The organism is Aestuariivivens sp. NBU2969, from assembly GCF_019931125.1.
Classification (GTDB): Bacteria; Bacteroidota; Bacteroidia; order Flavobacteriales; family Flavobacteriaceae; genus Aestuariivivens; species Aestuariivivens marinum.
Genome location: NZ_JAIOUU010000012.1, coordinates 1 through 107,594, shown reverse-complemented (window position 1 = coordinate 107,594; position 107,594 = coordinate 1). Strand labels below are relative to the sequence as shown.

Below are 107,594 nucleotides of genomic sequence, written 5' to 3'. Positions count from 1 at the left end.
GATAATTCCAGCAAACAATTAATTATGCCCCTATAAACAAAGGGACACAGAAACTTTATTGCCCGTTTTCAAAAACTTTTGGACGGCAGTGTTTTCTTGTATATGAATTCAAGAATGTTTTTATGCATTATATAGCTTATTTTCAAGACTTAAGGTTAATTATGGGAAAAGCAACATAAAACTAAAATTTTGTCATAGTAAACCCGATATAGCAACTTAATGGCTGAAAAAGGAGCATAAAGGTATATCTGAAAAAGATATGGTATGAAAAATATAATGCTACGGATAATTCCTTATAGTTTTAAGTTTTGGTACAGGTGATTTTCTTATAGAAAATCAAAACTTAAAATTAGTTTTAATAAAAAAACCATCAAGCTTTCAAACTTGATGGTTTTTTAAAATATTTAATAAGCCAAATGTTTATCCTACTGTAGCACGTTTGAAACCAGTAATTTCAACTTCGCCGTAAGAAGCCACATATTTGGCAACGGTTTGTTTTTCATCTTTAATAAAGTTCTGATCCAATAAACACTTTTCTTGGTCTAAAGTTGTGTTATCTGAAATGAAACGTTCCATTTTACCTGGTAAAATTCTGTCCCAAATTTGTTCTGGCTTGCCTTCAGCTTTTAATTCAGCTTTTGCATCTGCTTCAGCTTGAGCTAAAACTTCGTCGGTTAATTGAGCCATAGAAATGTATTTAGGTACATTTTTAAGGGTTTTGCCTAAACGGGCTAACTCTTCATTATCTTTTTCAATTACTGCAATTCTAGCTTCAGTTTCAGAAGCGATGTAAGCAGGATCGAAATCTTTATAAGATAATGTGGTTGCTCCCATAGAAGCGACTTGCATAGCTACATCTTTTACTAAAGTCTCAGCATTAGCTACTTTTGCAGACAAACCAACCAATGCTGCAATTTTATTAATGTGAACATAAGCCCCAACATAAGGCGCTTCTAATTTCTCAAAAGCAGTAATGTCTAATTTCTCGCCAATAACACCTGTTTGCTCAGTTAATTTTTCGGCAACGGTAATGCCGCCAAAATTAGCAGCTAAAAACTCTTCTTTAGTATTATAGTTTAAAGCCACTTCAGCTAATTGATTAGCTAAGGCTACAAAGTTTTCATTCTTACCAACAAAGTCGGTTTCGCAACCTAATACAATAGCAACTCCAGCAGTTTGGTCTGCATTTATTTTAGCGATAGCAGCACCTTCAGAAGATTCTCTGTCTGCTCTTTTTTCAGCTACTTTTTGTCCTTTTTTTCTAAGGATTTCAATGGCTTTATCAAAATCACCTTCAGCTTCAACAAGGGCTTTTTTACAGTCCATCATGCCGGCTCCGGTAGCTTGTCTTAATTTATTTACTTCAGCGGCTGTAACTTTTACTGTAGTACTCATAATTAATTATAATTTAAAAAGTCGTTTAGTTTTTTCCATTTCAGAAAATAAATAAACGACTTGTTTTGTTGTGTTAATGTTGTTTATTCTTCTTCTTCTGATACTGCCACAGCTTTTTTAGTGGCTTTTTTAGCTTTTGGAGCTTCATCTCCTTCTGCAGATGCTTGCTTTTCAGCTTTACGTTCAGCTAGACCACCAGCTATTGCAGTAGTTACATAAGATAAAATTTTATCGATCGATTTAGAAGCGTCATCATTTGCAGGGATAACATAATCAACTTGACGTGGGTCTGAGTTGGTGTCTACCATTGCAAAAATTGGAATGTTTAATTTTTGTGCTTCTTTAATCGCGATGTGCTCACGCTTAATATCTACAACAAATAAAGCGCCTGGTAAACGAGTCATGTCACTAATGGATCCTAAGTTTTTCTCTAACTTAGCTCTTAAACGGTCTACTTGTAAACGCTCTTTTTTAGATAAGGTGTTAAAGGTGCCATCTTTCTTCATTCTATCGATGGAAGCCATTTTTTTAACGGCTTTTCTAATAGTAACAAAGTTAGTTAACATACCACCTGGCCATCTTTCTGTAATGTAAGGCATGTTAATGGCTGTTGCTTTTTCTGCAACGATGTCCTTGGCTTGTTTTTTGGTGGCAACAAATAAAATTTTACGTCCGGAAGCTGCAATTTTTGCTAATGCATTTCCAGCTTCTTCAATTTTAGCTGCTGTTTTGTAAAGGTTTATAATATGGATGCCGTTACGCTCCATATATACGTAAGGAGCCATATTAGGATCCCACTTACGTGTAAGGTGCCCAAAGTGTACACCTGCTTCTAGTAGTTCTTTTACTTCTACTGCCATGTTTGTAATAGTTTACGTTCTGTTGAATTAGCAATGGTTAAGTGGTCATTATTATTCGCCTTAACCATTTAGATGCTAAACTAAATCCTGACATTTCTGTCATGGACAACAATAACTGGGTTAATTTTAATTTCAATAAAGGTTTCAACAAGGTTGAGACATCTGATAAACAGATCCTCAATCGAGTTGAGGATAATATTAACGTTTAGAGAACTGGAATTTCTTACGCGCTTTCTTCTGACCGAATTTTTTACGCTCAACCATTCTTGGGTCTCTTGTTAATAATCCTTCTGGCTTAAGGATGGTTCTGTTTTCAGCATCTACTTCGCACATTGCACGAGAAATCGCTAAACGTACCGCTTCTGCTTGTCCAGTAATACCACCACCATATACATTGACTGTAATATCAAAGTTGCCATCATTGTTAGTCATAACCAAAGGTTGCTTTACTTTGTACTGCAGGGTGGCAGTAGTGAAGTAAGCGGCTATGTCTTTTTTGTTAATCGTTATGCTCCCTTTTCCTTGGGCAACATAAGCACGAGCAACAGCCGTCTTTCTACGGCCGATTTTGTGAATTACTTCCATTAATTAAATTCGTTTAAGTTAATTGCTTTTGGTTTTTGTGCAGCATGTGCGTGTTCTGAACCAACAACAACTGTAAGGTTACGGAATAAATCTGCCCCTAATTTGTTTTTAGGCAACATTCCTTTTACTGATTTTTCTACTACTCTTGCAGGATCTTTTCCAAACAATTCGGTAGCAGTTAAACTTCTCTGACCACCTGGGTACCCTGTGTGACGAATATAAGTTTTATCGTTCCACTTATTTCCAGTTAAGTTGATTTTTTCTGCATTAATAACAATAACGTTGTCGCCGCAATCAACATGTGGTGTGAAGTTAGGCTTGTGCTTACCTCTTAAAAGTTTTGCAACTTTTGAAGCTAAGCGGCCAAGCGTTTGCCCTTCGGCATCAACCAAAACCCACTGCTTGTTTACAGTAGATTTGTTAGCCGAAATTGTTTTGTAGCTTAATGTGTCCACACTTTTAATTTTTCTGATTAAACATTCCTCTCTCAAAAAGAGTTTGCAAATTTACGATTATATATTTGATTACCAAATAGTGAGGCATGAATATTTTTAGCTAAAACGTGTTTGCTATTCTTTGGGTTAAATTTGTGGTGTATTATTTATAAAATCTGGATAAAAGTAGTATAAGCAAACCAATAGCTTAATAGGAATATAACCGAATTTGAATTTATCATTATCGCCTAGTTCTTATATATAGTGTTAACCACTTTATTGTTTATTTGATTGTCCTTTATTTTAATATTAGAACAGACATCTAAGCTTATTAATTCATTCATGTTAAGGTTAGACTCTGAATAGATTTTGTTATTATAAAAACTGAGGTTTCCTGTGCTTTTTGCAGAAAGAATTGTATTTTCCTTCAAAAAAAATTGATTGTTAATTATTTTAATATTCTTATGTATTGGATGTTCACTTAAAATTTCAGAATTTTCAGGATGAATATTAATTACAGGATCCCCACATTCAATAAATTTGTTATTGCTAATGGTTACATCTTTAACACTACCCGATTCAAACCAGCTATTTGCATCATTTGCAATCAAAATACCACTCATATGAGTTTTAAATAACATATTCTTTTCAATAATTACCCTTCCTCTTGTAGTAATGAGAATGCCGCGTGTTGGTATATGAACTATCTTGTTATTTCGAATGGTTACATCAGCTGCCCATGATGTGTTTTCAATTACATCATCCATTTTAATATTATTAGGAATATCTTGACCAAGTGTTAATTCGATTTCCTTATCATTTAGTTTTTCTGTGTTAATGACCTTGTTTTTGGAATAAGATAAAAGTGTTTTGGCTCCTATGAACTCAATGCTGTCTCCTGTAAAAAAAGCATCAAAACCATAGGTTTGCGGATGCATGAAACGGACTTTAATTTTTCTGTTTGAAATTTTCTCAACTATCCGAAGGTGAGTTCCATGAACATTAATGGCATCATCATTTGCAGCGGACAAATAAGAATTATTTATTGTAATATTTCCTTTGCATCCCGAGAAGTGAAGAATATCTGCCCAAGCAGAGCAGGTTCTACCAGAATATTCTCTTGGTTTAACTAGAAGAGAGTCTAGTGTAATATTTTCACAGTACTGACTTACAATACCCATTCCGTGCATAAAGTAGATGTTAACATTTTTAAAGGAAATGTTTTTACTCTTTTGTATAAATATGGCTGCATAGTCCCTAAATGTATTTCGGTTCTGATATGTAAATCCTTTTATAAATCCTGGGTTCACATTATAATTTATACGTACCATATTTTGTTCTAATTCTAAAAAACGCATAGTTTCTATTGGCAGGTTAATTCTCTTGACCTTATTTTCTTTGTAATTAAAAACTTGCCACAAAGACTGTGCTTCATGTTTCCAGCCCTCACCAATCCATATAAGAGTGCTGTCGACTATTTTATATTGTGAATCTTTATGTATCTGAATATCGGCATAATTTTTATTTACACTTAGAACCTTCATTTCAGAAACAGTTGGACGTTTATAGTCAAAACTAAGATTTTCGATAGTTATGTTATTACAATTGTTTAAACTCGTTTCAATTGTTTTTCCTCTAAAAATAAATTCTGCTCCATTGCCTTTAATCTTAATATTTTCAGAATTCAAAAAATAAAAGGCAATAGCTTTTGGGGAATTAGGAGAATCATTGGTATTGGAAATATGAAATTTAGCTTTAAAAGCTTCTTGTGGATAAAAATCATATTTACCAGGAACAAATTCAATTATAATGGGAAAATCGGTGCTTCCCTGCCCAATTAAAAACAATGATTCTTTAAATGTTCCCGGTGATAATATTTTAATTTTATTCCCTTTATTCAAGCGTAATTGATTTATTCTCCGAAATGTTTTCCAGGGCGCTTCTTTTTTTGTTCCAATGTTTGCATCATTTCCATTAACAGGATCGATATAGTAGGTTATGTTTTCTTTTGAAACAAAACGTTCGTTTGCCTCTGGGTAAGTTTTATCTAGATATAAAGTAGTTTTATCTGTATTACATGAAGTTAATAATTGGCAAATTAATAAAAGGAATACAGCTAGATTCATTGTTTCACAATGTGGCTTAAAGTTTTAGCTAAAATCACGAAGCATGAAATTTTTTGTAGGTTTTAAGGTTAAAAAATCAATATAATAAAATACCCGATTTTTAACTTTGTTCTTTGCTGTAAACTGTTTTAATGCTATTCCACATTCAGTTTTTGTAATTCAGTGTTTAATTTAGCGAGTGAATGAGGTTCAATTATTTGAGTGTTTATAATCAATTCAGTATTGTCTGTTTTTAATATATAATCACCAGCAAATTTTTTTATACGCTTTATGTCAGTCAATCGTACTTCCTTTCCAAAAGGGCCATTCACTTTTAAAAGTCCACTTTTTATTGTCAAATATTTATTTTTACGTTGGTAAAAATATGCTATTAAATATGTGGCAGAAATTACAGCCCAACCATAGTCTGTCCAATGAGGTTTTTCTTTGGAGAACATGCCAATAAAAAACCAAGCCAACCAAATCAATCCGAAAATCAGATTGAAGTTCATATGCTTATTTCGATATCTTACTTTCATGGTTCAATATCTTGTCTTAAAAAGAAGGTTAAATGATAATAATTAAATTTACGATTATATATTTAATTGCCAAATAGAGAAGTGTGATTATTTTTTTGATTAAAATGCCAAACTTAATCGTCTAACCCAAAAGAATTACTTGATACTCTGCCTTGAGTATAATTCCCCACATTTATACAGTACAGTACAGTTCTTTCAACGAATTCTTTATTTATTTCCCCTTTGTTCAGGGCGGGTCAATGTGCTTCCAACCAATTATCCCCAGTATCAATATCAACATCTAAGGGAACTGTAAGTTTATATGCGTTTTCCATTTCGGTTTTGATTAGTTTAGACACAATCTCCAATTCGGGCTTATACACATCGAACACCAGTTCGTCATGTACTTGCAAAAGCATTTTGGTTTTAAATTGGCCTTCCAATAGCTTCCTATAAATATTAATCATGGCTATTTTAATAATATCGGCAGCACTCCCTTGTATAGGAGCATTAACGGCATTGCGTTCGGCAGCCCCTCTTACCACGGCATTTTGTGAGTTAATGTCCTTTAAATAGCGTCTGCGACCCAAAACTGTTTGTACGTAGCCATGGTCTCTCGCAAAATCCACTTGATTGCTAATAAAACGTTTTAGTTTGGGGTATGTAGTGTAGTAGGTATCAATAAGTTCTTTGGCTTCACTTCTAGAAAGATTGGTTTGATTACTTAAACCAAAGGCGGAAACTCCATAAATAATACCAAAGTTTACTGTTTTGGCATTGCTACGTTGTTCACGGGTTACAGTTTCAATAGGCACATTGAATACTTTAGAGGCTGTTGAGGCATGAATATCCTCACCGTGCTTAAAAGCTTCAATCATAGTGTCTTCTTCACTTAGAGCAGCAATAATGCGTAACTCTATTTGGCTATAATCGGCAGCTAAGAGAGTATAATCTTTGTTCCTAGGAATAAAAGCCTTACGCACTTGCCTACCCCGTTCGGTACGAATAGGAATATTTTGAAGGTTAGGATTGTTGCTGCTCAATCTTCCGGTAGCTGCTACGGTTTGCATATAGTCGGTGTGGATCCTGCCGGTTGAAGTTTCTACTTGATTGGGCAAAGCATCAACATAAGTACTTTTTAATTTCGAGAGACCTCTATAATCCAATATGTTTTGAATAATGGCATGGTCTTTTGCTAAATAACTCAATACATCTTCGGCAGTTGAATATTGTCCCGTTTTGGTTTTTTTAGGCTTGTCTACCAACTTTAGTTTGTCAAATAAAATCTCACCCAATTGTTTAGGAGAAGCAATGTTGAACACTTCACCGGCTTCAGCATAAATTTGAGATTCTAAGGTATTTATGTCATTATCCAATTGTTCCGAAAGGCTATTTAAAAAGGCTTTGTTCAAATTTATACCTTCCAATTCCATAGCTGCTAATACACGTAACAAAGGAATTTCAATATTATCGAATAAAGCTTTGGTATTGGCTTCACCCAATTCATTTTCAAAATGGGTTTTAAGCTGTAGGGTAATGTCGGCATCCTCAACAGCGTATTCAGTTTGTTTTTCCAAAGGAACCTGTCGCATGGATAACTGATTTTTCCCCTTTTTGCCGATTAAGGTTTCAATAGAAATGGGCGTGTAGTTTAAATAGGTTTCGGCTAGTACGTCCATATTATGTCGCATGTCTGGATTAATCAAGTAATGTGCCAACATGGTGTCGAACAGTTTGCCTTTTACATCAATGTTATATTTGGCCAAGACTTTAATATCATATTTTAAATTCTGACCAATTTTTTCAATGGATTTGCTTTCGAAAAAAGGACGAATAACCTCTATTAAACCTTGGGCATCGCTCTTATTATCTGGAAATGGAATGTAGTAGCCTTTGCCTGCTTCCCAAGAAAATGCAATACCAACCAATTCTGCAGTAATGGGGTCTATACCAGTGGTTTCAGTATCGAAACATACGCTGTGTTGTAACATGATTTTCTCTAGAAATAGTTCCAGCGCTTTTTTTGATGTGATACTTTGATAAAAATGCGATGTTGTTTCAGCTGTTTTTCTGGTATATGCTGAAGGTGTTTCGGTAGCTGCTCCATCAGTGCCATCGGTATCAAACAGGGAAAACTGACCAGCACCTGCCAATGTTGATTTTTTAGATGCTGATGTTTGGTGGCTGAGGTCACTCGAAGCTACATTGTTTTCACTCGGAGCCTGTTCACTCGGCGAAGTCGAAGTCTCATTTTCAGTAGCAAAAGTCTTTAAGAAATTCTCCGTCAATCTCCGAAATTCCAAATCTTGGAAAATCTGCTTTACGGCATCAATATTAGGGTGTTCCATTTCAAAATCCTTGGCATCAAATGTAACAGGGACATTCAGCATAATGCGTGCCAGTTTTTTGGAGAGCAGCCCTAGATCAGCATTGGCTTCAATCTTTTCCTTCATTTTACCCTTTAGCTCATGAGTGTTGGCCAACAGGTTTTCCATACTGCCATAAGCCTGAATAAATTTTTTAGCAGTTTTTTCTCCCACACCGGGTAGTCCGGGAATGTTATCGGACGAGTCACCCATCATTCCTAAAAAGTCTATTACCTGTTCAGGGCGTTCTACCTCAAATTTTTGTTGTACCTCCGGGATGCCCCAAACCTCATAACCGCCCCCAAAGGATTTAGGACGGTACATGAAAATATGTTCACTAACTAATTGGGCAAAATCTTTATCGGGGGTTACCATATAGGTTTCATAACCTTCTTTTTCAGCTTGTTTTGAAAGAGTACCTATAACATCATCAGCTTCATAGCCTTCTTTTACCATAATAGGAATATGCATGGCTTTTAAGATATCCTGAATGTAAGGAACGGCTATTTTTATGGCTTCAGGAGTTTCATCACGATTGGCCTTGTAGTCTTCAAACAGTTCAATACGATCGGTACTGCCACCCTTATCAAAACACACGGCTAAATGGTCGGGGCGTTCGCGTTTTATTACGTCCAAAAGCGAGTTCATAAAACCCATAATGGCAGAGGTGTCTATTCCTTTGGAATTGATTCTTGGATTTTTTATAAAGGCGTAATAGCCACGAAAAATTAAAGCGTAGGCATCAACTAAAAAAAGGCGTTTTTTATCAGACATTCTATTGAATAGTTATAAATATGAATATGGTGTCACCTCGAACGGAGTCGAGAGGTTGTCAATTTTGTTATATCCCAAAAAGGGATCTCTACAACTCTTGAACAGACAAGGTAACCAAAACTACAAAAACTATTTTTGATTTGTGGTTAATAATTCGGAATTTGGCATATTTAATAAAAACCAAAAAATGATTCTAGAAGTTTGTGCCAATTCTTATCAATCTGCTATTAATGCCCAACGGGCAGGAGCGCATCGTATCGAGTTATGTTCAGAGCTAGCAGTTGGGGGTATTACACCATCTTACGGGCTAATTAAACAAGTGGTAAGCGTTTTGTCAATTCCCGTATTTATATTGGTACGGCCTAGGAGTGGTAATTTTACTTATACCGATGCCGAAATCGACATTATAAAACAAGATATAGAAATGTGTAAGGGTTTGGGTTGTATGGGTGTCGTTTCGGGAGTTTTAAATGCCGATAATACTATCGACGTGGAGCGAACCAAAGCGCTTATTGAATGTGCTAAGCCATTGGATTTTACCTTTCACCGAGCGTTCGATTGGGTACCAAATCCAAAGGAAGCCCTACTGCAATTAATGAAAATTGGGGTTAATCGGGTCCTAACTTCAGGGCAACAGGCTACAGCAGAACAGGGTATTGATTTGCTTTCCGAATTAAAAACAAGAGCAAAAGACACCTTGGAGATACTTCCTGGGGGAGGTATAAAACCTAATAATGCAGTCTTGTTTAAGCAAAAAGGTTTTTCAGAAATCCATGTGTCTGCTACAAGTATTAAAATAGTTAACGAGCGACCAACAGTACCTATGAATAGTGATAAATTTTTTGATGAAACCATAATATCCTATTCTAGTATAAAAACTATTGAGGATATTTTAGGGATTATTGGTAAAGTTTAGATTTAGGACTATTAAACAATTACAGTTAACAGCTAATTAAAATTGCCTACCAAAATTAATTGTTGCATAACATTTATAGGGAATTCACTTTGACTGAGTTTATGCTTCTTGATAATAGAGTTTTACTTTATGTTTCCAATCCATATTCAAATCTTAATGTATCGTTAAATATAAGGATGCAACTAAACTTGTGTTTTTAAATGCTGTATCTTTGATTAAAAAAGGATTTATGCTACGTTGGGCTATTTTCATAATCATTTTTGGTATAATAGATATCTATGCTTATCAGGCGTTTAAAACGGTAAATAAAAGTCAATGGCTTAACATAGTTTATTGGGCCGTTTCAATAATTGTAATAGGTAATTTTGTACTTTACTACTATGGCTTTAATCGACGTGATGGCTTTACACATGCACATGGTTATGCCTTTGGGTTTTTTATAGCCATCTTAATTCCTAAAATGTTCTTGCTTATACTAATGTTAAGTGAGGATATTTTTAGGATGCCATTGGCCATTTATCGTTTTTTTACTGAAGGTGAAACCGCAAAAGGAAATTATTTACCGTCACGTCGGCAGTTTATTAGTCAAATAGCATTAGGCATTGCGGCCATACCATTTACCTCTGTTCTCTATGGAATTTATAGAGGTAAGTATAATTATAAGGTATTGAAACATACGTTGTATTTTGAAGATTTGCCTCAGGCTTTCGATGGCTATAAGATAACTCAAATAAGTGATATCCATTCAGGGAGCTTCGATAATATGGATAAGGTAAAATATGGCGTAGATTTAATTAATGAACAGGGAAGTGATGTAATTCTATTTACTGGTGATATTGTTAATAATAAAACTGATGAGTTATTGCCTTATGTGAAGGTATTTAATAAGTTAAAAGCCAAAGATGGGCTATATTCTGTTTTGGGAAACCATGATTATGGGGATTATATACAATGGGAGTCTACTGATGCTAAAACTAAAAATTTGGAAGATTTAAAACGCCTTCAAAAGGAGATTGGGTTTGATTTGTTGTTGAATGAAAGCCGCTTTTTGGAAAAAGATGGCGAACGCATAGCATTGATTGGTGTTGAAAATTGGGGTGCTGGTGGTTTTAAAAAGGCGGGCGATTTAAATAAAGCCTCCCAAGATATCGATAAAAAAGACTTTAAAATATTAATGAGCCATGACCCATCTCATTGGGGACAAGAAGTAATTAAAGACGATTACCATTACCACCTTACTTTAAGCGGCCATACACATGGCATGCAGTTTGGAATTGAAATACCAGGCTGGTTTAAATGGAGTCCTGTAAAATGGCGTTATAAGCACTGGGCAGGGATTTACGAAGATACGGGGCAATACATTAATGTGAACCGAGGTTTTGGTTATTTAGCTTTTCCTGGTCGCGTTGGTATTTGGCCAGAAATTACCGTTATTGAACTTAAAAAAGGAATTGCCAATACATAATGGTGTTGCGAACTGTTGTATATGTAGGTAATTTTCTTAAATTTAGACCTATAATATTAGGTTTTATAGGCTTATACTGCCCAAAAAGTCGTTGTATTAAAAAAATGCGTAGGTTTGTATAAGTACATTTGACTATTAAACGCATACTTATGTCAAAATTTGGCGAACTAATTGATGTTGAAGTTCCAGTGTTATTGGACTTTTACACCGAATGGAACGAACAGTCCACTACAATGCATGCCGTGCTAAGGGATGTAGCCGCTGCTCTAGGCGATAAGGCCAAAGTGATTAAAATTGATGTTGAAAAAAATGAAGAACTTGCCGAAGCCCTTCGAGTTAAAGGACTACCTACTCTAATAATCTACAAAGATGGAGAAATGAAATGGCGTCAAAGTGGAGAGCAGGATGCCAATTCACTTATAGCCATCATTCAGCAGTATATCTAGCATTTATAATTTAGAGTTGAAACCGCCCTTAAAACTATTGAGGAAACAATAAGATAAAAGGGTTATTCAGTGTTTTGATAAAATAAGTGTTTTCGACTTTACCATAAAGGAAAATAAAAATGGATATTGAATACATTTTCCAAAAAAACAAAGAATGGGTTCAAGATAAATTAAGTATTGACCCCGACTATTTTAGCAACTTATCGAAAGGGCAAAATCCTGATATTCTGTATATAGGTTGTTCAGATAGCAGGGTCACGGCCGAAGAATTAATGGGTGTTGCCCCAGGTGAGGTTTTTGTTCATAGAAATATAGCCAATATGGTGCCTAATACAGATTTAAGTGCCATGTCGGTAATAGATTATGCTGTGTTGCATTTAAGGGTGAAACATGTTGTGGTGTGTGGACATTATTATTGTGGTGGTGTTAAGGCGGCCATGCAATCTCAGGACTTGGGCATACTTAATCCTTGGCTAAGGAACATTAGGGACGTTTACCGAACCCATAGGAAAGAACTGAACGATATTAAAGACGAAGACCAACGCTACAAAAGGCTTGTTGAATTAAATGTGCAAGAACAATGTATCAATGTGATTAAAACAGCCGAAGTGCAGCGGGCTTATCGTGATAGGGGAATTACTGTCCATGGTTGGGTATTTGATATCCACTCGGGAAAGTTAATTGACTTGAAGATTGATTTTTCTGAAATCATGGAAAACGTAATGGAAATTTATCGTTTAGATTGATAACATACATAGCTTTTTTGATATAGGATATAGTGTTAGTCAAGAGCCTTAAATTCATAGCCACTTTCACTAAAATGTTCTAAGACCTTAGGTAGGGCATATTGCATATTTTTAGCTGCTTTTACACTGTCATGAAATACAATAATACTCCCATCAGTCGCTTTAGAGATAATATTGTTTAAACAATCTTCTTTGGTAACAGTTTTGTCCCAATCGAAGGATAAAACATCCCACATCACTATTTTAAATTTTAAATTGAGCAAGGCTTTACCTTGTTTAGGCTTCATTTTACCGTAAGGCGGACGGAAGAGATTGTAGATTGATGAATTTGTAATTTGTAATTTGTAATTTGTAATTTGTGATTTCAAAACGGCTTGGCACAATTCAACATTTTCTAAATAAGTTTTTGTTTTGGTGTTCCAACCTTTTAAATGGTTGTGTGTATGATTGCCAATACTATGCCCTTCGTTTAGAATATTCTGAAAAATATTAGGGTGTTTTTCAATATTGCTCCCAATACAAAAAAAGGTGGCCTTGGCATTAAAAGTTTTTAAGGTATTGAGTGTCCATTGTGTGATTTCGGGTGTGGGTCCATCATCAAAAGTAAGGTACAGAGTTTTTTTGTTAGTAGGTATGCTCCATATATAATTAGGAAACATTTTTTTTACTACAAGTGGTATTTTAACTGGTGCTAACCCCATGATGATTGAATAGTTTATAGTTACAGGTTAATATTTATTAGGCTTACTATAAAGTAGCTTTTTACCTAATAACCATAAACGAATAACATAATAATCTATTTAGTCGTATCGATAATAGGCAAACTATCCGATGCTGAAAAATCAGTATCCATTTGTGGTTCATCAACTTCAGGTTCATCGTTTCCTAAAAAGTATTTAAACAGACTTAAGTGGTTGTTGAATATGTCTCCCTCGGTTTCGGCAAATTCAGGATCATGTTTTACCAACACATCTACAAGTCCTTTATAACGCTGTATATCGGTGTAAATATCTTCAAACAAGCGCTCTTGGTTTTCAACTTTTAGGCTACTGTAATAGGTTAAGTTTTCTTGATATTTTTTTGAAACATCCTTAAATAATTGCCGAGCCTTGTCTTGAGCGCCCACTTCGTAGTAAGCACTAATGTAAGGTTCTAATAGCGTGTAATAACCATAATATTCCACAGGCATATTTTTCATGGCTATATCAGCAATTTCTTCGGCTTTGTCCAATTGCTCCTCGTTGATGAGTTGTTCCATTAAACGGGCTAAATTACTGCGATAGGTAATAGAGTTTTTACGGGTTTCAGGATCGTGATAGATCTCTGGACTGCCACTATTTCCCCAATCCCAATCCCTTACTTTTTCATACATAAGTTCCGTATCTACACGGCCCATGTCAAACGGATTGGCCTTATCAATAGGTGTTCGTATAGGAACTAATTTGTAACACATACCATCTAACTGTAGATAGTTTTTCATCCAAATGTAGTCATCATCACCAAACGCGCCACCCGTAAAATAAATAGGACGTTTCCAGTCGTTATTAGCAACAATATCTAACATTAAAAGACGGTTTTTGTATAGGGCGCCACCACTTAATTTAAGATACATTGTGTCGACCATTTTATCAGCATCTTTAGGTTTTACTATACCACTTTTTAAAGCATTGGCTTTGTTTACCGATAGTTCAAGGAATGATGTTGGGATATAATTGGCGTTTAAATCCTGACTTCTCATTTGGGACAGATCTACCCCTTCTTGCTGTAATAAGTACTTGTATTTAGTTCTTGGGTTGTCACTGGCCACAAAATTCAAGACCTCTTTTACATCTAATGTATCATTTATAACATCTTCAATAATAACATACTCATTGGTGCCGTGTCTGTAATTTTTATGGGTTAACTGTGATGGTACGGGATCGCTTTCATAAGCCTTGCGTTTCATTTGATCTATGTACCAATCCGTTTGGAATAAGCTGGTGTTTACCACACGCACATCGGTTCGGTAACCTTCAATTTCTTGGGCGTACCATAGGGCAAAGGTGTCGTTATCACCAATGGTAAATAATATGGCGTTTTCAGCACAGGAATCCAAATATTTTTTGGCCATGGAATTCGCTGTGTATTTTCCAGATCTGTCATGGTCGTCCCAATTATTAGCAACTAAAATGCCTGGTACTAAAGTTAGACAGGCTATTGTTACTATTTGTGCAGTTAGTTTTTCTGGAAGGTGTTTTTTTAACGTATCGTATAGAGCAAATACCCCAAACCCAATCCAAAGTGCAAAAACATAAAACGAACCCACTACCGAGTAATCACGTTCCCTAGGCTCAAACGGACGTACATTGGTATAAAACTGTATGGCCAGTCCTGTAAACAGGAAAAACACCAGCATGACCCAAAACAGTTTTTTGTCTTTGTTAAAGAGAAAGAAAAAACCAATAAGACCCAAAATAAGCGGCAGGAAGTAATAAGTGTTTCTGGCTTTATTGTGCTTTACGTCACTTGGTAAATTATCCTGGGATACCCCTAAGTGCCATTCGTCAATTGGTTTTATGCCACTTATCCAATTGCCATGATTATCATAACGCCCTTGAATATCATCTTGTCGTCCCGCAAAATTCCACATAAAGTAACGCCAATACATGTAGCCCAATTGGTATTCCAGCATATAGGCGATGTTACTGCCTAAGGACGGTTTTTCAATATCTAATAAGCTTTTTTCCTTTTTAAGAAAGTTGTTGTAGTCTTCAAAATCCACACTACCTTGAACTACTTGGTTTTTAAAATCATTAATTTGGGATTTGTATTCTATTAACTGATTAAGTGCAAAATTCTTGGCTTCTTCCTCACTGGCTCCCGCATTCATGGCCATGTTGTAAAATCGGTTCTGAACACTAAGGGTATTCACCTTAAAATCCAAAAATCCAGAAAACATCATATAATTTTCGGCATGTTCGGGGCTCCACATGCGAGGTAAAATCGCCGCATGTTTGGAGTTGTAATTTTGCTTGGCATTTTTATAGTCGTTTACAATAACATACTCACCTTTTTCTTCATCCTTCTCATATTTAGGCTTCTCATCGGCATACGGATTTTTTTCATCTAAATAAGCATATTGGTCGGAAAATAAAGGGCCATAAAACAAGTGAGTTTCTGGGTATTGTTCTAAATTGTAATAGGCCAATAACTCACGGGCACTCGACGGATTATTTTCATTAATCACGACATTGGCGTTCGCTCGTATGGGCAGCATTAACCATGTAGAAAATCCAATAATAACAAAGGTTAGACATAATATGCCCGTATTTAAATGGATGTACTGTTTTTTTCTGGTGTATTTTAAGGCATAATGTATGGCAGCCACTAAAACAATACCAGCAATGATGGATCCTGAATTAAATGGAAGCCCAATAGAGTTTACGAAAAACAATTCTGAAGCACTAAAAAACTTAAGGATGTTAGGCGCCAATAGTTTAAAAATAAATAACAGAACAGCTATCGCCACGGCATTAGCTATAATAAAATTTTTGACCGTAATAATTTTGTAATTTTTAAAGTAATATATAAGTCCAATAGCAGGTATGGTTAATAGTCCCATAAAGTGAACACCAAAAGAAAGCCCAATAATAAAGGCAATTAAAATAAGCCATTTGTTGCCCCTTGGTTTATCCATATCCTGTTCCCAACGCAAGGCCAACCAAAATAAAACCGACATGATTAATGTTGCCATGGCGTACACTTCAGTTTCTACGGCATTAAACCAAAACGAATCAGTAAAGGTAAAAGCCAAACAGCCTACCAACCCACTCCCTAAAATGGCCATACTTTGCTGTGGATTCAAATTATTATCAGCCGACACTATTTTTTTAAGTAGAAGGGTAATTGTCCAAAACATAAATAATATGGTGAATGCACTGGCAACAGCACTCATCATGTTCATCATCCATCCAATAAGTTCATTGTTACCAAAGGTAAAGATGGAAAAAAATGCTCCCAACATTTGAAACAAAGGAGCTCCTGGGGGGTGTCCTACTTGAAGTTTAGATGATGTTAGGATGTACTCGCCGGCATCCCAAAAACTAACCGTAGGTTCTACGGTAAGACTATAGGTAATAAGTGCTATTAAAAAAGAAAGCCAACCTAAAATGGTGTTCCATTTTTTAAAGTTGAATGATGTCATAAATATCTATGTTTTTTGGCAAGGCGAATTTAACAATAAATATGCTATTACAAGTATATTTAAGTAAACGTTAAGTTTTTGCGATTATTTTTACTAAAAAATCTTGTGCAAATAAAACTTTGTGCTAAATTTGCACCCTCAAATAGGTATTGGCCTATGGTGTAACTGGCAACACGTCTGGTTTTGGTCCAGAAGAGTCTAGGTTCGAGCCCTAGTAGGCCAACGTAAATTGAAGCCCTAATCTTGAAAAAAGGTTAGGGTTTTTTTGTGGGTTTTTAAAGATTGTATGGCGAGAAGTTTATTCAATGTGAGGCCAAGGTGTCCTGTCGATGTGCTAGGCTTTTTGATGAATATGACGGCGTAAATTAAATGTACCTATTCGTATTTTGTGTCGGGATATTTTATTTCGTTTGTAATCTGTATAATAATTAATTAAAATATTATATATTTGCAGCGTTGAAAGAAAAAATTAAATATGAGGGGACGGGAAGTCCCCTCTTTTTATACTGAAAAATGTTTAATACTGCGGTTGAAGATTTATTGAATAACGCCTTGACTGAAAGGAGCGATTTGTTCCTTATTGATTTTACGATTTCAAGCGATAATAAGATTAAAATTATTATTGATGGCGATCAAGGTGTAACTGTTGAGGATTGTATGTTTGTAAGTCGTGCGATTGAACATAATTTGGACCGAGAGGAACAGGATTTTTCATTAGATGTTATGTCTGCTGGAGCAACATCTCCCTTAGTAAAAAAAAGACAGTATAAAAAACACATAAACCGAACACTTAAGTTAAAGACCGTTGGAGAAACGATTGAAGGTACTTTGACTGGTGCAACCGATAAAAATATTATATTAGAGTGGAAAGTTAGGGAACCTAAACCTGTTGGGAAAGGTAATGTAACTGTAAAAAAGCAAGCAAGTATTGCTTATGAAGATATTGTAGAAGCAAAAGTTATGATTAAATTTTAATTTAGTAAAGCGTTATGGAAAATGTTGCGTTAATTGAGTCTTTTTCAGAATTTAAAGACGATAAATTAATAGATCGTGTAACCTTAATGGCCATCTTGGAAGATGTTTTTAGAAGTGCCTTAAAGAAGAAATATGGTGATGATGATAATTTCGATATTATTGTAAACCCAGATAAAGGAGATTTAGAAATTTGGAGAAACAGGGTGGTAGTTGCTGATGGTGAAGTAGAAGATCCTAACCAAGAAATATCATTGTCAGAAGCCCGTAAGATAGAGCCCGATTTTGAAGTAGGTGAAGATGTGTCTGAAGAAGTAAAATTAATTGATTTGGGAAGGCGTGCTATTTTAGCTTTACGTCAAAACCTAATCTCTAAAATTCACGAGCACGACAATACCATAATTTATAAGCAATTTAAGGATTTAGTAGGCGAGATTTACACGGCTGAAGTACATCATATACGTCATAGAGCTGTGATTTTATTGGACGATGAAGGCAACGAAATTGTATTGCCAAAGGATAAACAAATTCCGTCTGATTTCTTTAGAAAAGGCGATAATGTTCGTGGCATTATAGAAAGTGTGGAGCTTAAGGGAGCAAAACCAGCTATTATCATGTCCAGAACGTCTCCAATATTCTTAGAGAAGTTATTTGAACAGGAAATTCCTGAAGTTTTCGACGGGCTTATTACTATTAAAAATGTAGTAAGGATTCCAGGTGAAAAAGCAAAAGTAGCGGTAGATTCTTACGATGATAGAATTGACCCTGTGGGAGCCTGTGTTGGGATGAAAGGGTCTAGAATTCATGGTATAGTACGTGAATTGGGTAACGAAAATATCGATGTTATTAATTATACCAATAACCTTCAGTTATTCATTACAAGAGCATTAAGTCCGGCACGTGTAACTTCTATTAAGATTGATGAGGAGACCAAACGAGCTGAGGTGATTTTAAAACCAGAGGAAGTTAGCAAGGCTATTGGTCGTGGCGGACACAACATTAGGTTGGCCGGTCAGTTAACAGGTTATGAGATTGATGTGTTTAGAGAAGGGGCAGAAGAAGATGTTGAATTAAGTGAATTTTCTGATGAAATTGATACTTGGATCATCGAGGAGTTTAGTAAAGCAGGATTGGACACGGCAAAAAGTGTTTTAGAACAAGATGTCGATGATTTAGTAAAAAGAACAGATCTAGAAGAAGAGACCATTAAGGAAGTTATTAGAATTTTAAAAGAAGAGTTTGAAGATTAAAAGGCTGTTCAATCTATGATTGAAACAGTATAAATAGATATATTTGAGTATTTTAAAGGCAATTTATGGCTGAAACAATTAGATTAAATAAAGTATTACGCGAGCTTAATATTTCTTTGGACCGCGCTGTAGAATTTTTGGATTCTAAAGGTGTGGAAATAGAAAAGCGTCCCACAACAAAAATTTCTGAAGCGGTTTATCAAATTCTTTCCAATGAATTTGAAACCGACGCCAACAAAAAAATGGCGTCCCAAGAAGTTAGTGAGGCTAAACAAAAAGAAAAAGATTTGCTGCGAGAGCAACGTGAGCGTGAACTGGAAGAAAAACAAAAAGAATTAGCCAAAAAAGAAGAGGTTGTAAGAGCGACCAAAACACTTTCTGGCCCTAAGCAGGTTGGTAAAATAGATTTGAATCCTAAGAAGGAAGAAGTAAAAAAAGCTGCCCCAAAAGAAGAGGTTATTGAGCCAATTAAGGAAGAAGTAAAAAAAGCTGCTCCAAAAGAAGAGGTGCCAGTAAAAGTTGCTGCAAAGGAAACTAAAAAAGAGGTCCCTCCAAAGCCTAAAGTTAAGACGCCTCCAGTTGATGAAGCTCCAGTTGCAGAAGAAAAGGTTGAAACGAAATACCAAAAACTTACAGGGCCGAAAATTGCAGGTGATAAAATAGACTTATCTCAATTTAATAAGCCAAAGAAAAAGAAGGAAGATAAAAAGGAGAGTAAGGAAGATTCAAAAAATAAAAAGAAACGTCGCCGTATAAGTAAAGCAGCTGGCCCAAATGAAAATAGGGGTACTGGCCCAAGAGAAGATCGATCTAGCGGAGGAAGGTTTAAAGGGAAACAAGGACAAGGCCGTAGAAATGTTGTAAAAGAAGAACCTAGTGAAGAGGATGTAAAAAAACAAGTACGTGAAACACTTGAAAAACTTCAAGGAAAATCAACTAAAGGAAAAGGGGCTAAATATAGAAGGGATAAGCGAGATCAACACAGGGAACAATCGCAACTTGACCAAGAACAACAAGCAGCAGAAAGTAAAACTCTAAAGGTTACCGAGTTTGTAACGGCTAGTGAGGTTGCAACTATGATGGATGTTCCTGTTACTCAAATTATCTCAGCATGTATGTCACTAGGTATGATGGTAACCATGAACCAACGTTTGGATGCGGAAACTTTGTCTATTGTTGCGGAAGAATTTGGGTATAAAGTAGAGTTTGTTACTGCTGATATAGAGGAAGCAATCGAAGAGATAGAAGATAAGCCCGAAGATTTAAAACCCAGAGCGCCAATTGTTACCGTTATGGGGCACGTAGATCATGGTAAGACATCGCTTTTAGATTACATACGCGAGGAAAATGTAATTGCAGGGGAGTCTGGAGGGATAACCCAACATATTGGAGCTTATGGTGTTCAATTGGAAGATGGTCAAAAAATAGCTTTCTTGGATACACCGGGTCACGAAGCCTTCACGGCTATGCGGGCTCGTGGAGCACAAGTAACCGATTTAGCTATTATTGTAGTAGCTGCAGATGATGATATTATGCCACAAACTAAGGAGGCGATATCACATGCTCAAGCGGCAGGTGTGCCTATTGTTTTTGCAATTAACAAAATTGATAAGCCCGATGCCAACCCAGACAAGATTAAAGAAGGTTTGGCTAACATGAATTTATTGGTAGAAGATTGGGGTGGCAAAATCCAATCGCACGATATTTCGGCTAAAGTAGGAACTGGTGTTAAAGAACTTTTAGAGAAAGTATTGCTGGAAGCCGAATTATTAGAATTGAAAGCCAACCCTAATAAACCAGCTTTAGGGACTGTAGTTGAAGCCTATTTAGATAAAGGACGTGGTTATGTTTCTACCATATTAGTACAGGCAGGATCATTACGTGTTGGAGATTATGTGTTGGCTGGTCAACATAGTGGTAAGGTAAAAGCCATGTATGATGAAAGAGGCAAAGATGTAAAAGAAGCGGGCCCATCAACACCAGTATCTATTTTAGGATTGGATGGTGCACCACAAGCAGGAGATAAATTTAATGTATTTGAAGATGAGCGCGAAGCGAAGCAAATAGCCGCTAAGCGTGCCCAATTGCAACGCGAGCAATCCGTGAGGACACAACGTCATATAACGTTGGACGAAATTGGACGTCGTATCGCTTTAGGTGATTTCCAGGAGTTGAACATTATTCTTAAAGGAGATGTGGACGGTTCTGTAGAAGCATTAACTGATTCTTTCCAAAAATTATCAACTGAAGAAATCCAAGTTAACATTTTACACAAAGGTGTTGGGGCTATCACAGAAAGCGATGTGTTGTTAGCGTCTGCATCTGATGCTATTATTGTAGGATTTAATGTGCGCCCGGTAGGTAATGCCAGAACTATTGCGGACAAAGAAGAAATAGATATTAGAACGTACTCAATTATTTATGATGCCATCAACGACCTTAAGGACGCTATGGAAGGAATGCTTTCTCCAGAACTCAAGGAAGAAATTACGGGTACTGCAGAAATCAGGGAAACCTTTAAGATATCAAAAATTGGTACTATTGCAGGATGTATGGTCACCAATGGTAAAATATACAGGAACTCAGGTATTCGATTGATTCGTGATGGGGTAGTTGTGTTTACTGGAGAATTGACCTCTTTAAAACGTTTTAAAGATGATGTTAAGGAAGTAAGCAAAGGTTATGATTGCGGTATGCAAGTTAAAAACTACAACGATATTAAAGAAGGCGATATTATAGAGGCTTTTCAACAAGTTGAGGTTAAAAAGAAATTGAAATAATTTGATTAAGTGTGATCAATAAAAAAGGGGCTAATTAGCCCCTTTTTTATTAAGGTATTCATGTATTATTTCTTTGGCTTAAAAATAAAAGCACTGGGAAATTTTTGCTTGATCTGTTTAAGTGCACGGTCTGCTTCTAAACGCGTTCTAAAAGCACCAACCCAAATTTTATAGTTAGGTTCTTCATAGGCATCTATTGCTTTCCAGTCTGAAAAAGCATCGTTAAATTCTTTTTGAACTTGATAAGCTTCTACTCTTGCTCCCGAATAAATCTGAATTTTATAATAATCATTACTATTCTTATTCATTTCTTTTTTTAATTCTAGCAAAGCATTTATGGAGCTGTCTTGATTTAAGATTACCCGACCTTGTTGAGCGTTCATAAAACTAATTGAAGTACAACAGGTTATAACAATAAACAATAAGGTTTTATAAGTTAGTGATTTCATGATTTATGATAATTTATACAAATGTATACGATATTAACAAAAATGCGGACTTTTTATTATTTAGAATTTTTCTAAATTAGCTATTAACAGATACCTAACATTTCTATAATCGACTTTAAATATTACTTTTGCGACAGATTTTTTTAAATGTGTTTTTTTTTATTCAATCAATGAAAAAATCATACCAAAGTTTAGAAGTTAATTTAACCAAAAATATGATACAGGTAAATTACCGTAAATTAAACAATAGCTTAGTTCGTTTTGGCTTAATCGTTTTATTCGCATTTACAACAACGCTTTCTGCACAAGAAGGTGATTCTGCAAAAGGTAAAGCTCTATTTAATGCAAACTGTGCCGCTTGTCATAATTTAGATAAGAAAATGACTGGTCCAGCATTACGTTTTGTTGAACAACGTTTGGCTGATGATGAAGGTTTGGATAGGGAATGGCTTTATGCTTGGATTCGTAACAGCCCTGCTATTATCAAATCTGGGGACGCCTATGCGAACAAAATTTATAATGAGTATGGTGGAGCTGCTATGACTGCATTTCCTCAGTTGTCGGATGAGGACTTGAATAATATTTTAGCCTATACGGCTGAAGAAAAGGCGGCACCACCTATATCTGCGTCTGGAGGGGAAATTTCAGGACAATCTACAGGTACTTCAGGAGGTGTTTCAAACGAAATTATTTTAGGAGCTTTAGCTATACTATTTGTTTTGTTGGCTTTAGGATTGTATTTGGTAAACAAAACGTTACGTCGTTTTGCTGAAGCCCAAAAGATTGAACTACCAGAGGAGTCTAAAAGAACACCGCTTTGGAAAGCTTTTGTGCAAAATCAATTTTTAATGTTGGTAGTAGCTATCTTCTTTTTATTGGCTAGTGCCTACTATGTGTATGGATATTTAATGCAGGTTGGTGTAGATCAAGGTTATCAACCCGTACAACCAATTCACTTTTCACATAAAATTCATGCTGGTGATAATGGGATTGATTGTAAATATTGTCACTCCTCGGCACGCGTTAGTAAAACTTCGGGGATACCATCGCTAAATGTATGTATGAACTGTCACAAATCTATTTACGAATATAAAGGAGAAATTTCTCCAGAGTATAGTAAGGAATTCTATGATGGAGAAATTCAAAAATTATATACAGCTGCTGGATGGAGTGATGCCGATCAAAAGTATACTGGAGAATCACAACCTGTAAAATGGGTGCGTATCCACAACTTACCAGACTTTGTGTATTTCAATCACTCACAGCACGTTTCTGTTGCAGGTTTGGAGTGTCAAACCTGTCATGGGCCTGTAGAAGAAATGGAAATTATGTATCAACATTCCTCGCTTACCATGGGATGGTGTGTTAACTGTCATAGAGAAACTAACATTAAAGTAGAAGATAACGCTTACTACGAGAAGATTCATGAGCAATTAAAGAAAAAGTACGGTTTAGATAAACTTACAGTGGCTCAACAAGGTGGTTTAGAATGTGGAAAATGCCACTATTAATAAATTTAATTAAGAAGTAATTCAATTATATAATATGTCATCAAACAAGAAATACTGGAAAAGTGTTGAAGAGCTAAACGAGAATAGCTCTATTGTTGAGACTCTAAAACAAAACGAGTTTGTAGAAGAAATTCCCACGGATGAATTTTTAGGCGATAAGGCTGCTTTGGAGTCTACTTCTACTACACGACGCGATTTCTTAAAATATGTAGGGTTTAGTACAGCTGCGGCTTCGTTGGCAGCTTGTGAGGGTCCTGTTAAAAAATCTATTCCTTATGTGGTTCAACCTAACGAGATTATTCCAGGTGTAGCGAATTACTATGCGACTACAATTGCAGATGGATTTGATTTTGCTAACATATTGGTTAAAACACGTGAAGGACGTCCTATTAAAATAGAAAATAACACTTTAGCCACAACCAATGGTAGTGCCAATGCTAGGGTTAATGCTTCTGTTTTAGGATTATACGATAGCCTAAGAGTTCAGGGGCCTAAAAAAAGCGGCGAATCAATAACTTGGGATGAGTTTGATGCAGAAACCGTTAAGACCCTAGATAATCTAAAGGCCGCCAATAAAAAGATTGTGTTGTTAACACAAACTTTTGCCAGCCCTTCTACTCGTAATTTAATTGCAGATTTTAAAGAGGAATATGGTAATGTACAACATGTTGTATATGATGCCGTATCAGAATCAGCTGCTTTAGATGCTTTTCAAGCTAAATACAAACAAAGAGCTTTAGCTAATTACGATTTCTCTAAGGCGATGACTATAGTGTCTGTTGGAGCTGATTTCTTAGGTGATTGGCAGGGTGGTGGATTTGATTCTGGTTATTCTAAAAACAGAGTACCAGATCATGGTAAGATGTCACGCCATATTCAATTTGAATCGAATATGTCACTTACAGGAGCTAACGCCGATAAGCGTATTCCATTAACACCAACACAGCAAAAACTAGCTTTAGCAAAATTACATAGCTTGGTAACTGGTAAAAATGTTTCAGTTACATTGCCGGAAGCTATTGAGTCTGCTGTAGCAAGTGCAGCTTCACAACTTAAAAAGGCCGGAAGCAAAGGAGTTGTGGTTACGGGTATTCAAGATGTAAATGCCCAAATAGCTGTTTTCGAAATTAATGAGGCATTAGCTAGCGAAGCTTTTGATACAAAATCGGCTATAAAAACTAGAGCAGGAAACGATAAGGAAGTTGCTCAATTAGTTGCCGATATGAAAGCAGGAAAAGTAGGGGCTGTTATTATGAGTGGAGTTAATCCAGTTTATACGCTACCAAATGCTTCAGATTTTGTTGAAGGTTTGAAACAAACAGACCTTTCTATTACATTTTCAATGAAAGAGGACGAAACGTCTTCTCTTACACAATACATTGCAGCAGCGCCACATTACTTAGAGTCTTGGGGCGATGTTGAAATTAAAAACGGACATTACGGTTTAATGCAGCCTACTATTCGTCCGTTATTCGAAACAAGACAATTTCAAGAAGCCTTGTTGAAATGGACTTCAAATGATATTTCTTATAACGATTATATAAAAGTCATTTGGGAAGAAGATATTCTTAACGGTAATTCATTTAACCAAGCCCTACATGATGGTTTATTTGTATCTGAAGTTAAAGAACTAGAAGATATTGATGAGCTTGAAGGGGTGGTTGAAAACAATGCCGTTGAAACACCTTCAACAAACCCAGCTCAAGCTTTGGTAGCTACAACAAAAGCTGCTACTGGTCTTGAATTGACTTTATATACTAAAACAGGTATGGGTGATGGACAACAAGCCAATAACCCATGGTTACAAGAATTCCCAGATCCAATTACAAGAACTGCTTGGGATAACTATTTAACAGTTTCTAATGCGGATGCGAAGGAGCTTGGTTTAACCAACACTTATGTAGCCAATGGAGCCTTAAACAGTAATTATGCTAAAGTTAGCATATCTGGAAATGAGCCAATAATAGTTCCTGTAATTATTCAACCTGGTCAAGCAAAAGGCTCTGTAGGATTAGCATTTGGTTATGGGAAGACCAAAGGCTTAAAGACTGAAATGCAAGTAGGGGTTAATGCTTACGCTTTGTACCAAGATTTTAACAATGTGCAGGATGTTGCTATTGAAGCTGTTGGAGGCGAACATGAATTTGCTTGTGTGCAGTTGCACAATACCTTGATGGGTCGTGGCGATATTGTTAAGGAGACTACCTTAGAAGTTTTCAATACAAAAGATAAAAAATATTGGAATGCTGTTCCTGTAGTGTCTTTAAATCACGAAGAAACGCCTGTAACATCACCAGAGGTTGATTTATGGGATGAATTTGATCGTTCTATTGGACATCATTTCAATTTATCTATCGATTTAAATGCCTGTACTGGTTGTGGTGCATGTGTTATAGCATGTCATTCTGAAAACAATGTGCCTGTAGTTGGTAAAACTGAAGTGCGTCGTAGCCGTGATATGCACTGGTTAAGAATAGATAGATATTACTCTTCAGAAGACTCTTTTGAGGGAGATAATGAGAAGAAAGATAATATTTCTGGTTTAGGAAGTTCTTTAAGTGAGTTTGGGGAAATGGAAAGTGCTTCAGAGAACCCTCAAGTAGCCTTCCAGCCTGTAATGTGTCAGCACTGTAACCACGCACCTTGTGAAACGGTTTGCCCGGTTGCGGCAACCTCACATGGTCGTCAGGGACAAAACCATATGGCATACAACCGTTGTGTAGGTACAAGATACTGTGCCAATAACTGTCCTTATAAAGTACGTCGTTTCAACTGGTTCCTATACAGTAATAATGATGAGTTCGATTACCACATGAACGATGATTTAGGGCGTATGGTATTGAATCCAGATGTAGTAGTGCGTTCTCGTGGTGTCATGGAAAAATGCTCAATGTGTATCCAAAAAACACAAAAGACTATTTTAGATGCCAAGCGTGATGGACGTGAAATTATGGATGGTGAATTCCAGACTGCATGTTCTGCAGCATGCAGCAATGGTGCTATGGTGTTTGGTGATATTAACGACAAGCATAGTAAAGTTGCAAAATTAAGAGAAGATAACCGTATGTACCACTTGTTGGAACACGTAGGCACAAAGCCAAATGTGATGTATCAAACTAAAGTGAGAAATACAACAGAAGCATAAATTAAGTATAAGTTAGAAGTATAACAACTTTTAATCTTTAAGCAATAAACATTTAAACAATAAAATATGGCGTCTCATTACGAAGCACCTATTAGAAGACCTTTAGTTACAGGCGAAAAATCATACCATGACGTCACTGTGGATGTAGCAAAACCTGTAGAAGGAAAAGCAAATAAACATTGGTGGATAGTTTTTGGAATTTCACTAGCCGCTTTTCTTTGGGGTATTGGATGTATCATTTATACGATATCTACAGGTATTGGAACTTGGGGTTTAAATAAAACCGTAGGATGGGCCTGGGATATTACTAACTTTGTTTGGTGGGTAGGTATTGGTCACGCAGGGACATTGATTTCTGCAGTGCTATTGTTGTTCCGCCAAAAGTGGAGAATGGCTATTAACCGTTCTGCCGAGGCCATGACGATTTTCTCGGTAATTCAAGCGGGACTGTTTCCAATTATTCATATGGGACGACCTTGGTTAGGTTACTGGGTATTACCAATACCAAACCAGTTTGGTTCGCTTTGGGTAAACTTTAACTCACCTCTTCTTTGGGATGTATTTGCGATTTCAACCTATTTATCGGTTTCCTTAGTGTTCTGGTGGACAGGTTTATTACCAGATTTTGCCATGATTCGTGATAGGGCAATAAAACCATTTCAAAAGAAAATATATTCATTATTGAGCTTCGGTTGGTCAGGTCGTGCTAAAGACTGGCAACGTTTTGAAGAAGTTTCATTAGTCTTGGCAGGTTTGGCAACCCCTTTAGTGCTTTCTGTACACACCATTGTATCGTTTGACTTTGCTACTTCGGTAATCCCTGGATGGCATACCACTATATTCCCGCCATATTTCGTTGCAGGTGCGGTATTCTCGGGATTTGCTATGGTAAACACCCTGCTTATCATCATGCGTAAAGTGTGTAACCTAGAGGATTATATAACGGTGCAACACATTGAATTAATGAATATCGTAATCATGATTACAGGTTCAATTGTAGGGGTGGCTTATATAACTGAATTGTTTATTGCATGGTATTCAGGTGTAGAGTATGAGCAATATGCCTTCTTGAATAGAGCAACAGGGCCTTACTGGTGGGCTTACTGGGCCATGATGACTTGTAACGTATTCTCGCCACAGTTTATGTGGTTCAAAAAGTTAAGAACAAGTATCATGTTCTCTTTCATAATCTCAATTGTAGTAAATATAGGTATGTGGTTTGAGCGTTTTGTAATTATTGTAACGTCGTTGCACAGAGATTATTTACCATCATCATGGACGATGTTCTCGCCTACCTTTGTAGATATAGGTATATTTATTGGAACTATAGGGTTTTTCTTTGTGCTCTTCCTATTATATTCTAGAACGTTTCCTGTAATAGCACAAGCTGAGGTAAAAACCATTTTAAAATCTTCTGGAGAGAAATATAAAAAGTTGAGAGAAGCAGGTAAAAGCCTAGTAGGAGCGGGCTCTGATGAAAGAACTTCTGGAAGTAATAACCAAACAAAAAATTAAGGTAGCATATGGAAGCTTCAAAAGTAATTCACGCTATTTATAACGATGACGATATCTTGATGTCTGCAGTTAAGAAAGTTAAAGCAGAGAGACATCATATAGAAGAAATATATACACCATTTCCTGTACACGGTTTGGATAAAGCTATGGGATTGGCACCAACACGAATTGCCATAACTTCCTTTATGTATGGTTTGGTTGGGCTTACAGTGGCAATTGTAATGATGAATTTTATCATGATTGAAGACTGGCCTCAAAACATAGGTGGTAAACCAAGTTTTAGTTATTTGGAAAATATGCCTGCTTTTGTGCCAATCATGTTCGAGTTAACTGTATTTTTTGCAGCTCACTTAATGGTAATTACCTTTTACTTACGTAGTAGAATGTGGCCATTTAAGAAAGCTGAAAATCCAGATCCAAGAACTACAGACGATCATTTTTTAATGGAGATAGCAGTACATGGAAATGAAGAAGCTCTTGCAAGCTTGTTAAAGGAAACAGGAGCTGTAGAAGTAAATTTAATTGATAAAGCGCATTAATAAACCAGATGAGAAGCTTAATTAAAATATTAGTAGTGGCAGTCGTATTCGTGGCTGTGTCATGTAAAAAAGATAACGCACCAAACTATCAGTTTATGCCCAATATGTATGAATCTGTAGGATATGAAACTTATGGTGAAGCGGCTTTCCGAAACGGTGTTGAAGCACAATTACCAGCGGAAGGCTCTGTAGCCAGAGGTCACATTCCTTTTGATTTGGAAAATTCTACAGAAGGCTATGAATTGGCAAAAGCTACATTGACTAGTCCGTTAGATTCAACACAGGTTGATTTGGCTGGAGGTAAAGCACTATATGATATCTACTGTGGTATTTGTCATGGTAACAAAGGTGACGGACAAGGAAATTTGGTAAAGCGTGAAAAAATATTAGGTATTCCTAGTTACGATGATGCTGGGCGAGCAATAACCGAAGGGAGTATTTACCATACTATTTATTATGGTAAAAATGCGATGGGAAGTTATGCCAATCAGTTAAATGAGGAAGAGCGTTGGCAAGTTGTGGCCTTTGTTTTAAAATTGAAAGCCGATTTAGAAAAGTAAGACGATAAGATTATATAGATATGTACACATTTTCAAATAAATTAAAGACATTTTCAATCATTCTAATGGTTTTAGGTCTGTTGGGTGTTGGATATGGTTTTATGACATCTCATAAATCGTTTGAAGAAGTTGAGCATTTAATAGCTGCAGAAGAAGCACATCATGGTGGAAGTCACGGTGAAGCTGATGCACATGCAACTGCTCCATCACAAGACACACATGGCACTGATGAAGCCCATGAAGAGGTTGATTCACATAAAGAACATGTGGAGCATGTGATGCACCAAATTCATAATAGACCTTGGTCTGCACTTTACGTAGCCGCATTTTTCTTTATGATGATTGCTCTTGGTGTTTTGGCTTTTTATGCTATTCAAATTGCATCACAGGCAGGTTGGTCTCCAGTGTTGTTTAGGGTTATGGAAGGGATTACGTCTTACTTATTACCGGGAGCTTTAATTGTATTGGCTATAGCTATTTTAGCAGGTGATCACTTATTTGTTTGGATGAATCCAGACATGGTAAATCCAGAAAGTGAGCATTTTGATAAATTGGTTGCAGGTAAATCAGGCTGGTTAAATAAAACAGGATTTATTATTAGAGCATTATTGTTTATTGGTGGATGGAGTTTTTACAGATATATCTCTCGTAAATATTCTATAGCACAAGATACCGCTGAAAACAATAGTAACTTTAAAAAAGCATTTCGTTGGTCTGCTGGATTTTTAGTATTCTTCATTTATACGGAGTCTATGATGTCTTGGGACTGGATTATGAGTGTTGACCCGCATTGGTTTTCTACCTTATTTGGATGGTATGTATTTGCTAGTATGTTTGTTAGTGGTATAACCGTTATAGCTTTAATGTCTATTTACTTAAAATCGAGAGGTTATTTAGAATTTGTAAACGAAAACCATTTGCACGATGTCGCTAAGTTTATGTTTGCCATGAGTATATTCTGGACGTATCTGTGGTTCTCACAATTCATGTTGATTTGGTATTCGAACATCCCAGAAGAGGTAACCTATTTTGTGTCTCGTTTTAACGATTACAAATTACCATTCTTAGGCATGGTGGTCTTAAACTTTGTATTCCCTATATTAATGTTAATGAATGCAGATTACAAGCGTATTCCTTGGTTTGTGGTTATGACAGGTATCGTGATATTGTTTGGTCATTATGTTGATATTTTTAATATGATTATGCCAGCAACCGTTGGAGACAGATGGTTTATTGGAATTCCAGAAATTAGTTCCATTTTACTTTTCGCTGGTTTGTTCATATTTATTGTGTTTACGGCGTTAACCAAGGCACCATTATTGGTACAGAGATACCCTTTTAAAAAGGAAAGCGAAGAGTTTCATTATTAATATAAAGATTTAAATAAAGAAGAACGATAACAATGACTACTTTATTAACCATAATAGTTTTAGTATTTATTTTAATTGCCATTTGGCAAATGGTAAAGATTTTCGATTTGGCACAGGCCAAAACTGAAAATGCCATTCCTGGAGTAGCCACAGATAAGGACAATTCCATAAATGGGTATTTAATGATGGGGTTCTTAGCATTTATTTATGTGATAACCATTGTATGTTGTGTGAAATGGGGTGATTTACCTTTATTGTCTAATTCGGCTTCAGAGCATGGTCCTACTATCGACAATCTAATGATAGTGTCTTTAGTGATCATTTTTATTGTTCAAACCATAACTCAGTATTTGTTACACTATTTTGCTTTTAAATACAAAGGTGAAAAAGGTAAAAAGGCCTTGTTTTTTGCAGACAATAATAAATTAGAAGCGATTTGGACTATTATCCCAGTAATTGTTTTGGCAGGCTTGATTATCTATGGATTGAATACATGGATAAACATTATGGGCGTTGATGAAAGTGATGATCCATTAGTGGTGGAGTTATATGCACAACAGTTTAACTGGAAAGCCAGATACGGCGGTTCAGATAATACCTTAGGAAAAGCAAATGTACGTTTAATAGACATCGATCGTGCTAATATCTTGGGGCTGGACGAATCTGATCCGGATGCACAAGATGATATCATCACTACCGAGTTACACTTACCTGTAGGGCGTCCAGTATTATTTAAAATGCGCTCCCAAGATGTGTTGCACTCGGCTTACATGCCCCATTTTAGAGCACAAATGAACTGTGTGCCAGGTATGATTACCCAATTTGGCTTTACACCTACAATGACTACCGCTGAAATGAGACAAACACCAGAAATGGTTGAAAAAGTTGCCAATATCAATAGAATAAGAGTTGAAAATAGCAAAGCACTTGTAGCAAAAGGAGAAGAGGCTTTAGATCGCTATGAGTTCGATTACCTATTAATTTGTAATAAGATTTGTGGTAAATCACATTACAACATGCAAATGAAAATAGTAGTCGAAACCCAAGAGGAATATGAAGCTTGGCTAAAAGAGCAAAAAGAATTTAAAAACTCTCTAATTAACTAAAAAGATAAAAACGATATAAGATTATGTCAGCACAAGCAGATACTCACGCTCACGACGACCATGGACATCATCATAAAGAAACTTTTGTAACTAAATATATTTTTAGTCAGGATCATAAAATGATTGCCAAACAGTACCTCATTACAGGTACCATCATGGGTGTTATAGGTGTTATAATGTCATTAATGTTCCGTATGCAAATAGCATGGCCCGAAGAGCCTAATGTGTTATTTGAAGCTTTATTAGGCAAATGGGCACCAGGCGGTGTCATGGATGCTGATATTTATTTGGCTTTAGTTACTATACATGGAACTATAATGGTATTTTTTGTATTAACAGCTGGTTTGAGTGGTACGTTCAGTAATTTGTTAATTCCATTACAAATTGGTGCTCGCGATATGGCGTCAGGATTCCTTAACATGGTATCCTATTGGTTGTTTTTCTTGTCTAGTGTGGTTATGGTAATTTCTTTATTTGTTGAAGCTGGGCCTGCAGCAGCAGGATGGACTATTTATCCTCCATTAAGTGCCCTGCCAATGGCACAGGGTGGCTCTGGTATGGGGATGACTTTATGGCTGGTGTCTATGGCTATTTTCATTGCCTCTTCATTATTAGGATCGCTTAACTATATTGTTACCGTAATCAATTTACGTACAAAAGGGATGTCTATGACAAGATTACCGTTAACCATATGGGCTTTCTTTATTACGGCAATTATTGGTGTGGTATCATTCCCAGTATTATTATCTGCAGCGCTTTTGCTGATAATGGATAGAAGTTTTGGTACCTCATTTTTCTTGTCAGATATATTTATTCAAGGTGAAGTTTTGCATTACCAAGGGGGGTCTCCAGTATTGTTCGAACACCTATTTTGGTTTTTAGGGCACCCAGAGGTTTACATTGTAATACTGCCTGCTATGGGACTGGTTTCTGAGATTATGGCAACCAATTCCCGTAAGCCGATATTTGGTTACAGAGCGATGATTGCATCTATTTTAGCTATTGCCTTTTTATCAACTATAGTATGGGGTCACCACATGTTTGTTTCAGGTATGAACCCATTCCTAGGATCTGTATTTACATTTACTACTTTATTAATTGCTATTCCATCGGCGGTAAAAGCCTTTAACTGGATTACCACCATATGGAAAGGTAATTTACAGATGAACCCCGCTATGTTATTCTCTATTGGTTTTGTGTCTACATTCATTACAGGAGGTTTAACAGGGATTATCCTAGGTGATAGCGCATTAGATATTAATGTTCATGATACATACTTTGTGGTAGCGCATTTCCATTTAGTAATGGGTATTTCGGCTTTATATGGAATGTTTGCTGGTATTTACCACTGGTTTCCTAAAATGTTTGGTAGAATGTTGAACAAAAATTTGGGATATATTCATTTTTGGGTAACTGCTGTTTGTGCTTATGGTGTTTTCTTCCCAATGCACTTTATAGGCATGGCAGGTTTACCAAGGCGTTATTATACTAATAGTAACTTCCCACTGTTCGACGATCTGGCCAATGTAAATGTTATTATTACCATTTTTGCTTTAATAGGAGGGGTTGTTCAAATTGTTTATTTATATAACTTCTTCGGAAGTATATTCTTTGGAAAGAAAACAGTTCAAAACCCTTGGAGATCAACTACTTTGGAGTGGACAGCGCCCATTAAACATATTCATGGTAACTGGGAAGGTGAAATTCCTCATGTACATCGTTGGTCATACGATTATAGTAAACCTGGACATGATGACGATTTCGTACCTCAAAATATACCGCTTAAGGACGGTGAAGAAGAATTGCAACATTAGTATGTTATATAAAATAAACACAGTGAAGTGATTAATCTCTGTGTAAAAGATACTAGCCTTTCCAAAATGGAAAGGCTTTTTCGTTATATTTGTTCATGCTGAATTCCTGACTGGTGGACAGGAAAGGTATTTCAGGGTAATCACTTTTATATGTAATTCTGAACGAAGTGAAGAATCTCTTATGAACGAAAATTTAAATCCAACAAACGAAAATTTTTCTCCCGAAGAAATTGATGTAGAAAAAAAATTAAGGCCCTTATCTTTTGATGATTTTACGGGACAAGACCAAGTGTTGGAAAATCTTCAGGTATTTGTTAAAGCAGCAAATTTACGTATAGAAGCCCTAGACCATACCTTGTTTCATGGCCCTCCAGGATTAGGGAAAACAACCTTGGCCCATATACTAGCCAACGAATTGGATGTAGGTATTAAAGTCACTTCAGGACCAGTATTGGATAAACCAGGTGATTTGGCAGGGCTGCTTACTAATTTGGAAGAGCGTGACGTATTATTTATAGATGAGATACATAGATTAAGCCCTATAGTTGAAGAATACCTGTATTCAGCCATGGAAGATTATAAAATCGATATCATGATAGAAACGGGTCCTAACGCAAGAACAGTGCAAATAAATTTGAATCCGTTTACTTTGGTGGGGGCTACTACAAGGTCGGGATTGTTAACCTCTCCAATGCGGGCACGTTTTGGGATTCAAAGTCGATTACAGTATTATAATACGGAGTTGTTGACTACAATCATTCAGCGTAGTGCCAATATTCTAAATGTTCCTATCTCAATGGAGGCCGCAATAGAAATAGCAGGCCGAAGTAGAGGGACGCCAAGAATTGCGAACGCTCTATTGCGACGTGTGCGTGATTTTGCCCAGATAAAAGGTAATGGAACGATCGATATTAAAATTGCCAAATTTGCTTTAGAAGCCTTGAACGTAGATGCTCATGGTTTGGATGAGATGGACAACAAAATTCTTTCGACAATCATCGATAAATTTAAAGGTGGGCCGGTGGGGATTACTACAATAGCAACAGCCGTTAGTGAAAGTCCAGAAACTATAGAAGAAGTCTATGAACCTTTTTTGATACAACAAGGTTTTATTATGCGCACCCCGCGGGGGCGTGAGGTTACAGAACTTGCATATAAACATTTAGGTAGAATAAAAGGCAATATTCAAGGCGGTTTGTTTTGACACAACGTGTCACCCTGAATTGGTTTCAGGGGATCATGAACTATGAACTCAAAAACCCAATATACACAACTTATCAAAACCGAAGCCAAACGCCTCGGTTTTTTGTCTTGTGGGATTTCCAAAGCCGAGTTTTTAGAGGATGAAGCACCTAGACTGGAAAACTGGTTAAATAAAGGGATGCATGGAGAAATGCGTTATATGGAAAACCATTTCGATAAGCGTTTGGATCCTACCAAATTGGTAGAGAGTTCTAAAAGTGTCATTTCGCTTTTACTAAATTATTATCCGCAAGAAAAGCAATGCCAAAATACCTTTAAGGTGTCTAAGTATGCTTATGGTACCGATTATCATTTTGTAATCAAGGATAAGCTTAAATCCTTGTTGCAATTTATTCAACTGGAAATAGGGCAAGTTAACGGGCGTGCTTTTGTGGACTCGGCACCAGTGCTCGATAAGGCTTGGGCTGCCAGAAGTGGTTTAGGTTGGATTGGCAAACACAGCAATCTTATAACGCAACAAGTAGGGTCGTTTTATTTTATAGCCGAACTTATCATAGATTTAGAGTTGGAATACGATACCCCAACCACCGACCATTGTGGTACCTGCACGGCTTGTATTGATTCGTGCCCCACTGAAGCCATCATTCAACCTTATGTGGTTGATGGGAATAAATGCATTTCCTATTTAACCATTGAGTTAAAAGACAATATCCCTACCGAGTTTAAGGGTAAAATGGACGGTTGGATGTTTGGTTGTGATGTATGCCAAGATGTATGTCCTTGGAACCGATTTTCCAAACCACATGATGAGCCTCTTTTCAACCCGTATCCAGAATTATTGTCTATGACCAAAAAAGAATGGGAAGAAATCACCGAAGAGACTTTTAGGGAGGTCTTTAAAAAATCGGCTGTAAAGCGCACTAAGTTTTCAGGGTTAAAACGTAATATCAATTTTTTAAAAGAATAATGATGACAAAAGTAGGATTGTTATCTTTGTAGATTCATAAAAATAATCCTTATGAGTGAAGAAAGTAAACGCAGAGAAGCCCTTATATATCATGCCAAACCCACCCCTGGAAAAATAAAAGTCGTCCCAACAAAAAAATATGCTAGCCAAAGAGACTTGTCTTTAGCTTATTCCCCTGGTGTTGCAGAGCCTTGTTTAGAAATTGAAAAAGATAAGGACAAGGCCTATAAGTATACTGCCAAAGGTAATTTGGTAGCTGTAATCTCCAACGGAACAGCGGTTTTAGGTTTAGGGAATATTGGCCCAGAAGCTTCCAAGCCTGTTATGGAAGGTAAAGGGCTGTTATTTAAAATATTTGCCGATATAGATGTATTCGATATAGAAGTCAATACTGAAAATGTCGATGAATTTATAGAGACCGTTAAGAATATTGCCCCCACATTTGGAGGGATTAACCTTGAGGATATTAAAGCTCCTGAAGCGTTTGAAATTGAAAGGCGTCTTAAGGAAGAACTGGATATTCCCGTAATGCATGATGATCAGCACGGTACGGCGATTATATCGGCAGCTGCTTTAATCAATGCGGTAGAATTAGCAGGCAAGAAATTAGAAAAAGTAAAGATAGTCATTAGTGGTGCTGGAGCTGCAGCAATATCATGTTCAAGATTATATCAAGCCTGTGGAGCTAAACGTGAAAATATGGTGATGCTGGATAGTAAAGGTGTTATTAGAATGGATAGGGAAAATCTGTCAAGTGAAAAAGCAGAGTTTGCTACTCATAGAAAAATAAACACCTTAGAAGAAGCTATGAAGGATGCCGATGTATTTATTGGTCTGTCCTTAGCAAACATAGTATCTCCCGAAATGTTGTTATCTATGGCTAAAAAGCCTATTGTTTTTGCTATGGCTAACCCTAATCCAGAAATAGCCTATAATTTGGCTGTGTCTACTCGTAAGGATATTATTATGGCTACAGGTCGTAGTGACCATCCTAATCAGGTAAATAATGTATTAGGCTTCCCTTTTATCTTTAGAGGAGCTTTAGATGTAAGGGCTACAAAAATTAATGAAGCCATGAAAATGGCTGCTGTAAAAGCATTGGCCAAGTTAGCTAAAGAACCCGTGCCAGAGCAGGTTAATATTGCCTATGGAGAAACCCGATTGGCTTTTGGAAACGATTACATTATACCAAAACCATTTGATCCTAGATTAATTGTAGAAGTACCACCGGCTGTTGCAAAAGCTGCTATGGAAAGTGGTGTTGCTCAAGACCCAATTACAGATTGGGATAGATATAAAGATACGTTACTCACCCGTATGGGCTCTGATAACAAATTAGTAAGACTTTTAATTAACAGAGCGAAATCTAATCCAAAGCGAGTTGTTTTTGCCGAAGCAGACCAATTAAATGTTTTAAAAGCGGCTCAAATAGTTTATGAGGAAGGCGTAGCTCAACCTATTTTATTGGGAAGAAAAGAAGCTATTGAACGCCTAATGGTAGAAATTGAGTTTGATGCTGATGTGACAATTATTGATCCCAAAGCAGATGAGGAAACCGAAAGAAAAAATGAATATGCAAAAGTGTATTGGGAGCAGCGTAAACGAAGAGGGGTTACCTTATATTCTGCACAAAAATTAATGCGAGAGCGAAATTATTTCGCTGCAATGATGGTAAATGAAGGCGATGCTGATGCCTTAATTTCTGGATATTCCCGTAGCTATCCAACAGTAGTAAAACCTATGTTGGAATTAATAGGCAAAGCTCAAGGAGCAACCCGAATTGCCGCTACAAACGTCATGATGACCAAAAGAGGTCCGTTGTTTTTAAGTGATACGTCTATTAATATAAACCCTACAGCAAAAGATTTGGCCAAAATCGCACAAATGACATCAAGTATTATTAAGTTATTTGGGATGGAGCCCGTATTAGCAATGGTGTCTCATTCTAATTTTGGGTCTTCCAATAGTGCTGAATCGGTAAAAGTTAGGGAAGCTGTTTCGTATTTGCACCGTCATTACCCTAATTTAGTCGTAGATGGTGAACTGCAAACCGATTTCGCCTTAAATGATGAGATGCTCAGGGAACGGTTTCCGTTTTCAAAATTGGTTGGAAAAAAAGTCAATGCATTAATATTTCCAAATTTAGATTCGGCTAATATTACCTATAAATTGTTAAAAGAATTGAATGAAGCCGATTCTATTGGCCCAATTATGATGGGAATGCGTAAGCCAGTTCATATCCTTCAACTGGGTGCCAGTGTAGATGAAATTGTGAACATGACAGCCATTGCCGTTATCGATGCCCAGTATAAAGAAAAATGGGAGCAGGAAAACGCTAAAGCAAAGTAACTGTTTTTGTAGATAATTTTATTACATTTGATTGGCTAACCTGGGGGTTTAATGATTACACATATTCAAGGAAAACTTACTGAAAAAAATCCAACACATGTTGTTATAGATTGTAACGGTGTGGGCTATATGCTAAATATTTCATTGCATACCTTTTCCCAAATCCCCGATAAAGAGCAGTTAAAACTATTTACACATTTACAGGTCAAGGAAGATTCCCATACGCTTTATGGGTTTTCGTCTATAGCAGAACGGGAGATTTTTAGGTTGTTAATTTCCGTTAGTGGTATCGGTGCCAATATTGCCCGTACCATGTTATCCTCTTTAACCCCAAAACAAGTTCGGGAGGCCATAGCTACTAGTGATGTTGCATTAATACAATCTATTAAAGGGATTGGAGCCAAAACGGCACAACGGGTCATTTTAGATTTAAAGGATAAAATCCTAAAGATTTACGATATAGATGAAGTTTCTGTCACCAAAGACAATACCAATAAAGAAGAAGCGTTATCTGCTTTAGAGGTACTAGGTTTTGCTAAGAAACAAGCGGAACGTGTCGTGGAAAAAATTGTCAAAAATCAACCAGATGCTAATGTGGAAACCATAATAAAGGAAGCGTTAAAAAATTTATAATAGATTTTGAACACAACTAACCATAGAGTTTATAAGCCTTTAAAAAAATATTTTGTTTTAATAGTGGTTTGTTTTTACGCCCTAGTGTCATGGGGGCAGCAACCCACAGTACAGGATTCTACAAAAACAGGATTTAGTTTAGGAACACTTAAAACCCCAAACCCTAACAGCATACAGTCCAAATACACTTACGATCCATTAACAGATAGGTACATTTATACTGAAATGGTAGGGGATTTTAATATCAATTATCCTGTAATATTAACACCAACCCAGTATTATGAATTGGTTGCAAAAGAAAACCTAAAGAAATATTATAAAGAAAAAATTGATGCTTTTGATGGTAAAAAAGATGGTGCCGATGACGCTCAAAAAAATCTGTTGCCCGAGTTTTATGTGAACTCAGGATTTTTTGAAACCATCTTTGGAGGTAACACTATAGAGGTGGTTCCTCAGGGTTCTGTGGAAATGGATTTAGGTGTATTGTTTTCCAAACAGGATAACCCTGTGTTTTCACCTAGAAACCGAAGTAATTTCACTTTCGATTTCGATCAGCGCATCAGTTTAAGTCTAATGGGGAAAGTGGGTGAACGTTTGCAGGTAACAGCCAATTACGATACGCAATCTACTTTTGATTTTCAAAATCTTATCAAGTTGGAATACACACCAACCGAAGACGATATCATCCAAAAGATTGAAGTGGGTAACGTAAGTATGCCGCTAAACAGTTCATTAATTACAGGAGCTCAAAGTTTATTTGGTGTAAAGGCACAATTACAATTTGGTAGAACCACCGTAACAGGTGTGTTTTCTGAACAGAAATCGCAATCCAGTTCGGTAGTGGCCCAAGGTGGAGGTACTTTAGAGGAATTTGAGTTGTTTATCCGGGACTACGACGAAAACCGTCACTTCTTTTTAGCACAGTATTTTAGGGATAAATATGATGAAGCACTAAGTACTTATCCATACTTAAATACAGGCGGTTTACAAATTACCAGACTTGAAGTATGGATTACCAACAGGAATAACCGTACCGAAAATGTAAGGAATATTGTTGCGCTTCAAGATTTGGGTGAAAGCGAAATTATAGGATTAGATACTCCTCCAGCTGGATTTGTAAATGTAGGCCCTGGAAGCATTCCAGATAATGGAAATAACGATTTTGATCCTGAAAATATAGGTGGAGCAGGATCACAACTTACCAATGCCATAAGGGACGTGGCCACAGTACGACAGGGAATTTTGGTTTCCGGAGTAAATGAAGGATTTGATTATACTAAATTGGAAAATGCCCGTAAGTTAATTCCCGGACAGGAATATGTATTAAATACCGAGTTGGGTTACATTTCACTGAACCAACGGTTGAACAATGATGAAGTATTGGCCGTAGCGTTTCAGTTTACGGTAGGAGGAGCGGTTTATCAAGTGGGTGAATTTGCAAACGATGGCGTTAATGCAACCGAAGTGACCAACAACAGTCAAGGCCAGGTCACATCTGTAGTCAATTCCAATCTTGTACTTAAAATGTTGAAGAGTAGTATCACCAACGTGAATGAGCCTATTTGGGATTTGATGATGAAAAACATTTACGACACAGGAGCCTATAGCCTAAGTCAGGATGATTTCAAATTGAATATTTTTTATAATGAAGCGTCGCCTTTAAACTTTATTACGCCTGTAGAAGGCACGACGTTCCCCATTTTTGATAATAATACACCATCTAATACCAATGATGATAAGGAAATTGTAGAAACCCCATTATTAAAATTATTCTTCCTTGATAAATTGAATTTTAATAATGACCCACAAGGTGGCGGTGATGGGTTTTTCGATTTTGTGCCTAGAATAACAGTATTGCCACAAAATGGTAAAATTATTTTTACCAAAGTAGAACCTTTTGGACGTTACTTGTTTGATATTTTAGATGATGATGGCAACCCCAATAACAATGCCGCCGACTACGAACAGGATATTTATGCCAACCCTAACCAAGAAAAATACGTTTATGACCTGCTTTACAAAAGCACAAAAACGAAAGCTTTAGACGAAGTTGAGAAAAATAAATTCAAGTTAAAGGGACGTTTTAAGTCAGCAGGAGGCGATGGCATCCCTATAGGAGCTTTTAATGTACCTCGTGGGTCAGTAGTGGTAACAGCTGGTGGTCGACAATTGGTAGAAGGTATCGATTATACTGTTAATTATCAGTTGGGGCGTGTGCAAATTTTAGATGAAGCACTTAAGGCATCAAATACACCTATTAATATTTCTACCGAAAACAACGCCGTATTTGGTCAGCAAACCAGACGTTTTACAGGCATCAATGTAGAACATAAATTCAACGAAAATTTTGTGTTGGGTGGTACCTTATTAAACCTTAACGAACGCCCTATAACCCAAAAGGCCAACTACGGGTCTGAACCCATCAATAATACTATTTTTGGGTTTAATGGCAACTTTGCTTCAGAAGTACCATTTTTAACACGATTGGCCAATAAGCTTCCCAATATTGATACCGATATAGAATCTAACTTATCGGTTAGAGGAGAAATGGCATATCTGCTACCCGGAGCACCCAAGGGTACTAATTTAAATGGTGAAGCAACGTCTTATATTGATGATTTTGAAGGCTCACAAAATGCGATTGATTTAAAATCTCAGCAGTCATGGTTTTTATCAAGTAGACCCGTAGGATTGGGAATAGAAGCTAATGAAGATGAGAACGGCATTCAAAATGGTTACAACAGGGCTATGTTAAACTGGTATTCTGTGGATCCTATTTTTTATAGCAGCCAACGACCAGATGATGTGAGCGATGATGATGTATCTGATATCTACACCAGTCGTGTATTTATTGAAGAGTTGTTCCCCAACAGGGATATTGTGCCCGGACAAAACTCTGCTATTTTTACTTTAGATTTAACATACTATCCACAAGAGCGGGGGCCTTATAATTTCCAACCTGGTTCCGAAAATGGTGTATTGAATAATCCTACAGAATCTTGGGCTGGGATTACAAGACAATTAACGTCTACCGATTTGGAACAGGCCAATGTGGAATACATTGAGTTTTGGTTGCAAGACCCATTTCAGGAAAACCCAACTAATAATGGAGGAACATTGGTTTTCAATTTAGGTAATATCTCTGAGGATATTTTAAAGGACGGTCGAAAACTGTATGAAAACGGTTTACCCAAAAATGGAGACGTAAGCTTATTGCTGCCTACCGATTACGGTACTGTAGTGCCCCAAAATCAATCCCTAATTTATGCGTTCGATACTACTGGGCAGGAACGTGATAATCAAGATGTGGGATATGATGGTTATGATGATTCTGAAGAAGTGCAGAAATTTGGTTCTGCTTTTGGAGATGATCCAGCAAATGATAATTATACCTATTTTTTAAACGCTACTGGTGATATTTTTGAGCGTTACAAGCGTTATAATGGGGTAGAAGGTAATACACCTGATACGTTTAGTCAAAGAGATAGGGGCGCAAACACTCAGCCCGATGTAGAAGATATTAATCGTGATAATACCATGAACACGATTGATAGCTATTTTGAATATGAGTTGGAACTTACACCTCAAAATTTGCCGACCGATCAAAATGAATTTGATAACCTTCCATCGAGCAATCCTCTTAAAACATTTTTAACCGATTTTAAGAAACGCTCAAGAGCCTTACCTAACGGGGATAGTAAAGAAGTGACCTGGTATCAGTTTAGGATTCCTGTGCAAGGCAGTCATGTTAAGGCTGTAGGGGGTATTAGTGATTTGCGTTCTGCGAGATTTGCCCGTATCTATTTAAAGGATTTTACACAAAAAACAGTATTCCGTTTTGGAACCTTGGACTTAGTGCGTAGCGACTGGAGACGTTTTGTTCAAGCTTTAGATAAAAATGATCCAACGCCAGAGGATGCCCAAACCGATTTTTCGGTAGGAATAATAGGTACTATTGAAAATGAAGGACGCTACGAAAGACCACCAGGTATTGAACCTGAAGAACTGTTTAATAACAATACGGTAATTGAGCAAAATGAACAGTCGTTGGTTTTAAATGTATGTAATTTAGAAGCACGCGATTCCAGAGCGGTCTTTAAAAATATTAATATAGACATGCGCCAATTTAAGCGAATGCGTATGTTTATACATGCCGAGGAAGATGAGGTAAATGGCCTAAATGATGATGAGTTAGTAGGATTTATACGTATGGGGAACGACTTAACCGAAAACTTTTATCAGATTGAGATTCCTTTAAAAGTTTCAGAATCTGAAACAAGGGAAGGTCTTTGGCCAGAGGAAAATGAGATCAATTTACCCATTGATGTTTTGGGTAAAATTAAGGCACAGGGTATTTCAGATGGAACGTTAACGAATATAGATCCAACATTTTATGATGTTATAGATGGTGAGCCAGTTCCAGTTCCAAACGATCAGTTTTCAGATTATGTGCTTGGGCAACATCGTGTAGCCGTAAAAGGAAACCCAAATTTTGGTGACATTAGAACCTTGATGGTAGGGGTTAAAAACCGATCTAACAATAATGATGTATGTGCTGAAGTTTGGTTTAACGAGTTACGTTTGTCCGATATGGATAATGAAGGCGGTTGGGCTGCCGTAGTTAGTGTTGATGCTAATATCGCAGATTTTGCTACCATTAGTGCTACGGGGCGGCAAAGTACTTCTGGGTTTGGTTCTTTAGAGCAAGGACCTAGTCAGCGTAGTTTAGAGGATGTTCAACAATATGATGTGGTTACCAATGTTAACATGGGGCAATTGCTTCCAAAAAAGTGGGGCATTCAATTGCCTTTTAATTATGCACAGAGCGAAGAATTAATCACACCCAAATATGATCAATTCTATGAAGATCTAACCTTAGATTCTAGAATAGCTGCTGCCAATACTGCTGAAGATAAGGAAACCATAAAGCGTCAATCTGAAGATTATACCAAACGAAAAAGCATCAATTTTATAGGCGTTCGAAAAATAAGAACCAATGATGAAGCCATACCTCGTTTTTATGATGTCGAAAATTTAACTTTTAACTATTCGTATAACAAATTAGAGCATCGCGATTTTGAAATTGAAAACTTGGTTAATAAAACAGTAAGGGTTGGAGCTAATTATGCCTTCAATTTTAACCCCATAAAGGTGGAACCTTTTAAAAAGAATGATTCACTCTTTAGAAGTCAATATCTAAAAATATTAAAAGACTTTAACTTTAATTTATTACCTACAAGTTTTACGATAAATACAGATATAAATCGTCAGTTCAACAAACAAAAGTTCAGGGAAATCGATTTAGGAGGAGGAAACATTGGTATTGAAGAATTGTTTAGAAGAAATTACACCTTTGATTTTCAGTACACCATCAACTATAATATAACTGATGCATTACAGTTAAACTTTACAGCTGCAAATAATAATATTGTCCGCAATTATTTTAAGGATAATATTGTTAATGGCGAACAAGATCCAACTTTGGATGTTTGGGATGGGTTTTTTGATGTAGGCGATCCTAACAGGCAAACCCAGCAGTTGGGTATAACCTATCAATTGCCATTGAACAAAATACCAACATTCAGCTTTTTAGATGTCACCTATCAATACAGTGGAGATTTTCAATGGCAAAAAGGTTCGGATTTATATGGTGAGTTAGAAATTGATGGTGTAACCTATAACTTAGGGAATACCATACAAAATGCCAATACTCATAATATTAATTCGTCCTTAAACATGGATCGATTATATAAGTATTTAGGATTGGTTAAAAAACCTATTAGATCTGTAAGAACTAGAAACACTCGTGCTCCAGGACCCCCTGGAGCTAACCAAAATAACAACCAGCCTAAAGCAAAAAACAATACAGGAACAAAATTATTAAATGCAGGAATTGATATTTTAACAAGCATTAAACGTATTCAGGTTAATTATTCTGAAAATAATGGAACCTTTTTACCTGGCTACCTAAGAACCCCTGGATTTATAGGAACTTTAAAACCAACTTTTGGATACACTTTTGGAAGTCAGCAGGATATTCGATATTTGGCGGCACGAAATGGTTGGTTAACGGTATTCCCTGAATTCAATCAGCAGTACACCGAAACCCACACCAAAAACTTGGATGTTTCGGCTAATCTAGAGCCGTTTAGGGATTTAAAGATTGATCTTGTAGCTGGTAGGGCCTACTACGAAAATTACAATGAAAACTATAGGGTAGAAAATGGCGTGTATAATCCCTTAACCCCAAACACCTTTGGTAACTTTAATATTTCAACCATTTTAATAAAAACGGCATTTGGTAAAAGTGATGAGACAAGTTCAGACGCTTTTAACGAGTTTAGGGCCAATAGATTAATTATTGCAAGACGCCTAGCCCAACAAAATGGTGCAGATGTAAATGATGTAGATGCCGATGGGTTCCCTAAAGGCTTTGGTAAAAACAGTCAAGCCGTATTATTACCAGCATTTTTGGCGGCTTACTCAGGGCAGGATGCCAACCAAATTAAAATGTCGGCTTTTCGTGATGTGCCTATTCCAAACTGGGATTTAAAATATTCTGGTTTTATGAAATTTAATTGGTTTAAAAAACGTTTTAAACGCTTCTCGATTACCCATGGTTACCGTTCCAATTATACCATTAATCAATTTCAATCCAATTTAGATTATACAGTACCAGATTTTAGTTTGGATTATGCGAATCAGGACCCCGAAACAAAAAACCAAGCTGGGGATTATAAAAACAAAACCCTGTTTAGTAATATTAACTTGACGGAGATGTTTAGTCCGTTAATCCGTGTTGATTTTGAAATGCAAAACTCTATAAAAATACTGGCAGAGGTAAAAAAGGATCGTCTGTTGTCATTGAGCTTCGATAATAATTTAATGACCGAAATACAGGGCAATGAATATGTGCTGGGCTTAGGGTACAGGATTAAGGATGTACGTATCCGTTCACAGTTGGCTGGCCCGAGAAAACGCATTGTTAGCGATTTAAACATGAAGGCAGATATTTCAATACGGGATAATAAAACTATTATTAGATATTTGGATTTAGAAAACAATCAAGTCACTTCTGGACAAACCATTTGGGGCTTAAAATATTCGGCAGATTATGCTTTCAGTAAAAACCTAACGGGAATCTTTTACTTCGACTATGCGTTTTCAGAATATGCGATTTCTACAGCTTTTCCTCAAACGACCATTCGCTCTGGTTTGACCCTAAGATATAATTTCGGAAATTAAATAATAACTGTTTGAATTTATATTGGGATTAAATACATTTGCTAAAATTAACTAAAAACGACTGGTAATGAATATTCCATCAGAATTAAAATACACTAAGGATCACGAATGGATAAAAATTGAAGGTGATATCGCTACTATTGGCATTACCGATTTTGCTCAAAGTGAACTCGGCGATATTGTATATGTTGAAGTAGAAACCGTTGATGAAACTCTGGAAGCTGAAGAGATTTTTGGCACTGTGGAAGCTGTAAAAACAGTTTCCGACTTATTTTTACCACTTTCTGGTGAAATTATAGAGTTTAATGAAGCTTTGGAAGATGAACCAGAAAAGGTGAATACAGATCCTTATGGTGATGGATGGATGATAAAGGTAAGGTGTTCAGATTTATCCCAAGCCGAGACTTTACTTTCATCTGACGATTACAAAGCACTTGTTGGTGCTTAAAAAGTACGCGCTTTATATTGCTACAGCCTATTCCCTTGGTTTAGCTTTTTTAAGTTTAATAAATCTTGGGGAATTACCAAAAACACCATTAGATTCTGGAGACAAAGTCTTTCACTTTTGTGCGTATTTTGTGCTAACTCTAATATGGTATAATGTGTTTAGATTACAGGTAAAACTAAACAAAAAACAAGCAATTACAAGAGCAGGTCTATTAGCATTTGTTTTTGGTATAATTATTGAGCTATTACAAAGTATGCTTACCAATACCAGAGCTTCAGATAGTTATGATGTGCTGGCAAATACATTGGGTATTATTTTAGCAGGGCTTTTATTACTATGTTACAATAATAAAGACATTAAAAATAGTTGATCACTTGTTTTTTTGATAAATAAATGGTTATTTTAGCAATCCTGAAAAATCGATAAAATTATGGAACCGAAGAAAAATCCTAAAGCAAACGTTGGACGTAACAGCTCACTTTATTTTGCCGTTGGTTTGGCTTTAATGTTGTTTTTAGCAAATTTTGCTATAAATTATAAGACTTACGATAAAGATGCTATTGATATAGGGCAGTTAAATCTAGATGAATTGGATGAAGAAGAAATTCCAATCACAGAGCAGTTAAAAACACCACCACCACCGCCACCGCCACCAGCGGCTCCAGAGGTTATAGAAATTGTTGAGGACGAAGAAGAAGTTGAAGAAACCGTAATAGAATCCACAGAAACAGATCAGGAGGAAGAAATTGTAGAGGTAGAAGAAGTTGAGGTAGAAGAAGTTGAAGAAGATATTGAAGTGCCATTTGCTGTAATTGAAAATGTGCCGGTTTTCCCAGGCTGTGAGCGTGAAAAAAATAATGATGCCAAGAGAGCTTGTATGTCTGAAAAAATCCAAAAGTTCGTAAACAAGAATTTTAATACAGACCTTGCGGGCGATTTAGGGCTTTCTGGAAGACAGCGTATCAATGTTATTTTCAAAATAGATAAAACTGGAAATGTAACTGGAGTTCGTGCAAGAGCACCGCATCCAGGCTTAGAAAAAGAAGCTGCTAGGGTAATTAATAAGTTGCCTAAAATGCAGCCAGGAAAACAACGTGGAAAAGCGGTTACAGTTCCTTATTCGTTGCCAATTATCTTTCAGGTTCAGGATTAGTTCATTTATATATAGCTTTTAACGAGCTAGAAAAACGCAAAAAATAAAATCCCGTTACAACATTTGTAACGGGATTTCTTTTTGGTATGCTTATTGTGATTTTATCATAATATTAACATTTAAACTATAATTATTATGAGAATTTCAAAACATTCCCACGACTCCATTCGGCAAAATGGAGAAACCGTGAAAAAACCGCAAAAGCATGATGTAAATTTACAAAAAAACTCAACCCTTTACTTTCAAGTAGGTCTAATAGTTTGCTTATTGATTACCTATGGTCTCTTTGAAATGAAATTTGAGACGACTATACATAGGTATGTAGATTTACCATTAATTGAAGAGCCAGACTATATGGTTGACGTTCCAATAATTAAAACAGAAGCGCCTAATTTTGATGAACCACTCGAAAGAAAAGTTGTTAAGAGTCCAGTTTTAAAAGAAGTACCTGATGACACACCAGATCCTACTTTTTTTGATGAATCTCCAAAACCCAAAATATCTAATCCTATTGTTGCTCCAGACGCCTTACCAGATTTGCCTGAGAAACCCGAAGATGATAACGTTCCTATAGCTTTTATTCAAAATGCACCAATTTACCCTGGTTGCGAAAAAATCAAAACTAACGAAGCGCGAAAAAAGTGTATGTCTGATAAAATTGCAAAGTTGATCCAACGTAAATTTCATGGTGACGAAATTGCTTCAGAATTTGGTTTGAAAGGCATGCAAAAAATCAATGTACAATTCACTATTGATAAAACAGGTAAAGTTAATAGTGTTAAAACTAGGGCGCCTCACCCTAAGTTGGAAGATGAGGCCAAAAGAGTTATTAATTTAATACCAGAAATGACACCAGGAAAGCAAAACAATAAAAATGTAGGTGTTATTTATATATTGCCCATCAAATTTATGGTGCATTAAACAATACTTACTCAAGACTAAAAAACCGTTATCAAAATAAAGATAACGGTTTTTTGTTTTAACGTCCATTGTTAAAAATATAGTATCTTTCGGCATAGAATTAAAGTTTATCGAGTTACCATGAAGAGATATGTTGTGCTACTATTACTTTCACTGCAATATAGTATTTATGCACAGACCTTACAGTCTAATGAAAAACCTCCAGTGTTTCCTAGTTGTGAAGGCGTTGGCGTAGAGGACCTGCAGACTTGCTTTAACAACCATATATACATATACATATACAATAATTTTAAAGTACCCCAACAAGTTATAGATGAAAAATATAAAGGCGAAATTTCAGTACTATTCGAAGTGGATAGCACAGGCGTTTTTAAAGTTATTTATGCCGAAGCAATGTATGATGTTTTGAAGGCTGAAACTAAAAGGGTATTCTCAATATTACCTAAAATAAAACCGGCAACCTATAATGGGCGACCTACTTATAAGCAATACGCTATGGCCATTAAAATTCCTTTGGTCAATCAAAGTGAAAGTGGTGGCGGTACAGATATTTCGAAAAGCGAAATTTCAAAGCGGGCACAGATTGTTAAGGCAGAATATGATAGTGTGTCGTCTAATCTTGTGCCTTATAAAAATAAACGGTCTTCGAGTCAGTTGAATGTGCCCTTTACACACAGTTATTATGCACAGTTCGATAGAAACTTAAATCTAGTTGGCACTAACAGTCACACCGCTTCTAAACCTTTTTTGTTCGATGAGGTTTCTAAGTATTACGATTTTAATTCTGAAAAACACAAACTAGTAAAGGAAGCCAGTAATTGGGGAGGTAGAAAACTTTGGAATGAACATTTGGTGCAACTACAAGGAAAGGATTATTGGTTTACCATAGACCCTATTTTCGATTTACAAGTTGGAAAAGATACGGAGGCTGACTTTAGCTCTACATATAATAATACTAGAGGAATATTAATACAAGGGGGTTTTTGGGAAAAAATTAATTTTTATACTTCGGTGTTTGAAAGTCAAGGCCGTTTTGCACAATATGTAAATAACTATGCCGAAAGTTTAAAGGCTTTTGGTCCCGATCCAGCCATTATTCCAGGTCGAGGTATCGCAAAGCGATTCAAAACCGATTCTTATGATTACCCAGTTGCTGAAGCGTATTTGTCCTATACACCAGCAAAGTTTATCAATATCCAGTTTGGACATGGCAAAAATTTTATTGGTGACGGCTACCGCTCGTTATTGCTCAGTGATGTAGCTAGTCCTAGACCATTTTTGAAATTGAATACTAAATTCTGGAAAATAAAATATACTAATACTTGGATGTGGTTAAAGGACGTAAGGCCCGAAGTGACTGAAGATGGCGCATTTTTAACTAAGTATATGGCTACCCACTATTTAAGTTGGAATGTTTCAAAACGCTTAAATTTAGGATTTTTTGAATCAGTTGTATGGAGTAATACTAACGAAAGGGGTTTTGATGTTAACTATTTAAATCCGGTTATTTTTTACCGTGCTATAGAGTTTGAAACGGGTCAAGGAGCTGGAAATGCCATTTTAGGTGCTTCTGCAAAATTTAAGTTTAATGACAATGTAAATATGTATGGTCAGTTTATTTTGGATGAATTTTCATTAAATGACATTAAAGCAAGAGAAAAAAGTTGGAAAAACAAATATGGTTATCAATTGGGTATTAAATATTACAATGCCTTTAAGGTGGATAACTTAATGATGCAATTGGAATACAATCGTATTAGGCCATATACCTATTCACATAACACCATAATATTGAATTATGGCCATAATAACCAGTCTATGGCTCATTTATGGGGAGCTAATTTTAGTGAATGGGTACTTATAGGGCATTATAATTATAATCGCTGGTTTGCAGACGCTAAATTTATTTTTGGCAAGCGCGGTTTGGATTATAATGAGGGAACTAATAATTTTAGTTATGGGGGCGATATTTATAGAAATTACAATGACAGGCCTTCTGATACAGGAATAAAAGTGGGGCAGGGAATAAACACGAAAACCTTTTATGGGAATATACAAGCAGGCTATTTAATTAACCCTTCCACCAACTTAAAATTATTTGCAGATATTACGGTTAGAAATTTTAATCCTGATGCGATTACTAATTCAACTTTAAAAAGTGATACCGTTTGGTTTAATTTAGGATTAAGAACCGATCTGTTTAATTGGTATTTTGATTTTTAATTTTTAATAAGCAGTTAAGTTAAGGACGGTTGAAAGGTTATAAGCACATTAGTGTTTTTTACATTTTGAAACTAAGGATCTGTCAATATTTTAAAACCTAGCGGGACTTAGTTTTTTAAACTCTTATAAAACGTTCTTCTTATTTTTTCAGAAGAAATAAAATTCCAACTATATCCTAAATCGTCATATTTTTTTGTTATGGATGTGTTATTGGCAACTTCTTCTTCAGATTTACCATTATTGATTTCGGCCAATACCTTAGCCATTAAATCTTCCAGCATATTTAAAAACAGCTGATAATCTTTTTTGTTTGAGGGCTTACCATGTCCGGGGATGATTTTGGTGTCATCATCAATAAGAATCAAGGCTTTTTTTACGGCATCAATATAACCATTTACACTTCCTCCTGAATTTAAATCAATAAAAGGGTAACGTTCTGTAAAGAAAATATCACCGGTATGCAATACATTACTTTCGGTAAAATACAGCATGCTATCGCCATCGGTATGGGCATTGTCAAAATGCATAAGAGCAACCTGTTCTCCATTAATATAAATATTGAGTTTGTCACTATAGGTAATTACAGGAAGGGATTCAATAGTGTTGTTTTCTATAAGGCGAGTTCTAACATTATTATGCGCTATTATAGTGGTTTTTTGTTTGGCAACATTGGAGTTTCCCCCAGTATGATCTCCATGATGATGGGTATTTGCCAAGAATTTAATAGGTTTGTCACTTATGGCTTTAATAGCTTCAAATATCTGAGGTGTTAATCGAGCAAATTGACTATCAACCATTAAAACACCATCGTCACCAGCAGAAATACCAATGTTGCCACCTTGACCTTCTAGCATATAAATATGATCCGATAAAGGGATGGTTTTAATAACAAACTTGTCGTTTTGGGCACAGGCAATTACAGGAAAGGACGACAAAAACAGTGTAAATAATGTATTTATAGGTTTCATATTGAGGGAAATCTTGCTTAAAAAGGTTTTATAATGTAGTGAATTAAAGTATTACAAATTACAATTAAAAAAGGATTGCTCAAAATACTGTAATAGAGTATCTTTGCACTCGCTAATTAATAAGAAGGAACAATAAGTACATTGAGTAATACAAGATCTTTGTTAACAACACATTCGGTAATTTCAGATTTTAAGGAAATCACAAAAATGCGACTGGCTTTGAGTGTGGTCTTTTCTTCTTTGGCTGGATATTTGTTAGGAGCCGATATCGTAGATTTTAAAACCTTGGTTTTATTAGCTTTTGGTGGGTATTTTATGGTAGGAGCTTCCAATGCATTTAATCAAATTATAGAAAAGGATTTAGATGCATTAATGAACCGCACTAAGAACAGACCCATTCCAGCAGGTAGAATGTCAGTAAAAACAGCATTTATTATTGCCTCAATTTTTACGGTTTTAGGTGTTGTCATTCTTTATACTATTAATAAACAAACTGCCATGTTCGGCGCTATATCTATATTTTTATACACTTGTATTTATACGCCATTAAAAACTAAAACATCTATTGCTGTTTTTGTAGGGGCCATCCCTGGCGCTATACCATTTATGTTAGGTTGGGTAGCTGCTACTAACGATTTTGGTATAGAACCCGGAACGTTATTTGCACTCCAGTTTTTTTGGCAATTCCCCCATTTTTGGGCTATAGGATGGTTTTTGTACACAGATTATGAAAAGGCAGGTTTTTTCATGTTGCCAACAGGAAAACAAGATAAAGGCACTGCAGTACAAACCATAATGTATACCATTTGGACCATATTGGTTTCTGTAATACCTGTTTTTGGATTTACTGGAAAGTTACAGCTTTCAATACTGGCTGCTATCATTGTCTTGCTTTTAGGATTATGGATGCTGTATTATGCTGTTCGTTTGTTTAATGTAATGACCGAAAGAGCGGCTAAACAACTTATGTTAGTAAGCGTGTCTTATATTTCCCTGGTGCAAATAGTATATGTCATTGATAAATTTATAAACTAAAATGGATTTAACTCAAGGAACACAAGAAGAAAAAAATAGTAGGGCTAAAAAAATGATGCTTTGGTTTGGGATTATTTCACTAGTAATGACCTTTGCAGGTTGGACAAGCGCCTATATTGTAAGTAAGTCCCGGCCAGATTGGTTGCACGATTTTGAACTGCCAAACGCATTTATGGTTAGTCTATTTATTATAATAGTGAGTAGTGTTACGTTTATTTTAGCTAAAAGAGCGCTAAAAAAAGACAATAGATCACAAACCATGTTTTTATTGATGCTAACATTGGCTTTGGGCTTAGGGTTTGTTTATAATCAGTTTCAAGGATTTGGTGAAATCATAGGAAGAGGCTTTCATTTTACTGGACCAACTAGTAATATTACCATGACCTTTATTTTTGTCATTGCTTTTATGCATATTTTGCATGTGGTTGTGGGGCTAATATGTTTGCTGGTGGTAATTTATAATCATTTTAAACAAAAGTACACTCCTGCTAATTTACTTGGGTTTGAACTTGCTGCTACTTTTTGGCACTTTTTGGATGTGTTATGGGTTTTACTCTTTTTGTTTTTATATTTCTTTAGATGAATAAAATGATTATTTTTGTGCAACTTTTTAAATAACAACCATTAATATATGAGTACTACAGTTGTAAATACTGGAACAGAAGGTAAGACATGGGGTGGAGGAAATGAACCTCTAAAGGCTAGTTATGGTAAAATGATGATGTGGTTTTTCATCGTTTCTGATGCACTAACTTTTTCGGGGTTTTTAGCAGCCTATGGTTTTTCAAGATTTAAATTTATAGATGCGTGGCCAATCGCTGATGAAGTATTTACCCACGTACCATTTTTACATGGCCAGGAATTGCCAATGATATATGTGGCATTTATGACCTTTATCCTTATCATGTCGTCGGTAACTATGGTGTTGGCCGTAGATGCTGGTCATCATTTAAACAAAGCAAAAGTGACCCTTTATATGTTTTTGACTATTATTGGGGGGTTAATTTTTGTTGGATCCCAAGCTTGGGAATGGGCAACATTTATAAAGGGTGATTATGGAGCAGTTCAAACAAAAGGAGGTAATATATTACAATTCGTAGACGCTGAAGGGCATCGTGTAGCGTTAAGGGATTTTGCAATTTCTGACGGACATTCAGAAAGAATACAGCATGAGCGTAAAAGTGGGTTGTGGTTTGTTTCAGAGGGTTCTTTGCCAAGTTATACTGTTGAAGAAGTAGTTGCGGGACTAGAAGCTAATGACAATGTATTGGTAAGGACTCAATTACTAGATGAGCATGGCGAGAAAACAATATTATCAAGAGCAGAGTCACTTAAACAATTAAAAGATAATGGTAAGCTGGTAGTTGAAGGAGCTAATCTTCATGTTAATGAGTATGGTTCACCTTTATTTGCAGATTTCTTTTTCTTTATAACCGGTTTCCATGGATTTCATGTATTTTCAGGAGTTATTATTAATATCATTATTTTCTTTAATGTGATTTTGGGAACTTACGAAAGACGTAAGAGTTATGAAATGGTAGAGAAGGTTGGATTATATTGGCACTTTGTAGATTTAGTATGGGTATTTGTATTTACATTCTTCTACCTAGTATAATTATAATAAGAAAGATTTAAAATGGCACACGGACATAATTTAGCAATATTAAGAGGTTTAATAAAGTTTAAGAGCAATACCCAAAAAATATGGGGTGTATTGATATTACTCTCTATTGTAACAGCAGTTGAAGTAGTATTGGGGATATACAAACCTGAAAGTTTAATGGGCAAAGTTTTAGGTATGAAATTACTTAACTGGATATTCATTATTTTAACTATTGTTAAGGCATACTACATTACTTGGGACTTCATGCACATGCGCGATGAAACAAAAGCACTTAGACGTATGGTTGTATGGACCGCCATCTTCCTAATTTTATACTTAATCTTTATTTTATTGCAAGAAGGCGGCTACGTTTTTGATGTTTATGATAGTGGTTATGTAAAAAGAGATTTTTAGAATAAACTATAGCGTTAATTATACAATATAAGGCGGTTTTTAAACCGCCTTTTTTTATTTTTGCCAAATGAATAAAGAGCAATTAAAAAGAAATATAACCTTAGGCATTTTGTTTTTATTGCCAGTATTCTTTGTGCTTGTCATGTCCCTTTCAAAAGAAAATTTTGAGACATTGGATATTGTGAATTCCAATGTAGAGGAGATATCTTCAATTAATAAATTAGACACAAAATTAGAGGGTCATTTAACTGTGCTTGGGTTTTTTGGTAAATCGCCTAAAGACAAATCGGTTGAAGCACTTAATCTAAAAGAGGTTATTTATGATAAATTTAAAGGGTTCAAAAAATTTCAAGTTGTTATTTTAGTTTCCAAGGGCACTGAAAAAGAAACAGATAAATTATTTAAGGAAATTGCCTCATATGAAGATTTAAGGTTTTGGCATTTTGTTCATTTAGACGATAGTGATATACTTAATACGTTTCACAGCTTGAAATCTGATTTTAAATTGAAAGATGATTTAAGTACCAACAACGTTTTTATAGTTGACTCCGACCTAAATCAAAGAGGAAGACTGGATGATAGGGAGGATAGGGAAAAAGCAAAAGGTCTACCAATTCGAGAGTTGGATTATTACAGTTGTACTGAAATAGCTGAATTAAAAAATAAATTGGCAGCTGAAGATTTACGTATTCTATTTACAGAATACCGTCAAAAACGTAAAGGTAAATTTAATACCGATACCCGAAGAGCAAACGATTTAAAAGAAAAGGAGAATTAATTATGGAAAAAAAAACAAATTATTCATATATAGGTATCGCTTTTATTATTTTGGTTTTTGGAATTCTTTTTATACCTAAAATAGTTGATAGGATTTCAAATGGTGATATTATCAGAACCGAAAGTCGAAGTGATTCTGCAAGTGAAAGAAAAACTAAGGCAGAACCGTTAGCTTTTATAGAAAACAATGGCATAAAGCGTCAGGTTCCAAATTTTAGCTTTACCAACCAAAATGGCAAGATTATTACCAATAAGGATTACTTAGGTAAGGTTTATGTTATTGAATTTTTTTTTACGACGTGCCCAACCATTTGTCCTCGTATGAATGCCAATTTAGTGCAAATTCAAAATGCTTTTAAAGAATTTGAAAACTTTGGAGTGGCATCGTTTACCATAAACCCTAAGCACGATACTCCAGATGTTCTAAAGGCTTATGCCGAGCGTTATGGTATAATCAATCCCAATTGGCATTTCTTAACTGGAGAAAAGGAAGCTATATATAAATTGGCTAACGAGGGCTTTTACATCTATGCAGCCGAAAATGAAGATGTTTTAGGTGGCTTCGAACATTCAGGTAATTTTGCTCTTATTGATCAAAAAGGCTATATACGTTCTAGAAAGGATGAATATGGAAACCCCATTATATATTATAAAGGTGTTGTTTCGGAGCGTGAAAAGGTAGGTGACGATGGTGAAAAAGAAGAAATAAGTTTACTGAAAGAAGACATAAAAAAACTGTTGAATGAATAATATGTCATTTGGATCCTAGGAGTAGATGGAAGAATTTTATAAAATGGAAAAACAAGACATATCAAAAGAAAAAAAATATAATAAGTGGATTGTTGTGCTTTCCATTATTATTCCAATTGTAGTAGCCTCACTTTTTAGAATTAAAGTTGATATAGAATTACCAATTTTTTTACCACCAATCTATGCTGTCATAAATGGTTTTACAGCTTTAATTTTAGTTATGGCATTTATAGCCATAAAAAAGAAGAAAATTGTATTGCACGAAAATTTAATGACTACAGCCATATGGTGCTCGGTTATATTTTTGGTCATGTATGTTCTGCATCATATGACTAGCGATTCTACAGTTTTTGGAGACTTAAATCATGATGGAACATTAAATGATTACGAAAAAAGTAAAATAGGAGTTTTTAGATATGTTTATTTAATTATATTACTAACACATATTCTATTGTCTGTTGCGGTAATTCCTTTTGTGTTGATTACTTATATAAGAGCTATAACTAAAAATTTTGAAAGGCATAAAAAAATAGCCAGAATAACTTTTCCGTTATGGTTATATGTTGCTGTAACAGGAGTTATTGTCTATGTCATGATTGTTCCTTATTATTGATGAAACTCTATTTTGAAAAGTGAAAGCTAAGCTAACCTTATTTCTTGTTTCCTGTTTTTTATTTATAGATAGTAGTGCACAATGTGCCATGTGCCGTGCCGTATTGGAAAGTGAAGAAGGTAAGGGTGTTTCGCAAGGTATAAACGATGGTATTGTATACTTAATGCTCATTCCCTATATACTTGTTGGAGGTGTAGCTTATTTAATTTATAGGAAATATAATACGTTAAAAAAGTAACAAAAACTTTTCGGAACAATTTTTGTCACTTTTCTTTGTGCTATTAGTCTAATTAATTAGGGTATAGAACTTGATAAACCAATCAATGATACAATGTTAGAAATAAAAGAACTTCACAAGTCCTATCCTATAGGAGACTCTAGTTTACATGTATTAAAAGGTATTAATCTTTCAGTTAAACAGGGTGAAATGGTAGCTATCATGGGGTCATCCGGTTCAGGGAAATCTACATTGCTTAATATTATAGGGATGTTAGATCAGGCTGATTCTGGAGAATACATCCTTGATGGGCTACTAATTAAAAATCTTACAGAGAAAAAGGCGGCACTTTATAGAAATAAATTTTTAGGATTCATTTTCCAATCGTTTAACCTTATTAATTATAAAAATGCGTTAGAGAATGTGGCTTTACCATTGTATTATCAAGGTATGAAGCGTAAGGATCGTCAGGAATTAGCCATGTTTCATTTAGAAAAGGTTGGGTTAGTAGATTGGGCTCACCATTTACCAAAAGAACTTTCCGGTGGTCAAAACCAACGTGTTGCTATAGCTAGAGCTTTGGCGGCAAACCCTAAATTGTTATTGGCAGATGAACCTACAGGAGCCTTAGACATGAATACGTCATATGAAATTATGGAGTTTATACAACAATTAAATGATGAAGGAAAGACCATTTTGATGGTTACACATGAAGATGACATTGCTCATATGTGCAAACGTATTGTGCGTTTACGTGATGGTGTCATTATGGAAGACTCTAAAATAGACCAAGTAAGAGCAAAAAAAAATGTTTGATTTAGATATTTGGCGAGAAATATTTCAGAGTATTAATAAAAATAAAACTAGAGCAATTCTCACGGGATTTACTGTAGTTTTTGCTATAATGCTTTTTACTATTCTTTTTGGTATTGCTAACGGTTTGGAAAATACGTTTAAAAAACTATTTCTTAGAACGGCTGATAACGCAATAACTTTATATACGGGAACAACTTCTAAACCCTATAGAGGCCTTCAAATTGGTAGACGAATATTTCTTAATAATGAGGATTTGGATTTTATAAAGTCAGAGTTTGGTAGTCAAATTGAATATATTTCTGGTACGCTTACTAGAAATTATAATTTAAGGAATGCTAAGAAAAAAGGGGATTTTACTGTTATGGGAGTTGGTCCAGACTATCAATATAGTGAAAAGGCTGAAATTATAGATGGAAGGTTTATTAATTTAAAAGATTACAACAATAAAGATAAAATCTTGGTCATTGGTAGGTTGGTCGAAGATGATTTATTTGAAAGGGAATCAGCAGTTTCAAAATACATAGATTTAGAGGGGGTACAGTACAAAGTTGTAGGAGTTTTTTCCGATAATGGAGGGGATAGTCAAGAGCGTGTGGTTTATGCTCCAACTACAACCATACAAAAGCTTTATACAGGCAATAAAAAACTGGATAGAATAGTAATAACCTATAATCCAAAGTTAACTGTAGATCAAGCTCTTGTGCTAGTAGACAAGATAACACTTAAATTAAAAAATAAATATAACATAGCCCCAAACGATCAGAGAGCTTTAAGGACAGGGAATAGAATACTCACTGAAAAAAAAAGGCTTGATAATATTTCATCTAGTTTAGGAATTCTAATTCCAATAATTGGTTTTGGGACTTTAATAGCAGGTATTTTGGGGATTAGTAATATCATGATTTTTATAGTAAAAGAACGTACAAAGGAAATAGGAATTCGGAAAGCTCTGGGAGCTTCTCCTAAATCCATTGTGTTAATAATATTATTAGAGTCTATTGTAATAACAACATTTACAGGGTATATAGGATTGCTTATAGGTGTAGGTGCTTTGCAAGCTATAGGGTCAAGTTTAGAACGCTATTTTATAACAGATCCGGGTGTGAACTTATCAATTGTATTCTCGGCTACTATAGTCTTAATTTTTGCTGGGACCATAGCTGGTTTTTTACCCGCAAAAAAAGCCTCAAAAATAAAGCCAATTATAGCTTTAAGAAATGGTTAAATTTTTATTAGAAAAAGATACTTGGCAAGAAGTTATTGACAGTCTTAGTAAAAATAAACTAAGGTCTATTTTAACTATGGTTGGTGTTTGGTGGGGTATATTATTGTTAATAGCCTTATTAGGGTCTGCAAAAGGAATAGAAAACAATTTTAATGCAAGGTTTAAAAATTATGCAACAAACAGTCTATTCATTTTTAGTGGAAGAACATCAATACCTTTCAAGGGGTATCAAGAAGGTAGGCGTATTAAATTAAATCTTAACGATGTAGAAAGAATTAAGGAGAATATTAGTGGAGTAGAGTATGTTGTACCTAGTATCCAAGTACAAATGACCTTAAGCAGAAATACATTGACGTCTAATTTTACGGGTAGAGGTGAATTTCCTTTATTGGATATTTTAGCAAAGAAGGATTTGGTATGGGGTAGAAATATCAATCAACAAGATGTTGATGAACAAAAAAAGGTAATTGTTATATCAGATGATTTTTATAAGCAGTTATTTGAGAAAGGCGAAAACCCCATAGGGAAAATGGTAAAATCTGAAAAAGTAAGCTTTAAGGTAATAGGTGTTTTTGAAGCGGTAAATTTTGGTGGGCCACAAATAGATTTTGATATACCCTTTACAACTGCTCAGCAATTGTATAACCGTGGTAATGATGTTGATTTAATGATGATAACCGGTAATCCAAGTTTTGAAATAAATCAAATAGATGCCGATATTAAGTTGTTATTGAAAAACATACACGGTATTCATCCAGATGATAATAGAGCATTAAATGGATTTAACCTCGGTGATAGATTTGAACAACTAACTGGTTTTTTAATAGGGATGCAGTTCTTAACTTGGTTTGTAGGCATCGCTACTTTAATTGCGGGTGTTTTTGCTATTGGTGGTATTTTACTTATATCGGTTAAAGAACGGACTAAGGAAATTGGAGTTAGGAGGGCTTTAGGGGCAACACCATACCTTATAAAGAGACAAATTATTGTGGAGTCTGTGTCAATTTCATTAATTTCCGGAGTTTTAGGGATTATAAGCGGTGGTTTGATTTTAATGTTGGTAAACAAACTTGCAGCACAAGGCGAAGACGCTTTTATGCGAAATCCATCTGTATCGAATGGTATGGTGCTACTTGCATTAATAATTATTACAGTATTAGGCACTTTAATTGGGTTGATTCCTGCTACTAAAGCTACTAATGTTAAGCCTATAGATGCGTTGAGAGAAGAATAAATTATTATACTATGAATAAAAAATTAAAGATTGTTTTTGTTGTTGTAATGGCTCTACTGTTTTTTTGGGTGCTTCTATATTTTTACAAAGCTAATGCTAGAGCTCCTGAAATGTTTAAAACAGATCAACCATTTTACACATCAATTAGTACTAAAATAGTAGCAACAGGAAGTTTAAACCCAGAAAAAGAAATAGAGTTAAAACCACAAATTTCTGGAATTGTTGACGCTATCTTTGTAGAGGAAGGAGATTTGGTAGCTAAGGGCGATTTAATTGCTAAAATTAGGATTGTTCCAAATGAGCAATCTTTAAACAGTGCAAATAGCCGATTCAATTCTGCTAGACTATCATTTGATAACGCTAATACAATTTATAAAAGAAACAAAGTACTTTATAACAAAGGGGTTATTTCGAAGCAGGATTTTGAAAATAGTGAACTTTCTTTTGAACAAGCAAGAGAATCACTTATCCAAGCTCAAAACGATTATCAAATTATAAAAAAAGGTTCTATATCTGGAGGTAATTCAGCTAATACTAGTATAGTAGCTCAAATAACAGGGACAGTATTGGAAATCCCAGTTCGTGTTGGAGATCAAGTTATTCAAAGCAATAATTTTAATGAAGGTACTACTATAGCAACTGTTGCAAATATGAGTAATATGATTTTTGAAGGGACTGTTGATGAGTCAGAGGTTGGTAAATTAAAAGAAGGAGAACCTATGAAGATTGTTATAGGAGCTTTAGATGAAAAAGCATTCCCGGGACAACTAATATTTATTGCTCCAAAAGGCATTTCAGATGCTGCCGGAGCTGTTCAGTTTACTATTAAAGCAGATGTTGAGGTAGATGTAAAAGCTAATATTAGAGCCGGTTATAGTGCGAATGCAGAAATTGATATAGAAAGTAAAGACAGTGTTTTTAGCATAAAGGAATCACTTGTTCAGTTTGACAGAATTACTGAAATGCCTTTTGTTGAGATTAAACAGGCTGATGCTACTTTCAAAAGACAAAATGTAGAGCTGGGGTTGTCCGATGGTATTAATGTTGAGATTAAAGATGGACTGAATGATGGTGATGAAATTAAAATTTGGAATCAAGTTACAAGTGGTAATTAGGAAATATATGGACCTAAAAAATAAAATTAAATATGTAATTCTTTATGTTCAATCCTGTGTATTTTTTATTACTGCGGTTGGTTTTTCTCAAGATAAAGCATGGACATTACAAGAGTGTATCGATTATGCTTTAGAACATAACATTACGGTAAAACAGGGCAAAAACAACTTGTTGTTAAATAATCAAGACATAAAAGCAGCGCAAGGTAATTTTTTACCATCGTTAGGGATTGGTTTAAGCCAATCCTTAAGTCTTGGACAATCCGAATTATTTCCAGGTAACTTTGTCGATAGAACATTTCATTCAACCAGTGCAGGTCTAAGTATTTCCCAAAGTGTTTTTAACGGTTTTAGAAACACTTATATATATAAACAAGCACAGTTGAATTTGGAAACCAATCAATTAGAGCTTGATAGAATAAAAGATGATATTGCCTTAAATGTTGTAAATGCCTACTTGAATGTATTGTTTAATAAAGAAAATTTAGAAACCGCCCAGACACAATACGAGTTTAGTGACAAGCAACTAGAACAGGTCAAGGCATTGGTTGATGCGGGGGTACAGCCTAAAGCTAACATCTATGATGCTGAAGCAACGTTAAGTAGAGATGCCCAGCAAGTTACCATATCTGAAAACAATTTTAATTTGGCTTTATTGAACTTATCGCAATTATTGCAATTACCCTATGAAGGTTTTAATGTAGAGTTAGTTGATGTTGGAACCCCTTCTGAAAGTTTGTTATATAGCAATGTGTCTCCCATATTGGATTATGCTTTAGCAAATAGGGTTGAAATTAAAGTTGCAGAAAAGAATATTGAAAATGCCCAATTAAATACCGAAATTTCAAAAGCGGGGTACTACCCAACTGTAAGTTTGGGCTATGGGTTTAATACGGGTGCAAATTTTTCTAATTTAACAAATTCCAATTCTTTTTTTCAACAGCTTAATGAAAATAAAGGACATAGCTTTAATTTAAGATTAAATATTCCAATTTTTTCAAGATACCAAAACCAGACGGCAGTAGCTAAATCTAAAATTCAGGAAGAGAACAGTAAGCTTAATTTAGAGCAAGCAAAAATTAATCTTGAATCGAATGTTCAGCGAGCCTATACTGATGCCCAAGCTGCTTTTAAGGCCTATGAAGCTGCTAAAAAGACTTTAGCGTCACAAGAGTTGGCGTTTAATAATGCTAAAGAGCGTTTCGATTTGGGTAATATGTCAGCATACGACTTAGAACAATCACGGGTACAATATATAAATGCCCAATCGTCATTAATAAATGCGAAATATGATTTTGTTTTTAAAACAAAAGTTTTGGATTTTTATATGGATAAATTTTTAACTAATTAATCCGTCTTTTTAAGGGTATTAAAATTTTCTTTTTTCCTTTACAATCTTTGATAAGTATTTGGTGATACTTTGTTTTTTTGTTCTAAGTGAAGAACTTCAGGTATTAAATAATACATGCTAAAGTACATTTATTAAATCATATAATTTTTGGGACCTCTAGGTTATTAAAATGTTATTAATTTTAATTTAATTGTTTTTTACGGTTAGGTTACCGTTATATTTGAGATTTTTAAAATTTATGAAATTATATAAAAAGATATATTAAATTATGAAGATTAATGATAAACTAAAGTTCTTATTACATGCATCTATAGCCTCTTTTGGTGCGTACTTCTGTATGTATGCATTTAGAAAACCTTTTACAGTAGCCACCTATGAGGGTTTGGAAGTTTTCAATATAGATTATAAGATACTAATAATTATCTTCCAAGTAATAGGTTATACCATTTCAAAGTTTTTGGGGATTAAGATTATAGCCGAAATGAAATCAGCCAAGCGTTTAATGTTGTTGATTGGTTTTATTCTTTTTGCTGAACTGGCTCTTTTAGGATTTGCTTTAGTACCTCCGCCATATAATGTGGTATTTATGTTTTTAAATGGAATGCCGTTGGGCATGATTTGGGGTATTGTATTTTCTTATTTAGAAGGTAGAAAGGCCACAGAGGTACTTGGGGTTATTTTATGTGCCAGTTTTATAGTATCCTCAGGGGTAGTAAAATCTATAGGTAAATTTACTATGGATATGTTCGGTGTAAGTGAATTTTGGATGCCTTTTGTTACCGGTCTGCTTTTTATAATACCCTTAGTATTTTTTGGATACCTTTTAGAGCGTTTGCCGGAGCCTAGTGAAGCAGATAAAGAAAGTAGGAGTGCAAGAAAGCCATTGAATAGATCGGAACGATTAGCATTGTATAAAACGTTTGCCTTTCCATTAACCCTTATAGTCGTCTTTTATGTTTTTATTACGGCAGCACGGGATTTCAGGGATAATTTTGCACGAGAAATATGGGATGTACTTGGCTATGAGGATAGTGTAGGTATTTACTCTTATTCTGAAATACCTATTGCTGTTTTAGTTTTGGTGATCCTTGGTTTAATAGGGACCGTTTCTAAAAACTATAAAGCGTTTTTGTTATATCATTTAACTTTGTTTTTAGGCGGAGTTTTACTTGTTGTATCAACTTTTTTATTTCATATAAAAGTGATTAACCCTATAGTTTGGATGGTTATTTCTGGGTTTAGCATGTACATTTGCTATATTCCTTTTCAAGGGTTGTTTTTCGATAGAATGATAGCCACCTTTAAAATTAATGGAAATGTGGGTTTTTTAATATATATAGCCGATGCCTTTGGATATTTAGGTAGTGTACTTGTGCTATTGTATAAAAATTTTGGAAAAGGTGATATTTCATATTTGTTGTTTTTTGAGGTTATGGCTTACTTAATTGCTGTTTTGGCGATAACAATAGCTATTTTATCATACCTGTTCTTTAGGATGAAACATAAAAAATCAAACTTTCCAATAACTAGTCCAGTAATTGGTTCGTAAGGATTGTTGTATCTTTTGATGTTATTTAAAATGTTTACATTTGGTTTTGCTTTTAAGGCAAAAGTTTTGGATTTTTACATGGGCAAATTTTTAACTCATTAATGTGGCTTATATTTTAAGTATCGAAACAGCGACAACCAATTGTTCCGTGTCTCTTTCCAAGAATGGTAAAGTAATTATTTTAAAAGAAGATTACGATAAAAACTATTCGCATGCTGAACGTTTACATGTTTATATTGAAGACGTTTTAAAGCAAGCTAAAATATCCCAAAATGATTTAAGTGCCATTGCTGTAAGTAAAGGACCTGGCTCCTACACAGGTTTGCGTATTGGTGTTTCAGCTGCCAAAGGGTTGAGTTATGCTTTGGGGATCTCATTAATTTCTATTTCTACTCTAGAGGCTTTAGCACATCAAGTTAAGATTGATAGGGGAGTAATAGTTTCCATGTTGGATGCTCGAAGAAAAGAAGTATATGCAGCTGTTTTTGATGCAAATTATAATCAAGTCCGTAAAACCCAAGCCGATATTTTAGATGAATCTGCTTTTATTGATTATTTGGAAAGAGGAATAGTTCATTTTATTGGTAATGGTGTGGAAAAAACCAAAACCATTATCAATCATACTAATGCCGTGTTTGTTGAAAATAAATTACCTTCAGCCAACGAAATGGGAAACCTGGCATATATTAAATACAAGAAAGGAGACCTTGAAGATGTAGCTTATTTTGAGCCTTATTATTTAAAGGATTTTGTAGCGTTAACACCTAGTAAAAAATAAAAAATTGCTCTAAAAGTTAAAAGATACAATATTTTAGCCTTTTTTCTGTATCTCCACTTGATGCGGATATGGAATTTCAATTCCAGCGGCATCAAGTGCTTCTTTGGTGTTTTCAGTAACGTCAAAATACACGTTCCAATAGTTTTCGGTCTTGCACCAGGGTCTTACGGCAAAGTTTACCGAACTATCGGCAAGTTCTAATACGGTAACAGCGGGAGCAGGTTCTTTTAGCACGTTTGGGTGAGATGTTAGTACATTCATAAGCACCTCTTTACTCTGCTTTATATCGGCATCATAACTTACCCCAAAAACCAAATCTACACGACGTGTCCCCTCAGTCGTGTAGTTAACAATATTACCATTGGATAAAGCACCATTAGGGATGATAATTTCTTTATTGGAAAGCCCCGTAAGTTTAGTAGTGAAAATTTCAATTTCTTTAACCATGCCAATTTCACCTTGAGCTTCTATTAGGTCGCCAATTTTAAAGGGTTTGAATATCATTATCAATACGCCGCCAGCGAAATTCCCTAATGAACCTTGTAAAGCCATACCAATAGCCAAACCAGCTGCTGCTAAAATAGCAGCAAAAGATGTTGTAGGCATACCTAGCGTTCCTAATAGTGTAATAATGAGTAGTATTTTTAATCCCCAATAGACTAGGTTTAACAAAAACTTTTGCAGGCTTTCTTCATAATTACTTTTAGCCATTACTTTTTTGGTGCCTTTTAATAATTTTTTTATAATCCAGGATCCTACAACCCAAATAACAATTGCGGCTACGACTTTTAGCCCGTAGTCTATAGCTAGTTTAATCCATTCTTCAGTATCTATATTGATATTCTTTAAATCCATGATTTTGTATTTATTATTTTAAATTATAGTAATTATAAGGGTAATGATTGCAGGCATTCCCTGAACATAAAATAGTTTTAATTTCTTTGTTGAGTAAGCTCCATAAATACCAGCAATGGTTACGCAAACTAAAAAGAAAATCGCTGTTTTATTATCTTTTTCGATGATGGAAAATAAAAGCCCAGCAGCTAAAAAGCCGTTGTACAATCCTTGATTTGCAGCCAGAATTTTAGTGTTCTTGGCAAAGGTTTCAGACTTTAAACCAAATGTTTTTATCCCCTTGGGTTTGGTCCAAAGAAACATTTCCAAAACCATAAAATAGATATGTTCAAAAGCAACTAAGGCAATCAAAAAAATGGTTAGTGTTCTCATTTTTCAATTAAATTAATAGCCTCTTTTGTTTCGGTAACAGGCAATTTACAAGCTTTTTTAACACATACATATATGTAAGTGTCGTCTGGAGTAAACCTGTTTTCCAATAAAGGCATGTTACTATCTTTTGTGCTTCCTGCAATTAATTTGTTGGGTATATAGGCTTTATTTAGTTCTGTGATTTTTTCCTTAGCTTCTTTACCAACAATAGCTACTTCATAAAATGGATTGGTGTAATTAAGCATTAAGTCGAACCAATTTGAAAATCCTGAGGGGTATTCGTGCATTTCAAGAGTCACATTATTTAACATAGTTGTGGCAGTAATACTGTAATGCTCATTGTCGAAATAGTGAGCTAGCTTAAACAAGTTTTTCGCCATGATAGAGTTGCTTCCTGGAATAACGTTGTCGCGATAATCTATACTTCTTGAAACTAATGAAGCATCAGTATCTGAAGTAAAAAAGAACATGTTACTTTTGTCGTCAAAGAAATGATCGAAAGCATAATTGGCTAAATCTCTTGAAGTGTTTAGCCACTTTTGCTCTAAGGTAGCTTCATACAGAGCTATAAATGCATCGATTACCGATGCATAATCTTCTAGATAACCATTAATAGTACTTTTGCCGTCTTTATAACTATGGTTCAACCCACCATCTTCCCGTAGCATTGTACTCAAAATAAAGTTAGCATTTTTCTTGGCAGAAGCTAGATAATTGGCATTTCCAAGTACGCGATAGGCATCAATATACCCTTTTGTCATTAAGGCATTCCAGGAGGTTAGGGTTTTGTCGTCCAGTCTCGGTTTAGGTCTTGTATTGCGTTTTTTCGTTAAGATAGTTTTCCAGTTAATTTTCTTTTCATTTAATGCTTCTAGATCAAGATTGTGCTTTTTGATAATGTTTTCGTCAGAATCCTTTCTTATAAGCACATAATTTTCATGTTCCCAAAGTCCAAAATTGTTAATGTTATAATAGTCTGAAAACAGTTCAAAATCTTCTTTTAAAAGTGCTTTAAGATCTTCTTTTTTCCATACATAAAAAGCGCCTTCTTCCAATTTACCCTCAGGAGTATTACTATCGGCATCCAACGACGAGTAAAAAGCACCTTCATTATTAGTCATTTCTTCTTTTACATAGTCTAAGGTTTCTGTAATGACATCTTTATATAAGTCATTTTTGGTCAACAGATAGGCATCGGCAAATAAACTAACTAACTGCGCATTGTCATATAACATTTTTTCAAAATGAGGCACATGCCATTTGGTGTCTACAGAATATCTTGAAAATCCCCCGCCAACATGGTCAAAAACACCACCATAAGCTATTTTGGTAAGTGTAAGGTTTACGAAATCCATAATATTACTGTCATTATTTTGATAGGCATATCTAAGCAGGAAATGATAATTGTTAGGCATCATAAATTTAGGGGCACGATTAAGTCCTCCAAAATTATGGTCGAACTGTTTGTACCAGTGAGCTACAGCGTCATCTATATATTGTTTTTCAAAAACAGGTTCGGAGACATTTAATTGAACAACATCCAAAGATTTAATGCCTTCCTCAAGTTTATCGGCATATTCGTATAACTTCTCCGGTTTTTCTTCATAAAGCTTAGAAATTTGCTCTAAAGCATTTATCCATTGTTCTTTCTTAAAATAAGTGCCTCCCCAAACAGGTCTGCCATCTGGCAAAGCGACAGCATTTAAGGGCCATCCACCGCTACCTGTCATAAGTTGTACGGCATTCATATAGACCTGGTCTACATCTGGCCGTTCTTCACGATCTACTTTTATATTCACAAAATTTTTGTTCATCACTTGTGCAACCAAACTATCCTCAAAGCTTTCATGCTCCATAACATGGCACCAATGACAAGCAGCATAACCAATACTAATGAGCAATAACTTGTTTTCAGATTTAGCTTTGTCTAGTGTTTGCTCATTCCAAGGATGCCAATTTACAGGGTTGTGGGCGTGTTGTAAAAGATACGGACTCGTTTCGTTTATAAGAGCATTGGTGAATTTATGTTCCATAGTATTTTGGTTCTTTCCTTTACAGCTTATTAATGTAATTAATAAAAGCGGAACTAAATAGAATATCTGCTTCATAAGGATTTTTAAGGTCTAAATATAAGATATAAAATGCGTTCAAGAAATTGAACGCTAATGATTTGTGGTTTAAAAAGGGCAATTTAACCATTGATAGCTTCCACAGTGTTCACTTTTCCAGGAAGCATTTGTTGTAACATATTTTCTATGCCATTTTTTAAAGTAAAAGTGGATGAAGGGCAACCGCTACAAGCCCCTTGTAACATAACGCTCACGTTTTTGTTTTCAGCATCGTAGCCAATGAATTGAATATTACCGCCATCACTTGCAACAGCCGGTTTTACATATTCTTCAAGAATGTTGATGATTTCTTTAGAAGTATCGTCAAGGGCATCAAATTGATGGTCTAGTTGTTCTGTAGATTGTTTAAATTTCTCAGTTGCTTCTGGCAATACAATATTCTTTCCGTCTTCAATAAAGCTTTTAATAAACTCTCGGAGTTCAAGGGTAATATCTTGCCATTCTGCCATGTCATATTTAGTAATGGATATATAGTTTTCTTCAATAAAAACACTTTTTACAAAAGGAAAATGAAATAAAGCAGTTGCTAAAGGTGATAATTTAGCTTCATCTATTGAAGTAAATTCATAAAGTGAGGTTGCTATTTTTTTATTTACCACAAACTTCATGACCGAAGGGTTTGGTGTGCTTTCCGCGTATACCGTTACAGGTATTTTTTTTGGTGAACTGGAAGCATCTTCAATTACTAAGCCTCCATCGTTTAGATAGGCTTCAATTTGCTCGGCCACTTCATCTTGTACATCTTCCCATTCTACAATATTATAACGCTCCACAGCAATAAAATTTCCTGAGATATATACTTTTTTTATAAATGGCAAATAAAATAACTGCTGTGCTAAGGGAGATGGTTTGGCTTCATCTATGTTATTAAATTCAAAGCTTTGATGTTTGGTTATGAATTGATTTACTTCAAATTTTATAATATTGTCGTTGCTTGTTTTCTGTATGGAAACCTTGAAAGTATTCATTTTGGCTATTTTTTTCAAAAATACTAAAAGAAACTTAGAGCGATGCTTAAAGTTTTGCACTTTACTACAAAATTAATGAGGATTTTATTAGGGTATTATTTTTTTTTACGTATAAAACTTAAAAGAGATTGTTTATTAGTAAACTTTTATACTAATGTTATAAAATAAAAGTTTTGTCTTTTGAATAGAATGAAAAAGAACATATATATACTGTTGGTAATTGGATTGTTTTACTTTAAAAGTAATGCGCAAATTATAAGTGTAAATGACCAAGCAGATATAGAATCAGGATTTTCTTTGAGCGAACTTGTGGAACAAGTTCTAATGCCTAGTGATTGTTTTACTGTTGACACTTTTTCTTCTCAAGTAAAAGGGACACCATCTCAACTAACTACAAAGAGTTATGGGTATTTTAAAAAGCCTTTGTCAAGTGATTTTCCTTTCGAAAATGGTATTATTATTACAAACGGAAGAGCTCACGAAGCGGGGAATGTTTTTAATAATGCTCCTGGGGCATACCCTTCTAATGATAATGGCCTTCCGGGTGATGCAGATTTAGAAAATGCATTGAGGCAAGGAAGTACTTTTGATGCAACCTATGTTAAGTTTAATTTTACACCATTAATTAATACCGTAAGCTTCCGGTTTTTAATGGCTTCCGAAGAGTACGATGGTTCTACAGAGTGCGTATATGCAGATAGTTTTGCTTTTTTGTTAAGGGAAGTGGGTACAACCCAATACAGGAATTTGGCTGTATTGCCTAGTGGTCAAGCGGTTAGTGTTACTAATATTAATGGTTCCAGGGAATGTAGTTCTAATACTGATTTGTTTGAAGGATATAATTTACCTGACACGAACTATGGCGGTAGAACAAAGGTATTAACTGCTAAAGCTAATGTGGAGCCTGATAAAACTTACGAAATTAAAATTGTAGTTGCAGACCAAGGAGATGCTATTTGGGATTCGGCCATTTTTTTAGAAGCAGGAAGTTTTAATATTGGAGGGAATTTAGGCCCAGATCGAACTGTTAGAAGCGGAAATCCCGTTTGTAGTGGAACCCCTTTTAGTTTGGATGTAACATTAAACATACCTGGAACAACATATAAGTGGTTTAAAAATGGTGTTGAAATTTTAGGAGAAACAAATTCCATATACAATGTTACAGAAGATGGGATTTATGGAGTAGAAATAGATATTGCAAGAAAAAACTGTGTTATATCAGATGATATTAGAATTGAGTTTGCTCAAAGCCCAATAGTATTTGAGCCTCCAAAAAATATGGTATTATGTAATACCGATGAGGATTTGATAGGCGTTTTTGATTTCAATGAGAATAAGAACATAGTGTTGGGTCCTCAACGGGAAGCAGACTTTATAATGAGTTTTCACCTAAGTGAAGAGGATGCTAGAAGTAATGACAATCCTATTACATCACCAGAAGCATATACCAATACACAAGAAAAAGAAACTATTTGGATTAGGATCGCAGAAAGAACACAAACATGTTTTGAAGTAGTGAGTTTCAATATTTCAGTAATTAAAGAAACCATTGCCAATACACCTTTGGATTACGACCTTTGTGATGATGTGGAAAGTGGTTCTAATAGTGATGGATTGGCCCTTTTCGATTTATCTACAAAAGTAGATGAAATATTAGGAGATCAACCTTCATTAGATTATGAGGTAAGGTTTTACCAATCACAGGATGATGCTAGTATTGGATTGGTGAATACCCAGATTGGTTCATTAATACAAAATATGGCCAATCCCCAAACTGTATATGCGAGGGTAGAAAATAAAGTTAATCCAACTTGTTTTGGTGTCACAGCATTTAATTTAGTGGTCAATTCCCTTCCAGTAATTAATTCTAATGTCTCTTTAATACAATGTGATGATGACAACGATGGATTTACTATTTTTAATTTAACCGAAGCGAACACTTTAGTTTCTTCTAATTCAATTAATGAAACGTTTACCTATTATGAAAGTGAAGCTGGAGCAAAAGATGCATTAGCTATTGACCAAATTACTAATGTTTTAGATTATTCAAATAAAAGTATATTAAATGATAAGGTTTATGTAAGAGTAGAAAACTCAAACGGATGTTATCGAATTGCAACAGTAGATTTATTGGTAAGCGCAACCCAAATACCTAAAGCGTTTAATTTAACATTTCAAGCATGCGATGATAAAACTTTAGATAATGATAGCTCCAATGGTATAACTACTTTTAATTTTAGCGAAGCACAGGACAAGATAAAAAGTTTATTTCCAAATAACGGACAAGAGCTTACCATATCCTATTATACAAGTGAGATAGATGCATTATCTGAAATCAATGCTATTGCAGACATTGGTAATCATAGAAATGAAACTTCGCCCATAGTTCAACAAATATATGTAAGAGTAGACAGCAATATAACTAATTCGTGCCTTGGCTTGGGAAGCCATATCACTTTAATTGTAAAACCAATACCATTACAAAAAGAAATAAGTGACTATGTTTTGTGTGGCAATGACGATTTCAGTAATTTTAATTTAACCACAAAAAATACAGAAATAATTGGGTCTCAAACGACACCTATTTTAATTAGCTACCATGTTACCAAACAGGATGCTTTGGATAACATTCCAATTACAAATGATTCTAATTATTTAAATACTAGTAACCCTCAAACTATATATGTTCGTGCTCAATTTGATGAAAACGGTAATGGAGTCAGTGATATTAATGAGTGCTTTAACATTGATATGAGTTTTAATCTAATAGTAAACAAAAATCCTATCATATTCGAACCAGAATCTATTAAAAAATGTAGTGATGATGTTACAGCCGAATATGATTTGACAATTAGGGAAGAACAGATTACGGGTGGGGATGGTTCAATTGAATTAGCATATTTTGAAACGCTCCTTGACTTAGAAAATAATAATCCTATAACTAAACCTAAAAACTATCTAAATACAGTTTTAGATAAAGATATAATAGTATTGGCAACGGGATCAAATAGGTGCTCCTCAACTGTAAATTTGTCGTTAAAAACAATTCTTTATGGTAATTTAAATAGTTCGCCACTACCTATTGAAGCTTGTGAAATCAATAAGGCTGATACAGCTCTATTCGATCTAACCATAAGGGAAGACGAAATTTTAAATGGTTTGAATGCTTCCGACTATATTTTCACCTATTATATAAATGAATTAGATGCTTTAGCAAGGAATAATAGCATAATAGAAGACCCGAATAATTTTGAAAATAATATACCTACTCTCCAGACTATTTATGCCAATGTGAAATTTGCCTCAAATGAATGTTTTATAGTAGTTCCAATTAAGTTAGTAGTTAATCATTTGCCAAAAATTAGAATAGAAGAAGAGTATGTTATTTGTCTGAATAATAATAATGAAGTTTTAGACCCTGTAAATACACCTTTTTTAAGTATTCCTCCAATAGACACCCAATTGGATATTACAGAGTATACGTTTCAATGGTTCAATGCTACAGTATCTGAAGCCATGTTAGACCCTATAGGAACTGTAATTAGTGGAGCGACGAGTTCTTACTATACACCTACTAAACCTGGGCATTATACAGTGTTGGTAACCAATAGAACTACAGGCTGTGATAATATGGTTGGTACTGAAGTTGTGGGTTCGTATCCGCCTGAGACTATTTCAATAGAATTATTAACACAAACGTTTTCAAAGAATAATTCAATAGAAGTTATGGTCGTAGGTTTAGGAGAGTATGAGTTTAGATTAAATGATGGTTTATGGCAATCTTCAAATGTATTTGAACGAATAGCGGGAGGTGAACACACTATATATGTTCGTGATTTGTTAAATTGCAATGAAATTTCTGAAATTAAGATTATTATTGATTATCCTAAATTTTTTACCCCCAATGGAGATGGATTTAATGACACATGGAATATTAAAGGAATTGCAGACTATCCAAACTCAGAAATTTATATATTTGACCGCTATGGAAAATTATTAAAACAATTAAACCCTAACGGGATTGGATGGGATGGTACTTTTAATGGAGATAAACAACCAAGTGATGATTATTGGTTTACTGTCAAGTACTATGAACCATTAGACAACATTCAAAAAGTGTTTAGGGCCCATTTTACATTAAAAAGATAAATTCAGAAAATGAAATTAGTATTCTTCTCTTTTATAGAATAGTTTTTTATGCTGATAATATCTGAGATAATAAAAACACATTCATGAAAATAATAAAAATAATTTTTATACTGATAGTAGTTTTTTTTACAAAAATTGCTTTGTCTCAAGAAGGCTTGCCTGTATATACTGATTATTTGACCGATAACTATTACCTCATCCATCCTTCTATGGCCGGAGTGGCCAACTGTTCCAAAGTAAGGCTCACTGCTAGGCAACAATGGTTTGGTCATGAGGATGCACCCAAACTGTTGACGTTAAGCTTGAATGGTAGAGTAGGTGATTCTCCATCGGCTTTTGGAGGGATTCTGTATACCGATAAAAATGGTTACCATTCACAAACTGGGGCCTATGCAACTTATGCCCATCATATTATGTTTTCTAGGAATGAGATAGACTTAAATATGTTGTCTTTTGGTTTGAGTGTTGGTTTTATACAATATAAATTAGATGAAACTACGTTTCCTTTTGATGGGCCAGACCCAATTATTTCTGGAACCGTAGAAAGTGAGACCAACTTGAATATCGATTTTGGATTTTCGTATCATTTTTTAGATTTTTACGCCCATGCTACGGTTAAGAATATACTAAAGAATTCAGGTGTCAATAGGGATATTGAGATTACCAGTAATTTAAGACGTTATTTGTTATCTGTTGGTGGCGTTTTGGGTAAACTGGACAGTGAATGGAGCTACGAGCCATCTATTATGTTCCAGTATAGGGATGCTACCCAAGAAGCCTCCATAGATATCAATGGCAAGGTATACAAGCAAATGGAGTTTGGGAAGATTTGGGGTGGTCTTTCCTATAGGAATAGTTTTGATGGGGCAGAATACTTAGATGGAGGAAGTGTTAACAGTCAACGGTTACAGCAATTAACCCCCATTTTGGGAGCAAATGTCAATCAATTTATGTTCGCTTATAACTACACATACCAAAGTAATTCGTTGGTGTTTACCAATGGCGGTTTTCATCAAATTACCTTGGGTTATAATTTTAACTGTAAGAGGGAACGCTTTGATTGTAATTGTCCTGCGGTAAATTAGGCTAACTCCTTTTTATATTCGATTGATTTCTTTTCCTTAAACTTAATGTACTGTTTTTAATCAAAAAGTATTTCATACTTCAAATTACTCAGAGTTGGATTCAGTTTCGTCGAATGAACAGAAGAAGAGGAAGCTTTTTTAAGACCTTATTAGTTAATAATAAACCTAGCTAGTACTGAGGCGTTAACTGCAATGTTCTTAAAGTTTAGATTTTGTATTTTTTCTTCAAATGTTCTTGAACCATAAAGACTACTTGCGCCCCGTATTACTATACCATTTGCGTAACCATTTAAAGTGCTTAAATTGGCTGAGTTTTGCTCTTGGATGAAAATGGCTTTTCCAATAGTTTGGTTAATAGCACTGGCATAATCGATAGCTTTTTCTTTTGCAACTTTTAAGGCTTTAAGTTTAATTTCCTTTGTTATATTTTCAATATCTGTATGACTAACTTTTGTAATCGATAGGTTTGAAATGTTTAGGTTGTCCAATGCTAAATAAAACTTTCCCAAAGTCTTGCCATCATGAACAATTAACTCATAGCGTTTGGTTTTTGTAACCTCATTTTCGCCTAGAAATTTTCTTTTGAAATACCCATCAAAGTTTAATATGGAAAAGTCTTTTTCTAAATCAATCTCTAATGATTTCAATATGGCAATCATTCTATTTTCCTGTTCTTCAACACTTAATCGTCCTTTTGAGTTGTTTTCACTTAAAACAATGTTTAGATAAATTTCATTTGGTGTAATTTCGGTTTCAATAGTTCCTGTAACTTCAATATAGGGAAGGTCTATAAAGTTTTTTGTGCCATTTTGTGCATGAGTGCAAGTAGTTATAAAGATTGCCAACAAAAGTGATTTAATTTTCATAGGATTAATGTTTATCGATTAATGGATTAAATCTAAAATCAAACTTTTCAATAAAAAATTTACAATGAGCGAATGGCATACTTCATTATGTAAAACAACGACTAGAATTAGGGAAGCATCTATATTTAATTAAAAATCATTGTTTTTCATTTAAAGAGCATTTTATTATGCCAGATAAAGTGCGTAAGTTTAGCTATATAAAAGTTATTATGGAACGCGTCAAAAACATTGTCCTGTTGTTTTGTTTGGTCTTAAGTGTTGTTGCAGCAACAGCTCAAGATAGAGGGGGCATAGGTGATAACTCAAGATTTATGGTAAGAGGTTCTGTAATAGAAAGCGATACCCGTAACCCTATTCCAAATGTAAATATTGAAGTTAACGGAGGTGTTTACACTTATACAAATAGTTTTGGTGAATTTAGGATTGAAGTGCGTATAGGTGATGAATTGACCATAAGTCATACCGATTTTCAAACTATTTATTATACCATACGGAGCAACGAACGTATTGAAGTACAGGTGGAGCCTAATAATGATGATAGAGAATATATTAGGAGCAAAAAGAAATTGAAAAAGGAAACTTCCTTTAAATCTTTGGTGGATTCTGCTGAAGCCTATCTAAAAATTGATGCCCAAAAAAGCATTCAGTTTATTACTGATGCTTTGAAGGTAAGTAGTTCTGTAAAAGAAAATAGTGAGATATATGAAGTTTTAGGCGACATCAATATGCATTGGAAACAATACGATTTGGCCATTTATAATTACAGGATTAGTCTTCAAAGTGTAACGTCCAATGAAACAAATTTGAAGTTGGCTAAGGCCTACATGTTAAACAAAAATTATCAGGAAAGTTTACAGATATATAAGGCTATTAATAAAAAGGAATTGTCTAATTGGCATTTGGTATCCTTGTATGAAGGTTTAGGTAATGTTTATTTTTTAATTAAAGATTTTGATGCTTCTGTTAATGCTTATAAAACAGGCTTGGAGATAGCAGAAGAACATGGGATTAAACCTAAGACAACCGATTTAAATTCAAAATTAGCAGAGGTATACAGTGCTAAAGGAGAACCCGAAAAGGCCAGAGACTACTTTAATCAATCGCTAAAATTGGCTAATACGGTCAATAAGAAGCGGGCGGTTGAAGAAAAATTAAAAGTGGCCGATTTTGAAAACGATATCAATGAATTTTCAAGTGAAATCTCATTGCGCAAAGAAGCCTTAAATGAGATTAATGAAATAGAAAAAGACTCTGTTTTTAATAATGAAAGTGCACTAACTCCCCAAAAGCAAAACTATAAAATAGGGAATGCCTATGCTCTTCAGGGTAATTACGATAAAGCTATACCTTATCTGGAAAAAAGTATCGAGGAAGCTCATGATAAAGCCGATTTAATTGTAAAAAAGGATGCTACAAGAAAACTTTCAGAAGTATATAAAAGTGCAGGTGATTATGATAAGGCATTGACAAAATATCAGGAATATGTAGATTTAGTAGATCAAGTTTATATAAAAAGGGAGCAAGAAATATCGCAAGCCGAACGTATTCGCCGAGACCTTACCGCAAAACAAAACCGTATTTTAAGTTTGGAAAGCGGACGTGCTCTTTCCGAAAGTAAATATCAGCTATCCATAGAGCAGTCCAAGCGTCAAACACTTATTATCTATTCACTTATTGGAGGTTTGCTGTTATTATTGTTAACGGCTTTTTTAATGTATAAGTATATAAGGCAACAACGGTTAGCAAATAATTTATTGGCACTAAAAAGTTTGCGTAGCCAGATGAATCCGCATTTCATTTTCAATGCCTTAAACTCGGTAAACAGTTTTATTGCTTCAAACGACGAACGCACGGCCAACAAATATTTAAGTGATTTCTCCCTATTAATGCGTGCTGTTTTGGAGAACAGTGATGAAGATTTCATTCCGCTGGGGAAAGAGATTGAATTGCTTAAACTGTACACCCAATTGGAACATTTTAGATTTAAGGATAAGTTTGATTATATCATAAACGTTGATGAATATGTTAATATTGATGATTTTGTAATTCCTCCAATGTTGTTGCAGCCTTATATAGAAAATGCGGTTTGGCACGGCCTTAGGTATAAAAAAGAAAAGGGGCACTTAGCTATTTCAATAACACAAACCAAGGATGATGAAATAACCATAACAATTACCGATGATGGTATTGGTAGGAGAAAATCAAAAGCCTTAAAAACAAAAAACCAGCAGAGGCAAAACTCAAAAGGTATGGACAACATTAAAAAAAGGGTCGCTATTTTAAATACCATGTATAAAGACAAGGTTAATGTTTTTGTTAGCGATTTACAATATGCGGATGATACAGGCACAAAAGTAACAGTAACACTTAAAAGGGATTAAAAAGTTGGCAGTATGCAGTTGCAGTAACCAGTTCATGTGTGTTAGAATGAGCAGTAAAGCCAAATCAATATGTTTTGTCATGCTGAGCTTGTCGAAGCATAAACTGGCGCGAGTTAAGGAAAGTTCATCCTCGACAGGCTCGGACTGACAGTTCAACTAGGAATAGGCAATGAAGAGGAAAATTTCAAATTAGCCCATGAATGAGTAAAAGGACAAATTAAGGGACTATGTCATGCTGAGCTTGTCGAAGCATAATCAATAATAGTATGAAGTTTTATTATGTATACATATTGATCTGTTCAGACAATACCTATTATACTGGTATGACAAATGATTTGGAACGAAGACTTAATCAACATCACCAAGGATACAAAATAGATGGTTATACATTTTCAAGACGTCCAGTTGAACTTAAATGGTATTTGCAATGTACCAATCCGAGTGAAGCAATTGAAATTGAAAAACAAATCAAAGGATGGTCCCATAAAAAGAAGGAGGCATTGATTAATGAAAACTGGAATGACTTGGTTGAATTTTCAAAAAATTATTCAGAATATGGGCATCCAGATCATAGAGATAAGTCCTCGACAGGCTCGGACTGACAAAGTAACAATTGTTTTGGCATTACACACAGTATGGAATTTGATGTTACCATAAAAACCGTTAAACCCAAATGAAAATATATTGTCATGCTGAGCTTGTCTAAACATATTAAAGAATTAATCGTAAAATCAAAAGTATGAAACTAAACGCCATTATCGTAGAAGATGAAGAGACCAGTAGGGAGATTCTAAAGAATTACCTTAAAAAATACTGCCCTAGCATTATGGTTTTGGGTGAAGCTGTCAATATAGATGATGCCCTAGTTTTAATACGTAACAACGATTTAGATTTGGTCTTTCTGGATGTGGAAATGCCCTATGGCAATGCCTTCGATTTATTGGAAAAAGTTGGTGATATTAACTTCGAAACCATATTTGTAACGGCTTATAACCATTATGCTATAGAAGCCCTAAATGCCCATGCCTCTTATTACTTAATGAAACCTATTTCTATTGATGAGCTCATTAAGGCCGTAGATTATGTTACAGAGATTAAGAGGAAAGAAGAGGCTCTGCAAAATCAGGTTTTGGTTCCAAAAACAAGTGCCGTAAATGGTAAGATTACCATTCCGCAATTAGATGGGTTTGAAGTCATAGATACTTCAACTATTTTATATTGTAAAGCCGATGATAATTATACCGAAATCTATTTAAAAAATAATAAAAAGAAACTGGTAAGTAAGACACTTAAATATTTTGAAGAAGCCTTAGTAAATGCTAGTTTTGCACGTGTACATAAATCGTATTTGGTAAACGTAAACGAAGTGGTAAAATACCAAAAAGGAAAAGGAGGAAGTGTCGTGTTAAGTAACGGAAAGGAACTTATGGTGTCGGCTTCCAGAAAATCGGAGTTGCTGGCTTATTTTAAATAACCCTTTTGTCATTCCCGCGAAGGCGGGAATCTCAATAAGTATAATCTAGTTTTAATCGAAAAGAATTCCCTGTATGCTTGCATCGGGGTTTCCGCTGAAATTATCATTCCCGTGAAATCGAAGATTCATGAATTCATGAATATGAAATAAGAATCAATGAATAAAACGGGAATCTAAAATAACCGAGTTTATGCCAATAATAAAAGCAGTAAAAGGAAGGTCACCCCAAATACCAAGTGACTGTTATATTGCCGAAAATGCAACCATAGTGGGAGATGTAGTTATGGGAAACCAGTGTAGTGTATGGTTTAATGCCGTAATTCGAGGTGATGTGCATTATATAAAAATGGGTAATAAGGTTAACGTTCAAGATGGGGCAGTAATACATGCCACTTATCAAAAATCACCAACCAATATAGGTGATAATGTGTCCATTGGGCATAATGCCATTGTACATGGTTGTACCATACATGACAATGTGTTGGTGGGTATGGGCAGTATTATTATGGACGATTGTGTGGTAGAGAGCAAAAGCATTATTGCGGCAGGAGCTGTTGTTACACAAAATACGCGGGTCGAAGCAGGAAGCATTTATGCAGGTGTACCGGCCAAAAAAGTAAAGGATATAAGCGAGGAGCTTATTTCGGGTGAAATCAATCGAATTGCCAATAACTATATTAAATATTCTGGGTGGTTTAAGGAAAAGTGAATGTTCTGAAATTAAAAACTTAAATATTTAATAGAGATGTTTTTACCTAAAACGGATTGCATTACTTCTGGATTACCATTTGTAAAAAACTGAATTTGTGCTTTGTTTTTTTGTGGGTTAATCAATTGATTTTTTTCCAATACAGCTTTGGTTTGCCGTGCCACAGCTTCACCTGAATCTATAATTTTTACATGATGAGGCAGTAAATCGTTAAGAATAGGGATTAAATATGGGTAATGGGTGCAACCTAAAACCAAATAATCAATATTGGCTTCAAGCATGGGCTTTAAATATAGGTTTAAAAGGGCCCTCATGTCATCTGAATATAGTTTCCCTGTTTCAATAAGTTCCACAATGCCATCACCAACCTGTTCTACCACTTTAATATTGCTGGCAAACAAGGTAGAGGTCTTAGAAAATAAAGAACTGCTTAATGTCCCTTTGGTAGCTAATATGCCTATTGCTTGATTTTTAGTTTGAAGCGCTGCAGGTTTTATGGCAGGTTCTATACCTATAAAAGGAACGTTATAGTTTTGCCTTAGGTAATCTATGGCATTAGTGGTGGCTGTATTACAGGCTACCACAATAAGTTTGCAGTTTCTTTCTAAAAGGAATTCGGTGTTTTTTATACTTAAATCAATGATGGTCTGTTTGCCTTTTATGCCATAAGGGGCGTTGGCACTATCGGCTAGATAAATAGTGTTTTCATGTGGTAAAAGGGTATGTATCTCTTTCCAGATAGATGTGCCGCCAACACCAGAGTCGAAAATACCAATAGGTTGTTTGTTCATTTAACTTAAATTCCTATAAAATTAACTATTTCTTTTGTCATTCAGAAGGAGGCCAAAGGTTGACTGAAGGATCTATTATACTACAATAAGAGATTCTTCACTGCGTTCAGAATGACAAATCCAAGTTAAAGAAAAAGCTGCTAATTACTTTGAATAACCTCAGTAAACAGCAGCTTTTTTGTTATTTGGAAAGATTCCTGCGTAGGCAGGAATGACAATTAAATACCTAATTCTTTCTTAACGTCGTCCAATAGGTTTTTGCCATCAGACATAATAACGATATTTTGTGAAGAATCCAAAACATAATCGAAGCCTTGGGCCCTTGCGACTTTTAAAATAGCCGTTCTGGCTTTTTCAGTTATTGGCTTTAATAAGTCAATTTCTTTCTTCTGCATATCTTGTTGTGCATCGGCTTGAAACTGTTGGATGCGTTGTTGCTTTTCCTGTAGTTCTAAACCTCTTTTTTGGTTCTCTTCATCAGTTTTTGTAGCTGCTTCGGCTTCATATTGCTTTACTGTATTTTGGTACTCGGTAATGGAAGCTTGCATATCAGCCTGATAGGTTTTTCCTAAAGACTCCAATTCAGATTGAGCCGCTTTCATTTCTGGCATCGCGTTAATCAATTCAGCAGTATTTATATGAGCAACTTTACTCTGGGCTTGTGAAAAACTAACCGTTCCTATACATAATGCCGCTGCCAATAAAATAGTTTTTAAATGTTTCATTGTTTTAAATAGTATTAAATGTGTTATAAATTGTTAATTGTTGTTTAGAGAGTCCTTGGCCTTTTGTCGTTCTTCAATAGCTTTTTGGCGCTCTTCTAATATTTTCTTTTTACGTTCTTCTAGTTCCTTTTTACGTTTTTCCCTATCTGCTAATTTTTTTTGTCGGTTCTCTTCAATGAGTTGCTCCCTGGTTTTAGGAGTTTCTACAGTTATTGAATCCTTAGTGGTTTGAATGCTACTTTTTTCAGTTGCACTTTTTCCATCGTCATTGGTGTTTTCGTCCCTCGATTGTAACTTATCCTCCCTTGCTTTGGCACGTTCGTCTAAAATTTGTTGTCTGCGCTCTTCAGCAGCTTTCTTTTTAGCTTCTCTGTTTGCTAAAATCTCTTGTCTTCGTTTTTCAATGGCACTTTCCCGTTCTGTTTTTTTCTCCTCTAAGGCTCGTTCGCGTTCTTCGAGTTCATAATTTATTTCTGGAACCAACTCTTCTTCCTCGGCAGCTTTACGCTCCGCTTTTGATGAAACTTGTCTGCGTTTGGACGATCGTGTTATAGTTCTTAATATTTGATCGCTTAAATCGTAGGCCTTATTGGAGTACAACATCACCACATCTGCCGACTTATCAAAAATAAAATCATACTTTTTACCAGCTGCTACATCTTGTACTGCGGCGAAAATTTGATCTTGTATGGGTTGCATCAATTGTTTTTTCTGAATAAACAGGTCACCATTAGGGCCAAATCGCTTTTGCTGATAATCCAAGATCTCCTTTTCTTCATAATACAAATCCTCTTCACGTTCATCGATAAGCTCCTTGGTCAATAAGGCTTTTTCATTACTCAGTGCGGTACGCTTTTGATCCAATTCACTTAAACGTCCATCAATTTCAGTTTTCCATTTTTGAGCCTTATTTTCCAATTGCGTTGTAGCTTCTTGATATTCTGGTACATTTTCCAAAATATACTCTGTGTCTATATATCCAATTCTTACACCTCTTTGCGCTTGAACAGAAAAACAGGACAAGAATACGAATGTCAATAAAAAAAGAACCTTATGTTTCATCTTGATTAATTTCATTAATTTTTAATAGTTGGATACCATTCGCAAAATAAAAATTTTAGATTGCTCATTTCAAAATTAACGAATTTTAATCTTAAAAATTTCATCTGTTTATATTTCATTGTTTTTTATTGGTCAGATGTAATTCACCAATAATCATTTCGGTTGGTATAAACTTCTTGTTATAGCTCATTTCTTATCAATACATAGATGTTAGAAAATATCGTGCCAAAATTAAATACCTAATTAAAATTGTTGTCCAATAATAAAGTGGGTTTCCCACCCATGCTTTGTGCCAGTATCTCCAGGAATGGTATCGAAACCATGCCCAAAGTCTATTCCTAACAGCCCAAAAGCAGGCATAAAAATACGCACGCCCAAACCAGCAGAACGCTTAATATTAAATGGATTGTAATCCCTAAAACTGTTATAGGAAGCACCACCTTCTATAAACGTAAGCCCATAAATTTTTGCTGATGCTCCAAGCGTAATGGGGTAGCGCAATTCCAACGAAAATTTATTGTAAATGGTGCCACCATCTTGATTGGATAACGATTGGTTAGGATAACCTCGTAAAGCAATAGTTTCCCGGCCATCTAGGCTATAACCTCCTAAGCCATCACCACCTAGGAAATAACGTTCAAATGGAATAACTCCTCTATCATTATTATAGGCTCCTAGAAAACCAAACTCTATACTTGGCTTTAAAACTAGGTTTTTCACAAGTTGTGTATACCAATCACCCTTAAAGCTAATCTTATAAAATTCTAACCAATTGTAGCGTTCCTGGTCTATTTCACCAATTCTATTTGAAGCATCTGTTCTGTCAGCATTTGAACTATTTGGATTGGATAAAATTTCTTGCTTTTCATCGCGTTCACTTTTTAAGGCTGCATAATCTACATTGTTAAATAATGAATAAGGAATAGATAGTTTGGCAGTAACTGCAAAACTAGATCCTCCCGTAGGAAAAATAGGATCTATACGTGTATTGTTTCTACTTAAACCAACAGTGTAGGACAAGTTCTTTGAACTACCGTTACCAAACGTAAAAAGTCCTGTATTGTAATTTTGTAAATCGTAGTGTTGAAAACTAATAGCTTGTGATAAGGTAAAATAATCATCTGGCACCGATAAACGCTTTGCTAGTCCAAGTGTAACTCCCGTAATATTAAACCGTCGGGATTTATCAGCCTTTCTTGTTATGAAGTCGTATAAAAACTGTTTGGTATGGGAAATGGACGCCGAAAACTGTACAGGACGTTTACCGCCTAACCATGGCTCTGAAAATGAAAAACTATAGGTTTGGTAAAAACGACTGGCTTGCAAACGTAATGCTAATTTCTGGCCATCTCCCATAGGTATGGGTTTGTAGGCCTTTTTGTTGAAAATATCTTTTATGGCAAAATTGTTAAACGAAAGCCCTAAAGTACCAATAAAGCCACCGCCTCCATAGCCGCCTTGAAGCTCAATTTGGCTGGATCCAGCTTCTTTTACCTTGTATTCAATATCTACCGTACCTTCATTAGGATTAGGGTTTTGTATGTCTGGAGTTAATTCCTGAGCGTCGAAAAAACCTAACTGTCCCAGTTCCCTTATGGTACGTACTACATTGGCTTTACTATAAAGTTGTCCTGGGCGTGTGCGTAGTTCACGGTATATAACATGGTCGTTGGTTTTATCGTTGCCAGAAACACTAATGTTGTTAAAATAAGCCGGTTTGCCTTCTATGATTCTAATTTCAAGATCAATAACATTATTGTCGGCACTTACTTCAACAGGGTTAACATCTGAAAACAAATAACCATTGTTTTGGTATTGATTTTTAATATCAATTGCATCCGGTTTAGAGGGATCTTCAATTCTTTTTTCCAATAACACGCCATTGTATGTATCTCCCTTTTTTATACGTAAGATTCTGTTTAAAAATTGGTCGCTGTAAACCGTATTACCAATAAATTTAATATCTCCAAAGGTATATAGGTTACCTTCGTTAACATCGATCTTTAATGATATGGTTTTATCGTTATTTATAATTAGGCTGTCAGATATAATACGGGCATCCCTGTAACCATTTTCTTTATATTTATCTATAACATGACCTAGATCGGCTTGGTAGGCAGAATCGACATATTTTGAGCGTTTAAGGATACGAAGCCTATTTATTTTTTTTGTGCTCTTCATAGCCTTTCTAAGCTTTTTGTTATTTAAAACCGTATTGCCATTAAACACAATATCCTTAATTTTAACCTTCTCGCCTTTATCGATATTAAGGACCATGTTTACCCGAGGGGTTTTAATGGAGTCTTTAACCTCTATGGTGTTAATGTGTACTTTAGTGTTTAAAAAGCCTTCCTTTTTGTACTTGGTCTCTAAAAAGTTTTCGGTAGTTTTAATAAGGTTTTCAGTAACCTTAACACCTTTGTTTAATTTATTGTCTTTAATAATACCTTCTATTTTTCCTTTTTTTACACCATTAACTTTAATCTCATTAAGTTGAGGTAAATCGGACAATCTGATTTCCAAGTAAACGGTATCCCCTTCAAAAACACGGTAAATTTCAATATCACTAAACAATTTAGAGTCCCATAACTTTTTAATTGCAAAAGCAATATCTTCTCCAGGAACACTTATTTCCTTACCTTCCCTTAATCGGGAATATGAAATTATGGTTTGATCGCTAAAGGTTGTGTTTCCAGAAACTGTAATGCCTCCAATAGTATATTTTTTACTGTTCGATATATTTTGAGCTTGTAGGCAATTGAAGCTGGCAATGAAAACTAAAACTATTGCACAGGCTTTTTTATAAGCAGATAGGTATAGACTCTTAGCTGAGTTGTTCACTTGTTTTCCCAAATCGTCGTTCTCTTTTTTGATATTCAATAATCGATTCATACAAATGTTGCTTTGTAAAATCTGGCCAAAGTGTATTGGTAAAGTACAATTCGGCGTATGCAATTTGCCATAGTAAAAAGTTACTTATACGTTTTTCTCCACTGGTCCTGATAAGTAAATCTACGTCTGGTAAATTTTGCGTGTAAAGATGCTCATTTATAATTGATTCATCAATTTTTTCGGGCGAAATTATATTATTTTTAACTTTAATGCTAATTTCTTTAACTGTGTTTATCAATTCTTCCCTAGAACCGTAGCTTAGCGCTAGGGTTAATATCATACGATTATTGTTTTTTGTGGCTTCAATAACCTCAAGCAGTTCTTTATGAACCTTAGTTGGTAAAGTTGTTAAGTTGCCTATTGCAGAAAGTTGTATGTCATTGTCTTGAAGAGTTTTAATCTCTTTTTTTAACGAAGTAACCAAAAGCTTCATTAAGGTTTGTACCTCTAGTTTGGGCCTGTTCCAGTTTTCTGTAGAAAATGCGTAAAGTGTTAAGTTTTTTATACCCAATTCAGCCGAAGCTTCAACAGCTCGTTTAACAGCCTTAGCGCCATTTTCGTGGCCAAAAGTACGCAACATGCCTTTTTGTTTGGCCCACCTGCCATTGCCATCCATAATAATAGCTATATGTTTGGGTAGTGTTTTACTTTTTATGTCTTCAATTACATCCATTTAATTTTCTGGGCAATAACAAGGGTTTAGTCCAAAAGTATAGGTTAGTGTGATACCTGAAAACACATACCAATCGTAGTTGTTTATATTTCCAAATCTATATTGTTGCAAATTTTCATCATTGGGTACACTGCCATCCAATCCATCTGAAAAGGTATATCTAGCACCTACTTCTACACTTAAAATAAAATTATCTAGAAACGTTGTTTTTAAGCCTAGGGCCATTGGAATACCAAAGGTCCAGTTACTAGTATTTTCTTGAGTTTGAACGCCATTCAAAAAATAATAGTCGTCGTGATGGGCAACACTAATACCTCCATATAAATAAGGTGTTGTCAATTTTTTTCCGGTATGCAGATCGAAATCAAAAAAAGTAAATTCCATTCCTAAAGAAAGTTCTATGATTTCATTAGTAAATTCATAGCCTCTTTGTATTCGCCTTAGATCGTCTGAATTTGTGTCGACGCCTTCTAATTCTGTAAAAATTAATGATGCACGCCACGAGTGTCTAGGGCTTCTATTCCATTTATAAACGCCGCCAAAAGCAAGTTGATTTGGGGCTATATAATTTGTAGCACCAACATCACCAATAAAATTACTACCTCCCAAAAAAAGTCCAACTTCATGAATTTGGGAATGAGATAAATGGATACTTAAAATGCTTAATATCAATATGGTTAAATGCCTCATATATATACAAAAGTTTGCAAATATAATAAATAAGATGGGCCCATAATAATTTGAACCCATTAGTCTTGTTTAAAACTACAAATGCCCAAAAATATTGTTTAGAACTTCTTGGGGGGGTAATAGTGTTTTTACTCGTTAATTGCGTTTGTCCTGGCCCCAAAGCAGTTTTTTTCTAAGGGTAACCAAAAAGCTTTCGTTTAAAAGATCAAGCATCTTAATCTTAAAATTGGCTTTTTTAATAGTAATGATAGTGCCATTGTTAAGTGTGGCGATTCTGGAATCTAAGGATATTAGATGTTGGGCTTCCCTGCCATCTACTTTTAACTGTATTTGTGTTGAGTCTGGAATGACCAAGGGGCGAACACCTAAATTATGGGGGGCAATAGGAGTTAATACAAAACTATTGGCACCAGGGGTAATAACTGGCCCGCCACAACTTAAAGAGTACCCTGTTGAGCCTGTTTGTGTAGATATAATTAAACCATCACTCCAATACGATGTTAGGTATTCACCATCCATAAGAGTTTCAACAATAATCATGGAGGCGGTGTTTTTTCTGCTAACCGTAACCTCGTTTAATGCAAAATTGAAAGACGAAATGCTTTTATTTTCAGGCTGTGTTTCAACAGAAAGTAAACTGCGTTCAGAAATTTTATAGTTACCATCAATAATGTCTTGTATAGCACTCTCGATTTGGTCGTCCTGGATGGTTGCTAAAAAACCTAAACGCCCAGTATTAATACCTATAATGGGAATATCTGTATCCTTAACAAAGGTAATGGCCCTTAAGATGGTACCATCACCACCAACGCTAATGAGCAAATCAAATGAATCATCTAAAGTATCGAAGGTTTTAAAGGATGCAAAATCTTTAATGATAGTTGAATTGTTTTTTATAAGCTGATAGAATTCTGTTTCTATATAAGCTTCAATATTTTTTTTTAGTAAATAATTAAAAAGCGTCAATACCGAAGCACTTGTGGTTTTGTTATAAAAGCGTCCAAAAACTGCAACCTTCATAAGTATTACATGTTTAAATATTTGTTCAAATAATCTGAGCGATCTTTAAGTGTTTTATTGTAGGTGTCATCTTCGTGACCCGATACAATATTATAGCTATACCTTCTAAAGGTATGCAGCACATCATTTAATGAAGCATTGCTAATTTTAATAGTAACCTGTACCACATCGTTTTTTGTTTTAGAAACAAAAGCACCTAATAACTTTCCGTCATTAGATTCAATGATTTGACTAATTTCGCTAAACGAATAATCGTTGATGCCCTTTTCAATTACCAGTATTTCTCCTGGTTCTATAAAGAAGGGTGATTCACCAAAAAGACTTATTACATCATTAAGTTCATAGTATCCTAAATAACGATTGCCATCATCTAAAACAGGCATTATGTTACTGGAATTTCTGGCAAAAGCCTCGAGTACATCTAGCCATAACGTAGTGTTTTTAACATAGAAATTTTCATAGGCATAGCTAAAATCACTTATGGGTTTGCTGCCATCAAAACAATGCACATCGGTTTCAAACAAACATCCTAAATAATTAAAGTCATTATCAATAACAGGGATATGGGAATAAGTTAACTGATTGAACAATAGTTGCAAATCACTTATTTGTCCTTTATTGTTTACAGGTGTTATGTCATTTATAATTAATTCTGAAAGTTTCACTTAATGAGGGTTTACAGCATGCAAATTAATTAAAAAAATAGTATTTAAGGTTGTTCTACTTTGTATTTTTGCCTTTTAAAACAAATACATGACAAAGTTAAGCGTAAATATTAATAAGATAGCCACATTGCGTAATTCCAGAGGAGGCGATGTGCCCAATGTGGTACAGTTTGCAAAGGATGTGCAGCGTTTTGGAGCTGAAGGGGTAACCATTCATCCAAGGCCAGACGAACGTCATATTCGTTACCAAGATGCACGTGATTTAAAGCCAGAGGTTAACACTGAATATAACATTGAAGGGAATCCTATTGACTCTTTTGTTAAATTGGTTTTAGAAGTGAAACCAACACAGGTAACTTTAGTGCCAGATGCAGTTGATGCCATTACCAGTAATGCAGGTTGGGATACCTTAAAACACAATAGTTTTTTAATGGATGTTATAAAAGAGTTTAAAAATAACGGTATTAGAACCTCTATTTTTGTTGATCCAGTCTTAAATCAAATAGAAGGGGCAAAGGCTACTGGAACTGATCGTATTGAGTTATACACTGAGGCTTTTGCGCATCAATATAGTCTAGGAAACGAAAAGGCGGTTGTGCCTTATGTAACATGTGCTCAGTTAGCGACTAATTTGGGAATGGGTGTTAATGCCGGTCATGATCTGTCATTGGACAACATCGAGTTTTTTAAAAATGAAGTGCCAAACTTATTAGAGGTTTCTATTGGTCATGCATTAATAGCTGAAAGTTTATATTTGGGTGTGGAAAATGTGATTCAGATGTATCTTAATAAACTTAAAGGGTAGACTTATCGAGACTGAGTTCCTTGAAGCTTCCTTGATAAAATTTAGATTTTAGATTATGGTAGCTTCGAGAGCCTTAGCCAATAAGAGAATTTTATGATATTACATTCAAATATAATAGGAGAAGGTAAACCACTTGTAATCTTACATGGGTTTTTGGGAATGAGTGATAATTGGAAAACACTGGGTAAACAATTTAGTGATTTTGGTTTTCAAGTGCATTTGGTAGATCAGCGGAACCATGGTAGAAGTTTTTGGAGCAACGAGTTTAATTATGAGTGCCTTGTAGAAGATTTAAAAGTTTATTGCAACCATTATCAGTTAGAAGATATTATTTTGCTAGGGCACTCCATGGGAGGTAAAACGGCTATGTTGTTCTCTACCTTATATCCGGAATTGGTTTCAAAATTATTAGTAGCCGATATTTCTCCACGATTTTATCCCATACACCACGATTTGATTTTGGAGGGGCTTTCGGCATTAAACTTTGATGAAATACAAAGCAGGGGAGGAGCCGATAGCGTTTTAAGTCACTATGTTTCAGATTATGGGACACGTCAATTTTTATTGAAAAACTTGTATTGGGAAGAGAAAGGACGTTTAGGATTGCGTATAAATCTAGAGGTTTTAAAACAAGAAGTTGGCGAGGTAGGTGAAGCCTTGCCTGCATTTGCAACGTTTGATAAGAGTGTCCTGTTTTTAAGAGGAGATCGATCAGAGTATATAGGTATTGATGACGAAAATATAATCCTTAATCACTTTCCCCAAGCTAAAATAGTGACCATTGCAAATGCGGGACACTGGCTCCATGCTGAAAATCCAAAGGACTTTTTTGAAGCGGTTATAAAGTTTGTCCTTTAGTTTTTTTGTATTTTTATTGAAATCTCAAAAATTATGAAATTGATTCTTAAACTTTTATTAAATGCTCTAGCGGTTGTAATTCTTGCCAATATATTGTCTGGGGTTTATGTAGATGGCTATGTTACCGCTATTATTGTGGCCCTAGTCCTATCTGTTTTAAATTTATTGGTTAAGCCTATTCTAATCATTTTTACATTGCCAATAACCATAGTGACCTTAGGCCTGTTTTTACTCATTATAAATGCTCTGATCATCTTATTGGCCGATAATTTAATTACCGGATTTTCGGTAACAAATATTTGGTGGGCATTAATATTTAGTGTGTTACTTTCCATACTGCAATCTATACTACATTCACTTTTAAAAGAAGATAAAAAATAGCTTCAAAATCAAGCAATTAAAACTTTGTCGGGATGCAAAAAATATTATACTTTTGCATCCCGATTTTGGTTATCTAATATTATAGTTTAAAACATGAATATTACAAGAGAAAACGTTGATGCATTGAATGCGGTAGTAAAAGTAGATATTGCTAAAGAAGACTACAGTGATAAGGTTGAAAAAATCTTAACAGATTATCGTAAAACGGCAAACATTCCTGGCTTTAGAAAAGGACATGTGCCAATGGGTATGGTGAAAAAGCAATATGGTAAGGCAGTATTGGTAGATGAAGTAAACAAACTATTGCAAGGCGCATTAAACAAATATCTTACCGAAGAAAAGTTGGATGTTTTAGGGCAGCCACTTCCAAAGCCACAGGATGACATCGATTGGGATTCCGATGCGTTTACATTTGAATTTGAGTTAGGGTTAGCTCCTGAATTTGAAGTCAATCTTAAAAGTAAAAAGGCTATAACCCATTACAATATTGTTGCCGACGATAAAATGATAAGTGAGCAAGTAGAGCGTATTCAAAAACAGTACGGTAAGTTAGTCTCTCAGGATGTAGTTGAAAAGGATAGTGAGGTAACAGGTGCTTATAAAAACGAAGAAAAAGAAATAGACAATACGGTTACTTTAACTTTAGATAAATTTAAGGGTAAAGCTACCGAAAAGAAGTTTGTTGGTGCTAAAGTTGGTGATGTTATAACATTAAAAACAAAAGGACTTTTTGATGATGAACATGAGTTGATGCATGCCTTGAAACTAGGACATGATGAAGTTCACGGCTTGGATATTGAAGTAACTTTTACTATTACAGAAATCAATAAGCGCGAATTAGCCGATTTAGATCAAGAATTATTTGATAAACTTTTTGGTAAGGATGTGGTAAAGTCGGTAACCGAATTGAAAACAAAAATAAAAGAGGATGCCGAAAAGCAATTTGTGCAACAAGCCGACCAAAAGTTGTTGAATGATGTTACCGAATATTTGGTTGATAATACAAAGTTTGATTTGCCTGCTGAATTTTTAACAAAATGGTTACAGGCTTCAGGTGAAAAGGAAATGGACTCAGAACAGGCTAAAGAAGAGTATGAAAAGTCAGAAAAGAGCTTGCGTTATCAATTAATTGAAGGAAAGCTTATTGAAGACAATAACATTCAAGTGACCATGGATGATATTAAGAATCATGCAAGACAGATGATTAAAGCGCAAATGGCTCAATTTGGACAAATGAATCCTTCTGATAAGGAATTAGACGATATTGCAGCTCGTGTGTTGTCCAATCAAGAAGAAGCCCGTCGTATTTCAGAACAATTAATAAGTCAGAAATTATTGGAAGTTTACAAAGAAAAAGCAAATATCAAGGTAAAAGAATTGAGTTATGAAGACTTTGTTAAAGAAGTCTACGGCGACAAATAAATCAAATAATAATTCATTATATTTAGGCGCTTAAACTCATTTGGTTTAAGCGCTTTTTTATTCGGGGTAAATAATTAATTAGTTTGCCCGAATAAAAATTAGTTCATTGTCACTCAGGGTGTAAGCGAAGAGCTTATCTTTTGTTTGAGATTCCATGCCTCGCTTCTAGGAATTTTTATTTCATTTCAACACACACTGCATGGCGCATTTAGAATGACGTATTTTAAGTTAACCGAATTAAAAAACAAAAATATATTATGGATTACGCAAAGGAATTTCAAAAATTCGCGATAAAAGACCAAGGCATTAGTAGCACATACTATAATAAAATAATAAGTAGCATGTACCCTACTAATTTAACGCCAAACATTATTGAAGAACGCCAGATGAACATTGCTATTTTTGATGTTTTTTCCCGTTTAATGATGGACCGTATCATTTTTATGGGTACAGCTATAAATGATCAGGTAGCAAACATTATTCAGGCACAGTTGTTGTTTTTAGAAAGTGTAGACGCTTCAAAGGATATTCAAATATATATTAATTCTCCAGGAGGTAGTGTTTATGCAGGTTTAGGGATTTACGATACCATGCAGTTTATCAAACCAGACGTAGCCACCATTTGTACAGGTATGGCAGCCTCTATGGGAGCCGTGTTGTTATGTGCTGGAGAAAAAGGAAAACGTAGTGGATTGACCCATTCCAGAGTAATGATTCACCAACCCTTAGGTGGAGCACAAGGACAAGCCAGTGATATAGAAATTACAGCTAGGGAAATATTAACCCTAAAGGAAGAACTTTATAAAATCATAAGTAAGCACTCTGGACAAGATTATGACAAAATATATAATGATAGTGACAGGGATTATTGGATGAAAGCCGATAAAGCTAAGGAATATGGTATGATAGATGAGGTTTTGACAAGGAATTAAAATAAAATTTGTAGTTTTATATTGCCTTAGAAATGAGGGTTTAAGAGGGATTAAAAAAGTAATTAATGGCAAAAGAAGAATTAGAATGTTCGTTTTGTGGTAGAAAAAAGCCAGAAACCAACTTGTTAATAGCTGGGTTGGACGCACATATCTGTGATAGGTGTATCGAGCAGGCTCATGGTATTGTAATAGAAGAATCTAAGCAAAGCGACAGTAGTGATCTATCGGCTGAGCTTAAACTGCGTAAACCACAACAGATAAAGGACTTTTTAGATACTTACATTATAGGTCAAGAAGCCACAAAAAAAGTAATGTCGGTAGCAGTATATAACCACTATAAGCGTTTGTTGCAACCACAGTCTAATGACGATATTGATATTCAAAAAAGTAATATCATCATGGTGGGGCAAACAGGAACAGGTAAAACACTTATGGCCAAAACTATAGCTCGGATGCTTAATGTGCCTTTGGCCATTGTAGATGCTACAGTGTTAACAGAAGCGGGTTATGTTGGAGAAGATGTAGAAAGTATTCTAACACGTTTATTACAGGCTGCAGATTATAATCTGGATAAAGCCGAAAAAGGACTTGTATTTATTGATGAGATTGACAAGATTGCCCGTAAAAGTGATAACCCTTCCATAACCAGAGATGTTTCGGGAGAAGGTGTGCAACAGGCCTTATTGAAACTTTTAGAGGGAACTGTTGTTAACGTACCCCCAAAGGGTGGTAGAAAACATCCAGACCAAAAGTTTATTGAGGTGAATACCGAAAATATTCTTTTTATAGCGGGTGGTGCTTTTGATGGCATTGAACGCATCATTTCAAAACGTTTAAACATGCAGGCGGTGGGTTATAGTGCTTCAATGTCGGATGACGTTGTAGATCAAAACCATTTGTTGCAATATATCATTCCAAAAGATTTAAAGGATTTTGGACTCATCCCAGAAATCATTGGGCGTTTACCTGTTCTTACTTACATGGATCCATTGGATGCCAAAACATTACGAGCTATTTTAACAGAACCTAAAAATGCTATTATCAAGCAGTACAAAAAACTGTTTGCCATGGATGACATTGATTTTAGTATTACTGATGGGGCTTTAAATTTTATTGTTGATAAAGCCATTGAGTATAAGCTAGGTGCCCGTGGATTGCGTTCACTTTGTGAAGAGATTTTAACAGATGCTATGTTTGAATTGCCAAGTAGCGATGAGAAGAAATTTAATGTTACAAAACTTTATGCTGAGGAAAAATTAACAAAGACAACTCTAAAGAAATTAAAAGCGGTGTCTTAAAATATTTACATTGATATACAAAGAAAAACCACGCCAAAAGCGTGGTTTTTCTTTGTATGGATATAATTAAATAATAATCATTATGAGGAATTTTATCAATGCTATTAATAATTTATAGTCTAAAAATAGACCTAAATAATTGCCCTTCAAAAGTTTTTTAAAGCTTTTAGATAAGGCGAACAAATAATCGTCAAAAGACTTTAAGGCATGCCGTTAGTCGATTAAATAAGCAGGGTTACTGATTTAGGTGTAAGAGCTCCTCTAAGTAAATTCTAGTGTTGGATAATCTGGGTATTTTATGTTGTCCCCCCAACTTATTGTTTTGTTTTAACCAGTCGTAGAAAAGGTTTTGGCGTGCCACATGAATCGTTGGTTTGTTTAAGGTCATGTTGTTGTATCGTTTTGCCTCGTAGTCTGAGTTTAAGGCTTTTAAGGCATTGTCAAATAACTCTGTAAAATAATTAATGTCCTTAGGAGGAGTTTTAAATTCAATGAGCCATTCATGTGCTCCTTTTTCTTTGCCGTCCATAAAGATTGGAGCCGCAGTAAAATCTACAATATCAGCTTTGGTACGCTTGCATACTTTTTTAAGTGCTTCTTCTGCATTTTCAATGATTAACTCTTCACCAAAAACATTAATGTGATGTTTGGTCCTACCCGAAATTTTAATGCGGTAGGGGCTAAGCGAAGTGAACCTAATCGTGTCCCCTATTTTGTAACGCCACAAACCAGCATTGGTTGTTATAATAACCGCATAATTTATATTGAGTTTTACGTCACTAAGAGGAATAGCTTTTTCTTGTTCTGTGGCATAAATATCCATAGGAATAAATTCGTAAAAAATGCCATAATCCAGCATGAGTAACAATTCATCAGAATTATTCTGGTCTTGAATGGCGAAGAACCCTTCTGAAGCATTATAAATTTCGTAATATTTAAAATTGCTTTTGGGCAGTATGTTTTTGTACTGATTTATATATGGTGTAAAACTTACGCCTCCATGAAAATACACTTCTAGGTTAGGCCAAATCTCAAATAAATTAATCTTACCTGAAGTTTCAAGAACATTATTAAGGAGTACAAGCATCCATGAGGGTACACCAGCAAGACTGGTAACGTTTTCATGAATAGTTTCATCAACAATGGCCTGCATTTTATGTTCCCAATCGCTCATTAAAGAAACTTTATTGCTTGGGGTACTGCTAAATTCTGCCCAAAAAGGCATATTGTCAATTAATATGGCTGATAAATCACCGAAAACGGTTCCATTTTCTTTATATAATTCCTTGCTTCCACCTAATCGAAGGCTTTTACCGGTAAATAATTGAGAATCCTCATTGTTATTTAAATACATGCATAGCAAGTCCTTGCTGGCAGCATAATGACAATCTTCAAGCGATTCTTCACTAACAGGAATAAATTTGCTTTTAGAGCCCGTTGTGCCACTGGATTTGGCAAACCATTTTATTGGAGTAGGCCAAAAAATATTAGATTCCCCTCGCCTGGAGCGTTCTATGGTGTCTTGCCAACCTTCGTAATTTTTTATGGGGATGCGCTCGGCAAAAATGTCGTAATTTTTAATAGAAGCAAAGTCATATTGTTTGCCAATTTCGGTATGCTTTGCAAAGTCTAAAAGACTTAAAAGTAGTTCGTTTTGAACTTCATGGGGGTATTTAAGAAACAATTCAATTTGATGAAACCGCTTCTTTAAAAACCAAGAAGCAATAGAATTTACTAATGGAATTGACATATTTATATTATCTTTAAAATCCTAAAATAATACTTTTTTTTAATGTACTATCAAGGTGTTTTAACAAAAATGGAAACCGAGTTTTCTAAACCTATCCAATATTATTTGGTGTTTGAAAATGACTTCATCAATATAAATCAGTTGCTCAATAAAACCATAACTATTCAATTTGTTAAGTATCAATGTTTAAACTGTGGCTTAGATAAGCCTATATACCGTCAAGGATTTGATAAACAGTGTTTTTATGAAGTGCCCCAAGCAGCCGATTGGGTCATGCGCCCTGAATTAAGCACAGCGCATTTAGGAAAGGAAGACCGCGATTTGGAATATGAAAAACAAGTTCAATTGCAGCCTCATATTGTTTATTTAGCTAATTCTAGTAATGTAAAAGTGGGAGTAACCCGAAAAAATCAAGTACCTACCCGATGGATTGACCAAGGGGCGCATGAAGCTATTGAAATAGTAGAAGTTCCTAATCGTTATTTGGCTGGAATTACCGAAGTAGCATTAAAAGACCATGTGAGTGATAAAACTAATTGGCGTACTATGCTTAAAAATGAGATTAAGGATGAAGATTTGGTAGCATGGCGTGAGCGATTAAAACAATACATTCCTGATGAGGTTAAGGACTATTTCATAGAAACGAATACCGAAACCAACTTAGACTTTCCAGTGATTAAATTTCCTGAAAAGCCTAAAAGCTTAAATATTGTAAAACAGTTGGATTATAAAGGTAAATTGGTTGGTGTAAAAGGACAGTACCTCATTTTTGAAGATGAAACGGTATTTAATATCCGCGCCAATGAGGGTGTTGTGGTTAAAATATCTATTCGTTAAGCTATCTTTTCTATTAAAAGTTGTTTCTTTCCCTTATTACGGGAAAGTGTCCAAAGAACAGAAAGGTTTAAACCATTTTGCAGCCATTTTACTAGTTTACCGTATCTTTCTGTGTTTTCTTTTGCCCACCTAATAAACCACCCAAAACATTCTTAATTTTTTTCTCTGGTGTTTTTGTTGAATCGGTTGGTATGGAGTCGGTTTGAGTACCCTGGGGTTTTATGATGCCACTTAATATATCTTTAACCGAATTATCTTGCAGTTTCTTTATGGAATCCGTTTTTGTTTTGTTAGCGCCAACAATATCTCCTAACATATTTTTTACCTTGTCTTTGCTTTGATTGAGCAATTTTTGCTTTTCGATTTTTATGAGTTGTTGTGTTAAGTTTTTAACGCCACTCGAAAGGTCTGTTTTAACAGTCGGATTGGTGAAAGAACCTGTTATGTTGGCCGTAACGGGAATAGAAAGGCTATTGGCTTCAACCATATCTATTTTACCAATAAGGCGGTTAATATCACTGCCCAAATATTTAGTGGGGACATTAAAAATAGCTTTGTAGTCTACAGTTTTATCAAAACCGTGAGTGCCCGAAATTTCAATAGCAATATCTTCATATTTCAATTTAAATGGTTTAACGGCAACTTTGCCATCGGCAAATTCAAATTGCGTTTTTAAATCGTTTAAATTTAATTTGTCAAAATCTATAAAATTTAGTGCACCTTCAAGGCTGCTAATTAGTTTGGATTGATCTGTATTGAACTTAGTGCTTAACAATTCTGCTAAGGCATTTCCTGTAACCGAACTTAAAACAGGAGAGAAATCGTTGTCTAAATTTCCTTTTAAAGTGATATTGGTATTTAGTTTACCTTGAAGCAGCTTGGCGATAGGCGCCAAATTTTGAAGTAGTTCCATACCATTAAAAGATTTGGCAATATCAAAATCGTTGGCGTTTAAGTTTAGGTTAAAATTAGGGGTTTTGCCTTTAGTTGTTACATCACCTGCCAAGGCCAGAGCACCATCGAACATGCTAGAGGTCAAGTTATATAAAGATGCTTTTTGATCTTTTATGACAAGGGTACCTTTAACATCTTTTAAGTTCAAATTGTCATAAACAACAGTATTTGCATTAGCATTTATGGTGCAATCCAAAAAGGCTGGAATTTTTAATGATTCATCTTCGTTAATGATTTTCTTCTTTTGGGCTGCTTCATTTTCAGTCATAAAATCACTAACCTTAAATAGTGATGAGTTGACTTTAAAATCGCCTTGCAAATTACCGTCACTTAACAAAAAACCTAATAGATTTTTAATGGTTCCTGTAGCCTTTAAGTCACTATCACCCGTTTTGACTTTAAAATTATTTAGAGATACCGTGCCTGTATTAAAGTCCATATTGGCTTCTGTAATGTGAATTGGGTTTGCAATAGCTTCAGATGAAAAAATAAAATCAGTAATGCTTACAGAACCACTGTTTTTAATCCGGGCGTAAGCATTGGTTTCAATAGCCTTCATATCGAAAGCCGTATTGATGTTACCTCTTAAAATACCGGTTAAAGGGGTTTCCAGTGTTATGGGGTAGGCTTTAGCAATGTTAGCTAAGTTTAAAACTCCATTAATGTTAGCATTCACCAACATGTTTTTGGTAAGGTTTTTTAAAGTTGCAGACGATTTAAAAACGTCACCGTCAATTATAAAATCCAGTGTTTCAATATCAACAAAAGTGTCATCGACGTTCCCAGTAGTATTTTTTATAAAGGCGCTAATATTAATATTACTAACTCGTTTCGGTAAGTCAGGGTATTTAAAGGAAGCGTTATTTGAGGTAATGGAAATGTCAAAGTTGGGAATGGTTTCTTCAGAACTTAGTCCTTTTATAGTACCTTTTATTTTAAAATCACCGGTAGTTTGAACATTTTCAATATTTTTCGAATATACCTTAGGTATTACAGCTAGGAAATTTTTGAAATCAGATTCAGGATTTTCAAAAGTAATATCGATATCCTGTCCGTTATCCAATTGCTGTATATGACCTTTGAATTGAATAGGCAATTCATTTATAAACCCTTGGTTCTCTTTAAAAGTATAGGTATTGTTCCTTAAGTCTAATCCAATTAAAGCATCTAGTTTAATAGTGTTGTTACTCAAATAATTGGTGCTGTCTATACTTAAACTAACATTAGCTTCGCTGGTGGTCTCCAATTCCGAAGTCTCTGAAGAAAAAATACCATGACCAGCATGGTTAAGTTCTGTAATATAAACTGATACATTGGTGCTTTCATCAATATAAGTTAATGCACTATTATTTATGCTGTAATCTTCAATATCTAAAGCAAAGTTGTTTTCATTGCCTTTAGGAGATGCTGTATTATCGTTTTTAGTGATATCGTAATTGTTATTTCCAAATTCATCAGTTTTTAAAGTCAATAAAACCTCATCAACACTTATAGAGTTAATAACTATAGGTTCTTTGTTGGTGTCCTTAAACAATTCTTTAATAGACATGCTAAAAGCAATGCCTTTTGCAGTGGCTAAAGTTTCATCCCTAAAAGGTTCAAAATTTGTAATGACCAAATCATTAACGTTTACATGGGCTTTTGGAAAACTTCTAATAAAACTCAAGCTAACATCATTAAATTCCACTTTAACATTAAGGTTGTCATTTATAACCTTTTTAACCATATCAGTTATTTTGCCTTGAAAGGCAAAGGGAATTGCTATTAGAAGTCCTAGAGCAATTAATAGTGTAATGCCAATGATTTTAAAAGTTTTTTTCATCTGTTTAAATTTTATGGTTTTTATAGGTCAGATGTAATTCGCCAATAATCATTTCGGTTGGTATCAACTTCCTGTTATGTCTCATTTCATATTGGGGATTTATAGTGTCTTATTTTTTTGAAAGTTAGCTCAAAAGAATATACGTAGAAAAGTTGTTAAAGGTTGAAAAATGTATCTTATCATTTTGTTAAGGTGTGAAGTTTTAGAGCAAATCAATCTCTTCATTTACTTTTAACTTAAATCTTCTTCTAAAAAAGTAAACACCAATATATAAAAAAGGTGTATCGCAAGCCGCTACAATTACTTTAAATAAAAAGCCACTAACTAGCAATCCTTTAAAGTTTACCCATTCAATGATACCAAAAGAGCATAGTAAGAACACTATAGTAAAAGTGTCAACAAATTGGGAAAACCAAGTAGAAAAGTTATTACGAAGCCATAAATGTTTACCTTGAGTTAATCTTTTCCAAAAATGATAAATCTGTATATCAATAAACTGGGCAAATAAGTAGGTAAGCATACTAGCAAAAACTGCTATGACTGAGTTTCCAAATACTTTTGTAAACAACTCATCATTAACATAAGACCATGATGTTGCAGGAACTTTACTAGCCACCAAAATGATTAACAAGGAAAATAGTGATGCAAATATTCCGGTAACCACCACATCGTTAGCTCGTTTTTTGCCATAAATCTCACTAATTAAATCGGTGATTAAAAAGGTAAGAGGATAGGGTAATATGCCCACCGATATTTCAAAAAGCTTATTGCCAAAAAATTCAATATCAAAAGGGTACCAATAAAAGAATTTTTGAAAGATCAGGTTGGAGACAACCAATGAGGTTATAAATAGCGCACCTAGCAAAATATAAATGCGTTGTGCTGCGAGTTTGTCTTTTGGTGTCATTTATAATTGTGAATAAATAGGTCTTGTAAATATAATGGATTAAAAATTGTTTTAGTTATTTTGCTTTTTACTATGGTAAAAGCAATGACATATCATATTGCATTGGGCAGTAATAAAGGTGATAAATTCAAGTATCTACAAGATGCCATAGATTTAATTTTTGAGCGTATAGGTGCTATTAAATTAATATCAAAAGTTTATAAATCAGCTGCTTTTGGTTTTGAGGGTGATGATTTTTTTAATTGCTGCTTGGTCATGGAAAGTGATTTAGAACCCCAAAGTGTGCTTGAAGTTTTATTGGATATTGAACGAGGCATGGGACGCGTTCGTACTGACGACCAAACTTATGAGGCACGAACAATCGATTTGGATATTATCTTCGCTCAAGACCAAATTATTGATTCAGAGACCTTACTGGTGCCGCATCCAGAAATGCAAAAACGAAAATTCGTGCTCTTACCACTTCATGACGTGGCGTCTAAGGTGAAACACCCTAGATTAGATAAAACAGTGTCTGTTTTGTTGGATGAATGTAAAGACAAATCGGTTTTGGAGCCTATCAATATTTGGTTGAAAAACCCCAGTAAGCAATTTGATTTTTCAAAATACAATTACATTGCCATTGAAGGGAATATAGGAGCAGGAAAAACCAGTTTGGCGACTAAAATAGCCACCGATTTTAATGCGAAACTGATTTTGGAACGTTTTGCCGACAATCCCTTTTTGCCTAAATTTTATGAAGAGCCTAACCGCTATGCCTTTACTTTGGAGATGTCCTTTTTGGCCGACCGCTACCAACAAATTAGCGACGACCTCTCACAGCTCGATTTGTTTAAGGATTTTATGGTAAGCGATTACGATGTGTTTAAATCGTTGATCTTTTCGAAGATTACTTTGCAGGAAGAGGAGTTTAGCCTATACCGTAAGCTATTTTATTTAATGTATAAGGACATTGCCAAACCCGATTTATACGTGTATCTCTATCAAAACACCCAAAAGTTGCAACTAAACATTAAAAAAAGAGGACGCGACTACGAACAAAATATCGCCGATGACTATCTGGAAAAAATCAATGCGGGCTATATCGACTTTCTAAAAACCCAGACCGATGTTAAGGTTAATATTATAGATATTTCCAATAGAGACTTTTTGGCTAGCCGCAAAGATTATTTATGGGTATTGAATGCCATTTGTGGAGATTGATTTTGACTTGTACTTATAGGAGTTAATAAGCAAGGTTAGAATTTTAAAGCTGCTAATTCTCGATTAAGTACTTGTGCAGTATTTTTATGCTGATTCAGGCATATTTAATTTTCTATTATTGAAGCCGTATGTTCTTTCGTATGTTCTTGTTTGTTTTTATAGTTTTCGATTATTTTTAACCCAAAATCGTTCACCTTTTTCCAGTCGGTAAATTCAATTGGTTCTTTTGATTTAGTTGGACCATTAGTTAACTTCATAATTAGTTTAATCATTATTTTGTCAAAAAAAGAATAAGATTCATAGTCCAGCTTCCCAGCAAAAACTTCCATGAAATTCGCCTCCCATCCAATTTCTTTAAGAAATTTTATCATATAAGGATTTGTGTTGACTCCATTTTTCTCTTTTTTTCTTGCTACAAGATTAACAGAGAATAAGGCGGTTTGTATGACATTAAGCTTGTCCTTGTTATTTAAAATCAATTCGTAAACTTTGCTGTTATGCTTGCCATATCTAACACTTGCTCCAATTATGAGCGTATGGCATTCAAATAAATCATTATTAAACTCGTCAATAGAGTACAATTCTGTTTCTATTTGGTTTTTTCTAAAAATTAAATTTAATTTTTCACAAATCTTCCGGGTTTGGCCATCTACTGAAGAATAAATTATTCCAATCTTATGTTTCATAAAGCTATTTAGTTTGATAAGCTTTTTGTTTTAAAAACAACATTAAGTTGTGGTTGTGTTTTAATAAACTAACTGTATCGATAGATAAACGAAATTAGATTTTTTTAAGTTTAGAATCAAGTTAAATTATGTATAAAAATTTTCATTAAAAGGTTGAATTAAAACATTTTAAGTAGTAATGTTACAATTTGTCCTTTTTTATTTTCTAAAATGTATTCACCAAGTTGTTTTTTACCTTTAACCATTAAATTAAAAGGAGCTTCTAGAACATTAACACCACTATTTTGTTTTAATCGAATGCCTTGTCCCGAAATGATATCTTTATTAGGGGTAAAATCACCCATTGGGATGTGTTCGGTTAAAATAATGTATTTATATACTTTTAATCGACCTATAATACTTTGTATTTCTGTATTCGACAAATGTTGTAATACCTGCCTAAGTATAACGCAATCTGCTTTTGGAAGTTTGTCTTTGGCAATGTTCAAGCAATGAAACTCTAAGTTTTTATCTTTGTATAGTTTTTTGTTTCTTTCAATAAGGGATTCAACAATATCTATGGCGACGTATTTTTTTGCATAAGGAGCCAGTTGTCTGCCAATATTGAAATCTCCGCAGCCTAAATCACAAATAACTAAAGGTTTGTGTAAAGATCTTAAAAAAGTAGTTACAGCATTTAAATAGGGGTTTACAATGTTTGGGTCATGTGAGCCTTCACCAGAATAAAAATCGAAATTCTCACCTCCCCAGAGTTTCATATCGTAAATCTGGGTCATGGCAGCTTTGGTGGGCCAGGGCTTTTTAGCTTTATTTATCATTAGTTTAAGCTTTCAGCAACTTCGTCTTTCTAATTTTGTGGCTTTAACTTTGAATATACATCCCAAATTACCACTCCACAACTTACAGAAATGTTTAGTGAGTGCTTGGTGCCGTATTGTGGAATTTCAATTACCACATCACTAGCGCTAACCACTTTTTGCGCAACGCCTTTTACCTCGTTGCCAAAGATCAAAGCGTATTTAGTATGAGATTCTGGATTAAAATCGTTAAGCATGGTGGCGTTTTCAACTTGTTCTATAGCACAAATCTTTACGCCTTCTACTTTTAGCTTTTCAACCAATTCCAATGTGTCCTTAACATATTCCCAATCAACTGTTTCGGTACTTCCTAAAGCGGTTTTATGGATGTCCTTATGTGGTGGAGTTGCCGTAATACCACAGAGGTAAATTTTTTCAATTAAAAATGCATCGCTGGTTCTGAATACAGATCCTATATTGTTTAAGCTCCTAATGTTGTCCAATACAATAATGAGGGGTGTTTTTTTAGCCGCTTTAAAGGAGTCTAAACTCAAGCGATCCAATTCACTATTTTTTAGTTTTCTCATATTGTTTTATTAAGTTATTTTTACAGTGGCATATAGATTTTAAATAGATTATTGTTAAAATCTCAGTTTAATTGTAGATAACTTCTGTGGTGTCAACTTCATAAAACTTGAAATTAGTGCTACATTGCATGCTACTATTTTCGCAAAAGTAATATTTAAAAAACAAAACCCCATTGGCAAAAAAAGTAAAAAAGGAAACGCCGTTAATGAAGCAGTACAATGCCATAAAGGCCAAATACCCTGATGCGTTGTTGTTGTTTCGTGTGGGCGATTTTTATGAAACCTTTGGTGAAGATGCTGTTAAAGCTGCTGGTATTTTGGGTATTATTTTAACCAAACGCGGTGCCGGTAGTGAAAGTGAAACAGAGTTGGCCGGGTTTCCACACCATTCACTAAACACCTATTTGCCCAAATTGGTTAAGGCTGGTGAGCGTGTAGCTATTTGTGACCAATTGGAAGACCCCAAACAAACTAAAACCATAGTAAAGCGTGGTGTTACCGAATTAGTAACTCCTGGTGTAGCATTAAACGATGAGGTATTGGTCTCTAAATCGAATAACTTTTTGTGCTCGGTGTATTTTGATGCCTCAACACATTCAGCAACAAAATATATAGGAATTGCATTTTTAGATATCTCTACAGGTGAATTTTTGACCTCTCAAGGCAATACTGAGTATATTGATAAATTACTTCAAAATTTTAACCCTAGTGAGGTGTTGGTATCTAAACAGAAACGAACTTTATTCCTTGAGACGTTTGGGCCTGATTTCCATAACTTTTATTTAGAAGATTGGGTTTATCAAACCGATTATGCTTACGAAACCTTAATCAAACATTTCAATACCACAACGCTTAAAGGCTTCGGGGTTGAGGATTTATATGAGGGTGTCATTGCGTCTGGTTCTATTCTGCATTATTTAAGTGAAACCCAACATCATAAACTACAACACATTACCTCTATTTCCAGAATAGCTGAAGATGATTATGTGTGGATGGATAAGTTTACTATACGTAACCTAGAACTTTACCATTCTACTAATAATAATGCTGTAACATTGCTAAACGTAATAGATAAAACCATCTCGCCCATGGGAGGCAGGATGTTAAAGCGTTGGTTGGCCTTGCCCTTAAAAAGTTTAGATAAAATTAAGCAACGCCATGAAGTAGTCTGCTTTTTGACCAAAAATAAAACAGAGCTTCAGAAAATACAGCATCATATTAAGCATATAGGTGATTTAGAACGGTTAATTTCCAAAATAGCAACTGGAAAAGTGAACCCCCGAGAGGTCATTCAACTTAAAAATTCCTTGGAAGCCATTGTACCCATAAAAGCTTTGGCTTCAAATTGTAAAAATGACTCTTTAGGGGTTATTGGTGATAATTTACAAAGTTGTGAGGTGCTTCGTGAAAAAATAAAGGAAACTTTAAATGAAGAAGCACCTGTAAATGTATTAAAAGGAAATACCATTACTTCCGGTTTTTCTCCAGAATTGGATGAGTTAAGAAACCTGTCAAAATCAGGAAAAGATTATCTGGATGATATGCTTGAACGTGAAACGGAACGAACAGGTATCACTTCGCTTAAAATAGCATCAAACAATGTTTTTGGCTATTATATTGAAGTGCGAAATACACATAAAGATAAAGTACCTGCAAATTGGATTAGAAAGCAAACCCTTGTAAATGCAGAACGTTACATAACCGAAGAACTTAAAACTTATGAGGCTAAAATCCTAGGAGCAGAAGAACGTATTTTGTCTATAGAACAACAGTTGTTTTCAGAATTGGTAGCTTGGATGAACCAATATATCAAAGCGGTTCAACAAAATGCCCAGTTAATAGGTCAATTAGATTGTATGTGTGGGTTTGCACAATTGGCAAACGAGAATAATTATGTGTACCCAATCATTAACGATGGTTTTAATCTGGATATTAAAGAGGGACGCCATCCTGTTATTGAAAAACAATTGCCTATTGGAGAAGCTTATATCGCTAACAATCTATTTTTAGACAACACTTCACAACAAATCATCATGATTACGGGACCCAATATGTCGGGTAAATCTGCTATTTTGAGGCAAACCGCTTTAATTGTGCTTTTAGCCCAAATAGGAAGTTTTGTGCCAGCTCAAGAAGCCAAAATCGGATTGGTAGATAAAATCTTTACAAGGGTAGGTGCCAGTGATAATATATCAATGGGAGAAAGTACCTTTATGGTAGAGATGAATGAAACAGCATCTATATTAAATAATATTTCCAGTAGAAGTTTGGTGTTATTGGATGAAATTGGACGTGGGACCAGTACCTATGATGGGATTTCCATAGCCTGGGCTATTAGTGAGTACCTGCATGAGCATCCGGCCAAACCAAAAACCTTGTTTGCAACACATTACCACGAACTTAACGAAATGACCGAAACTTTTGAGCGAATTAAAAATTTCAATGTTTCAGTAAAAGAATTAAAAGACAATGTATTGTTTTTAAGAAAATTGGTTGAAGGGGGTAGCGCACATAGTTTTGGTATTCATGTGGCTAAAATGGCAGGCATGCCCCAACAGGTGTTACATAAAGCCAATAAGATTTTAAAGAAACTGGAACAATCCCATTCTAGTGAAGAGCTTACCGAGAAGGTAAAGTCCTTTAATAAGGAGATGCAACTTAGTTTTTTTAATCTTGACGATCCGTTGTTGGAAAATATTAAAGACGAGATTTTACATACCGATATAGATACCCTTACCCCTGTAGAAGCGCTTATGAAGCTTAATGAAATTAAGCGCATGTTGGTTAAGAAAAAGCAGGCCTAAAATAAATTCTATTTATTTTTATAAAAGGCTTTGGTTTTAGTAGAAATATTTTAAATTTGCATCCGCAATCGAAAGATTGAAAGCCTGTTTGTTACAGGTAGTTCATTTAAATAAACTGCGAAAGTAGCTCAGGGGTAGAGCATCACCTTGCCAAGGTGAGGGTCGCGGGTTCAAATCCCGTCTTTCGCTCTGCTTTTTATAAAAGTCCAAGTAATTAACTTTACTATGCAGAAGTGGTGGAATTGGTAGACACGTTGGACTTAAAATCCAATGGCCATTATGGCCGTGCGGGTTCAAGTCCCGCCTTCTGTACTTCCTGGGACAATTCTAATTTTTAGATTTGTCCCTTTTTTATTGCTCTATAAAAACTGCTTAACATTGTAATCTTCAAAAATAGGGTTTAATATCTGCGGCTTAAACTTTATCTTTTTTATACTGGAATTTTTATGGAAATATTGAACCAATAAGCTTTTGTTTTAGTCAATATCAGTATTAGAAAACTAATTGTTAGATTTCATTTAATTTTTTTTGGTCTACTAAAACTTCTTTTACTTGGTTTTCTTGGATCAAGTCCAAAATCTGGGTTTTTACCATTTTAAGAATATAATTTAATCAAGCGATATAAGAAGTATTCCGTATTCCTGACTCCCCTAA

General features: G+C 35.0%; 85 protein-coding genes and 3 tRNA genes. 58 read left to right on the top strand and 30 right to left on the bottom strand.

From position 1 onward, the window contains the following. Nucleotides 1–420 precede the first annotated feature (420 nt). The 7 genes from tsf to polA all read right to left on the bottom strand — a co-directional run bounded on the left by tsf (nucleotide 421) and on the right by polA (nucleotide 9,037). Nucleotides 421–1,395, bottom strand: a complete 975-nt coding sequence (gene tsf / locus K7G79_RS10130) for a translation elongation factor Ts (protein ID WP_223551463.1) — start codon at nucleotides 1,393–1,395, stop codon at nucleotides 421–423. 83 nt (nucleotides 1,396–1,478) lie between these two features. Then, nucleotides 1,479–2,255 (bottom strand): 30S ribosomal protein S2, encoded by a 777-nt coding sequence (gene rpsB, locus K7G79_RS10125; protein WP_223551462.1) that lies wholly within the window; start codon nucleotides 2,253–2,255, stop codon nucleotides 1,479–1,481. Between the two features lie 198 nt (nucleotides 2,256–2,453). Beyond that, complete coding sequence (gene rpsI, locus K7G79_RS10120; RefSeq protein ID WP_223551461.1) at nucleotides 2,454–2,840, bottom strand: 30S ribosomal protein S9; 387 nt, start codon at nucleotides 2,838–2,840, stop codon at nucleotides 2,454–2,456. Next, the gene (gene rplM / locus K7G79_RS10115; RefSeq protein WP_223551460.1) at nucleotides 2,840–3,295 is read right to left on the bottom strand and encodes a 50S ribosomal protein L13; all 456 of its coding nucleotides are present in this window, start codon (nucleotides 3,293–3,295) and stop codon (nucleotides 2,840–2,842) included. The genes rpsI and rplM overlap by 1 nt, the downstream gene beginning before the upstream one ends. A gap of 227 nt (nucleotides 3,296–3,522) precedes the next feature. Continuing rightward, nucleotides 3,523–5,400 (bottom strand): right-handed parallel beta-helix repeat-containing protein, encoded by a 1,878-nt coding sequence (locus tag K7G79_RS10110; protein ID WP_223551459.1) that lies wholly within the window; start codon nucleotides 5,398–5,400, stop codon nucleotides 3,523–3,525. A 134-nt stretch (nucleotides 5,401–5,534) separates the two neighbouring features. Further along, nucleotides 5,535–5,918 (bottom strand): hypothetical protein, encoded by a 384-nt coding sequence (locus tag K7G79_RS10105; RefSeq protein WP_223551458.1) that lies wholly within the window; start codon nucleotides 5,916–5,918, stop codon nucleotides 5,535–5,537. Between the two features lie 236 nt (nucleotides 5,919–6,154). Then, complete coding sequence (polA, locus tag K7G79_RS10100; RefSeq protein ID WP_223551457.1) at nucleotides 6,155–9,037, bottom strand: DNA polymerase I; 2,883 nt, start codon at nucleotides 9,035–9,037, stop codon at nucleotides 6,155–6,157. Between the two features lie 187 nt (nucleotides 9,038–9,224). On the opposite strand from polA, the gene K7G79_RS10095 reads away from it, so the two are divergent. The 4 genes from K7G79_RS10095 to K7G79_RS10080 all read left to right on the top strand — a co-directional run bounded on the left by K7G79_RS10095 (nucleotide 9,225) and on the right by K7G79_RS10080 (nucleotide 12,610). Beyond that, nucleotides 9,225–9,953 carry a copper homeostasis protein CutC gene (locus tag K7G79_RS10095; RefSeq protein WP_223551456.1) on the top strand — a complete coding sequence of 243 codons (729 nt, stop codon included), beginning with the start codon at nucleotides 9,225–9,227 and terminating at the stop codon, nucleotides 9,951–9,953. Nucleotides 9,954–10,182: 229 nt separating this feature from the next. Beyond that, the gene (locus K7G79_RS10090) at nucleotides 10,183–11,418 is read left to right on the top strand and encodes a metallophosphoesterase (RefSeq protein WP_223551466.1); all 1,236 of its coding nucleotides are present in this window, start codon (nucleotides 10,183–10,185) and stop codon (nucleotides 11,416–11,418) included. A gap of 149 nt (nucleotides 11,419–11,567) precedes the next feature. Continuing rightward, nucleotides 11,568–11,864 carry a co-chaperone YbbN gene (locus K7G79_RS10085; protein WP_223551455.1) on the top strand — a complete coding sequence of 99 codons (297 nt, stop codon included), beginning with the start codon at nucleotides 11,568–11,570 and terminating at the stop codon, nucleotides 11,862–11,864. 119 nt (nucleotides 11,865–11,983) lie between these two features. Continuing rightward, nucleotides 11,984–12,610, top strand: coding sequence for a carbonic anhydrase (locus K7G79_RS10080; protein WP_223551454.1), 627 nt, complete (start codon nucleotides 11,984–11,986; stop codon nucleotides 12,608–12,610). 35 nt (nucleotides 12,611–12,645) lie between these two features. Here K7G79_RS10080 and K7G79_RS10075 read toward each other — a convergent pair whose 3' ends face one another. Beyond that, on the bottom strand, nucleotides 12,646–13,311 hold the full coding sequence (locus K7G79_RS10075; protein WP_223551453.1) for a polysaccharide deacetylase family protein: 666 nt from the start codon (nucleotides 13,309–13,311) through the stop codon (nucleotides 12,646–12,648). 95 nt (nucleotides 13,312–13,406) lie between these two features. Continuing rightward, nucleotides 13,407–16,793, bottom strand: a complete 3,387-nt coding sequence (locus K7G79_RS10070) for a DUF2723 domain-containing protein (protein WP_223551452.1) — start codon at nucleotides 16,791–16,793, stop codon at nucleotides 13,407–13,409. A 150-nt stretch (nucleotides 16,794–16,943) separates the two neighbouring features. Here K7G79_RS10070 and K7G79_RS10065 point away from each other — a divergent pair. The 4 genes from K7G79_RS10065 (at nucleotide 16,944) to infB (ending at nucleotide 21,795) form a co-directional block, all read left to right on the top strand. Continuing rightward, nucleotides 16,944–17,016 (top strand) — tRNA-Gln (locus tag K7G79_RS10065). Nucleotides 17,017–17,306: 290 nt separating this feature from the next. Further along, nucleotides 17,307–17,768 carry a ribosome assembly cofactor RimP gene (gene rimP / locus K7G79_RS10060; protein ID WP_223551451.1) on the top strand — a complete coding sequence of 154 codons (462 nt, stop codon included), beginning with the start codon at nucleotides 17,307–17,309 and terminating at the stop codon, nucleotides 17,766–17,768. Nucleotides 17,769–17,782: 14 nt separating this feature from the next. Beyond that, nucleotides 17,783–19,015: a transcription termination factor NusA gene (gene nusA, locus K7G79_RS10055; RefSeq protein WP_223551450.1), complete on the top strand. Its 1,233-nt coding sequence runs from the start codon at nucleotides 17,783–17,785 to the stop codon at nucleotides 19,013–19,015. 65 nt (nucleotides 19,016–19,080) lie between these two features. Beyond that, a complete protein-coding gene (gene infB / locus K7G79_RS10050; RefSeq protein ID WP_223551449.1) occupies nucleotides 19,081–21,795 on the top strand; it encodes a translation initiation factor IF-2 in 2,715 nt (904 codons plus the stop codon). A 65-nt stretch (nucleotides 21,796–21,860) separates the two neighbouring features. On the opposite strand, the gene K7G79_RS10045 is transcribed toward infB, so the two are convergent. Continuing rightward, a complete protein-coding gene (locus K7G79_RS10045; protein ID WP_223551448.1) occupies nucleotides 21,861–22,244 on the bottom strand; it encodes an SPOR domain-containing protein in 384 nt (127 codons plus the stop codon). A gap of 215 nt (nucleotides 22,245–22,459) precedes the next feature. Between K7G79_RS10045 and K7G79_RS10040 the strand changes: the two genes are divergently transcribed. From K7G79_RS10040 to K7G79_RS09955, 18 genes are all read left to right on the top strand, one after another. Beyond that, the gene (locus K7G79_RS10040; RefSeq protein WP_223551465.1) at nucleotides 22,460–23,755 is read left to right on the top strand and encodes a cytochrome c3 family protein; all 1,296 of its coding nucleotides are present in this window, start codon (nucleotides 22,460–22,462) and stop codon (nucleotides 23,753–23,755) included. A 34-nt stretch (nucleotides 23,756–23,789) separates the two neighbouring features. Continuing rightward, complete coding sequence (locus K7G79_RS10035) at nucleotides 23,790–26,900, top strand: TAT-variant-translocated molybdopterin oxidoreductase (RefSeq protein ID WP_223551447.1); 3,111 nt, start codon at nucleotides 23,790–23,792, stop codon at nucleotides 26,898–26,900. Nucleotides 26,901–26,966: 66 nt separating this feature from the next. Beyond that, nucleotides 26,967–28,415, top strand: a complete 1,449-nt coding sequence (nrfD, locus tag K7G79_RS10030; protein ID WP_223551446.1) for an NrfD/PsrC family molybdoenzyme membrane anchor subunit — start codon at nucleotides 26,967–26,969, stop codon at nucleotides 28,413–28,415. An 8-nt stretch (nucleotides 28,416–28,423) separates the two neighbouring features. Further along, the gene (locus K7G79_RS10025) at nucleotides 28,424–28,954 is read left to right on the top strand and encodes a DUF3341 domain-containing protein (RefSeq protein ID WP_223551445.1); all 531 of its coding nucleotides are present in this window, start codon (nucleotides 28,424–28,426) and stop codon (nucleotides 28,952–28,954) included. Between the two features lie 8 nt (nucleotides 28,955–28,962). Continuing rightward, nucleotides 28,963–29,514, top strand: a complete 552-nt coding sequence (locus K7G79_RS10020; RefSeq protein WP_223551444.1) for a cytochrome c — start codon at nucleotides 28,963–28,965, stop codon at nucleotides 29,512–29,514. Nucleotides 29,515–29,534: 20 nt separating this feature from the next. Then, complete coding sequence (locus K7G79_RS10015) at nucleotides 29,535–30,884, top strand: quinol:cytochrome C oxidoreductase (protein WP_223551443.1); 1,350 nt, start codon at nucleotides 29,535–29,537, stop codon at nucleotides 30,882–30,884. A 32-nt stretch (nucleotides 30,885–30,916) separates the two neighbouring features. Then, nucleotides 30,917–31,990, top strand: coding sequence for a cytochrome c oxidase subunit II (locus K7G79_RS10010; protein ID WP_223551442.1), 1,074 nt, complete (start codon nucleotides 30,917–30,919; stop codon nucleotides 31,988–31,990). Between the two features lie 23 nt (nucleotides 31,991–32,013). Then, a complete protein-coding gene (locus tag K7G79_RS10005) occupies nucleotides 32,014–33,804 on the top strand; it encodes a cbb3-type cytochrome c oxidase subunit I (RefSeq protein WP_223551441.1) in 1,791 nt (596 codons plus the stop codon). A gap of 181 nt (nucleotides 33,805–33,985) precedes the next feature. Then, nucleotides 33,986–35,008, top strand: a complete 1,023-nt coding sequence (gene ruvB / locus K7G79_RS10000) for a Holliday junction branch migration DNA helicase RuvB (RefSeq protein ID WP_223551440.1) — start codon at nucleotides 33,986–33,988, stop codon at nucleotides 35,006–35,008. 42 nt (nucleotides 35,009–35,050) lie between these two features. Beyond that, the gene (gene queG, locus K7G79_RS09995; RefSeq protein WP_223551439.1) at nucleotides 35,051–35,974 is read left to right on the top strand and encodes a tRNA epoxyqueuosine(34) reductase QueG; all 924 of its coding nucleotides are present in this window, start codon (nucleotides 35,051–35,053) and stop codon (nucleotides 35,972–35,974) included. Nucleotides 35,975–36,025: 51 nt separating this feature from the next. Then, a complete protein-coding gene (locus K7G79_RS09990) occupies nucleotides 36,026–38,323 on the top strand; it encodes an NADP-dependent malic enzyme (RefSeq protein WP_223551438.1) in 2,298 nt (765 codons plus the stop codon). A gap of 51 nt (nucleotides 38,324–38,374) precedes the next feature. Continuing rightward, nucleotides 38,375–38,956 carry a Holliday junction branch migration protein RuvA gene (gene ruvA / locus K7G79_RS09985; RefSeq protein ID WP_223551437.1) on the top strand — a complete coding sequence of 194 codons (582 nt, stop codon included), beginning with the start codon at nucleotides 38,375–38,377 and terminating at the stop codon, nucleotides 38,954–38,956. A 6-nt stretch (nucleotides 38,957–38,962) separates the two neighbouring features. Beyond that, nucleotides 38,963–46,201: a cell surface protein SprA gene (gene sprA, locus K7G79_RS09980; protein WP_223551436.1), complete on the top strand. Its 7,239-nt coding sequence runs from the start codon at nucleotides 38,963–38,965 to the stop codon at nucleotides 46,199–46,201. 67 nt (nucleotides 46,202–46,268) lie between these two features. Further along, the gene (gene gcvH, locus K7G79_RS09975; RefSeq protein ID WP_223551435.1) at nucleotides 46,269–46,649 is read left to right on the top strand and encodes a glycine cleavage system protein GcvH; all 381 of its coding nucleotides are present in this window, start codon (nucleotides 46,269–46,271) and stop codon (nucleotides 46,647–46,649) included. After that, the gene (locus K7G79_RS09970; RefSeq protein WP_223551434.1) at nucleotides 46,642–47,019 is read left to right on the top strand and encodes a VanZ family protein; all 378 of its coding nucleotides are present in this window, start codon (nucleotides 46,642–46,644) and stop codon (nucleotides 47,017–47,019) included. Before gcvH ends, K7G79_RS09970 begins: the two co-directional genes overlap by 8 nt. A gap of 60 nt (nucleotides 47,020–47,079) precedes the next feature. Further along, nucleotides 47,080–47,802, top strand: coding sequence for an energy transducer TonB (locus K7G79_RS09965; protein ID WP_223551433.1), 723 nt, complete (start codon nucleotides 47,080–47,082; stop codon nucleotides 47,800–47,802). Nucleotides 47,803–47,937: 135 nt separating this feature from the next. Next, a complete protein-coding gene (locus K7G79_RS09960; RefSeq protein WP_223551432.1) occupies nucleotides 47,938–48,723 on the top strand; it encodes an energy transducer TonB in 786 nt (261 codons plus the stop codon). Nucleotides 48,724–48,843: 120 nt separating this feature from the next. Next, nucleotides 48,844–50,946 carry a gliding motility protein RemB gene (locus tag K7G79_RS09955; protein ID WP_223551431.1) on the top strand — a complete coding sequence of 701 codons (2,103 nt, stop codon included), beginning with the start codon at nucleotides 48,844–48,846 and terminating at the stop codon, nucleotides 50,944–50,946. A 107-nt stretch (nucleotides 50,947–51,053) separates the two neighbouring features. On the opposite strand, the gene K7G79_RS09950 is transcribed toward K7G79_RS09955, so the two are convergent. Then, on the bottom strand, nucleotides 51,054–51,914 hold the full coding sequence (locus tag K7G79_RS09950) for an MBL fold metallo-hydrolase (protein WP_223551430.1): 861 nt from the start codon (nucleotides 51,912–51,914) through the stop codon (nucleotides 51,054–51,056). A gap of 141 nt (nucleotides 51,915–52,055) precedes the next feature. Here K7G79_RS09950 and cyoE point away from each other — a divergent pair, with 141 nt between their 5' ends. The 15 genes from cyoE (at nucleotide 52,056) to tsaB (ending at nucleotide 65,391) form a co-directional block, all read left to right on the top strand. Continuing rightward, nucleotides 52,056–52,949: a heme o synthase gene (gene cyoE / locus K7G79_RS09945; RefSeq protein ID WP_223551429.1), complete on the top strand. Its 894-nt coding sequence runs from the start codon at nucleotides 52,056–52,058 to the stop codon at nucleotides 52,947–52,949. Between the two features lies 1 nt (nucleotide 52,950). Then, nucleotides 52,951–53,532, top strand: a complete 582-nt coding sequence (locus tag K7G79_RS09940; RefSeq protein ID WP_223551428.1) for a cytochrome c oxidase subunit 3 — start codon at nucleotides 52,951–52,953, stop codon at nucleotides 53,530–53,532. A 48-nt stretch (nucleotides 53,533–53,580) separates the two neighbouring features. After that, complete coding sequence (locus K7G79_RS09935) at nucleotides 53,581–54,564, top strand: cytochrome c oxidase subunit 3 (protein WP_223551427.1); 984 nt, start codon at nucleotides 53,581–53,583, stop codon at nucleotides 54,562–54,564. A gap of 21 nt (nucleotides 54,565–54,585) precedes the next feature. Further along, entirely contained in the window at nucleotides 54,586–54,966 is a 381-nt protein-coding gene (locus K7G79_RS09930) for a cytochrome C oxidase subunit IV family protein (protein ID WP_223551426.1), read from the top strand. A 67-nt stretch (nucleotides 54,967–55,033) separates the two neighbouring features. Continuing rightward, nucleotides 55,034–55,744, top strand: a complete 711-nt coding sequence (locus tag K7G79_RS09925; RefSeq protein ID WP_223551425.1) for a hypothetical protein — start codon at nucleotides 55,034–55,036, stop codon at nucleotides 55,742–55,744. Nucleotides 55,745–55,746: 2 nt separating this feature from the next. Next, a complete protein-coding gene (locus K7G79_RS09920; protein WP_223551424.1) occupies nucleotides 55,747–56,493 on the top strand; it encodes an SCO family protein in 747 nt (248 codons plus the stop codon). A gap of 43 nt (nucleotides 56,494–56,536) precedes the next feature. Further along, complete coding sequence (locus tag K7G79_RS09915) at nucleotides 56,537–57,106, top strand: DUF420 domain-containing protein (protein WP_223551423.1); 570 nt, start codon at nucleotides 56,537–56,539, stop codon at nucleotides 57,104–57,106. Nucleotides 57,107–57,125: 19 nt separating this feature from the next. After that, nucleotides 57,126–57,344 (top strand): hypothetical protein, encoded by a 219-nt coding sequence (locus K7G79_RS09910; protein WP_223551422.1) that lies wholly within the window; start codon nucleotides 57,126–57,128, stop codon nucleotides 57,342–57,344. Nucleotides 57,345–57,437: 93 nt separating this feature from the next. Then, nucleotides 57,438–58,139, top strand: coding sequence for an ABC transporter ATP-binding protein (locus tag K7G79_RS09905; protein WP_223551421.1), 702 nt, complete (start codon nucleotides 57,438–57,440; stop codon nucleotides 58,137–58,139). Further along, a complete protein-coding gene (locus K7G79_RS09900) occupies nucleotides 58,132–59,364 on the top strand; it encodes an ABC transporter permease (protein ID WP_223551420.1) in 1,233 nt (410 codons plus the stop codon). Before K7G79_RS09905 ends, K7G79_RS09900 begins: the two co-directional genes overlap by 8 nt. Then, the gene (locus K7G79_RS09895) at nucleotides 59,357–60,598 is read left to right on the top strand and encodes an ABC transporter permease (RefSeq protein ID WP_223551419.1); all 1,242 of its coding nucleotides are present in this window, start codon (nucleotides 59,357–59,359) and stop codon (nucleotides 60,596–60,598) included. The genes K7G79_RS09900 and K7G79_RS09895 overlap by 8 nt, the downstream gene beginning before the upstream one ends. Before the next feature lie 11 nt (nucleotides 60,599–60,609). Beyond that, nucleotides 60,610–61,713 (top strand): efflux RND transporter periplasmic adaptor subunit, encoded by a 1,104-nt coding sequence (locus K7G79_RS09890; protein ID WP_223551418.1) that lies wholly within the window; start codon nucleotides 60,610–60,612, stop codon nucleotides 61,711–61,713. Between the two features lie 7 nt (nucleotides 61,714–61,720). Further along, nucleotides 61,721–63,064 (top strand): TolC family protein, encoded by a 1,344-nt coding sequence (locus K7G79_RS09885; protein ID WP_223551417.1) that lies wholly within the window; start codon nucleotides 61,721–61,723, stop codon nucleotides 63,062–63,064. Nucleotides 63,065–63,332: 268 nt separating this feature from the next. After that, nucleotides 63,333–64,613 carry a DUF5690 family protein gene (locus tag K7G79_RS09880; RefSeq protein WP_223551416.1) on the top strand — a complete coding sequence of 427 codons (1,281 nt, stop codon included), beginning with the start codon at nucleotides 63,333–63,335 and terminating at the stop codon, nucleotides 64,611–64,613. Nucleotides 64,614–64,716: 103 nt separating this feature from the next. After that, nucleotides 64,717–65,391, top strand: coding sequence for a tRNA (adenosine(37)-N6)-threonylcarbamoyltransferase complex dimerization subunit type 1 TsaB (tsaB, locus tag K7G79_RS09875; protein ID WP_223551415.1), 675 nt, complete (start codon nucleotides 64,717–64,719; stop codon nucleotides 65,389–65,391). A gap of 33 nt (nucleotides 65,392–65,424) precedes the next feature. Here the strand turns inward: tsaB and K7G79_RS09870 are convergent, their stop codons facing one another. The 4 genes from K7G79_RS09870 to K7G79_RS09855 all read right to left on the bottom strand — a co-directional run bounded on the left by K7G79_RS09870 (nucleotide 65,425) and on the right by K7G79_RS09855 (nucleotide 69,715). After that, nucleotides 65,425–66,246 carry a mechanosensitive ion channel family protein gene (locus K7G79_RS09870; RefSeq protein ID WP_223551414.1) on the bottom strand — a complete coding sequence of 274 codons (822 nt, stop codon included), beginning with the start codon at nucleotides 66,244–66,246 and terminating at the stop codon, nucleotides 65,425–65,427. 18 nt (nucleotides 66,247–66,264) lie between these two features. Beyond that, complete coding sequence (locus tag K7G79_RS09865) at nucleotides 66,265–66,618, bottom strand: DUF1304 domain-containing protein (protein WP_223551413.1); 354 nt, start codon at nucleotides 66,616–66,618, stop codon at nucleotides 66,265–66,267. Continuing rightward, on the bottom strand, nucleotides 66,615–68,651 hold the full coding sequence (locus tag K7G79_RS09860; RefSeq protein WP_223551412.1) for a thioredoxin domain-containing protein: 2,037 nt from the start codon (nucleotides 68,649–68,651) through the stop codon (nucleotides 66,615–66,617). The genes K7G79_RS09865 and K7G79_RS09860 overlap by 4 nt, the downstream gene beginning before the upstream one ends. 158 nt (nucleotides 68,652–68,809) lie before the next feature. Continuing rightward, nucleotides 68,810–69,715, bottom strand: coding sequence for a NifU family protein (locus tag K7G79_RS09855; protein WP_223551411.1), 906 nt, complete (start codon nucleotides 69,713–69,715; stop codon nucleotides 68,810–68,812). A gap of 189 nt (nucleotides 69,716–69,904) precedes the next feature. Between K7G79_RS09855 and K7G79_RS14755 the strand changes: the two genes are divergently transcribed. Beyond that, complete coding sequence (locus K7G79_RS14755) at nucleotides 69,905–73,864, top strand: T9SS type B sorting domain-containing protein (RefSeq protein ID WP_304504277.1); 3,960 nt, start codon at nucleotides 69,905–69,907, stop codon at nucleotides 73,862–73,864. An 83-nt stretch (nucleotides 73,865–73,947) separates the two neighbouring features. Then, nucleotides 73,948–74,949: a type IX secretion system membrane protein PorP/SprF gene (locus K7G79_RS09840; RefSeq protein ID WP_223551410.1), complete on the top strand. Its 1,002-nt coding sequence runs from the start codon at nucleotides 73,948–73,950 to the stop codon at nucleotides 74,947–74,949. A gap of 149 nt (nucleotides 74,950–75,098) precedes the next feature. On the opposite strand, the gene K7G79_RS09835 is transcribed toward K7G79_RS09840, so the two are convergent. Beyond that, nucleotides 75,099–75,815: an SIMPL domain-containing protein gene (locus K7G79_RS09835; protein WP_223551409.1), complete on the bottom strand. Its 717-nt coding sequence runs from the start codon at nucleotides 75,813–75,815 to the stop codon at nucleotides 75,099–75,101. Nucleotides 75,816–75,982: 167 nt separating this feature from the next. Between K7G79_RS09835 and K7G79_RS09830 the strand changes: the two genes are divergently transcribed. The 4 genes from K7G79_RS09830 to K7G79_RS09815 all read left to right on the top strand — a co-directional run bounded on the left by K7G79_RS09830 (nucleotide 75,983) and on the right by K7G79_RS09815 (nucleotide 80,379). Further along, nucleotides 75,983–78,196 carry a histidine kinase gene (locus K7G79_RS09830; RefSeq protein ID WP_223551408.1) on the top strand — a complete coding sequence of 738 codons (2,214 nt, stop codon included), beginning with the start codon at nucleotides 75,983–75,985 and terminating at the stop codon, nucleotides 78,194–78,196. A gap of 266 nt (nucleotides 78,197–78,462) precedes the next feature. Then, the gene (locus K7G79_RS09825; RefSeq protein ID WP_223551407.1) at nucleotides 78,463–78,798 is read left to right on the top strand and encodes a GIY-YIG nuclease family protein; all 336 of its coding nucleotides are present in this window, start codon (nucleotides 78,463–78,465) and stop codon (nucleotides 78,796–78,798) included. A 137-nt stretch (nucleotides 78,799–78,935) separates the two neighbouring features. Further along, nucleotides 78,936–79,670: a LytTR family DNA-binding domain-containing protein gene (locus K7G79_RS09820; RefSeq protein WP_223551406.1), complete on the top strand. Its 735-nt coding sequence runs from the start codon at nucleotides 78,936–78,938 to the stop codon at nucleotides 79,668–79,670. 190 nt (nucleotides 79,671–79,860) lie between these two features. Continuing rightward, the gene (locus K7G79_RS09815) at nucleotides 79,861–80,379 is read left to right on the top strand and encodes a gamma carbonic anhydrase family protein (RefSeq protein ID WP_223551405.1); all 519 of its coding nucleotides are present in this window, start codon (nucleotides 79,861–79,863) and stop codon (nucleotides 80,377–80,379) included. A gap of 11 nt (nucleotides 80,380–80,390) precedes the next feature. On the opposite strand, the gene murI is transcribed toward K7G79_RS09815, so the two are convergent. The 8 genes from murI to K7G79_RS09775 form a co-directional block, all read right to left on the bottom strand. Next, complete coding sequence (murI, locus tag K7G79_RS09810) at nucleotides 80,391–81,170, bottom strand: glutamate racemase (protein ID WP_223551404.1); 780 nt, start codon at nucleotides 81,168–81,170, stop codon at nucleotides 80,391–80,393. Between the two features lie 218 nt (nucleotides 81,171–81,388). Further along, the gene (locus K7G79_RS09805; protein WP_223551403.1) at nucleotides 81,389–81,895 is read right to left on the bottom strand and encodes an OmpH family outer membrane protein; all 507 of its coding nucleotides are present in this window, start codon (nucleotides 81,893–81,895) and stop codon (nucleotides 81,389–81,391) included. 33 nt (nucleotides 81,896–81,928) lie between these two features. Continuing rightward, on the bottom strand, nucleotides 81,929–82,957 hold the full coding sequence (locus K7G79_RS09800; RefSeq protein WP_223551402.1) for an OmpH family outer membrane protein: 1,029 nt from the start codon (nucleotides 82,955–82,957) through the stop codon (nucleotides 81,929–81,931). Between the two features lie 243 nt (nucleotides 82,958–83,200). Beyond that, nucleotides 83,201–85,849 carry an outer membrane protein assembly factor gene (locus K7G79_RS09795; RefSeq protein ID WP_223551401.1) on the bottom strand — a complete coding sequence of 883 codons (2,649 nt, stop codon included), beginning with the start codon at nucleotides 85,847–85,849 and terminating at the stop codon, nucleotides 83,201–83,203. Further along, nucleotides 85,782–86,522, bottom strand: a complete 741-nt coding sequence (locus K7G79_RS09790) for an isoprenyl transferase (RefSeq protein ID WP_223551400.1) — start codon at nucleotides 86,520–86,522, stop codon at nucleotides 85,782–85,784. The genes K7G79_RS09795 and K7G79_RS09790 overlap by 68 nt, the downstream gene beginning before the upstream one ends. Next, the gene (locus K7G79_RS09785) at nucleotides 86,523–87,212 is read right to left on the bottom strand and encodes a DUF6089 family protein (protein WP_223551399.1); all 690 of its coding nucleotides are present in this window, start codon (nucleotides 87,210–87,212) and stop codon (nucleotides 86,523–86,525) included. 135 nt (nucleotides 87,213–87,347) lie between these two features. Beyond that, the gene (locus K7G79_RS09780; protein ID WP_223551398.1) at nucleotides 87,348–88,232 is read right to left on the bottom strand and encodes an NAD kinase; all 885 of its coding nucleotides are present in this window, start codon (nucleotides 88,230–88,232) and stop codon (nucleotides 87,348–87,350) included. 5 nt (nucleotides 88,233–88,237) lie between these two features. After that, the gene (locus K7G79_RS09775) at nucleotides 88,238–88,897 is read right to left on the bottom strand and encodes an acetoin utilization protein acuB (RefSeq protein WP_223551397.1); all 660 of its coding nucleotides are present in this window, start codon (nucleotides 88,895–88,897) and stop codon (nucleotides 88,238–88,240) included. Nucleotides 88,898–88,985: 88 nt separating this feature from the next. Between K7G79_RS09775 and K7G79_RS09770 the strand changes: the two genes are divergently transcribed. The 6 genes from K7G79_RS09770 (at nucleotide 88,986) to clpX (ending at nucleotide 94,593) form a co-directional block, all read left to right on the top strand. Next, nucleotides 88,986–89,702 carry a pyridoxine 5'-phosphate synthase gene (locus K7G79_RS09770; protein ID WP_223551396.1) on the top strand — a complete coding sequence of 239 codons (717 nt, stop codon included), beginning with the start codon at nucleotides 88,986–88,988 and terminating at the stop codon, nucleotides 89,700–89,702. Nucleotides 89,703–89,795: 93 nt separating this feature from the next. Further along, complete coding sequence (locus tag K7G79_RS09765; protein ID WP_223551395.1) at nucleotides 89,796–90,560, top strand: alpha/beta fold hydrolase; 765 nt, start codon at nucleotides 89,796–89,798, stop codon at nucleotides 90,558–90,560. A 33-nt stretch (nucleotides 90,561–90,593) separates the two neighbouring features. Continuing rightward, nucleotides 90,594–90,941, top strand: coding sequence for a phage holin family protein (locus K7G79_RS09760; RefSeq protein ID WP_223551394.1), 348 nt, complete (start codon nucleotides 90,594–90,596; stop codon nucleotides 90,939–90,941). A 93-nt stretch (nucleotides 90,942–91,034) separates the two neighbouring features. Next, a complete protein-coding gene (gene tig, locus K7G79_RS09755) occupies nucleotides 91,035–92,363 on the top strand; it encodes a trigger factor (RefSeq protein ID WP_223551393.1) in 1,329 nt (442 codons plus the stop codon). Between the two features lie 257 nt (nucleotides 92,364–92,620). Further along, nucleotides 92,621–93,295 (top strand): ATP-dependent Clp endopeptidase proteolytic subunit ClpP, encoded by a 675-nt coding sequence (gene clpP, locus K7G79_RS09750; protein WP_223551392.1) that lies wholly within the window; start codon nucleotides 92,621–92,623, stop codon nucleotides 93,293–93,295. A gap of 65 nt (nucleotides 93,296–93,360) precedes the next feature. After that, entirely contained in the window at nucleotides 93,361–94,593 is a 1,233-nt protein-coding gene (gene clpX / locus K7G79_RS09745; RefSeq protein ID WP_223551391.1) for an ATP-dependent Clp protease ATP-binding subunit ClpX, read from the top strand. 235 nt (nucleotides 94,594–94,828) lie between these two features. On the opposite strand, the gene K7G79_RS09740 is transcribed toward clpX, so the two are convergent. Next, complete coding sequence (locus K7G79_RS09740) at nucleotides 94,829–96,343, bottom strand: GH3 auxin-responsive promoter family protein (protein WP_223551390.1); 1,515 nt, start codon at nucleotides 96,341–96,343, stop codon at nucleotides 94,829–94,831. A 42-nt stretch (nucleotides 96,344–96,385) separates the two neighbouring features. On the opposite strand from K7G79_RS09740, the gene K7G79_RS09735 reads away from it, so the two are divergent. Continuing rightward, nucleotides 96,386–97,180 (top strand): DUF2797 domain-containing protein, encoded by a 795-nt coding sequence (locus tag K7G79_RS09735; RefSeq protein ID WP_223551389.1) that lies wholly within the window; start codon nucleotides 96,386–96,388, stop codon nucleotides 97,178–97,180. Between the two features lie 91 nt (nucleotides 97,181–97,271). Here K7G79_RS09735 and K7G79_RS09730 read toward each other — a convergent pair whose 3' ends face one another. Both K7G79_RS09730 and K7G79_RS09725 read right to left on the bottom strand, forming a co-directional pair. After that, entirely contained in the window at nucleotides 97,272–99,956 is a 2,685-nt protein-coding gene (locus K7G79_RS09730; protein WP_223551388.1) for an AsmA-like C-terminal region-containing protein, read from the bottom strand. 202 nt (nucleotides 99,957–100,158) lie between these two features. Next, nucleotides 100,159–100,863 (bottom strand): queuosine precursor transporter, encoded by a 705-nt coding sequence (locus K7G79_RS09725; protein ID WP_223551387.1) that lies wholly within the window; start codon nucleotides 100,861–100,863, stop codon nucleotides 100,159–100,161. A 72-nt stretch (nucleotides 100,864–100,935) separates the two neighbouring features. On the opposite strand from K7G79_RS09725, the gene folK reads away from it, so the two are divergent. Further along, nucleotides 100,936–102,066, top strand: a complete 1,131-nt coding sequence (gene folK / locus K7G79_RS09720; protein WP_223551386.1) for a 2-amino-4-hydroxy-6-hydroxymethyldihydropteridine diphosphokinase — start codon at nucleotides 100,936–100,938, stop codon at nucleotides 102,064–102,066. A gap of 104 nt (nucleotides 102,067–102,170) precedes the next feature. Here the strand turns inward: folK and hemG are convergent, their stop codons facing one another. From hemG to K7G79_RS09705, 3 genes are all read right to left on the bottom strand, one after another. Then, nucleotides 102,171–102,752, bottom strand: coding sequence for a menaquinone-dependent protoporphyrinogen IX dehydrogenase (gene hemG / locus K7G79_RS09715; RefSeq protein ID WP_223551385.1), 582 nt, complete (start codon nucleotides 102,750–102,752; stop codon nucleotides 102,171–102,173). A 158-nt stretch (nucleotides 102,753–102,910) separates the two neighbouring features. Next, nucleotides 102,911–103,570, bottom strand: a complete 660-nt coding sequence (locus K7G79_RS09710) for a class I SAM-dependent methyltransferase (protein WP_223551384.1) — start codon at nucleotides 103,568–103,570, stop codon at nucleotides 102,911–102,913. A gap of 29 nt (nucleotides 103,571–103,599) precedes the next feature. Beyond that, nucleotides 103,600–104,136, bottom strand: a complete 537-nt coding sequence (locus tag K7G79_RS09705) for an RNA methyltransferase (RefSeq protein WP_223551383.1) — start codon at nucleotides 104,134–104,136, stop codon at nucleotides 103,600–103,602. Between the two features lie 173 nt (nucleotides 104,137–104,309). On the opposite strand from K7G79_RS09705, the gene mutS reads away from it, so the two are divergent. The 3 genes from mutS (at nucleotide 104,310) to K7G79_RS09690 (ending at nucleotide 107,252) form a co-directional block, all read left to right on the top strand. Then, nucleotides 104,310–106,940 (top strand): DNA mismatch repair protein MutS, encoded by a 2,631-nt coding sequence (mutS, locus tag K7G79_RS09700; RefSeq protein WP_223551382.1) that lies wholly within the window; start codon nucleotides 104,310–104,312, stop codon nucleotides 106,938–106,940. Nucleotides 106,941–107,057: 117 nt separating this feature from the next. Continuing rightward, nucleotides 107,058–107,129: transfer RNA gene (locus tag K7G79_RS09695), tRNA-Gly, on the top strand. Nucleotides 107,130–107,167: 38 nt separating this feature from the next. Continuing rightward, a tRNA-Leu gene (locus tag K7G79_RS09690) sits at nucleotides 107,168–107,252 on the top strand. Nucleotides 107,253–107,594: the final 342 nt, after the last annotated feature.

Excerpts from the sequence above, each read along its gene's own strand:
- K7G79_RS10025 (WP_223551445.1), top strand. The coding sequence starts at position 28,424 with ATGGAAGCTTCAAAAGTAATTCACGCTATTTATAACGATGACGATATC.
- K7G79_RS09740 (WP_223551390.1), bottom strand. The coding sequence starts at position 96,343 with ATGTCAATTCCATTAGTAAATTCTATTGCTTCTTGGTTTTTAAAGAAG.
- rpsB (WP_223551462.1), bottom strand. The coding sequence starts at position 2,255 with ATGGCAGTAGAAGTAAAAGAACTACTAGAAGCAGGTGTACACTTTGGG.
- K7G79_RS09710 (WP_223551384.1), bottom strand. The coding sequence starts at position 103,570 with ATGATAAATAAAGCTAAAAAGCCCTGGCCCACCAAAGCTGCCATGACC.
- K7G79_RS09705 (WP_223551383.1), bottom strand. The coding sequence starts at position 104,136 with ATGAGAAAACTAAAAAATAGTGAATTGGATCGCTTGAGTTTAGACTCC.
- K7G79_RS09930 (WP_223551426.1), top strand. The coding sequence starts at position 54,586 with ATGGCACACGGACATAATTTAGCAATATTAAGAGGTTTAATAAAGTTT.
- rimP (WP_223551451.1), top strand. The coding sequence starts at position 17,307 with ATGTTTAATACTGCGGTTGAAGATTTATTGAATAACGCCTTGACTGAA.
- rpsI (WP_223551461.1), bottom strand. The coding sequence starts at position 2,840 with ATGGAAGTAATTCACAAAATCGGCCGTAGAAAGACGGCTGTTGCTCGT.
- K7G79_RS09735 (WP_223551389.1), top strand. The coding sequence starts at position 96,386 with ATGTACTATCAAGGTGTTTTAACAAAAATGGAAACCGAGTTTTCTAAA.
- gcvH (WP_223551435.1), top strand. The coding sequence starts at position 46,269 with ATGAATATTCCATCAGAATTAAAATACACTAAGGATCACGAATGGATA.
- K7G79_RS09790 (WP_223551400.1), bottom strand. The coding sequence starts at position 86,522 with ATGGATGTAATTGAAGACATAAAAAGTAAAACACTACCCAAACATATA.
- folK (WP_223551386.1), top strand. The coding sequence starts at position 100,936 with ATGGTAAAAGCAATGACATATCATATTGCATTGGGCAGTAATAAAGGT.
- K7G79_RS09965 (WP_223551433.1), top strand. The coding sequence starts at position 47,080 with ATGGAACCGAAGAAAAATCCTAAAGCAAACGTTGGACGTAACAGCTCA.
- K7G79_RS09920 (WP_223551424.1), top strand. The coding sequence starts at position 55,747 with ATGGAAAAAAAAACAAATTATTCATATATAGGTATCGCTTTTATTATT.
- K7G79_RS10070 (WP_223551452.1), bottom strand. The coding sequence starts at position 16,793 with ATGACATCATTCAACTTTAAAAAATGGAACACCATTTTAGGTTGGCTT.
- K7G79_RS10040 (WP_223551465.1), top strand. The coding sequence starts at position 22,460 with ATGATACAGGTAAATTACCGTAAATTAAACAATAGCTTAGTTCGTTTT.
- K7G79_RS10095 (WP_223551456.1), top strand. The coding sequence starts at position 9,225 with ATGATTCTAGAAGTTTGTGCCAATTCTTATCAATCTGCTATTAATGCC.
- K7G79_RS09905 (WP_223551421.1), top strand. The coding sequence starts at position 57,438 with ATGTTAGAAATAAAAGAACTTCACAAGTCCTATCCTATAGGAGACTCT.
- K7G79_RS10005 (WP_223551441.1), top strand. The coding sequence starts at position 32,014 with ATGTCAGCACAAGCAGATACTCACGCTCACGACGACCATGGACATCAT.
- K7G79_RS10105 (WP_223551458.1), bottom strand. The coding sequence starts at position 5,918 with ATGAAAGTAAGATATCGAAATAAGCATATGAACTTCAATCTGATTTTC.
- tsf (WP_223551463.1), bottom strand. The coding sequence starts at position 1,395 with ATGAGTACTACAGTAAAAGTTACAGCCGCTGAAGTAAATAAATTAAGA.
- K7G79_RS09785 (WP_223551399.1), bottom strand. The coding sequence starts at position 87,212 with ATGAGGCATTTAACCATATTGATATTAAGCATTTTAAGTATCCATTTA.
- K7G79_RS10085 (WP_223551455.1), top strand. The coding sequence starts at position 11,568 with ATGTCAAAATTTGGCGAACTAATTGATGTTGAAGTTCCAGTGTTATTG.
- K7G79_RS09780 (WP_223551398.1), bottom strand. The coding sequence starts at position 88,232 with ATGAAGGTTGCAGTTTTTGGACGCTTTTATAACAAAACCACAAGTGCT.
- K7G79_RS09730 (WP_223551388.1), bottom strand. The coding sequence starts at position 99,956 with ATGAAAAAAACTTTTAAAATCATTGGCATTACACTATTAATTGCTCTA.
- K7G79_RS09990 (WP_223551438.1), top strand. The coding sequence starts at position 36,026 with ATGAGTGAAGAAAGTAAACGCAGAGAAGCCCTTATATATCATGCCAAA.
- murI (WP_223551404.1), bottom strand. The coding sequence starts at position 81,170 with ATGAACAAACAACCTATTGGTATTTTCGACTCTGGTGTTGGCGGCACA.
- K7G79_RS09725 (WP_223551387.1), bottom strand. The coding sequence starts at position 100,863 with ATGACACCAAAAGACAAACTCGCAGCACAACGCATTTATATTTTGCTA.
- K7G79_RS09960 (WP_223551432.1), top strand. The coding sequence starts at position 47,938 with ATGAGAATTTCAAAACATTCCCACGACTCCATTCGGCAAAATGGAGAA.
- K7G79_RS09935 (WP_223551427.1), top strand. The coding sequence starts at position 53,581 with ATGAGTACTACAGTTGTAAATACTGGAACAGAAGGTAAGACATGGGGT.
- K7G79_RS09880 (WP_223551416.1), top strand. The coding sequence starts at position 63,333 with ATGAAGATTAATGATAAACTAAAGTTCTTATTACATGCATCTATAGCC.
- K7G79_RS09795 (WP_223551401.1), bottom strand. The coding sequence starts at position 85,849 with ATGAATCGATTATTGAATATCAAAAAAGAGAACGACGATTTGGGAAAA.
- K7G79_RS10090 (WP_223551466.1), top strand. The coding sequence starts at position 10,183 with ATGCTACGTTGGGCTATTTTCATAATCATTTTTGGTATAATAGATATC.
- K7G79_RS09925 (WP_223551425.1), top strand. The coding sequence starts at position 55,034 with ATGAATAAAGAGCAATTAAAAAGAAATATAACCTTAGGCATTTTGTTT.
- K7G79_RS09840 (WP_223551410.1), top strand. The coding sequence starts at position 73,948 with ATGAAAATAATAAAAATAATTTTTATACTGATAGTAGTTTTTTTTACA.
- K7G79_RS09765 (WP_223551395.1), top strand. The coding sequence starts at position 89,796 with ATGATATTACATTCAAATATAATAGGAGAAGGTAAACCACTTGTAATC.
- infB (WP_223551449.1), top strand. The coding sequence starts at position 19,081 with ATGGCTGAAACAATTAGATTAAATAAAGTATTACGCGAGCTTAATATT.
- K7G79_RS10075 (WP_223551453.1), bottom strand. The coding sequence starts at position 13,311 with ATGGGGTTAGCACCAGTTAAAATACCACTTGTAGTAAAAAAAATGTTT.
- nrfD (WP_223551446.1), top strand. The coding sequence starts at position 26,967 with ATGGCGTCTCATTACGAAGCACCTATTAGAAGACCTTTAGTTACAGGC.
- K7G79_RS10015 (WP_223551443.1), top strand. The coding sequence starts at position 29,535 with ATGTACACATTTTCAAATAAATTAAAGACATTTTCAATCATTCTAATG.
- K7G79_RS09915 (WP_223551423.1), top strand. The coding sequence starts at position 56,537 with ATGGAAAAACAAGACATATCAAAAGAAAAAAAATATAATAAGTGGATT.
- queG (WP_223551439.1), top strand. The coding sequence starts at position 35,051 with ATGAACTCAAAAACCCAATATACACAACTTATCAAAACCGAAGCCAAA.
- K7G79_RS10080 (WP_223551454.1), top strand. The coding sequence starts at position 11,984 with ATGGATATTGAATACATTTTCCAAAAAAACAAAGAATGGGTTCAAGAT.
- K7G79_RS09760 (WP_223551394.1), top strand. The coding sequence starts at position 90,594 with ATGAAATTGATTCTTAAACTTTTATTAAATGCTCTAGCGGTTGTAATT.
- K7G79_RS09900 (WP_223551420.1), top strand. The coding sequence starts at position 58,132 with ATGTTTGATTTAGATATTTGGCGAGAAATATTTCAGAGTATTAATAAA.
- K7G79_RS09895 (WP_223551419.1), top strand. The coding sequence starts at position 59,357 with ATGGTTAAATTTTTATTAGAAAAAGATACTTGGCAAGAAGTTATTGAC.
- K7G79_RS09865 (WP_223551413.1), bottom strand. The coding sequence starts at position 66,618 with ATGAGAACACTAACCATTTTTTTGATTGCCTTAGTTGCTTTTGAACAT.
- K7G79_RS09955 (WP_223551431.1), top strand. The coding sequence starts at position 48,844 with ATGAAGAGATATGTTGTGCTACTATTACTTTCACTGCAATATAGTATT.
- K7G79_RS09950 (WP_223551430.1), bottom strand. The coding sequence starts at position 51,914 with ATGAAACCTATAAATACATTATTTACACTGTTTTTGTCGTCCTTTCCT.
- clpX (WP_223551391.1), top strand. The coding sequence starts at position 93,361 with ATGGCAAAAGAAGAATTAGAATGTTCGTTTTGTGGTAGAAAAAAGCCA.
- K7G79_RS09855 (WP_223551411.1), bottom strand. The coding sequence starts at position 69,715 with ATGAATACTTTCAAGGTTTCCATACAGAAAACAAGCAACGACAATATT.
- nusA (WP_223551450.1), top strand. The coding sequence starts at position 17,783 with ATGGAAAATGTTGCGTTAATTGAGTCTTTTTCAGAATTTAAAGACGAT.
- K7G79_RS10035 (WP_223551447.1), top strand. The coding sequence starts at position 23,790 with ATGTCATCAAACAAGAAATACTGGAAAAGTGTTGAAGAGCTAAACGAG.
- polA (WP_223551457.1), bottom strand. The coding sequence starts at position 9,037 with ATGTCTGATAAAAAACGCCTTTTTTTAGTTGATGCCTACGCTTTAATT.
- K7G79_RS09805 (WP_223551403.1), bottom strand. The coding sequence starts at position 81,895 with ATGAAACATTTAAAAACTATTTTATTGGCAGCGGCATTATGTATAGGA.
- K7G79_RS09940 (WP_223551428.1), top strand. The coding sequence starts at position 52,951 with ATGGATTTAACTCAAGGAACACAAGAAGAAAAAAATAGTAGGGCTAAA.
- K7G79_RS09835 (WP_223551409.1), bottom strand. The coding sequence starts at position 75,815 with ATGAAAATTAAATCACTTTTGTTGGCAATCTTTATAACTACTTGCACT.
- K7G79_RS09800 (WP_223551402.1), bottom strand. The coding sequence starts at position 82,957 with ATGAAACATAAGGTTCTTTTTTTATTGACATTCGTATTCTTGTCCTGT.
- K7G79_RS10010 (WP_223551442.1), top strand. The coding sequence starts at position 30,917 with ATGACTACTTTATTAACCATAATAGTTTTAGTATTTATTTTAATTGCC.
- K7G79_RS09815 (WP_223551405.1), top strand. The coding sequence starts at position 79,861 with ATGCCAATAATAAAAGCAGTAAAAGGAAGGTCACCCCAAATACCAAGT.
- K7G79_RS10020 (WP_223551444.1), top strand. The coding sequence starts at position 28,963 with ATGAGAAGCTTAATTAAAATATTAGTAGTGGCAGTCGTATTCGTGGCT.
- tig (WP_223551393.1), top strand. The coding sequence starts at position 91,035 with ATGAATATTACAAGAGAAAACGTTGATGCATTGAATGCGGTAGTAAAA.
- K7G79_RS14755 (WP_304504277.1), top strand. The coding sequence starts at position 69,905 with ATGAAAAAGAACATATATATACTGTTGGTAATTGGATTGTTTTACTTT.
- K7G79_RS10045 (WP_223551448.1), bottom strand. The coding sequence starts at position 22,244 with ATGAAATCACTAACTTATAAAACCTTATTGTTTATTGTTATAACCTGT.
- K7G79_RS09820 (WP_223551406.1), top strand. The coding sequence starts at position 78,936 with ATGAAACTAAACGCCATTATCGTAGAAGATGAAGAGACCAGTAGGGAG.
- K7G79_RS09890 (WP_223551418.1), top strand. The coding sequence starts at position 60,610 with ATGAATAAAAAATTAAAGATTGTTTTTGTTGTTGTAATGGCTCTACTG.
- hemG (WP_223551385.1), bottom strand. The coding sequence starts at position 102,752 with ATGAAACATAAGATTGGAATAATTTATTCTTCAGTAGATGGCCAAACC.
- ruvA (WP_223551437.1), top strand. The coding sequence starts at position 38,375 with ATGATTACACATATTCAAGGAAAACTTACTGAAAAAAATCCAACACAT.
- K7G79_RS09825 (WP_223551407.1), top strand. The coding sequence starts at position 78,463 with ATGAAGTTTTATTATGTATACATATTGATCTGTTCAGACAATACCTAT.
- clpP (WP_223551392.1), top strand. The coding sequence starts at position 92,621 with ATGGATTACGCAAAGGAATTTCAAAAATTCGCGATAAAAGACCAAGGC.
- K7G79_RS09860 (WP_223551412.1), bottom strand. The coding sequence starts at position 68,651 with ATGGAACATAAATTCACCAATGCTCTTATAAACGAAACGAGTCCGTAT.
- K7G79_RS10110 (WP_223551459.1), bottom strand. The coding sequence starts at position 5,400 with ATGAATCTAGCTGTATTCCTTTTATTAATTTGCCAATTATTAACTTCA.
- K7G79_RS09885 (WP_223551417.1), top strand. The coding sequence starts at position 61,721 with ATGGACCTAAAAAATAAAATTAAATATGTAATTCTTTATGTTCAATCC.
- ruvB (WP_223551440.1), top strand. The coding sequence starts at position 33,986 with ATGAACGAAAATTTAAATCCAACAAACGAAAATTTTTCTCCCGAAGAA.
- K7G79_RS09770 (WP_223551396.1), top strand. The coding sequence starts at position 88,986 with ATGACAAAGTTAAGCGTAAATATTAATAAGATAGCCACATTGCGTAAT.
- K7G79_RS09870 (WP_223551414.1), bottom strand. The coding sequence starts at position 66,246 with ATGGATTTAAAGAATATCAATATAGATACTGAAGAATGGATTAAACTA.
- K7G79_RS09830 (WP_223551408.1), top strand. The coding sequence starts at position 75,983 with ATGCCAGATAAAGTGCGTAAGTTTAGCTATATAAAAGTTATTATGGAA.